Annotated in this window: 91 protein-coding genes, 1 tRNA gene and 1 pseudogene (1 of these 93 running past the window's edge); 78 read left to right on the top strand and 15 right to left on the bottom strand. The window is 39.3% G+C overall.

Annotated features, from left to right (window positions below; all coding sequences use genetic code 11):
* Both LKD20_RS01360 and LKD20_RS01355 read left to right on the top strand, forming a co-directional pair.
* Positions 1 to 391, top strand: the 3' end of a protein-coding gene (locus LKD20_RS01360) for an AsmA family protein (RefSeq protein ID WP_009351863.1). Its footprint begins 1223 nt before the window's first position; only the last 391 of its 1614 coding nucleotides appear in the window; the start codon falls outside the window, past its left edge; it ends in the stop codon at positions 389 to 391.
* Positions 392 to 510: 119 nt separating this feature from the next.
* Positions 511 to 906, top strand: coding sequence for a hypothetical protein (locus LKD20_RS01355; protein WP_009352164.1), 396 nt, complete (start codon positions 511 to 513; stop codon positions 904 to 906).
* A gap of 126 nt (positions 907 to 1032) precedes the next feature.
* Here the strand turns inward: LKD20_RS01355 and LKD20_RS01350 are convergent, their stop codons facing one another.
* Positions 1033 to 1770, bottom strand: coding sequence for a stalk domain-containing protein (locus LKD20_RS01350; RefSeq protein ID WP_227720652.1), 738 nt, complete (start codon positions 1768 to 1770; stop codon positions 1033 to 1035).
* 259 nt (positions 1771 to 2029) lie between these two features.
* On the opposite strand from LKD20_RS01350, the gene LKD20_RS01345 reads away from it, so the two are divergent.
* The 23 genes and pseudogenes from LKD20_RS01345 (at position 2030) to dcuC (ending at position 31465) form a co-directional block, all read left to right on the top strand.
* Complete coding sequence (locus tag LKD20_RS01345; RefSeq protein WP_227720651.1) at positions 2030 to 3727, top strand: ShlB/FhaC/HecB family hemolysin secretion/activation protein; 1698 nt, start codon at positions 2030 to 2032, stop codon at positions 3725 to 3727.
* Between the two features lie 75 nt (positions 3728 to 3802).
* Positions 3803 to 10636, top strand: coding sequence for a two-partner secretion domain-containing protein (locus LKD20_RS01340; protein ID WP_227720650.1), 6834 nt, complete (start codon positions 3803 to 3805; stop codon positions 10634 to 10636).
* A complete protein-coding gene (locus LKD20_RS01335) occupies positions 10629 to 11102 on the top strand; it encodes a hypothetical protein (RefSeq protein WP_227720649.1) in 474 nt (157 codons plus the stop codon). Before LKD20_RS01340 ends, LKD20_RS01335 begins: the two co-directional genes overlap by 8 nt.
* A 653-nt stretch (positions 11103 to 11755) precedes the next feature.
* Positions 11756 to 12162 (top strand): annotated as a pseudogene (gene tnpA, locus LKD20_RS01330) (IS200/IS605 family transposase).
* A gap of 311 nt (positions 12163 to 12473) precedes the next feature.
* Entirely contained in the window at positions 12474 to 12971 is a 498-nt protein-coding gene (gene queF / locus LKD20_RS01325; RefSeq protein WP_038124640.1) for a preQ(1) synthase, read from the top strand.
* A gap of 166 nt (positions 12972 to 13137) precedes the next feature.
* Positions 13138 to 13833, top strand: a complete 696-nt coding sequence (locus LKD20_RS01320; protein ID WP_227720700.1) for a hypothetical protein — start codon at positions 13138 to 13140, stop codon at positions 13831 to 13833.
* A 213-nt stretch (positions 13834 to 14046) separates the two neighbouring features.
* Complete coding sequence (cysK, locus tag LKD20_RS01315) at positions 14047 to 14961, top strand: cysteine synthase A (RefSeq protein WP_024066061.1); 915 nt, start codon at positions 14047 to 14049, stop codon at positions 14959 to 14961.
* Positions 14962 to 15063: 102 nt separating this feature from the next.
* Positions 15064 to 15672, top strand: coding sequence for a serine O-acetyltransferase EpsC (gene epsC / locus LKD20_RS01310; protein ID WP_005387517.1), 609 nt, complete (start codon positions 15064 to 15066; stop codon positions 15670 to 15672).
* A gap of 264 nt (positions 15673 to 15936) precedes the next feature.
* Positions 15937 to 16371: a Dps family protein gene (locus tag LKD20_RS01305; protein ID WP_005387520.1), complete on the top strand. Its 435-nt coding sequence runs from the start codon at positions 15937 to 15939 to the stop codon at positions 16369 to 16371.
* Positions 16372 to 16421: 50 nt separating this feature from the next.
* Positions 16422 to 16512: transfer RNA gene (locus LKD20_RS01300), tRNA-Ser, on the top strand.
* 203 nt (positions 16513 to 16715) lie between these two features.
* On the top strand, positions 16716 to 17468 hold the full coding sequence (locus LKD20_RS01295) for a hypothetical protein (protein ID WP_227283435.1): 753 nt from the start codon (positions 16716 to 16718) through the stop codon (positions 17466 to 17468).
* A 19-nt stretch (positions 17469 to 17487) separates the two neighbouring features.
* Positions 17488 to 18750 (top strand): Nramp family divalent metal transporter, encoded by a 1263-nt coding sequence (locus tag LKD20_RS01290; protein ID WP_227720648.1) that lies wholly within the window; start codon positions 17488 to 17490, stop codon positions 18748 to 18750.
* Positions 18751 to 18959: 209 nt separating this feature from the next.
* Positions 18960 to 19562: a hypothetical protein gene (locus tag LKD20_RS01285; protein WP_227720647.1), complete on the top strand. Its 603-nt coding sequence runs from the start codon at positions 18960 to 18962 to the stop codon at positions 19560 to 19562.
* Positions 19540 to 20286: a YaaA family protein gene (locus LKD20_RS01280; RefSeq protein WP_227720646.1), complete on the top strand. Its 747-nt coding sequence runs from the start codon at positions 19540 to 19542 to the stop codon at positions 20284 to 20286. The genes LKD20_RS01285 and LKD20_RS01280 overlap by 23 nt, the downstream gene beginning before the upstream one ends.
* The gene (hydE, locus tag LKD20_RS01275; RefSeq protein ID WP_005387530.1) at positions 20273 to 21409 is read left to right on the top strand and encodes a [FeFe] hydrogenase H-cluster radical SAM maturase HydE; all 1137 of its coding nucleotides are present in this window, start codon (positions 20273 to 20275) and stop codon (positions 21407 to 21409) included. Before LKD20_RS01280 ends, hydE begins: the two co-directional genes overlap by 14 nt.
* 30 nt (positions 21410 to 21439) lie before the next feature.
* Complete coding sequence (locus tag LKD20_RS01270) at positions 21440 to 22105, top strand: hypothetical protein (RefSeq protein WP_227720645.1); 666 nt, start codon at positions 21440 to 21442, stop codon at positions 22103 to 22105.
* A gap of 133 nt (positions 22106 to 22238) precedes the next feature.
* The gene (gene fusA, locus LKD20_RS01265) at positions 22239 to 24305 is read left to right on the top strand and encodes an elongation factor G (protein ID WP_227720644.1); all 2067 of its coding nucleotides are present in this window, start codon (positions 22239 to 22241) and stop codon (positions 24303 to 24305) included.
* A 367-nt stretch (positions 24306 to 24672) separates the two neighbouring features.
* Positions 24673 to 25149 carry a NanQ anomerase/TabA/YiaL family protein gene (locus tag LKD20_RS01260; protein WP_227720643.1) on the top strand — a complete coding sequence of 159 codons (477 nt, stop codon included), beginning with the start codon at positions 24673 to 24675 and terminating at the stop codon, positions 25147 to 25149.
* A gap of 4 nt (positions 25150 to 25153) precedes the next feature.
* Positions 25154 to 26047 (top strand): DMT family transporter, encoded by an 894-nt coding sequence (locus LKD20_RS01255; RefSeq protein ID WP_227720642.1) that lies wholly within the window; start codon positions 25154 to 25156, stop codon positions 26045 to 26047.
* A gap of 88 nt (positions 26048 to 26135) precedes the next feature.
* Positions 26136 to 27077 (top strand): DMT family transporter, encoded by a 942-nt coding sequence (locus LKD20_RS01250; protein ID WP_227720641.1) that lies wholly within the window; start codon positions 26136 to 26138, stop codon positions 27075 to 27077.
* Between the two features lie 305 nt (positions 27078 to 27382).
* The gene (locus tag LKD20_RS01245) at positions 27383 to 28678 is read left to right on the top strand and encodes an amidohydrolase (RefSeq protein ID WP_227720640.1); all 1296 of its coding nucleotides are present in this window, start codon (positions 27383 to 27385) and stop codon (positions 28676 to 28678) included.
* A gap of 132 nt (positions 28679 to 28810) precedes the next feature.
* Positions 28811 to 30055 (top strand): M20 family metallo-hydrolase, encoded by a 1245-nt coding sequence (locus LKD20_RS01240; RefSeq protein WP_227720639.1) that lies wholly within the window; start codon positions 28811 to 28813, stop codon positions 30053 to 30055.
* Between the two features lie 156 nt (positions 30056 to 30211).
* Entirely contained in the window at positions 30212 to 31465 is a 1254-nt protein-coding gene (dcuC, locus tag LKD20_RS01235) for a C4-dicarboxylate transporter DcuC (protein ID WP_227720638.1), read from the top strand.
* Between the two features lie 141 nt (positions 31466 to 31606).
* Here the strand turns inward: dcuC and LKD20_RS01230 are convergent, their stop codons facing one another.
* Together LKD20_RS01230 and LKD20_RS01225 are read right to left on the bottom strand one after the other, a co-directional pair.
* Positions 31607 to 32785 carry an MFS transporter gene (locus tag LKD20_RS01230; RefSeq protein WP_024066900.1) on the bottom strand — a complete coding sequence of 393 codons (1179 nt, stop codon included), beginning with the start codon at positions 32783 to 32785 and terminating at the stop codon, positions 31607 to 31609.
* Between the two features lie 49 nt (positions 32786 to 32834).
* A complete protein-coding gene (locus tag LKD20_RS01225; RefSeq protein WP_227720637.1) occupies positions 32835 to 35048 on the bottom strand; it encodes an SEL1-like repeat protein in 2214 nt (737 codons plus the stop codon).
* A gap of 591 nt (positions 35049 to 35639) precedes the next feature.
* Here LKD20_RS01225 and LKD20_RS01220 point away from each other — a divergent pair.
* The 7 genes from LKD20_RS01220 to LKD20_RS01190 all read left to right on the top strand — a co-directional run bounded on the left by LKD20_RS01220 (position 35640) and on the right by LKD20_RS01190 (position 43914).
* Positions 35640 to 37109: an anthranilate synthase component I family protein gene (locus LKD20_RS01220; RefSeq protein WP_227720634.1), complete on the top strand. Its 1470-nt coding sequence runs from the start codon at positions 35640 to 35642 to the stop codon at positions 37107 to 37109.
* A complete protein-coding gene (locus LKD20_RS01215) occupies positions 37109 to 37675 on the top strand; it encodes an anthranilate synthase component II (RefSeq protein WP_227720633.1) in 567 nt (188 codons plus the stop codon). Before LKD20_RS01220 ends, LKD20_RS01215 begins: the two co-directional genes overlap by 1 nt.
* Positions 37676 to 38189: 514 nt before the next feature.
* Positions 38190 to 39200: an anthranilate phosphoribosyltransferase gene (gene trpD / locus LKD20_RS01210; RefSeq protein ID WP_227720631.1), complete on the top strand. Its 1011-nt coding sequence runs from the start codon at positions 38190 to 38192 to the stop codon at positions 39198 to 39200.
* A gap of 3 nt (positions 39201 to 39203) precedes the next feature.
* The gene (gene trpCF / locus LKD20_RS01205) at positions 39204 to 40703 is read left to right on the top strand and encodes a bifunctional indole-3-glycerol-phosphate synthase TrpC/phosphoribosylanthranilate isomerase TrpF (protein WP_227720629.1); all 1500 of its coding nucleotides are present in this window, start codon (positions 39204 to 39206) and stop codon (positions 40701 to 40703) included.
* 138 nt (positions 40704 to 40841) lie between these two features.
* Entirely contained in the window at positions 40842 to 42035 is a 1194-nt protein-coding gene (trpB, locus tag LKD20_RS01200) for a tryptophan synthase subunit beta (protein ID WP_227720622.1), read from the top strand.
* Positions 42028 to 42819, top strand: coding sequence for a tryptophan synthase subunit alpha (gene trpA / locus LKD20_RS01195; protein ID WP_227720620.1), 792 nt, complete (start codon positions 42028 to 42030; stop codon positions 42817 to 42819). The genes trpB and trpA overlap by 8 nt, the downstream gene beginning before the upstream one ends.
* 9 nt (positions 42820 to 42828) lie before the next feature.
* The gene (locus tag LKD20_RS01190) at positions 42829 to 43914 is read left to right on the top strand and encodes a DUF805 domain-containing protein (protein WP_227720618.1); all 1086 of its coding nucleotides are present in this window, start codon (positions 42829 to 42831) and stop codon (positions 43912 to 43914) included.
* 111 nt (positions 43915 to 44025) lie between these two features.
* Here the strand turns inward: LKD20_RS01190 and LKD20_RS01185 are convergent, their stop codons facing one another.
* Complete coding sequence (locus tag LKD20_RS01185; protein WP_227720616.1) at positions 44026 to 44316, bottom strand: hypothetical protein; 291 nt, start codon at positions 44314 to 44316, stop codon at positions 44026 to 44028.
* A 166-nt stretch (positions 44317 to 44482) separates the two neighbouring features.
* Between LKD20_RS01185 and LKD20_RS01180 the strand changes: the two genes are divergently transcribed.
* From LKD20_RS01180 to LKD20_RS01140, 9 genes are all read left to right on the top strand, one after another.
* The gene (locus LKD20_RS01180) at positions 44483 to 45406 is read left to right on the top strand and encodes a DUF805 domain-containing protein (protein WP_227720614.1); all 924 of its coding nucleotides are present in this window, start codon (positions 44483 to 44485) and stop codon (positions 45404 to 45406) included.
* A gap of 3 nt (positions 45407 to 45409) precedes the next feature.
* Positions 45410 to 45979, top strand: a complete 570-nt coding sequence (locus LKD20_RS01175; protein WP_227720612.1) for a DUF805 domain-containing protein — start codon at positions 45410 to 45412, stop codon at positions 45977 to 45979.
* Positions 45980 to 46197: 218 nt separating this feature from the next.
* Positions 46198 to 46833, top strand: coding sequence for a DUF805 domain-containing protein (locus LKD20_RS01170; RefSeq protein WP_227720610.1), 636 nt, complete (start codon positions 46198 to 46200; stop codon positions 46831 to 46833).
* A 146-nt stretch (positions 46834 to 46979) separates the two neighbouring features.
* A complete protein-coding gene (locus LKD20_RS01165) occupies positions 46980 to 47906 on the top strand; it encodes a putative RqcH family protein (protein WP_227720608.1) in 927 nt (308 codons plus the stop codon).
* Positions 47907 to 48285: 379 nt separating this feature from the next.
* Positions 48286 to 51120: an isoleucine--tRNA ligase gene (ileS, locus tag LKD20_RS01160; RefSeq protein ID WP_227720607.1), complete on the top strand. Its 2835-nt coding sequence runs from the start codon at positions 48286 to 48288 to the stop codon at positions 51118 to 51120.
* A 694-nt stretch (positions 51121 to 51814) separates the two neighbouring features.
* Positions 51815 to 52945 (top strand): inverse autotransporter beta domain-containing protein, encoded by a 1131-nt coding sequence (locus LKD20_RS01155; protein WP_227720602.1) that lies wholly within the window; start codon positions 51815 to 51817, stop codon positions 52943 to 52945.
* Between the two features lie 42 nt (positions 52946 to 52987).
* Positions 52988 to 54085 (top strand): inverse autotransporter beta domain-containing protein, encoded by a 1098-nt coding sequence (locus tag LKD20_RS01150; protein WP_227720600.1) that lies wholly within the window; start codon positions 52988 to 52990, stop codon positions 54083 to 54085.
* Between the two features lie 24 nt (positions 54086 to 54109).
* Positions 54110 to 55345 carry an inverse autotransporter beta domain-containing protein gene (locus LKD20_RS01145; protein ID WP_227720598.1) on the top strand — a complete coding sequence of 412 codons (1236 nt, stop codon included), beginning with the start codon at positions 54110 to 54112 and terminating at the stop codon, positions 55343 to 55345.
* A 50-nt stretch (positions 55346 to 55395) separates the two neighbouring features.
* Positions 55396 to 56646 carry an inverse autotransporter beta domain-containing protein gene (locus LKD20_RS01140; RefSeq protein WP_227720596.1) on the top strand — a complete coding sequence of 417 codons (1251 nt, stop codon included), beginning with the start codon at positions 55396 to 55398 and terminating at the stop codon, positions 56644 to 56646.
* A 114-nt stretch (positions 56647 to 56760) separates the two neighbouring features.
* Here LKD20_RS01140 and LKD20_RS01135 read toward each other — a convergent pair whose 3' ends face one another.
* Together LKD20_RS01135 and LKD20_RS01130 are read right to left on the bottom strand one after the other, a co-directional pair.
* Entirely contained in the window at positions 56761 to 59130 is a 2370-nt protein-coding gene (locus tag LKD20_RS01135; RefSeq protein WP_227720595.1) for a tetratricopeptide repeat protein, read from the bottom strand.
* 138 nt (positions 59131 to 59268) lie between these two features.
* Positions 59269 to 60051, bottom strand: coding sequence for a basic amino acid ABC transporter substrate-binding protein (locus LKD20_RS01130; RefSeq protein ID WP_101928688.1), 783 nt, complete (start codon positions 60049 to 60051; stop codon positions 59269 to 59271).
* A 250-nt stretch (positions 60052 to 60301) separates the two neighbouring features.
* On the opposite strand from LKD20_RS01130, the gene LKD20_RS01125 reads away from it, so the two are divergent.
* Positions 60302 to 61483: an amidohydrolase gene (locus LKD20_RS01125; protein WP_227720593.1), complete on the top strand. Its 1182-nt coding sequence runs from the start codon at positions 60302 to 60304 to the stop codon at positions 61481 to 61483.
* On the opposite strand, the gene LKD20_RS01120 is transcribed toward LKD20_RS01125, so the two are convergent.
* A complete protein-coding gene (locus tag LKD20_RS01120; protein WP_227720590.1) occupies positions 61476 to 61802 on the bottom strand; it encodes a hypothetical protein in 327 nt (108 codons plus the stop codon). The two genes, LKD20_RS01125 and LKD20_RS01120, sit on opposite strands and share 8 nt — an antisense overlap.
* Positions 61803 to 61951: 149 nt before the next feature.
* On the opposite strand from LKD20_RS01120, the gene LKD20_RS01115 reads away from it, so the two are divergent.
* The 5 genes from LKD20_RS01115 (at position 61952) to LKD20_RS01095 (ending at position 67585) form a co-directional block, all read left to right on the top strand.
* The gene (locus LKD20_RS01115) at positions 61952 to 63091 is read left to right on the top strand and encodes an HAD hydrolase family protein (protein WP_227720588.1); all 1140 of its coding nucleotides are present in this window, start codon (positions 61952 to 61954) and stop codon (positions 63089 to 63091) included.
* A 117-nt stretch (positions 63092 to 63208) separates the two neighbouring features.
* A complete protein-coding gene (locus LKD20_RS01110; RefSeq protein ID WP_227720587.1) occupies positions 63209 to 63406 on the top strand; it encodes a 4Fe-4S binding protein in 198 nt (65 codons plus the stop codon).
* A gap of 273 nt (positions 63407 to 63679) precedes the next feature.
* Positions 63680 to 65215 (top strand): glutamine-hydrolyzing GMP synthase, encoded by a 1536-nt coding sequence (gene guaA / locus LKD20_RS01105; protein WP_227720580.1) that lies wholly within the window; start codon positions 63680 to 63682, stop codon positions 65213 to 65215.
* Between the two features lie 320 nt (positions 65216 to 65535).
* Positions 65536 to 67068 (top strand): type I restriction-modification system subunit M, encoded by a 1533-nt coding sequence (locus LKD20_RS01100; RefSeq protein ID WP_227720578.1) that lies wholly within the window; start codon positions 65536 to 65538, stop codon positions 67066 to 67068.
* On the top strand, positions 67058 to 67585 hold the full coding sequence (locus LKD20_RS01095; RefSeq protein WP_227720576.1) for a restriction endonuclease subunit S: 528 nt from the start codon (positions 67058 to 67060) through the stop codon (positions 67583 to 67585). Before LKD20_RS01100 ends, LKD20_RS01095 begins: the two co-directional genes overlap by 11 nt.
* Here LKD20_RS01095 and LKD20_RS01090 read toward each other — a convergent pair.
* On the bottom strand, positions 67582 to 68172 hold the full coding sequence (locus tag LKD20_RS01090; protein ID WP_227720699.1) for a restriction endonuclease subunit S: 591 nt from the start codon (positions 68170 to 68172) through the stop codon (positions 67582 to 67584). The genes LKD20_RS01095 and LKD20_RS01090 overlap by 4 nt on opposite strands.
* A gap of 175 nt (positions 68173 to 68347) precedes the next feature.
* Here LKD20_RS01090 and xerA point away from each other — a divergent pair, with 175 nt between their 5' ends.
* From xerA to LKD20_RS01035, 11 genes are all read left to right on the top strand, one after another.
* On the top strand, positions 68348 to 69331 hold the full coding sequence (gene xerA / locus LKD20_RS01085) for a site-specific tyrosine recombinase/integron integrase (RefSeq protein ID WP_227720569.1): 984 nt from the start codon (positions 68348 to 68350) through the stop codon (positions 69329 to 69331).
* 9 nt (positions 69332 to 69340) lie between these two features.
* Positions 69341 to 70498 carry a restriction endonuclease subunit S gene (locus LKD20_RS01080; RefSeq protein ID WP_227720566.1) on the top strand — a complete coding sequence of 386 codons (1158 nt, stop codon included), beginning with the start codon at positions 69341 to 69343 and terminating at the stop codon, positions 70496 to 70498.
* A gap of 132 nt (positions 70499 to 70630) precedes the next feature.
* A complete protein-coding gene (locus tag LKD20_RS01075; protein WP_227720564.1) occupies positions 70631 to 73771 on the top strand; it encodes a type I restriction endonuclease subunit R in 3141 nt (1046 codons plus the stop codon).
* Positions 73772 to 73906: 135 nt separating this feature from the next.
* Positions 73907 to 75652, top strand: a complete 1746-nt coding sequence (locus LKD20_RS01070) for a DUF262 domain-containing protein (RefSeq protein WP_227720562.1) — start codon at positions 73907 to 73909, stop codon at positions 75650 to 75652.
* Positions 75653 to 75823: 171 nt separating this feature from the next.
* Complete coding sequence (locus LKD20_RS01065; RefSeq protein WP_227720560.1) at positions 75824 to 76774, top strand: DUF3644 domain-containing protein; 951 nt, start codon at positions 75824 to 75826, stop codon at positions 76772 to 76774.
* Between the two features lie 119 nt (positions 76775 to 76893).
* Positions 76894 to 77403, top strand: coding sequence for a hypothetical protein (locus LKD20_RS01060; protein WP_227720559.1), 510 nt, complete (start codon positions 76894 to 76896; stop codon positions 77401 to 77403).
* 255 nt (positions 77404 to 77658) lie between these two features.
* Positions 77659 to 78069 (top strand): hypothetical protein, encoded by a 411-nt coding sequence (locus LKD20_RS01055; RefSeq protein WP_227720557.1) that lies wholly within the window; start codon positions 77659 to 77661, stop codon positions 78067 to 78069.
* Positions 78070 to 78077: 8 nt separating this feature from the next.
* Entirely contained in the window at positions 78078 to 78401 is a 324-nt protein-coding gene (locus LKD20_RS01050; protein ID WP_227720554.1) for a hypothetical protein, read from the top strand.
* A gap of 30 nt (positions 78402 to 78431) precedes the next feature.
* On the top strand, positions 78432 to 78896 hold the full coding sequence (locus LKD20_RS01045) for a GNAT family N-acetyltransferase (RefSeq protein WP_227720552.1): 465 nt from the start codon (positions 78432 to 78434) through the stop codon (positions 78894 to 78896).
* 116 nt (positions 78897 to 79012) lie between these two features.
* Entirely contained in the window at positions 79013 to 79432 is a 420-nt protein-coding gene (locus LKD20_RS01040; RefSeq protein ID WP_227720549.1) for a GNAT family N-acetyltransferase, read from the top strand.
* Between the two features lie 134 nt (positions 79433 to 79566).
* Positions 79567 to 80055, top strand: coding sequence for a GNAT family N-acetyltransferase (locus LKD20_RS01035; protein ID WP_227720547.1), 489 nt, complete (start codon positions 79567 to 79569; stop codon positions 80053 to 80055).
* Positions 80056 to 80138: 83 nt separating this feature from the next.
* Here LKD20_RS01035 and LKD20_RS01030 read toward each other — a convergent pair whose 3' ends face one another.
* From LKD20_RS01030 to LKD20_RS01015, 4 genes are read right to left on the bottom strand one after another with little or no spacing between them, the layout of a single operon-like run.
* On the bottom strand, positions 80139 to 81239 hold the full coding sequence (locus LKD20_RS01030) for a metal ABC transporter permease (RefSeq protein ID WP_227720540.1): 1101 nt from the start codon (positions 81237 to 81239) through the stop codon (positions 80139 to 80141).
* Positions 81236 to 82099: a metal ABC transporter permease gene (locus tag LKD20_RS01025; protein WP_005378254.1), complete on the bottom strand. Its 864-nt coding sequence runs from the start codon at positions 82097 to 82099 to the stop codon at positions 81236 to 81238. The genes LKD20_RS01030 and LKD20_RS01025 overlap by 4 nt, the downstream gene beginning before the upstream one ends.
* Positions 82096 to 82827, bottom strand: coding sequence for a metal ABC transporter ATP-binding protein (locus LKD20_RS01020; protein ID WP_227720538.1), 732 nt, complete (start codon positions 82825 to 82827; stop codon positions 82096 to 82098). The genes LKD20_RS01025 and LKD20_RS01020 overlap by 4 nt, the downstream gene beginning before the upstream one ends.
* A gap of 11 nt (positions 82828 to 82838) precedes the next feature.
* A complete protein-coding gene (locus LKD20_RS01015) occupies positions 82839 to 83780 on the bottom strand; it encodes a metal ABC transporter solute-binding protein, Zn/Mn family (protein ID WP_227720536.1) in 942 nt (313 codons plus the stop codon).
* Between the two features lie 430 nt (positions 83781 to 84210).
* Between LKD20_RS01015 and LKD20_RS01010 the strand changes: the two genes are divergently transcribed.
* The 6 genes from LKD20_RS01010 (at position 84211) to cooS (ending at position 92375) form a co-directional block, all read left to right on the top strand.
* The gene (locus tag LKD20_RS01010; protein ID WP_227720534.1) at positions 84211 to 84588 is read left to right on the top strand and encodes an energy transducer TonB; all 378 of its coding nucleotides are present in this window, start codon (positions 84211 to 84213) and stop codon (positions 84586 to 84588) included.
* 10 nt (positions 84589 to 84598) lie between these two features.
* Entirely contained in the window at positions 84599 to 84946 is a 348-nt protein-coding gene (locus LKD20_RS01005) for an energy transducer TonB (protein ID WP_227720531.1), read from the top strand.
* 223 nt (positions 84947 to 85169) lie between these two features.
* Positions 85170 to 86783: a PAS domain-containing protein gene (locus tag LKD20_RS01000; protein ID WP_227720529.1), complete on the top strand. Its 1614-nt coding sequence runs from the start codon at positions 85170 to 85172 to the stop codon at positions 86781 to 86783.
* Between the two features lie 344 nt (positions 86784 to 87127).
* Positions 87128 to 88756 (top strand): phosphoenolpyruvate carboxykinase (ATP), encoded by a 1629-nt coding sequence (locus LKD20_RS00995; RefSeq protein WP_227720526.1) that lies wholly within the window; start codon positions 87128 to 87130, stop codon positions 88754 to 88756.
* 136 nt (positions 88757 to 88892) lie between these two features.
* On the top strand, positions 88893 to 89798 hold the full coding sequence (locus LKD20_RS00990) for a LysR family transcriptional regulator (protein ID WP_227720524.1): 906 nt from the start codon (positions 88893 to 88895) through the stop codon (positions 89796 to 89798).
* Positions 89799 to 90206: 408 nt separating this feature from the next.
* Positions 90207 to 92375 carry an anaerobic carbon-monoxide dehydrogenase catalytic subunit gene (cooS, locus tag LKD20_RS00985; protein WP_105094602.1) on the top strand — a complete coding sequence of 723 codons (2169 nt, stop codon included), beginning with the start codon at positions 90207 to 90209 and terminating at the stop codon, positions 92373 to 92375.
* A 169-nt stretch (positions 92376 to 92544) separates the two neighbouring features.
* On the opposite strand, the gene LKD20_RS00980 is transcribed toward cooS, so the two are convergent.
* Positions 92545 to 93330: an MBL fold metallo-hydrolase gene (locus LKD20_RS00980; RefSeq protein ID WP_105094603.1), complete on the bottom strand. Its 786-nt coding sequence runs from the start codon at positions 93328 to 93330 to the stop codon at positions 92545 to 92547.
* 161 nt (positions 93331 to 93491) lie between these two features.
* Between LKD20_RS00980 and LKD20_RS00975 the strand changes: the two genes are divergently transcribed.
* Complete coding sequence (locus tag LKD20_RS00975; protein ID WP_227720522.1) at positions 93492 to 94091, top strand: TetR/AcrR family transcriptional regulator; 600 nt, start codon at positions 93492 to 93494, stop codon at positions 94089 to 94091.
* Positions 94092 to 94535: 444 nt separating this feature from the next.
* Entirely contained in the window at positions 94536 to 94898 is a 363-nt protein-coding gene (locus tag LKD20_RS00970; protein ID WP_105090068.1) for a hypothetical protein, read from the top strand.
* Between the two features lie 117 nt (positions 94899 to 95015).
* Here LKD20_RS00970 and bioB read toward each other — a convergent pair whose 3' ends face one another.
* Positions 95016 to 96044 carry a biotin synthase BioB gene (gene bioB / locus LKD20_RS00965; protein ID WP_227720516.1) on the bottom strand — a complete coding sequence of 343 codons (1029 nt, stop codon included), beginning with the start codon at positions 96042 to 96044 and terminating at the stop codon, positions 95016 to 95018.
* Between the two features lie 329 nt (positions 96045 to 96373).
* On the opposite strand from bioB, the gene LKD20_RS00960 reads away from it, so the two are divergent.
* From LKD20_RS00960 to hemQ, 6 genes are all read left to right on the top strand, one after another.
* The gene (locus LKD20_RS00960) at positions 96374 to 97645 is read left to right on the top strand and encodes a metallophosphoesterase family protein (RefSeq protein ID WP_227720514.1); all 1272 of its coding nucleotides are present in this window, start codon (positions 96374 to 96376) and stop codon (positions 97643 to 97645) included.
* A complete protein-coding gene (locus LKD20_RS00955; RefSeq protein WP_227720512.1) occupies positions 97635 to 100517 on the top strand; it encodes an ATP-binding protein in 2883 nt (960 codons plus the stop codon). Before LKD20_RS00960 ends, LKD20_RS00955 begins: the two co-directional genes overlap by 11 nt.
* 131 nt (positions 100518 to 100648) lie before the next feature.
* Positions 100649 to 101692 carry a uroporphyrinogen decarboxylase gene (hemE, locus tag LKD20_RS00950; RefSeq protein WP_227720510.1) on the top strand — a complete coding sequence of 348 codons (1044 nt, stop codon included), beginning with the start codon at positions 100649 to 100651 and terminating at the stop codon, positions 101690 to 101692.
* A gap of 4 nt (positions 101693 to 101696) precedes the next feature.
* Positions 101697 to 102596 (top strand): ferrochelatase, encoded by a 900-nt coding sequence (gene hemH / locus LKD20_RS00945; RefSeq protein ID WP_227720509.1) that lies wholly within the window; start codon positions 101697 to 101699, stop codon positions 102594 to 102596.
* The gene (gene hemG, locus LKD20_RS00940) at positions 102593 to 104371 is read left to right on the top strand and encodes a protoporphyrinogen oxidase (RefSeq protein WP_227720506.1); all 1779 of its coding nucleotides are present in this window, start codon (positions 102593 to 102595) and stop codon (positions 104369 to 104371) included. Before hemH ends, hemG begins: the two co-directional genes overlap by 4 nt.
* Positions 104372 to 104513: 142 nt before the next feature.
* Positions 104514 to 105245 carry a hydrogen peroxide-dependent heme synthase gene (hemQ, locus tag LKD20_RS00935; protein WP_005387634.1) on the top strand — a complete coding sequence of 244 codons (732 nt, stop codon included), beginning with the start codon at positions 104514 to 104516 and terminating at the stop codon, positions 105243 to 105245.
* A gap of 304 nt (positions 105246 to 105549) precedes the next feature.
* Here hemQ and LKD20_RS00930 read toward each other — a convergent pair whose 3' ends face one another.
* Entirely contained in the window at positions 105550 to 106887 is a 1338-nt protein-coding gene (locus LKD20_RS00930; protein WP_227720504.1) for an MFS transporter, read from the bottom strand.
* 355 nt (positions 106888 to 107242) lie between these two features.
* Between LKD20_RS00930 and LKD20_RS00925 the strand changes: the two genes are divergently transcribed.
* The 6 genes from LKD20_RS00925 to LKD20_RS00900 all read left to right on the top strand — a co-directional run bounded on the left by LKD20_RS00925 (position 107243) and on the right by LKD20_RS00900 (position 115237).
* Positions 107243 to 107929 (top strand): Crp/Fnr family transcriptional regulator, encoded by a 687-nt coding sequence (locus tag LKD20_RS00925; protein ID WP_227720502.1) that lies wholly within the window; start codon positions 107243 to 107245, stop codon positions 107927 to 107929.
* Between the two features lie 71 nt (positions 107930 to 108000).
* Positions 108001 to 111678, top strand: coding sequence for a nitrate reductase subunit alpha (locus LKD20_RS00920; protein ID WP_227720500.1), 3678 nt, complete (start codon positions 108001 to 108003; stop codon positions 111676 to 111678).
* Entirely contained in the window at positions 111668 to 113095 is a 1428-nt protein-coding gene (narH, locus tag LKD20_RS00915; RefSeq protein ID WP_227720494.1) for a nitrate reductase subunit beta, read from the top strand. Before LKD20_RS00920 ends, narH begins: the two co-directional genes overlap by 11 nt.
* Positions 113095 to 113619, top strand: a complete 525-nt coding sequence (narJ, locus tag LKD20_RS00910; protein ID WP_054748527.1) for a nitrate reductase molybdenum cofactor assembly chaperone — start codon at positions 113095 to 113097, stop codon at positions 113617 to 113619. Before narH ends, narJ begins: the two co-directional genes overlap by 1 nt.
* Positions 113616 to 114287: a respiratory nitrate reductase subunit gamma gene (narI, locus tag LKD20_RS00905; RefSeq protein WP_105081540.1), complete on the top strand. Its 672-nt coding sequence runs from the start codon at positions 113616 to 113618 to the stop codon at positions 114285 to 114287. Before narJ ends, narI begins: the two co-directional genes overlap by 4 nt.
* A 347-nt stretch (positions 114288 to 114634) precedes the next feature.
* Positions 114635 to 115237 carry a ferric reductase-like transmembrane domain-containing protein gene (locus tag LKD20_RS00900; RefSeq protein WP_227720698.1) on the top strand — a complete coding sequence of 201 codons (603 nt, stop codon included), beginning with the start codon at positions 114635 to 114637 and terminating at the stop codon, positions 115235 to 115237.
* Positions 115238 to 115343: the final 106 nt, after the last annotated feature.

Raw genomic sequence — 115343 nt, 5'->3', positions numbered from 1 at the left:
TATACCGATCCAAAGCATTACTGGGAACTTTCACAATAAGGGGCGGCATCTGTCCTTTAGTGATGTGAAGGTGAATACGAATATTACGACCATTTCCACAGATGCGCTTCGCATCGATAATGGTCAGCTTACAATGGGGCCACTCAATATTACGTCCCACGGGGGCAGTAATTTTATCATCTACGACGAATCCTTCGATGAGATCGATGAGAATATGGATCGGATTAAAGCTGGCATGAAGCAAGCTGGCGAAAATAGCAAACGTGCATCTGAGTCGTCTAAAGATCTCGATAACTTTAAGCCTCCTGAGGATTTAAAAGCATCCTTTGATAATGTAAAACGCCAAATGGATGGGGTGAAAGATGCTTTCAAAGGTATCAAAATAAAGTGATAAATGAAATATAAATGATATTAACTCTCTTTCATTGTGCGTTTATGTAGATAGTTTATAATAAATCTCCGTTATCATAATTTTTGATAAAATACTTTTATGTTATTTGGAGGTTTTTTATGAAAGCATCAAAACAATTCTCTATCGTTTTGGCAGCAGCTGTACTTGCTTTTGGCGCTGTTACAGTAGCACCACAACAAGCAGACGCTTCTTATGGCTACAAATATACTGATTCCCAACGTCCACCAGTATCTACTCCAACAGGTTATGTTAATCCAGCCATGGGTTCTACAGTAACTGTTACAGATCCTGCACCTACTACAAATAAATTAACTACTCCTAAAGCTAGTACTACTATTGAAAACATTACTGTGACTAATGTTGCACCAAAATACTCTGATTACAATGATATTGCAGCATACTCTCTAGCAGTAGCTGACTATTTCATGGCGAAGATCATGGCTATATATGGTAATGGTAATACGGCACTTAACCGCTATGGTTTTGGCAAATAATTGATTTTGAAATAATCATTTCAGTTACATTTACAGAATAAAAAGGTCCCTTGTAGACTGTACACCCTAAGATTATATCTAATGGGGGAGCAGTCCATTGGGGACCTTTTGTTGTATGCCTAGGGATTAGCGATCTAAGCCATTTCGACGTTGGTATTCGGATTTTTTATTAGACTCTGTATCGCCTGTTGTTGTATCTTTAGCTAACGAATTTTTGATTTTAATAAGCGGTTTTTCAGTCGCTTTTGGATCTACTTTCTTTACATCCTTTTGGGATGGCGGCAAGAAGGTGCTGAGGTCGTTTTTGTGAGATACCTCTGTATTTGTAGTAGATGCCAATTGTACACGTTGAGGGGCGATAAAGATTTCATCCTTTGTAACACGTACTTCATTCAATAATAATTTGAATACTTGTGGTTTTACAAAGATAGTGCCGTCTACCTTACGAGCTGCAGGCAAGAAGGATTCAGATGTATCAAGGTTGATAACCTTTAATTTGCCATGGCGTACAACTTCTGCAGAATTTGGTTGAATTGCTAATGTAGCGATGTTCATATCTACCAACGCTGTTTTAGTAGGTTCGTCCCACGCTACTTTATAGCCCAATGCTTCAGACACTTGGCGCAATGCTACGAGCGGTTGACCATCTACGTAGATTACATTTTGCTGACCATTAATAGGCTCAACAACCTTGCCATCTACATTGATGTGATGAGCAGTCGTAACAGATGCTGGCTTTTCAAGATTCATAGCAGGACCTGGATTTTCCATGCCAATAGCTGCCTGTGCAGGCTGTACTGTGCCAAATGTGAAAGTCAAAGCACCTACAGCGATGCTAGATAAAATAAGCTGTTTTAATTTCATAAGTGACCTCCATAAGGTGTTATATTGTTCTGAATAGATTAACATTACCAAATGTATATGAAAATTTTATCATAAACTTAAATTTTATACAATTTAAATGAGGGTGTATCGCACTCATTATTTAATAGTTTTTAATTGAATAATGTTTAAAATAATTTTATACTTTACAAAAAAAACTTTAATTGTGTTATTCTGATGATACGTATTTCATGAATTTGTCATGATTAGTGTTGTTAGAGTATGTTTATAGGAGAGTTTTGTGAATATAAAACGCTTAGTTCTTCTGAGTTTAGGTGTATATAGCCTGTCTATGCCTTTAATGGTACAGGCTGCTGATCCTGTTATACCTATGACTCAACAAGAGCAATTACAACAAGACCGAGATACTCAACGAGAACGTAATCTTCGCCTCGATGCGGAGCGCGTAGGAACCGTTGTCAGTGAGCCGGCACTTATAGACGTACCTTCAGATAAGAATGGTGCGTCTTTTTATATTAAGCAAATACAGTTAGATGGTGTGCCTAAAGAATTATCGTTTCTAAATAAGATTGCTCGTAAGCATGAGCAAAAACATGTGACTGTATCAGATATTACTAATATTCGTAATGCCTTTCAACGTAAATTACTAGATAAAGGCTATGTTACCTCTCAGGTATATATTCCAGAACAAAATTTAAATGCTGGAACTCTACAATTTATGGTTATGCCTGGTCGAGTGGAAGATATTCGGTATAGTACTTCTTCAGCACATGGTCCTTGGCGCACTGCATTTCCTGTGCGGCCTGGAGATATCCTTAATATCCGAGATGTAGAACAAGGCCTGGAGCAGATGAAACGCGTATCATCTCAATCGGTAACAATGAAGTTACTTCCAGGTACATCTGTTGGTACTTCTATTATTGAACTATCGATTAAACAGGATAAACCAGTACATGGATCCATTAGTTTCGATAATAGTGGTCTAGAGTCTACAGGGGTATATCAAGGTAGTTTTACAACATCTTTTGACCAAGTGTTCAGAGCTAATGATACCTTTACTATGGCGTTGTCCGGGGACCTTAGCGGTGCGGGTAGTATAAAAGGAACTCGCGCAGCTAGTCTCAATTATGTGATACCTCATGGGAAAGATACGTTTAGTTTTAGCTTTTCTAAATCAAGATATCATCAAACTATTCAATCTAATCCTTATGATTTCACATACGGTGGTAAGTCCACTACTATGAAGGCGAAATGGAATCATGTTTGGTCGCGTACACAACGTGAGAAGCGTGCATTTGATATTTCTATTAGCACACGACACAATCATCGATTTATCAATGATATGGAAATACCTGTGCAAGCTTTACGTACCACTTCAATGGAGTTTGGTGTTTCTAATCGTAAATATATTGGGAATGCTACGCTGTATTCTCGTTTGGGATTCCAATGGGGGATAGGTGCACTTGGTGCACAATCTGAACATAAGGCATCTGTTGCTATGGGAGGTCCTACATCTAGATATCATATGTGGCTTGTAGATGTAGATTATCGCAAACCATTTGTTATGGGCCATCGACCTGCATCCTTTACCTCTTCATTCCATGGACAGTGGGTTCAAGGTGGTAAACGAGTATATAGTGTAGATACTATCAATATAGGTAATCGATATAGTATCTATGGCTTCGATGGTGAATATACGCTTATGGGTGATAGTGGTTGGTATGTATGCAATGAAGTATCATCTATGATTCCTCGCCTTAATACGGAAGTATATCTTGGGCTTGATGTTGGGGCTGTATATGGTAAAAGTACAGAAGCTTTAGTCGGCAAAACAATTGCAGGCACTGCGCTTGGTGTACGGGGTAACTATGCATCAGGTTTATTGTTTGATGCGTTTGTTAGTACCCCTTTATATAAACCGCAAGGGTATCATACGAAAAAGTTTTATAGCGGATTTACCGTAGGGTACAGATTCTAATCTCAATATAATTATGACTATATATGTGTTGAACTAGCATGTGTTGAGCTAGTATTTATATAATTGGAGAGTTGTATGTGTAAAACAAATCAAGAACGACGTACGCTAGGACGAAAGATAATGTCTTGGCTAACCTTTGGTGTATTTGTAGCATCTCAATCGATGGTGTTGGCTGCACCAATTACGCCAGATAATAATGCTGTTGTTACTGAACGACCGTTAGTTCAGGAAACAGCTAATCAGATTCCACTAGTTAACGTGACGGCCCCTACTAATGGTGGCGTCTCTATGAATAAATATGATCAATTTAATGTAGAGAAACAAGGGGCTATTTTAAATAACTCATATGTAACGAGTAAAACAGAACTTGCTGGCTATGTGCAAGGTAATAGTAACATGGTGAATGGGACTGTAAAGGTTATCGTAAACCAAGTTACATCAGATACACCGACATCTATGAATGGTTATTTAGAAGTGGCGGGGCAAAAAGCCTCCGTTGTGGTTGCTAACCCTAATGGCATTACCGTTAATGGTGGAGGATTCCTTAATACGGAGCATGCTGTGTTAACTACAGGTAGACCAGAATTAGATAGTGCTGGAAATTTACAAAATTACCGTGTAGAACAAGGCAAAGTCTCTATTGAAGGTAAAGGCCTTAATGGAAAAAGTGCAGATTCTGTGTCTATCTTGGCGCGAACTATTGATGTAAATGCAGGTGTTTGGGCAAATAAACTCAATACTCGTACTGGACAAAATAATATTGACGCCAAGAATTTAAAGGCTACAGCTTTAGACTTGTCGGCTACTGAAACAAAGCCGACGATTGGCTTAGATGTGGCTACAGTTGGAGGGATGTATGCGAATCATATTACTATGGTCGGTACTGAAGCTGGTGTAGGTGTTAATCTTAATGGTGTAGTTGCAGGGACTCAATCTGTTTCAGTAGATGCTAATGGTCATCTATCTGTTAATGGTACGCTTCAATCGGATACAAGTCTCGTGGCTAAAGCAAACTCTATACAGAATACAAAGACAATTGCTTCTGGTGGAGAGTTAGGTTTAGAAACAAAAAAGTTAACTAATACAGGACATATTACATCCGTTAAGAATGGACATATCAAGGTAGAAGAAACTTTAACTAACAAAAATACCATGGCAGCTGGTGCTAATACTCAGGGCGCTGTGACAGGTAATGGTTCTTTGTCTATTGAGGCAGGTACTGTTCGTAATACTGACGCGGTAATTGTATCTGGTGGCACTACAACAATTAATAGTAAAGAACTACATAATATAGAGAATGGTCGCATTTATGGTGGAAAAGTAGCGATACAAACTAAGGTACTCGAAAATCGTAAGAATGTAGCGTTAGAATCTAAATTAGATGCTGCTATGGCAGATATGAAGGCTGCAGAAGATAAGCTTGAAGCAGCTTATGCTGTAGATACTACAGCTTTTACATCAAAAACTGAACAAGATGAATATTTGAACCGAATCAAAGAACTATCTCAAGTATATGATGAAAAACTTAAAGCTGTTAAGTTAGTACAAGAGGAATTATCTGCTCATAAAGGAAGTACTATTGCAGGTCGAGAAGATGTAACTATTGAGGCGGATTCTATCTTGAATAGAGAAAAATCTCTTATATATAGTGGTGGCACTATGACATTGGATGGCCACGACACATTGCACAATATCGGTGGTACTATTGAGGGATTAGGAAAAGGTGTCATCCGAAGTAAAGACTATCAAAATAAGAACTCTTCTTTTACAGCAAAACGAGTTAGTCCTGAAATTGAAAAAGGTCTTTCTGGTGCAAGTAATGATGCTATGCTTACAGAGCAAGAAGATCAGATTTTAATTACAGATAAAAATCACAGTGAGCGTGGTCAAGCCTTTAAAAAGTCTGAGTTTAGTTCTTTAACTAGCGGCTATGGTGCCTATCATGATCATGGAAAATCATCACCTATGCCAATTTATGAAGCTGCAGAATATGTTACTGTAGAACAAATTACACCTGAAGAGCAAGCGGCTGGTGAAGAACCAATTCCGGCAGAATATATTGGCACACAAGTACCGTCATATGCCTATGATGATCCAATTTTTAAGGAATTTGGCATTACATCTATGACGACAGAGCGTCCTCAAACAGCAGGTCCTGAACAAGAGGCATGGGATGCACAATTTAAGCCGATTTTGACAACGTTGAATGATAAAATTAAAGTTCATAATGCAAAGGCTCAATTGCATAACCAAAAAATCTCTGGTGTGGCTAATGAAAAAATTAATGATTATACTATAATTCGAACTAAGACTATGACTTCTCATGAAGAAGTAAAAAATAGTACACCAGGTGTAGTACGCTTTGGTGGAGATATGTCATTTACTGGAAATGGTACTAATGAAAATAGTCAAATGGTTGTAGGTGGTACGTTAGCTACTACGGGTGCTATTAATCAAGTTGCAAAAGAAAATCAAGAAGTGACTAATACATTTGGCACTACAGAAGCTACGTATACCTATAAAAGAAGATGGCCACATAAATCTTGGCGCCGAGGTTATAAAGGGCAAGTATTTATGACGCCACAAGTAGACAAAGAGAATCCAATACCACTTGGGGTAGGCAAGAAAGAAGACAAAAATGGTAAGGCAAAAGGTGAGGTAGGGGCTAATCACCGTAAAGAGGTACAAGACTTCTTAAATCCATTTGCACAAGATAGCAGTAATGATGCATCTAAACCAACAGCAGGAACTAATATTTTGTCATTGCCTACAGAATCTTTGTATAGAATACATCCTGAAAGTACTGCTAACTATGTAGTTGAAACAGACCCACAATTCACAAATAAAAAAGCCTTTTTATCATCTGATTATATGTATAAAGAGATGAAGACAAAGCCTGAGAATATTGAAAAACGACTAGGAGATGGTTTGTATGAGCAGACCTTAGTTAGAAATCAGATTGTCTCTGGTACAGGGTATAGATTCCTTGATGGGTATACAGATGATGAAAGTCAATTTAAAGCTTTAATGGATGCTGGTATTGCATACGCCAAACAACATGGTATTGCTCCAGGTGTAGCGCTGACGGCAGAACAAGCAGCTAGTCTCACTAGTGATATGGTCTGGCTTGTAAAAGATGTTGTTATGGTAGAGGGTAAACCTGTTGAGGTAATCTATCCTAAAGTATACCTTAAACAAAGTGATAGATTGCAGTTACATACTGACGGGACCTTAATTAGTGCTAATACATTAGTTATGAATGCAAAGGAAAGCATCCGAAATGAAGGTGCGATTCAAGGCAAAACAGTAATCCTTGCATCTGATAAAGATATCATTAATAGTGGTCACATTAATGCAGAAAAAGTTGGTTTGCAATCGGATAGAACTATTTACCAACAAGGTCAAGTTGTAGGGCGTGATGCTGTAGAATTACAAGCAAAAGAGAATATCACTTTTAACAATTCTATTGAACATTTAACAAACCAAGATGTTTTACATAAAACAGCAGGTATTGCTGTAACTGGCGATAAAGGAGTTATGATTGTCTCTGCTGGCAATGATGTAAACCTAGGTGGTACAACTATCGAAGCATTGGGTAAAGAAGGTGGTATCACTATTACAGCTGGACATGATATTAATAGTACTACAGATACTCTTACTGCTAAAAAAGATATGACTCAAGATGGCGATAATTATTTACGAACCTATCGTCAAACTGAGCTGGGAACGACAATAGAAGCTGGTGGAGATATATCTATTGGTGCTAAACATGATGTTAAGGCTCGTAATTTGACCGTTAGCAGTGACTCTAGTGCTGTAAAAGTCATTGGTGAACATGACGTATCTATTGAAAATGGATACAGTGAATCTAAGGATGCATTTGCGTTAAAATACAAAGAAAAAGGTCTTCTTAATAAAAAAGAAACTAAGATCAAAACGAATGATGAATCTAAAAATGCATTAATGAGCACACTTAGTGGTCACACTGTAGTGGTGGGTGCTAATAATGATGTGACACTTACATCTTCTAATATAGTGAGTACCGCAGGAACATCTGTATTAGCAGGTCATGATGTAATAACTGATGCAGCGGCAGAGCATACTTTAAGTACCGCATCTAAAGATGTAAAAAAATCTGGTGTTATGGGTGCTGGTATGGGTATCATGATTGGTAAAAAACAATCGAAAGATAACTATTATATTGATGAAACTACCCATAAAGCCACTACTTTAGGATCTACTGATGGTAAGGTTACTGTACAAGCTGGTGATACAGTTCATTTGACTACGACGGATATTATAGCGGATAAAGGTATTAGACTTAGTGGTCAAGATATAGTATTAGATGGCAAGGAAGATCATTACCTTTCTAAAGAAAGTCACGAATATAAATCTTCTGGTCTTACGGTGAGTCTTGGAGGCTCTGTTGCGAATGCTATTAATACAGCTTATGGGTTACAACAAAAAGCTAAAGGTCGTGAAGATAAACGTTTGGCTGCACTAGAATATATGGAAGCAGGAAAAGAACTAAAAACAGCAACTGCGAATATTCACGATTATAAAAGCTATACTGCGGGTTCTGTATTAAAAAAGGGAACTGAATTAAAAGAGCTGGGACAAGCCCAATTAGCATCTGCCCAAGAGCTTAAAAATGCTTCTCTTATGAATCGATATGCGAATACAACAACAGCAAATGTTACTGATTATAAAACTAAAGTAGGCGAAGCTAATATAAGTAAGGGAAATGCAGAGTTAGCTGATTTAGAAAATAATCAAGCTGGATATAAGGCTAAGAAACGTGCTAAAGCAGATAATCTTGTAAATATTCGTGTAAGCATTGGCTCTAGCAGTAGTCGAAGTGAATCTTCCTATGAAGCAAACACATTTGATGGAGGCTCTATTGAAAGTAATGGAGATATTATAATTGAGGCTAATAGTGCAGACTCTATCAAAGGAAATATTAAAGCTGTTGGTGAAACAATTTCAGGTAAATCAGTCAAATTAGTGGCTTCTAATGATGTATCTTTACAAGCGGCAACGAATACAAGTGAAAAGCTTGAAAATGCTAAGAGTAAAGGCTGGTCTGTTGGGGCTAATATTAGTGTTACTGGTGGCGGTATACTTGGTTTTGATGCAAGTGCTAATGCTGCAAAACAAAAGGGTAATACAAAGGTAACAACACATACTGGTACTACTGTTGTAGGTACGGATGCTGTTAATATTACATCAGGAAAGGATACCTATATCAGTGGCTCCAAGGTAATTGGTAAATCTGTAACAGCCGACGTAGGTGGAAATCTTTCTATTGAAAGCTTACAAGATACAAAGACATATGTAGGTGAAAGCTCTAATAAAGGGTTTAGTGTATCTACAAATGTGGGTTCTCTAAGTAATGTATCTATGAGCTCAAGCAAAGGTAAAATGAAAAGTGATTATGCAAGTGTTACTGATCAAGCGGGGATATATGCAGGTGATGGTGGATTTGTAATTAACACGGCTGAAACAACATCTTTAACAGGCGCAGTTATAGATAGTACAGCAGAGACTAATAAAAATAAATTATCCACTAAATCATTGGATGTTAAAGATGTTGAAAATACGGCAGAATATACGTCTCGTAATGTAGGTATGAGTTATAATCATGTAGGTAATTTTAAGAACCTTAGTAAAGCAGGAAAAGATGCTGTGTGGAATACATTAGGCACATTACCTAATCTGTTACCAGACTCTAGCAAATCTACTTCTACTACTACAAAATCCGCTATTTCAGATGGTACAATAGAAGTACGAGATGCTGGCTTTAATATGCAAACACTGTCTCGAGATACAAAAGATAGCTTGAATAAGCTTGATGAAATCTTTGATAAAAAGAAAATTGAAGAACGTCAAGAATTATCTAAGTTATTTGCAAAAGAAGCCTTTGGACAATTACATAATTGGAATCCAACCTCTAAAGAAGGTAAAGCTGCAAAAGCAATAGCTCATGGTGTAGTCGTTGAAGTATCTGCTCGTATGGCAGGGAATAAACCGGGTAGTGGGTTTTATGCTGGAGCTACCAATGAAGCATTAATTGGAGAGATTCAAAAAATTGCAAAAGAAAAACCTGATGTAGCTCAAACATTAAGTGCTTTATTAGGTGCTGCTGTAAATGGTAGCTTAGGTTATTCCCCTGTAACAGGTGCAGCTGAAGCACAATATGGAACTAAGTGGAATCTAGAGTTAACAGAACATGCAAAAGATGTTAGATTAAATGGATATTTTGATTTTAAAAAGACTTTTGATGAAGAGTATTTAGAACAACTTGCGGAAGGTAACCCTTATAGCGAGGAGGAGATAAAAAAAGCATATAATGATTTGTTGTTTGCACATAATCATGCAGAGGCATTTGGTCTTACCCCTGCGGCAAATGATCTACTTGGTTTTTTCTTAGATGAAAACCCCAATGCACATGGTATTATTGCTGTAGATTATACAGAGCATGGTTACCCAATTTATACATTTGGTCCTAATTCGGTAGTAAATCAGACTTTTAGATCATCAGAATATCGTGCGATGAATCTTCACATATTAGGAGATGCCTATCGTAATACTAATGCTTCACAAGTATCTATGCCTACATATATAAATTCTCATAATTTTTATGTCTATGGAATGGATCCTGCTTTAGCCTTAGGGCGTGCTGCTACAATTACGACTTATAATAAGTCTAGTGGAGATGATTCAATCATTACTATAATAGATAATTGGAATCATGATAAAATGTTAGCAGAATTGGTTTCGTATCCGAGAATTTATGAAGCTGCTTATATTTTACAGCAATCAGGATATAGACGGACATTTGGATTTAAAACAACATATGATTTTTATGTAGATTCGAAAGATATTGAGGAGATGTTATTCTATGTATAAATTTATCTTTCTTCTTTTGCTAGGGGGTATTATTTTTTCACAGTATGCATTGACCTTCATTAACTATGATTATAATAAATATTATACTTTTGGAAGATATAAATTGCATGCCAATCATACATTTGAAGATACGTGGCGGGATAATGGGTTTGAGCAACATATTTATAGTTATAGCAAAGTAGGAGATAAGTTATATCTTTATGGAGAGTCTGGAATAACTATTATTACGATGAATGTTATAAATCCTAAAATTATAAAGATTCCGAATGGAAGATATTATGACTTCGTTCAGACATATGGAAAGTTCAGTATATATACTAACTCATTAGAAGAATTATCTAACATATATGGGAATGATTTTATTGTTTTAAATCGCTTAGAAGCATTAGATAGTAATGACTACTCCATTGTCAGAGAGATTATTGAGCAAGGCAAGGATAAAGCAAAGGAATCATCCTTGTTTTGATGAATTATTAGCAATATATAGGACTGTATGCTAATAATATTTCCATAATAGAGCAACAATCAAAATTAAAACTCCTTGAATTTCATTCTATAGAAAAATTATAATCAGATTATAATTTTATACTCGCCTAAAAGAAACCGATGAGGTGGAGATAAAAATAGGAATGCACTCACAGAGAGCGGGATTAGCTAAGAACCCGTAGTATGCAGCTTATTAAATGGACCACCGAGGGCGCATGGAAAAGAATGAACTTTCATTCCTAGTATGGTGTGACGTCACACGAGCGTTAGTCGTGAGGGATATTTTAGTAGCCTGCGAAAGGGGAATGCACTGCATTCAAACAAGGTGGTACCGCGATTTATAGCATAATACAAGTATTTTCTAATAATTGTATAAGAATAGAACTATAGACTCGTCCTTGACGTTATGTTGTCATGGGCGAGTTTTTTATTGTCTTTAGACTGGTTCGTGACGTAGTCGCGAATCATAAAACCACCCGCTATGCGGGTACGGCAACGAAAGTTATACAAAAAATCACCTTGCTTAAGTATAATGTAGGTGTTCAAGCCGCATTATATGCAAAAGAAAGGTGATTTTATATGGCAACAAAGACACAGAGTCTTGCGCACACAAAATAGTTATCCAAATACCACATAGTATTTACACCTAAGTATAGATGTAAAGTTTTATATAATCAATATAGAAATAGTTTACGTGAAATATTGAGGCGTTTATGTGAATATAAGGGCGTCAAGAGTATAGAGGGGCGCTCATGGCAGATCATGTACATATGTTAGTATTAATCCCACCCAGAATAGCAGTATCATCTTTTATTGGATATTTAAAAGGTAAAAGTGCACTTATGATGTTCGATAAACACGCAAACTTAAAGTATAAATTTGGAAATAGTCACTTTTGGTCCGAGGGATATTATGTTAGTACAGTAGGTCTAAATGAGGCAACAGTAAGAAAATATATACGTGAGCAAGAGTTACATGACCAAATGAAGGATAAGTTAAGTGTAAAAGAATATGAGGCCCCCTTTAAGGGTAGCAAATAATACATATCCTCTTTGAGGGGAAGGTTACGAGTTAATGGCTATGCAGCTTGAACGTAGTGAAAGCCAGAGCCTTTAGACGCTGGCCTAGTACTACGGACTTATAGCCCGTGAGCAAACCACCCGTTTTAAGGGTGGTTCTGATTCCGTTTATTTGAGGTATGAGGGCATGTTATAGCTATGTTATTAGATGCGTTAGTTGATGCTAACTGTTTAACTAGACTGAGGTAAGACTTTTTTTGCATTACGTATGATATAATTTATTTATATTGAATGATTACGCAGAATTTATATTTTATAGAAAGAGGTTCCTTATGGCATCCGGCAGATCTGAAAAAGAGTTACAAGGGGTAACGATGTTAGGTCACAAGACCGATTACCCTACTGATTATGCACCACAGGTGTTAGAGGCGTTTGATAACAAACACCCAGATAATGATTACTTCGTTAAGTTTAATTGTCCTGAGTTCACTAGCTTGTGTCCTATGACAGGTCAACCTGACTTTGCCACAATCTATATTTCTTATGTACCTGATAAGAAAATGGTGGAGTCTAAGTCTTTGAAATTGTATCTATTTAGTTTCCGCAATCATGGGGACTTCCATGAAGATTGCATCAATATCATCATGAAAGACCTTATCAAGTTGATGGATCCTAAGTACATCGAGGTATGGGGCAAGTTTACGCCGCGCGGTGGTTTGTCCATCGATCCATACGCAAACTACGGCAAGCCTGGTACAGATTGGGAAAAGACGGCAAAAGAGCGCCTTCATTTCCATGATATGCAGCCTGAGCGCGTAGCATACCGTTAATATGGCATACGAATATTTAACAATGGTCACATCGTTCATAATGTTTTTTATGATCGGTGTGATCTTGTCTATACACCCTGCATCCATAATCGTAGGGGAGCATACGAAGTTATCACATCTGAGTCGATGGACTCGGTGGAATGGGTATCTTATTTTTATATTGACCATGTTTATTGTGGATGTACTCATAACGAATGGCCTATATGCTGTATTTTATGATGTGTATGGCAATCTATCTGTTCTGCGTGAGCTGGCTATTGATCCGATGGCTATATTCTTTAGTGAAAGCTTCCAAATAGGCGTTGTTATCGTCTTTGTTCTAGTGTTGCTACAAGTGTTAGGTCTCGTCGATTTGGCTCATGGTGAAAGAAATTTATCATTTCACTATGACCAACTACATCAAGGCAAAGACCAACCGTCTTGGATGGAACGGTACATGGTGCATACAAAGGGCACGTTGGGTTCAGGTATGGTTGGTCTGCTTTATATGTTGCGGATGACCATGAGAACTATGTGGTCTTATATTATATGTCTTATATGGTTCAAGTTTATAGCTATACTCACTAATGTGTTGCTTTCACCAGTCATCAATCGTTTAATGCATGTTGAATTGATGACATCAACGCATATCATACTGGACCCTTATGTAGCGACATATTTGATAGCAGGCTTCCTATGGGGCTATGTAGCACTGCACTATGATATAGACAAGGCTTATAACCTAGCAAATAGCACTGTAATAGCCATCATTCCACGGCTTACCGTTATACTAGGGGCAGTCATCTTTATTGGGCTTGCGTTAGCTATCATTATGGTGCCTGTTACCTGGGGTGTGGTGGTAGATACACTGACAAATTTATAAATAAACCTAGTTATTTCCTATATTTTTAGGGTTTTAAAAGCGGTTCTCATTCTCTTGACAATGCATAGATGCAGGTGATAGAGTATGAGTGTATTTATGAGAATACACAAATGGTTATATCCAGTGTATAGAGAATAACAAGGTGGAAATCATATCGTCCTTGGGATGTTCCTGAGGACGATTTTTATCATCTATCGCCAAAAGGAGGATCAGATGAGCATAGTCACAAATCAAACAACTAAATTGATTGGTAAAACTCCGGTATATCAATTACCAAATACCAATATCTATGTAAAACTTGAAAAATATAATGTAGGCGGTTCTGTGAAAGACCGTGCAGTACTTGGCATGTTGCAAGATGCTAAAGAAAAAGGACGCCTTCACGAAGATAGCATTATCGTAGAGGCTACAAGCGGTAATACAGGCATTGCTCTTGCCATGGTGGGCGCCATCTTGCATATTAAAACTGTAATTATTATGCCTGAAAGCATGAGTAAAGAACGCCGTGAGCTCATTAAGGCCTATGGTGCGCAGCTCATCTTAACACCGAAAGAAACGGGTATGAGAGGTGCTCTTGAACGAGCTAATGAAATTTTAGATAAATATCCAAATGCTTTCACATTGGGCCAATTCGTAAACCCTGCAAACCCAGATATGCATTATCGTACAACTGGTGCTGAAATCGTAGAGCAAGTGCCAAATGTAGATGTATTCATAGCTGGTATCGGTACTGGCGGCACTTTCACAGGCGTTGCAAAACGTTTGAAAGAACATAATCCTAACTTGAAAGCCATCGCCGTAGAGCCAACAGGTTCTCCAGCCATTACGGAAGGCAAGGGCGGCCCTCACAAAATTCAAGGCATTGGGGCAGGCTTTATTCCTGAAAACTTTGATCAAAGCTTGATGGACGGTGTACAAACCGTAAGCGATGAAGAGGCTTTCAGTGAAGTGCAAACCTTTATGCGTGAAAGTGGTGTTTCTATTGGCCTTTCCTCAGGGGCGGCTATCGTTGCGGCAAAGCGTATTGCTCGTGAAGAGCCAAAGGCGAATATTGTGGTGATTGCGCCAGATGGGGTAGAAAAATATTTATCCCTTTTGGACTTTGCCAATAATGAATATGTAAAGTAACGGATTTCGCATAGATAAAGCATCTTATGTATAGGAATACATACCACATATGTTGTATACTATATATTATATATGAGTAGAGTTATTTGAGATGGAGTCGCTATGATACAAGGTTTACGCGAATTATGGGGCAAAATTCAATATAATATTAAACGTGTAATGGATTCTGACCCGGCAGCAACAAATGTGTGGATGGTCATTTGGACATACCCGCATATTACAGCCTTGTTCTGGCATTTCTTTGCGCATCGCCTCTATAAGGCGGGATGGCCAACCTTGGCTCGTCGCGTAGCACTTCATTCTCGTCACGTAACCGGCATTGAAATCCATCCAGGTGCTACCATCGGTCGTGGTTTATTTATCGACCATGGCATGGGTGTCGTTATCGGTGAAACGGCAATCGTAGGGGATAATGTGACCTTGTTCCACCAAGTGACGTTAGGTGGCATGTCCTCTAAAAAGGTAAAACGCCATCCGACCATCGAAGATGAAGTACTCATCGGTACAGGTACGAAAATCTTAGGCGATATTACGATTGGGGCTCGTACCAAAATCGGTTGTAACCTCGTTATTAAACACGATATCCCTAAAGATATGGTTATCTTTGAAACAGATCCAGAAAATATGTATGTCCGTAAACCTCGTCGTACTAATAATGGCCAGGCAGAGGAAAAGAAAATTCCTGATGATTACATAGAATACTATATTTAATATAGTGTAATAAAACCGCATATAATATAGAAAGATAGAACCTCTAACTATTAGTTGAACTAGTAGTTAGAGGTTTTTTTATAAAAATATTCAAAAAAATCGATTTAATGTATTGACAAGGAAAATCATTATTGGTAAAATAAATTATGTAATCAATACTGATTACAAATTAGATAAACGAATTGATGGCATAGAAGCCGACTGGGTTTATTCTGCTTTTTGAATAAACTATATTTGAGAATTAAAAGAAAAAGGAGAATTACTATGAAAAACTTACAACAAGTAAACCAATATTTAGCAGATCTTTCCGTATGGAACGTAAAATTACATAACCTACATTTCAACGTAACAGGTCCACAATTCAAATCCATTCACGAATATTTGGAATCCATCTATGATGAAGCGTTTGAATACTTCGATGCAGTAGCAGAACACGTGAAAATGCAAGGTCAATTCCCATTGGTTAATTCTGCAGAATACGCTAAATTGACTAAAATTGAAGAATTGGGTCAAGAAGATATCCCTCAAGCGAAAGTAATTGAAATTCTTCTTAAAGACTTCAAATACATGAATGATCAAGCTGTAGCAATCCGTGCAGCTGCTGATGAAGAAGGTGACTTCTTGCTCGTAAGCATGATGGAAGATCACGTTGCATACTATGTAAAACAAATCTGGTTCATCGAATCCATGTTGAAATAATACGATTGACAATGCCTTATTGGGTATGATATGATTACCCAGTAAAGCATGGAGGATTACTCAAGAGGCTGAAGAGGACGGTTTGCTAAATCGTTAGGGCGGGTTACCGTCGCTAGGGTTCGAATCCCTAATCCTCCGCCATGCTGAGACCTCACATCACGCGATGTGAGGTCTTTTTGTTTATTGTGGAATTTACTGGGGATGGACCTAAAGGTGTAAGGGCTCAAGTGAGCCTGAGGTCTTGTGAATATTGATTTATACAGGTGTGTAAGGTTATAGAGTTGACGTATGACAAGGGGTTTCATATAATAGATTGTATAAAATGTAATTTTAAGGAGACTCTTATGAATATAAAATATACACGTCACATGAATTTACTTCGTCGCGCTGTTGGCATCGGTGCATTATGTCTCGTTGCCTCTGTTGGTTTCGCACATGCTGAAAGTATTGCTATTCCAAGCGCACGTCCTATGGTAGATGGCGTGAGTGCTGATGTAGAAACTGTTAGTAGTTCTAGCAAAGCTCAACATCATGTGAGTGCAGGTGTGATTACACCAAATGATTGGACGTATACAGCATTACAAACACTAGTTAAGCACGGTGCTATTACCGATACACATGGTTTTGCCTTTGATGGTAATACAAGCTATACAAAGGATGAACTCATGCCGCTTATCGACGAAGTTGTAACTAAACGGGAGCAAATGAACGAAAACGACCGCCAATATGCGTTGCGTATTTATCAAGAAAATATGCGTGATGTAATGGATTATCGTATTGCTCGCGATAAGAAGGTTACCCGAGAGCGCCGTCAAAAATTAGACGAAAAACGTGCTGAAAAAGCTAAGAAATCTGGTAAAACATACCAAGTATCTAAATCTCAACAAGAGGCTTTAGATGCAGCTAATGACGAAGTGGCAAAACCAGAAGAGCGCGCGTTAACTGATGAACAAATCAAAGAAAAAATGAAGAAGTTCAAAATTGATGACTCTCGCGTTAAAGTAAATAATAATGTGCGCATCCGTTATACCGGTGGTAAGGATACAAAATCTAAAACCGATGCTCGTATGCAAACGGAGATGACTTTCACTCTATAACCCTATTTAAGGAGTTATAATGATTGATTTTTTAAAGAAACAGCTGTTTACCGTCCACCAAAACGGTAAGCAGCAGGTGAGCGAGGTCTTTAAATATATAGGACCTGGCATCATCGTAACGGTTGGGTTCATCGACCCTGGCAATTGGGCGGCCAATCTCGCTGCTGGTGCTAGTTATGGTTATGAACTATTGTGGGTAGTTACGCTATCTACGATTATGCTTATTTTATTGCAACATAACGTGGCCCACTTAGGCATTGTACGAGGCCAATGTTTATCCGAATGTGCTTATGAATTCTTGCCGCGTTACGTGTCTAGGTTCGTATTGAGTACGGCGGGCATTGCAGCGGCAGCGACCGCATTGGCCGAGTTTATCGGTGCAGCCATCGCATTGAAAATGCTTTTTGGCATTCCTCTTTTGATAGGCAGTATCTTGACGGCTGTAATCTGTACCATTATGCTCATTACCAATTCCTATCGGAAGCTAGAGCGTATCATTGCAGGATTCGTATCCCTTATTGCGTTGGCGTACCTCGTAGAGGTCAATATGGTCAATGTAGATTGGGCAGCAGCTGGTATTGGTTGGGTAGATCCTAAGGTTCCTAATGAATCGATGCTCGTTATTTTGAGTATCTTAGGGGCTGTTATTATGCCTCACAATTTGTTCTTGCACTCAGAAATCATTCAAAGTCGCCAGTTCAACACACAAGATCCTTCTGTAATGAAGCGCCAATTGCGTTATGAATTTCTAGACACCCTATTATCTATGGGTATTGGCTGGATGATTAACTCTGCCATGATCTTATTGGCGGCGGCAGTGTTCTTTGCTCATGGCATTGAAGTAACGGAGCTTGAACAGGCTGAGGAGTTGTTACGACCTCTCATTGGACCTGCAGCAGGTACAATCTTTGCTATCGCATTGCTCTTTGCGGGCTTTGCATCGTCTGCTACGGCAGGTATGGCAGGGGCGAGTATCTTTGCCGGTATGTTTGGTGAGTCTTACGATATGAAAGACTTCCATACAAGATTAGGCTTGGCATTAACTTATATTCCAGCATTGCTTTTGATTGTATTCGTTACTGATTCATTCCAAGCCTTGTTGATCTCTCAAATGTTCTTGAGCTTGCAACTGCCTATTACGATTTTCTTGCAGCTCTATATGACAAGTAGCCGCAAGGTGATGGGGCAATATGCGAACCATACATATACAAATGTACTATTATGGGGCATTGGCATTGTAGTAACCGTTATGAATATCTACTTACTCTATGTAGGCGCATAACATATAAGCTCATCATTTAAAGCTAATAATGATAGAGAAAAAGACCGCGTTGGCGGTCTTTTTTCATATTCCGTTATGTATATTGATTATGTAAAAAGCGTATCCAAGAATACCCATGGGGTCTATAAAATATGTTACAATTAAAGATAGCATAAATCTGTAGGGAGAATTCCCTCACCAGTGTAATAGATAGAAATTAGGAGGACCTAATGGCAGACGAAGTAAAAGTACAAGATGGAATGCAATCTGATTTCAGTGTTGTAGTAAACGATATTGCAGAGGAATTATTAACGCGCCTAAATATGGATGAGGATGGCTCTATTATCGACATGTTCCAAACAGGTTCTTTTGATCCTTGGCAATTATTCGTATTCTTTGGCGCTTTAGAAAAAGCGCTCGTTGATTTTAGAACAGATAAACGCAAGAAAACTGTTATTGTTCATGCCCAACCTGAGGCCCTTATCGGCATTGGCCGCGTAGTGACACCTGTATCCACTATGCTCGAGCATGTGTTGATGTCTCGCTTGAACGACATGAGTGAAGGTCGTTTGGAAACAGGTATGCTTACAGTATCTGCTGAAAGCATCGATTACGAAGGTGTAAACCTTAAAGGTCGTCACGTTGTTATCATATGTGACCTTGTAGACGAAGATTCTGATTACCTCAAAGAATGCATTAGATTATGTAAAGAATTGAAAGCTAGCCACGTAGTGGCTGTGCCTCTTATGTTGTGGAATCCTGAGTTGATCGACAATTTGACAGAGGAAACTATCAAGGCGGAGTTATCCCATGAAAATCGTCCTCTCTCCTAGTAAGACTAAAACGATTACCCCAGCTACTATCAACGACGGGGCAGTCAATCCTACGGTCTTAGATGGTCAATTCCAACCGCACATCACACAAGACATTGTAAAACATGTGCAATCTCTCGATGTGGCGGCCCTTGGTAAGGCTTTAAAATTGAAGGATGATAAGGCGCAGGCGCTCTTTGATTTCTATCAAGATTTTGAGTCTCATCCTGTAGGGCGTGCTTGTGAAAGCTACGATGGCATTGCTTTCAAATATTTAGACTGGTCGAACTTGTCTGATGAGGCTAAGGCCTTTGGTGAAAGCCACCTCGTTGTGATGTCTGCCTTGTACGGCGTTGTAGAGCCTACGATGGGCGTTAGAGACTATCGACTAGATATGGTCGATAAGGTAGGTATTAATTTATACGATACGTGGCGCGAAGCTGTGGATGCATACTTTCACAAGGAAGATTGGATCCTAAATCTAGCGTCTAAAGAATATGCGAAAATGGTGAACCATCCAAAGGTGGTAACCGTTGAGTTTTGGGAATTGCGAGGCGACACATTTAAACAGATGAGTACGTCCTCCAAAATGAGTCGTGGCATGATGGCTCATGCATGTTTGACGGAGCAAGTGAAGCATGTAAGGGATTTGCCCCGTGAAATTAATGGATTTATCTGTGTTACAGATATTGAATCCATTACGATACCAAGCGAATCGATGATGGTTCGTTATGAAAGGAAGTGATTGTTTGCAAGTGCAAGACATTCTTGCAAAAGACCTCGTTGGCGATGAATGGCTAACAGAGGATGAGCTAAGATTTCTCATGTCTGTAACTGATGAAGAACAGTTGCAGTTAATATATAAAAAGGCTTATGAAGTGAAGGCGAAATATGTAAAGCCTGTAGCGTACTATCGTGGCCTCATCGAGTTCTCGAACCGATGCATCAAAAACTGTAATTACTGCGGTATCCGTCGTGAAAATGACAAGACGGAACGCTTTGATATGAATCGTGAAGATATCATCAAGATGGCACAATGGGCGTACGACCATGAATATGGTTCTATTACGCTCCAATCTGGTGAACGCTGTGATGATGCCTTTGTGGATTATGTGGTGGATTTAATTCGCGATATTAAAGCCATTGGCGATGGTTCCCTTGGCATTACGATGTGCGTAGGGGAACAAAGCGAAGAGGCGTACCGCCGCATGCGTGAAGCCGGCGCTAGTCGTTATTTATTGCGCATTGAAACAACAAATAAAGAGCTATATCATAAAATTCACCCTCAAGATGAACTACACTCTTTTGAAACGCGCGTTGAATGTTTACGTAGCTTGCGCCGCGTAGGTTTCCAAGTGGGTACAGGTGTTATGATTGGTTTGCCTGGGCAAACCGAAGAAGATCTTGTAAATGATATCTTGTTTTATCGCGATATGGATATCGATATGATCGGCATGGGTCCGTATGTGGTACATCATGATACGCCGCTAGGCCAAGAGGCATTGGCGATGGGCATCGATGATGAAGCAGGTAAATTGCGCCGTATTCAATTGGGCCTAAAGATGATTGCGTTGACACGGTTATTCTTGAAAGACGTAAATATTGCAGCTACAACAGCATTACAAGCACTTGATAAATTAGGTCGTGAAAAAGGCCTTGCTGCGGGTGCTAATATTTTGATGCCTATCATTACCATTCCGGAACACCGTGCAAAATATTTGCTGTACGATAATAAACCTTGCGTAGATGATAATGCAGACAAATGTAAAGACTGCTTAACGCGCCGCGTAATGTCCATCGGTGATACCGTAGGTTGGAAGCAAAATGGCGACTCCAAGCACTACGGAAAACGTACGGGAGAGTTTTAGAGAGTTTTAGTTTGTATATGAGGTTGTATTATGGAGACAAAATGGTATTCTGATTTTTGGCGGTTGTTTGCAAGTCCTTTTAAAGGCGGTATTGATCAAGTGGTGCAATCGGGCACTTTGCAAAAAGGTTTCTGGGGCACTGTATTCTTGTGGGCTATTCCATATATTATATTGGCTTTATTTGGGACTATGTTAATTCCATTTCTCCCTCATAATGAATTTACTGGTTTAACCTATTTAATCGGTATCGGTGCAAGTTTTATATTTGTTTTTGCATGGCTCATCAGTATCGGTTGGTCCTTTGTAATGGTTGCCATCGGTTCTTATGTATATAACTGGGTTATTACTAAAATGGGTGGTACCGACAATGTACAAGCCATTATGAAAGTTAGTTGGTATCTACAAGGGTATGAAGTACTATTATTTAGTATTGGATATACGATAGTCTTGATCGTAATGGGACTATTAGGTCTTGCATTTGATAGTAGGGCTTTTGCTGGTGTTATCTATTTTGTGGGAACAATAGCCTTATTGGTTATATCTATTTGGGTATCCTTAGAACTTATGGCAACACAAGTGATGCTTTCGAAGATGAAAGTATTCATTGCGTGCATCTTAACGTCCATAATCTTCGCTATAATTTGGGCACTTTTCATGGCGCTTCTTAGCGGCTGTGCCTCTTTAGTGGGTAGATAATACTCATATATAAATTAATATTAATAAAGAGTCCTCTTTTTTGATAAATTTTTTCGGAAAAAGAGGACTTTTCTATTTGGGTGTCGAAATGTAATAGCAAAAGCCGTAATTTGCCATTAAGGAGGCGATTCCGATGAAAGAGTACAGTAGTGATAAAATTAGAAATGTTGCTGTTGTTTCCCACGATGGTGCGGGTAAAACAGCTCTTGTCGAATCTTTGTTGTTAACCTCTGGTGCGGTTGATTTCGTAGGTAAAGGCCAAGACAATAAACATATTATGGACTTTGAACCTGAAGAAATTAAACGTAACGTAACTATCCAATTGGGCATGGCTCCATGTGAATGGCATGACCATAAGGTTAACTTCGTAGATACTCCAGGCTATAATGAATTCCATGGTGAAGTTCGTGCCGCTTTGCGTGCGTGCGATGGTATGTTGATGGTACTATCCGCCACATCTGGTGTAGAAACTGACACAGTTCGCGCATGGGATTATGCAGTTGAATTACAAATGCCACGCATGGCATTTATCAATAAAATGGATGTGGATGGTGCCGATTTCTTCGGTACTATTGAAAGAATGCGGGAATTATTTGGCAAAGGTATTATGCCATTGCAGATTCCTATCGGTGAAGGCGCCAACTTTGAAGGCGTCGTAGACGTAGCAAAAATGACTGCGTTTACTTATAAGGACGGCCAACCAACAGAGATTGCTGTACCAGCTCACCTTATCGAAAAGGCTCAAGAAATTCGGGAAATGACCGTAGAAGCCGCGGCTGAAGGTAGCGATGAATTGTTGGAAAAATATTTAGAAGGCGAAGAATTATCCTTAGAGGAAATTCGCCAAGGCTTGCGTGAAGGGATGATTAGTGGCCGTGTGTGCCCAATCATGTGTGGCAGTGCCACATCTCGTATTGGCCTAGATCAAGTATTGGATCGTATGATCCGTTACATGCCGGATGCAACTAAAAAAGTGATGACCGCAACTGATGCGGGAACCGGCGAACAATGTGTAGTACATGTAGATAAACCTTTAACTGCATTTGTATTTAAAACATTGTTAGACCCATTCGCAGGCAAACAAAGCTTTGTACGTATCTTCTCTGGTGAACTAAAAGAAGGCGATCGCCTTTATGATGTAAATCAAGGGGTAGAAGAAAAATGGGGCAAGATGGTTACCCTTATTGGGAAGCAACAAATCCCTGTATCTGCCGCTAAAGCTGGCGATATCGTAGTGATACCGAAATTGGCTAATGCTAAGACTGGGGATACATTAACTGCTCCTGACTTTAAAGTGACATACGATGCTATCCGTTTCCCTCAACCTTTATACACAGTAGCATTAGAACCTGTGAAAAAAGGTGAGGAGGAAAAATTAGCTAGTGCTGTTCTAAAAGTGGCAGAAGAAGATCCTACTTGTGTAGTAGTGAAAAATGCTGAGGCCCGTCAACTACAAATCGATTGTATGGGCGAGGTTCATCTCGAGCATATCCTCAACAAAATGGATCGTAAATATGGCGTACAAGCTAAACTTGTGACTCCATACATTCCATACCGCGAAACAATTAAAGGCTCTGCTGAAACCGAGTCTAAATATAAGAAACAAAGTGGCGGTCATGGTCAATATGGTCACGTTAAGATTCAAGTGGACCCATTATACGATGGAAGCGAATTTGCATTCGTAGACAAAATCTTTGGTGGTGCTGTACCTAAACAATACATACCAGCAGTGGAAAAGGGTGCCAAAGAAACCCTAGATAAAGGCTTAATTGCGGGATATCCTATGATTGGCGTGCAAGTGACACTCTTGGATGGATCTTACCATAGCGTAGACTCCTCAGAGTTAGCATTCAAAGTAGCTACGTCACAAGCTATCAAGGATGTAATTCCTAAGGCGAAACCAGTCCTATTAGAACCAATCTATGAAGTTAACGTGTTTGCACCAGATGCTTTCATGGGCGACATCATGGGTGATTTGAATAGCCGTCGAGGTCGTGTATTAGGCATGGAACAAAGTGAAAGAACAGGTATTTCTGTTGTTAAAGCACAAGTACCATTGGCTGAAATGGCCGACTATGTAACTGCATTGCGCTCTATCACTCAAGGACAAGGCGTATTTAACCGTCAGTTCTATACTTATGAAGAGGTTCCACATAAGCAAGCGGAAGAAATTATCGCTGCTCGTAAGACTCAAGAATAAAGTAAGACCATGTCCACGTACTGTATCAAATACAGTTAGAATCACTACAACTGAATAGATAATTGCATATCGTAACAACTTAATAGCATAACAATTGACGTAAGTCATAAATTTGAATAGTATTTTACACGAGCCCTCCATATATGTAGCGTATGGAGGGCTTTTACTATATTTGAAATAGATTAGAATAGAGCTTAATCGATAACGGAGAATATTGGGACCTAATCACTGGTATGTATAGATGCAGTGGAAATAGCAGTGGAAATAATAGAATTGCTAGTCCTTTATGTATATATGTGCTAACATTAAGATAATATAATTGCTTATGTATCGGGTGTTATTTCCATATATCGGGAAAGGATCGTATATGTTTTTTTCTAGCATTACTGCAGATTATACAAAAATGGGTTATCCTAAAGCCATCGTACGAGCTTTAGATTTCCTAAAAAATACAGATTTGAAAGCATTACCAGGCGGCCGCCATGCCATTGAAGGGGACATGATGTACGCCAATGTAGACGATGTAGAAACAAAATTGTTTGAAACTACAAAACCTGAGTCTCACCGCAATTATGTAGATATTCAATTCATGGTATGCGGCGAAGAAAATATGGGCTTTTTTGTAGATAAAGGCCTCGTAAAGCCTGTGGAGTCTCATCCAGATCGTGATTGTTATTTCTACCCAAACGAAGCTGTCGATGAAGGACAAATCCATTGCCCAGAAGGGTACTATACAGTATTCTTCCCATCTGATATCCATAGACCACTATTAGCTGTTAATGATAAGCCTATTAAAATCCGCAAGGTTGTTGTAAAAGTGCATGTGGATCTCTTAGGCGAGTAATCCTATGAAGCGATATGAAATTATAGGTGTCTTACTAACCCTATTAGGTGCTGTTTTATGGGGCGTATCAGGTGCTTCAGTACAGTTCTTAAGTAACTTTAGGGATATGAACTTGGAATGGCTAGTCACCATGCGATTAATTACAGCAGGACTGTTGACTGTTATCTATGCATGGTTTAAATATGGTAATTCTATCTTCCATGTCTTTCGTAGTTTAAAAGATACAGCAGGCCTTATCGTTTTTGGCGTATTTGGCATGGCTTTATGCCAATATACATACTTTAAATCCATTGCTTTAGCAGGGGCCGGTATTGCGACGGTACTCCAATACTTGGCGCCATCAATGATTATTATTTATATGCTAGCTCGTTATGGTAAAAGGCCCTCTAAAGGGGAAATTATTTCCGTTATACTGGCCTTGGTAGGTACAGTTTGTTTGATGGGGAATGATGGCTTTTCTATGGAGCGATTCCCATTGGCAGTGCTCGTATGGGGACTTCTATCTGCTGTAGGGGTCGCTGTATATAGTGTTTCTCCTGTAGATTTACTATATAAATATGGAACCTTGCCGATTGTAGGATTTGGTATGCTTCTCAGTGGTATTGTTGCTGCTATTTTATTTCATCAGCCAAATTCGTATGCTATGTGGGATGTATGGACTGTTATTGGCTGTTTCAATGTTGTCTTTTTGGGGACAATTGTATCCTTTAATGCTTATTTAGAAGGTGTTAAGAGAATAGGTGCAGTGCCAGGATCCATTTTGTCATCTATTGAACCGATTTCAGCAGCTTTCTTTGGATGGGCTTTGTTAGGCAACCAATTTAGTGCATTAGGGCTAATTGGCATGGCTATGATCATTGCTACTGTTATTATAATTGCTCTAGAAAAACGTACATAGTTTGAGGTCTCTTTGCTGGATATTGCGGTTTAGAGGCCTCTTTGTTATGATTGTACATAATGTGAAAGTAGTTGTTATAGGAGGTTGTATGGAGGAAAAACAATGGAAGGGCATGGGCCTCGCCATTATGGGAGCTCTGTTTTGGGGGCTTTCAGGCACATCTGTACAATTCCTTGAAAATGCAAAGCATATCAATGTGGAGTGGCTACTAGAAGCGCGTTTGCTCATAGCAGGTATATTGTCGATAGGCCTTGCCTATATAAGGGATGGTAAGCGCATTTTCTCTATCTTTAAAGAACCAAAGGATATAGGGAAATTATTAGTATTTGGTATTTTAGGTATTGCTTTAGCTCAGTACTCATACTTCAAGGCTATTGCCATTTCAGGAGTCGGTATTGCTACGGTCCTTCAATATGTTGCGCCTACGCTGATCATTATCTATTTATTTTTGAGATACTTTAAAAAGCCATCTGTACCAGAGCTTTTCTGTATTGTATTAGCCTTGGTGGGAACACTCTGTATCGTCATGCAAGAAGGGCTAGATATTTCGAACTTTAACGTGCTTGCTTTATTCTGGGGGCTTGTATCGGCATCTAGTATCTGTGTATATACATTGCAACCTATTGAGCTATTAAAGAAATATGGCACCACATCCATTGTGGGCTTTGCCATGTTTATCTGTGGTATTTTATCTTTAGCTATGTTTCAACAAGTAGAATCGGAAGCCCTCTGGGATGGCATGACCTGGTTAGGATTATTCGCCATCATCATACTTGGTACAGTCGTATCCTTTAATGCTTATATGGAAGGGGTTAGACTCATTGGTCCTATACAAGGCTCTATACTTTCATCATTAGAACCAATCTCAGCAGCGATCTTTGGATGGGTATTGCTAGGGAATCATTTTACGCTGGTCGGTATTTTTGGCATGATTTGCATCATTGCAACCGTATTCATTATCGCCTGGGATCGACAACGTCAAATTAAACGAGAAGTACTAAAAAAATTAAATAAAGAAGAAATTGCGTGATCTGCGTATGTATGCTCTTTTAGGGCATACACTAAGGGCATAATGCTTTGTACAGAAGCGGTACAGTAGAGAACGACTGCTTAAAAACATATATTACTATGTATACTTATTAGTCATAGTGTGTATGTTTTTTTATTTCTAAAAATATCAATATAAGTTATAATAGATACAAGAATTATTATTGATGTATATAGAAATTTATAATTCTGTATACATAATCTTATTGGTTGACTATTTAATTAGCTATTTGTGTAGCTCTTAATATAGTTGAAATATAGGTATCTATTGTATTTTAGGAGGTAAGTATGTCTGTAAAAGATTTCGTACAACAACGCCGCGATGATTTTATCTCTATGCGTCGAGATTTTCATATGTATCCAGAGCCAGCTTGGCTCGAATATCGTTCTGCCGCTAAAGTAGCTGAAAAGCTAATTGCTTTGGGTTATGATGTAGCACTCGGTGCAGAAGTGCTTGATTTAGATTCTCGTATGGGCTTGCCGAGCGAGGATGTTATGAAAGCAGCAATGGCTCGTGCTATGGATGAAGGTGCTGATCCTGAACTAGTAGAGAAGATGGGCTATGGTAAAACAGCTATTGTAGCAACTATGAAGTTCAGTGATGATGGTCCTGTAGTAGCGTTCCGTGCAGATATGGATTCCAATGATGTAATTGAATCTAAAGCATCTAACCATATTCCTGCTAAGGCTGGTTTCCGTTCTCGCCATGAGAAGGCTATGCATGCGTGTGGTCATGATACACATATGACAATGGGCCTTGGTCTTGCCGAATATATTGCTACACATAAGGATGGCTTGAAGGGTACTATTAAACTTATCTTCCAACCAGCAGAAGAAGGCGTGCGTGGTGCTAAAGCGATGGTAGAGGCTGGCGTAGTAGATGATGTTGACTTGATGTTCGGTATGCATATCGGATTTAATGAACAGTTATCTAATTGCTTTGCTTGTAGTGATCATGGCTTTTTAGCGACTACAAAACTTGATGCTGTATTCCATGGCTATTCTTCCCATGCAGGTGGTTCTCCAGAAAAGGCTCAAAATGCCATGCTTGCCGGCTGTACAGCTGTTATTAACTTACAAGCCATTGCTCGCCATAGTGGGGGTGCATCTCGCATGAATGTAGGTGTTTTTGAAAGTGGTACAGGTCGCAATGTTACTCCTGATGTAGCAACACTTAAATTAGAAACTCGTGGTGCTACTACAGAGATCAATGATTATATGATTGAACGTACTAAGACCATTATTAAAGGTGCTGCAGAAATGCATGACTGTACCTTTGAAATTACAAAACAAGGTGAAACTCCGGCAGGCCGTATTAGCGATGATTTAGCTCGTGAAGTACAATCTATCATTGAACCATTAGGTATCTTTAAAGAAGTTCCATTCGATTATAGCGGCGGCGGTAGTGAAGACTGTGCCTATTTCTTAAATCGTGTTATTGATCGTGGTGGTCGAGCAACCTATATGGTATTGGGCTCAGCTATTAAAGCACCTCATCATAATCCATTATTCGATATTGATGAAGAAGATATGTTAAATGGCATTATTGCGTTAGGTACAATTGCTACTCACTATTTAAAATAGGACATATTGATTGAGATATTGTGATGCATACATCTAAACTATAGGTACATAACTATATAGATGTATGCATCGAAATATGTATAGTGTGCTATATATTAGATGTAATATGAGTATTAGATTGTGGGGAGTTATATGATTCAACGAGAGCGTTTAGCTAAGGACTTTGATTCTATGGCACAGTTGACTGCACCTGGTGAAGGGATAAATCGTCTAGCTTTCACCGATTCTGATTGGGAAGGTCGCCAATATATTATTGATTGTATGACTGATGCGGGTCTAACTGTAGAGATAGACGATTTTGGAAATGTGCTAGGCTATAAGGTAGGTAAGAATCCTGATTTACCGGTTGTCATGGTCGGTTCTCATACGGACAGCGTGCCTAATGGGGGCAATTATGATGGTGTTGTGGGTGTATTATCTGCTATCGAAGCGGTTCGCAGTATGACTGATGATGGTTTTGAACATGACCATACTATTGCAGTAGTAGACTTTATGTGTGAAGAGTCTAGCCGCTTTGGAGCAGCCACATTGGGTAGTAAAGCTATGCGTGGTGAATTGACATTGCAAGATTTACATCGCTTAGTAGATAAACAAGGCACTTCCTTGTATGACGCATTAAAAGAGCGTAATTTAAATCCAGATGCTATTGAGCATATGGAATATAAGAGACCTGTAAAGTCTTTCACAGAAATTCATATTGAACAAGGTAAAATGTTAGAGCACGAAGCTAAACCTATCGGCATTGTAACAGGAATTGCTGCACCAGAACGATTCTATGTAACGATTCGTGGTAATGCGGATCATAGTGGGGCCACACCAATGAACTTGCGTCATGATGCGCTCTGTGGGGCTTCTAAAATCATTCTCGGTATTGAGGAGATTGCATCCATGCAAGAAGAGCTTCCAGTAGTGGGTACAGTCGGTGTAGTAGAGGTTGTGCCAGGAGCGATGAACGTTATTCCTGGGGCTGTTAAACTGGGCGTAGATATTCGCAGTATTTCTAAGGTGGTCCGAGATTCTGTAGTTACCCTCATTAAAGAATTTATTGATGTTATTGCAGAGAAACGAGGTTTATCTTATACGATTGAACCTATTGCACAAGATCATCCGGTGGCGATGCATCCTGTGATGATTCGCGAAATTGAAGAGGCTGTTAAGTCTGTAGGCGTAGACTATATGACTATGCCAAGCGGTGCTGGTCATGATGCCATGCATTGGGCTGATGATGTTCCTACAGGAATGATTTTTATCCCATGCCGTGAAGGTATTAGTCATAATCCGGCTGAATTTGCAGATATGGATGACATCGTTACGGGAGCTAAGATATTAGACACGGTGCTAAGAAAGCTTAGCTTAGAAAGTACTAAACTTAACTAGATTGAGTGCAGTGGAATGTTTGATGTAGATATAATTTAGTTAGATTTGTGTTAACTAGCTAAGATATCATATTTTACGTGGTTAGAAGAGTGTATTCCGTAATAGAATGGCAGAGAATACTCGCTATTGGTAGGGAATACATGGATTGGAGAGATTATGGTTATTGCTGGTATTGTTATCGTAGTGGCAACGTTTATTGCCATTATTAAACAGTTTGAAACACGGCTCGTGTTGTTATTATCGGGCTTGTTAATGTGCTTTATTGGTGGGCAGTTTAGTGCTGGTACGACAGCCTTTGTAAAAGAGCTTACAAATCCAGGGCTTGTACCAACCATTTGTACAGTGCTTGGTTTTAGTTATGTTATGGAGTATACAAAATGTACAGAGCACATGGTATATTTCATCTCTGCAGGCCTTAAAAAAATGACTAAAATCATCATTCCTGGTGCTGTTATTATTACGTTCTTGATTAACATTGCGTTACCTACAGCGGCAGGCTGTGCAGCTGCAGTAGGTGCTCTATTAATTCCTGCACTTATTCGCTCCGGTGTGCATCCAGCGATGGCAGGCTCTGCTATTTTCCTAGGTACATGGGGAAGTGCATTGAGCCCAGGTCTTATGTTTAACCCACAAGTAGCACAACTAGCAGGTGAAGACGTAATGACCGTTATTGCGAGCTTCTCTATGCAAGCTATTATTGGCATTGTCGTAGCAGCTATTTTGCTCAATATCGTAGCTATCGTTAAGAAAGAGCATACAGGATATGTATTGAAAGATGCTAACGAAGAAGAAGGTAAAGAATTTAAAGTAAATTATTTATATGCTATCATCCCAATCATTCCGCTTGTATTACTCGTACTCGGTAGTAAACAAGTAGCAGTGATTCCTGAAATTTCTGTTCCTGTATCTATGCTCATTGGTACAGCTATCGGTATTATTGCCGTACGTCCTAATGTAACGGAAGCAGTTAAGAAATTCTTCCGTGGTACTGGCGATGGTATGTGTGATGTAGTCGGTCTTATGGCTGCTGCTGCAGCCTTTACTGCGGGTATGCAGTACATTGGACTTACAAGTGCACTCATTGATGGTATGAAGAACTCTCAACAAATCGCTCAAATTGGTGCAGCCTTTGGTCCATTCTTATTAGCTGTTATCTCTGGTTCTGGTAATGCAGCAGCCCTTGCGTTTAACGGTGCGGTAACACCTCATGCGGCAGACTTTGGCTATGGTATTATGCAACTCGGCTCCATGGCCCAATTAGGCGCTGGCATCGGTCGTAGTATGAGTCCAGTAGCAGGTGCAGGTATCATCATTGCCGGTCTTGCAGGTATTAACCCTATGGAAATGGCAAAACGCAATGCGGTACCATGTATTATTGCTACAGTAGTGATTATGCTATTGTTATTATAATTATAATTAGATGAAAGTAGTTGTGCAGTTGTAATGCTATAAAGCGCATCTGCTCAACGACCTTAAATTTAAAATTCACAAGAAAAGAACCCCATCATGATTAATATCATGATGGGGTTCTCTTTATATTGTAGATTTTCATTATTTAAGTTTAAAGCCAATCCAGAGAGCGGAAATAATAAATAAGCCACCGCTAACCCAGAATAGGGTAGTAAAGCCTAGCCATGCCATAAGGCTAGCACCACCAACAGATCCTAAGAAATAACCAAAAAACAAACAAGACTGATTGTAGGAGAATACTTGACCTGTAAATTCACGAGGCGTTTTTGAAGAGAGGTAAGTGTTTAAGGCAGGCAACATGCCACCTAAACCAAAACCTTGTAGGAATCTGATTATTGCAAGTTGATATACATCGGAAACATAGGCTTGAGGGATATTTAGAATCCCTACATAAATAAGAGATACTACTAATACTTTGCGTGGACCGATCTTATCGACTAATTTACCTAGTGGAGAACTACTCATAAGTTGAGCAATACCCATAGCGGAGAATACAGCGCCTGCAATAAATGCAAGGTTTTCTGTGTCGCTAGGAACGATTCCCTTAATATATACAGAGATAACAGGTTGTAAGGACATGATGCATATTGCATAGATAAAGGACGCTACACATAATGCGACAATACTATTAAATTCCGGTATTTGCTCTTTCAACTTACGGATGGAAAGTTTTTCAGGATTCGGTTGTGGTACATAATTTTCATGGATGAATATAGTAGCCAGCACACCAGCTAAACCCATGAGCGCACCGACGATGATGAAGTCATTACGAATGCCTACTGTATCTGCAATATATCCACCTAATAAAGGCCCTATTAGTGAACCAGCAAGATTAGCAGATGCTAATAATCCTAAGGCCCAACCTGTCCGCTCAATAGGTGATTCTGAAGCTATTAATGTAATTGATGCTGAGTAAAAGCCACTTACTAGACCTTGGACGAGCCGGATTAAAACAACCCCTTCGGGTGTAGTTTGAAAAGCAATTAATATATTACATAATGCCATGCCAAAGCTAGATCGTATTAATGTAATTTTGCGACCTTTTTTGTCCGCCACACGCCCCCAAAATGGTGCTGCTAAGCAAACGATTATATAGGTTGCGCCAGTGGCTAACCCAGACCATAAGGACATAGCTTCTGGAGTTTGCACGCCTAAATCATGAAAGTATAAAGGCAGAATTGGAGCTAACTGGCTTACACCAAAGGCTGTACAGAATACACAGACTAAACTGATGTACACCGTTCGTTTCCACGTTTCCAACGTATCCCTCCTTTCTTAGTTTTAGTACGTTCTTAATAAAATAATACCCTTATTTCTTTTTAATTTCATCCCAATCGCTTAAGTCAGGAAGCTTATTGCTTGTTATAGATTCTTGGATCCAGTAGTTAATGGAGGTTAAGTTGCTAGAGTCTCGTTCAAAGCCATATACGTTGTCTTCGTCTACAGTGGCATAGAGTCGAATGCGTAAGTTTTTACCTTTTGCGCGCTCAATGTAATAGCTAATACATTGATCATCAAGGCTAGAAGGGCGAACCTCAATAATATTATACTTGCCATTCGCTACGCCTTCTAAGGCATCCTTAATCATTTGGTTTGGATATTCATATTGATTGAGGTAGAAGATATCGTTGTCGCAAGTTAACACATATTCCCGTGGAGGCGTAGTATTTTTGTACTGTTTCTCCCAACTTTCATCAATAACAGGCAATGTAGCCGTATCATAGAAGCGTTTTATTAAACCGAGACCTTCAGGAATGGACATTTCTTTAAAGTATCTCATTTCATATACCCTAGGATCCACGTTTTCATCCTGTCTGCTAGTATCCTCAATGTAGCCGTATAGATAGATAGTACAAGAGTTTTTGTCTTCATTGTGGAACATAACGATACTGTACACATCGTAAATTACGTTCTCTATAGATTGGCGATTATCATAGATGATAAAACTGAGATATTTTTGTGTATCCCACTCACGCTCGATAAAATTCCAGTCGTATCTATTCGTGCGCCACCCGGTAGTAGAGTCCTCGAAGATTTCTAATACATCAACAGAGTTTTGAGGCCATGCAGGGGGCATAGGATTACACGTTGTAGAAGATTGTTGTATTCCTTCTTTGTACTGATAGTGTCCATTAACGAGTTCAAAGGCTTCTAATCGCTCAGAGGCTTCGTCAGGAATTACTAGCGGCTCACCAGTACCAAAACAATTATCGTTTCTTGTGTTGAGACGATTGATGCTTTCACGAGCATGCTCGTAGAACGTAACGGCTTGGTCTAAATCAGGTTCTTTTGTAAAGGCACCAATTTCGTAGCAATAGCCGGCAGCCAGTTGCCATAGATGGTCTGCATAGTCATAACTACCGTATCTATCGTAACATTTGCTAGCCTTATTAACGCACTCTATGGCGGTTCTTATGGCATGGGTATTACCTTTTTTGAAAGTAAATACATAAGCGAGATACGGCCAAATAGTATCAAGAGTGTAAATAGCTGGTTGTTGTAATAAGTGAGCGATGCGAGACCAGTCTTGGGACTGACCATCGATATTTAATGTGCGAAGAGTAATGGTTTGCATGGTAACATAAGCGTGGTCATTAAAGTCTAAATAATCTGGGCTTATAGCAGCACGCTCGTAGTATTTGAGGGCTTTTTGAATATCCTGAGGGATTCTTTTGTTTGACTCACATGGTTTTGCATAGTACTCGGCAGCTTCACGCAAGCACATGCCATTATTCATGGTTACGCCACGCTCAAAATATTCGAGGGCTCGTTCATGCTTCCCGCGAGACTTACAAATATCGCCAGCTAAATATATCATGAGTGGCAAACCTGCTGCGGCCCCTTCAAAAATAACTTGTTCTTCCATTGCCTTATTATTTTGCTCGGCATAGATAAGGCGAAGGTTACGGTACGCAATAACAAGGCCTGCCGCTGCGGATTTATGCAACCATTGCTGTGCTATAGATATTATTTTCGGGCCCAATCTACGTTGATCTACTTGTACAAATAAAGATTTTAAAAAATGAACAACACCAGATGGTTCACCTTCATTAACTATCTTTTGTGCAGATGGCAAGAGGCGGTAATCTCCCCATTGGAATACATTGGCAATGGCGTAGGCGCAGTAAGAACAACCCTTTTGGGCGCCCTCATAGACGCGCTGGAATGCTTGGTCCTTCGTCATAGGCAACTCTTTTTCAATGGTTGGTGTAAGGGCACCAGAGCTACGCATAGCCTGTAAAATAGCGATGGCACTGCCTTTGCGAATAGCCGTATGTAAATAACTATATGCCTTTGTGTCATCCTCAGGAAAGCCTGCTTCAATCCAGGTGAACTGAGGGCCGGAATAGACGCGTGCCAAAATAGCGTACACATCGCCAATACCAGGAACCTTTTGACCTTCCTCGTCAAGTTTCACAAGGGCATCAAGCTCAGCCTTGCCTGCCCAAGCTATATCTTTATTACACTGGTGGAATATTTTATTGAAAGACTGCTGTATTTGATCAGTGAAATAAAAACTCATACTCTCTCCTCCGCATAATAATCAGTAGAAGCTGATAACATATGTAGTTTCAGTATACTATTAGTATTTAGAGGAACACAATATAAATATTCTGAATTTGGAGGGGCCTAGAGAAATCAGTAATTGGATTATATATGGATATTAGATGATGAACGAATGTAAGGATAAGGTGAAAGTTAAGATTGTCCTTGACTTTCATTCTATAGAAAACGTATAATCAGATTATAATTTTATACTCGCCTAAAAGAAACCGATGAGGTGGAGATAAAAATAGGAAATGCACTCACAGAGAGCGGGATTAGCTGAGAACCCGTAGTACGCAGCTTATTAAATGGACCACCGAGGGCGCATGGAAAAGAATGATCTTTCATTCCTAGTATGGTGCGACGTCACACGAGCGTTAGTCGTGAGGGATATGTTAGTATCCTGCGAAAGAGGAATGCGTTGCATTCAAACAAGGTGGTACCGCGATTTATAGCATAATACAAGTATTTTCTAATAATTGTATAAGAATAGAACTATAGACTCGTCCTTGACGTTATATTGTCATGGGCGAGTTTTTTTATTGGCAAATGCCAGATGGAGGTTCTCATGATTTTTCCTAGTCTTGACCGTGTGAAAGCTATCGCACCGGGCTACGATATCGTGCCTGTATATATGGAAATTTTATCCGACGTACGCACACCGATTAGTGTGTTGAAAGCATTAAAACAAGTGAGTAGTCATACATACTTGCTTGAAAGTGCGGATAATAGTAATCATTGGGGCCGTTACTCCTTCTTGGGCTATGATCCTAAGATTGAGCTCTTCTGCAAAAACCATAAAATGACTATCAAAGACGGTACAACACGTACCTTTGAATGCTCTGACCCAGCTGCAGAAATTCGTAATATTTTGAGCCAATATAAAAGCCCTCGCTTAGAAGAGTTACCAACCTTCACAGGTGGCTTTGTAGGTTACTTTGCTTGTGAATACATCCGCTACATCGAGCCAACATTGGACTTCCCAACGCCAGATGATGACTCTGCTATGGTGAACGATGTAGATCTTATGCTCTTTGATAAGGTAATCGCCTTTGACCATTACAAAAATAAAATCTACTTGATTGCTAACATTAGCACAAACGATTTAGAACGTAACTTCAACAAGGCTGAGCTTGAGTTGAAAGCATTAGCTGATCTCGTAATAAACGGCAAAGAGGCGGACATTCCAAAAGGCATCCTTAAAACAGAGTTCACTTCTGAGTTTACAAAGGATGAGTTTGAAGCAGTTGTTAAAAAGACACAGCATTACATTAAGGAAGGGGATATCTTCCAATGTGTTGTATCTAACCGCCGTGAAGCTGAGTTTGATGGCAGCTTGTTAAATGCATACCGCGTATTACGCACTTTGAACCCATCTCCATATATGTTCTACTTATCTGGTGGTGATGTAGAGCTTACAGGTGCTTCTCCAGAAACATTGGTAAAACTAACAGATGGTAAAATGTATACCTTCCCAATTGCAGGTACTATGCGCCGCGGTAAAACCGAAGCAGAGGACCTCGCTATTGAAGAGAAACTCATCAATGACGAGAAAGAGTTGGCTGAACATAATATGCTCGTTGACCTTGGTCGTAACGATTTAGGTAAAATTGCTAAATTCGGTTCCGTACAAGTAGAGGCGTTACATATGTTACAACGTTTCTCCCACGTAATTCATATTACGTCTACTGTAAGCGGCGACATTCAAGATGGTAAAGATGCTCTCGATGCGATCGGTGCTACATTACCAGCTGGTACATTGTCCGGAGCTCCTAAAATTCGTGCTATCGAGATTTTACACGAACTTGAAAAAAGCCCACGTGGTGTATACGGTGGTGCCGTAGGTTACATCGATTTCTCCGGTAACATGGACGTATGTATCGGTATCCGTATGGCTATGAATAAAGGTGGCAAGGTCTATGTTCGCGCTGGCGCTGGAATCGTTCGCGATAGTGTTCCTGCTAGTGAATATAACGAAACTTTGATGAAAGGCCAATCCATGATTTCCGCAATTACAGATGCACAGGAGGTAGAATAATGGTACTCCTTATAGATAATTACGATAGCTTCTCTTTTAATTTATACCAATTAGTAGGCTCTATCGATCCAGACATTAAAGTCATCCGCAGCGATGAATTAACAGTTGAAGAAATCCGCGCGTTGAAACCAGACTATGTGATACTTTCACCAGGGCCTGGTAGACCAGCTGATGCGGGCGTATACGAAGAGCTATTGCGCGAATGCAAAGGCGAATTCCCAATCCTCGGCGTATGTCTTGGTCACCAAGCCATCGGCGAAGTATTCGGGGGTACCGTTTCCTATGCAAAACAAGTTATGCATGGCAAACAAAGCGTAGCCAAACAAGTACACCCATCCAAAATCCTAAAAGGCGTACCTGAACAATTTGAAGTAGCACGCTACCACTCCTTGGCGATCATTGACGAAACCATGCCAAGCGAACTCATCGTTACATCCATTACAGACGACGGCGAAGTAATGAGCGTAGAACACAAAGACTACCCAATCTACGGCGTGCAATTCCATCCGGAATCCATCATGACGCCAAACGGGGAACAAATGATTCGCAATTTCTTAGAAAAATAACCTCTGTTTGTATTCGAGGGGCTATTTATAAGTCTTAGAATGATAGAGCGGAAATAAGGTCTCTCGGAACTCCAAGTGGCCACCACCCCACTACGTGGGGCCGCCAAGTCGTTCCTTAAGACCTTATTTCCTGCCAACTCAACCTTGGCAGTACCTATAATAGCCCCTCTACAATACATATCGTAAACTGTAGCCATATTTTTCTAAAGAAATATGCGAATCATCATAAGGGAAAAGAACGGCTACGCCGTTCTATCTTCCCACCTCTTATAAAGAAATGACCTGTGCGTTACTGCACATAATGCGCAGGATCATTTAATAATAGTTTGTTTGAGGGATGTCTATTAAATTGGTATGATTTTTAGCTGATAGGTGCGATTGGGTTATGTGCGAAGCCGACTTGGCGCCCCGCATAGCGGGGGGTGGCCACTTGGAGGCTGAGGGCATGACCCAATCGGTACCGTCTAGGTAGATATGGTATTAATTTAATAGATATCCTCAAAAGGAGATATAAATGATTAAAGACGCATTATATGCAGTAACGCATGGTCAAGATTTATCCTACGACCTTGCAAAAGATACAATGAACAAGATTATGAGCGGCGAGGTAGCTGAGGTTCCTATGGCTGGTTTCTTGTGCGCCTTGGCGGCAAAGGGCCCTACTGTAGATGAGGTTACGGCTTTTGCTGAGGTTATGCGCGAGAAGGCAGGTTCTGTGCCTCATGAAGGTACTGTTGTGGAAATCGTAGGTACTGGCGGCGACGAAGCGAATACGTTTAACATTTCTACTACATCTGGTTTTATCATTTCCGCAGCAGGTATTCCTGTAGCAAAGCATGGTAACCGCAGTGTATCCAGTAAATGTGGTGCTGCTGATTTGATCGAAGCATTAGGCGCTAAATTAGAGCTTAATGGTGAACAAAATGAGGCAGTTCTCAATAAAGCTAATATGTGCTTCATGTTTGCTCCTGTATACCACCAAGCTATGAAATATGCAGGCCCTGTACGTAAAGCATTAGGCGTTCGTACGGTGTTCAACATCCTTGGACCATTGGCGAACCCAGCAGGCGCTACTGTGGAGTTGATGGGCGTGTACGATAAATCTTTGGTAGAACCGTTGGCTCGCGTATTGGCTAACCTCGGTGTGAAACGTGGTGCTGTGGTACACGGCTTCGATGGCCTTGATGAAATTACGGCTACTAACAAAACGTACGTGTGCGAAATTAATAATGGTACTTTCACAAGCTATGAATTCGATCCTAAGGAATACGGTTTCGAATACGCTGATAAAACTGAGCTTGAAGGCGGCGACGCTACGGTAAATGCTGAGATTACACGCCGCGTTCTCGGTGGTGAACAAGGTGGTAAACGCACAGCTGTTCTTTTAAACGCTGGTATGGCGATTTACCTTGCAAAAGAGGGTATTACATTAGCAGAGGGCATTGAAGAGGCGAAAAACATGATCGACTCTGGCAAGGCCCTTGCTACAATGGAACAGTTTGTGAAAGCAACCCAAGAGGTATAACCATTGATTTTAGATAAGATTGTAGAGGCTACTAAAATTCGAGTAGCCCAAGAAAAAGAGGTGGAAATGCCTAAGGCTGTAAAAGCAGCGGCCTTAGCGTTACCATCGGATACAGGATTTCCATTTGAGGTGGCCCTTCGTCAGCAAGACTTTAACTTCATTTGCGAAGTGAAGAAAGCATCTCCATCTAAGGGCATTATTGCTGAACATTTTCCGTATTTAGACATCGCTAAAGAATATGAGGTTGCTGGTGCAGCAGCCATCTCTGTACTGACAGAGCCAGACTTCTTTAAAGGTGATAAAAAATATTTGCAAGAAATTGCAAGCACAGTCAAAATTCCTGTACTTCGTAAGGACTTCATCATCGATGAATACCAAATCTACCAAGCAAAGGTATGGGGCGCTAGTGCAATCCTATTAATCTGTGCATGCCTCGATGTGCCAACATTGACAAAGTTCCGTGAGTTAGCTGACTCTCTTGGCTTGTCCTCCTTGGTTGAGGCTCACGACGAAAAAGAAGTACAAATGGCTATTGATTGCGGTGCCCGTATTATTGGTGTTAATAACCGCAATTTGAAAGACTTTACTGTAGACGTACAAAATAGTGTGCGCTTGCGTAATCTCGTTCAAGACGATGTGATTTTTGTATCTGAAAGCGGTCTAGAAACGCCAGAGGATATTCAAGTGTTGCGGGATAACAATATCGGTGTAGCCTTGATGGGCGAAACGTTTATGCGTTCTCCTAACAAGGTTGAAAAGTTGGCATATCTCTATGGTCCCACATACTACACTCCAAAGGTTAAGATGTGCGGTATTTCTAAGGTAGATACAATCCCTGCCGTAGTAGAGGCAAAACCAAATTACATGGGCCTTGTATTTGCACCGAGCAAACGGCAAGTGACGGTAGACCAAGCTAAAACATTAGTGGAAGAACTTCATAAACAATACGCAAAAACATATAGTGCAGTTGAAGCTCCAATGAATGCTGGAACAGCACAAGATAGTAAGGAATTTGTCCAAGAAAATCCTAATTTTGAGAGCATTAAAACGGTAGGTGTTTTTGTAAATGAAACAGTAGATAACCTTGTTGCAATCGCAAATGAGGTTAATCTTGACGCAGTGCAATTGCACGGCGATGAAGATGAAGCTTTCATCCAAGCTCTCAAGGAGAAAACAGATGTAGAGGTTTGGAAGGCTGTTCAAATCCGCAGCGCTGCAGATGCAGAGGCGTGGATCGATAGCAGTGCAGATATGCTGTTATTTGATGCGTACCATAAGGATGAACGAGGTGGTACGGGTGAAGTGTTCGACTGGTCTTGCTTAGATGAGTTTGAACGTCCATTTATGCTTGCAGGTGGTATCGACAGTACTAACGTGGCGCGTGCTATTCGCACAGTTCGCCCTTACGGTATAGATATTAGTAGCGGTATTGAAACAGATGGCGTGAAGGACGATGAGAAAATTAAAGCTTTCACCAACATTGTGAGAACAATAGCTCACTAAATCACAAAAAATACATAAATCTAAGATATAATAATATTTTAGACACATCCGATGGAATTCATCGATTGTTGAGATAGATGCCAATAGTAACGCTATACAGGCGTGCTAGTAGGAATGGCATATGGAAAGGTAAGTTATATGAGTGAACAAAGACATGGTTATTTTGGCTCCTTTGGTGGCCAATTTATGCCAGAAACATTGATGAATGCAGTCATCGAATTGGAAGAGGCATACAACAAGTACAAAGATGATCCTGATTTCGTACGCGAACTTGAGGATTTACATAAAAAATATACAGGTCGTCCATCCCTTTTATACTATGCAGAACGCATGACAAAGGACCTTGGGGGCGCTAAAATCTACTTAAAACGTGAAGATTTGAACCATACTGGTTCTCACAAATTGAATAACGTAATCGGTCAAATGTTATTGGCAAAACGGATGGGTAAAACTCGCGTTATTGCTGAAACTGGTGCAGGTCAACACGGCGTGGCAACAGCTACTATCGCTGCGTTGATGGGTATGGAATGTGAAGTATATATGGGTGCAGAGGACTGTGAACGTCAAGCACTTAACGTATACCGCATGGAATTATTGGGCACTAAGGTGCATCCTGTAACAACTGGTACAAGTACATTAAAAGATGCTGTATCTGAAGCGATGCGCGAATGGACAAACCGCATGTCTGATACACACTATGTATTGGGTTCTGTTATGGGGGCGCACCCATTCCCGATGATCGTTCGTGATTTCCAATCCATCATCAGCCGCGAAGCGCGTGAGCAAATCCTTGAAGCAGAAGGCAAATTACCAACAGCGGTTATGGCTTGCGTAGGCGGTGGCTCCAATGCGATGGGCATGTTCTATCACTTCATTCCTGATGAAGGGGTTCGCCTCATCGGTTGTGAAGCCGCTGGTCGTGGTGTTGATACAGAGGAACATGCAGCAACAATCGCAAAAGGTTCTGTTGGTATCTTCCATGGCATGAAATCTTACTTCTGCCAAGACGAAGACGGCCAAATTGCTCCAGTATATTCTATCTCTGCAGGCCTTGATTACCCTGGCATTGGACCTGAACATGCGTACTTGCACGATAGTGGTCGTGCTGAATACGTGCCTGTAACGGATGATGAAGCGGTAGATGCATTCGAATACTTGTCTCGTTTAGAAGGTATTATTCCAGCTATTGAAAGTGCTCATGCAGTGGCACATGCTCGTAAAATTGCTCCAACCATGAGCAAGGATGATATCATTATTATTTGTTTATCTGGTCGCGGTGACAAAGACGTAGCGGCTATGGCGAAATATAGAGGGGTGGATCTTCATGAGTAAAATTAAAGACGCTTTCACAAAGGGCAAGGCATTCATCCCCTTCATCAGCGCTGGTGATCATGGCATCGAAAATACAGAACGTTATATTCGGGTCATGGTGAAAGCCGGCGCCGACATGGTAGAAATTGGTATTCCATTCTCCGATCCAACAGCGGAAGGTCCAGTTATCCAGGAAGCGAGCACACGTGCATTATCTACAGGTGTAAAAATTCACGATATCTTTGATATGGTGCGTCGTTTACGTACTGGCGAAGATTCAGTGACTATTCCACTCGTGTTCATGACCTACTTGAACCCAATCTATGTATTCGGCCGTGAAAAATTCTTTACCCTCTGCGAAGAGGTTGGTATCTCTGGTGTTATCGTGCCAGATATGCCGTTTGAAGAAAAAGGAGAACTCGCTAGTGTAGCTAATAAACATGGCGTTGAAGTGGTATCCTTGATCGCTCCCACATCTGAAAACCGCATCGAAATGATCGCAAAAGACGCAGAAGGTTTTGTGTACTGCGTGTCTTCCCTCGGTGTTACAGGCATGCGTAGCGAAATCAAAACGGATATTAAATCCATCGTTGAGACAATTCGCAAATATACAGATATTCCTGTAGCCGTTGGTTTTGGTATTTCTAAGCCAGAACAAGCGGAAGCAATGGCTCGCGTATCTGATGGTGCCATCGTAGGCTCTGCTATCGTTAAAATCGTTGCAGAACATGGTGAATATGCAGACCAAGCATTATTTGACTACGTACAATCTATGAAACAAGCTGTGCTAAAAGCTGACGCATAAGGAGGTCGTATGCAACGTTGTACACGTTGTGGTAAAGAAGGACCAGATGAACAAACCATCTGTTTACGATGTGGCGGGAATATGGGGCCCTTAGGTGGTCCGATTTATACAAATGTGCACCGCCAAACAGGTGTAACCATTGTAGATTTTGAACGATATAACCTTGGATATAAGGATAACTTTATCAATACCTATCTTATTCAGTGGACTACTATCAGTGGTCGTTCCTCACGGGGGAACTATTGGCGATTTATGCTTGTCATAGCACTTCTATGGGCGCTCATGTACATGATATGTGCTCTTATCGGTTGGGCTAATTCTGATGATAGTGACCAATTTATTGCGTGGGTTTTCCTATTTTTCATAATGGTTGTTTTTACGATTATTCCATGTGTCAATCTTACGATTCGTCGTCTCCATGATGTAAACCAATCGGGTTGGCTTGCACTGCTTATGTTAGTGCCTGTCATTGGCCCATTAGTCTTATTACCTTGGACTGTGAAAGCAGGGGACCCGGAGGAAAATCGCTTTGGAAAGCCGCAATATACTGAGCCTATCGATGAACACTTGAGTGCCCGGTTAGACATTTCTACAAGTCCAACCCGTTCTACAGATCGCACGATGATAGCGGTACTCCTGGTGAGCTTTGCCCTTGCATGGTATGGCAATTATAATATTGCAGAAGGCATAGTTTATGTCATTCAAGGTGGCGAATTTAAAACTGCTGCTAGATACTCCAAGCAGACAAACCCTGAAGAAAAATCCTATGGCCTTGAAGCTCGGACCTCTGTGGAGCGATTCTTTGAAGAAGTCGTTAATGAACGGTTCCGAGATGCTCATGCTCGACTGGGTGGAGCAGAACGAGAGAAATATCCTACAAAAGAAAGCCTCGCAAAAGCCTATGAAGGTGTGCGTCGCGTAGACTACGATAAGCTGGAAGTCATAGCTGACTCAAAGGATGAAGTGCAAATCGCCTTTGCTATTATTATGAGCGGGAAAAAAGAGGGTGTACCATTTACTGAGCGTCGCAGTGGCACCATGATCTTGCGACCTAATAAATATAGCCTATTCCAAATTGTAGAAATTAGAGAGTAATAATGTTAAAACTAACTAACAAAAGGACGTTATACATTGTATAACGTCCTTTTGTTAGTTAGTTTAGTTATGTGTTATATGACTGGATAACCAGTTATGAAAGGGGAATGATTAGCCGTTTGTAGATTCGGAACGTTGATGACGTTCGCTGCGTTTCGCAGTGGCATTTTTGTCATGTTTTTCACGTTCAGAAATTTTGTGTTTTCTATGTTTCTTTTGATCTGCTTTGAACCATGGATGAGCACTGCTGTCTACTGTGCCATCATCGTTTTTTTCCATGCGATGGTTTTCACCAATTTGGAAGTGGTAATCTTTGGCTTGCGCTACATTGGCACCAATGCCTACTGTTAAGAATGCTGCCAAGCTGGCCATAGCTACTACTTTAGTCAATTTAGCGTTCATAAGTATTATCTCCTATACGAACTTAATTGCACAAATTTTAGTTGTAAAAAATATATTATTAGTATAGGTAAAATTAATGAAGAAAAAATGAAGTGAGAGCCTTGGTAAAGCATAGTATAATAGGATTATCTAAGTTTGTATAATATCTAAATACAGTAGGAGTTTTATGAAACAGAGAGTATATGAAATCCTCTATCGCGAGCTAGTAGAAAACTATGCAAATGGTAAAGGACGAGCAACGACAGCCGATTTTTGGCTTACCATAAGCGCTATGACCTTTGTATACGGTCTAGTTACATTCATAACAGGTCTTGCGACCTTCATACCTTATGGATTTCTATATGCCATATCCTTAGGGGGCGGCGTATTGACTGCATTGACGGTATTATTAACATTGCCGACTATTATGCTAGTAGCAAGACGGTTGCGTGATTCTAATAATGATCCAACCTTGATGATTCTCATCTTTGTTCCTATTTTAGGATGGATTGCGTTGCTTTATTTATTATGTAAAAGATCGGCTCTAACACAAGAAACAAGCATACTTAATGAACAGATATCTGTAGAGCCAGGTATAAATGAAAAGAGATCTGTTTCGGGGGTCTTCATCGTGGCTATTCTTGTTTTGGGCTGGATTGCAAATAGCGTAGGTACCTCTATGATGGGGCATAACTATATGGTAGAAGAAACTGCCTTTGGGAACTTGGGGCAGGGGGCTTTCACCAAAAAAGCAAACCGTTTACTACGTAGTGATTCTGCTACAACAGAAGGCTATCTAGTGGTGAAGGAATATTACAAAGCACTGGCTAATGGCGATTATCATAGTGCGTATCGCGATTTGAGCAGTCGTGAAATGGAACGATACGGCACCTTTGATCTCTGGCAGCAAGCTAAGGTAAAGGAACAACGTTCTGCTGTAGAATCTATACGATTGGATTATGTATCTCAAGATGTTGATGATGATGTAACGGTGGATTATATCGGATATAGGGTAGACTTTGTAGATAAAAGCCAATCCATGTTAGTCCGTTTATATAATGTAGGTAACGGCTGGAAAATCGTTGGTTTTGAAGAGTTTGAGGAGGACTAGGTCATGGCATCAGTAAATGTATATGATTTGAACTATACCGATGCCTTTGTGCTAGGCATCAAAAACTACACCAATTTTAAAGGTCGTGCGAGCCGTAGTGAGTATTGGCGATTTATGGCCGGAATGATGATGGTTCAAGGGACATTAGGAGTAGTGGCCATACTCTGTAAAGGTGTTGGTCTCTATAATTTTGAGCCTATTATTGATACTATCACGTTGTTAGTCACTTTATTTTTCGTGCTTCCCAATATTGCCATCACAGCACGCCGTATGCATGATATTGGCCGTAGCGGTTGGACTCAGCTGATTTCTTTTATTCCTATTATAGGGTTCTTTATATTCTTAACTTACGAATTGAAACGTGGCGATGAAGGAGAGAATGGTTACGGTGAAAGAACTGCCTATATTCCTATTACTAGAAATATAAGTGAAGTTACGGGGCTTGAAGAAACTCCATCTCGAAAACAAGACTGGATTATGGGCATTACCATATTTGTTCTTCAATCCATCGTATTTGGTGATACTATCGGTGATATATTATGGTATGGCATTAATGCCAATGGCTACATATAGTATTAACCTGTATCAAATAGCATACTTATTATTTTATTTTATAAAAGTTTAACAACTCCTTTATAGACAATATAACACTTTGTAGTAAAATGAAATCAAGATGAATTTAAAAAAATAGATATGGTTACGTTACAACATATCTAAGTTACTATATGTGTTAAGAACAACAGGACTTTATGAGCTTCACTGTTTCCTGCTGTGAATGGAAGGAGTTTAGTATGAGACCTTGTCCCTATTGTGGACACGAGGTGTTAAAAAGTGAACGATACTGTCCAAACTGTGGACGTATTCGTAAAGCACCTATTTCGTTAGATAAATATAACTTGGGATTGATTGAAAACTTTAAACAATGTTTGATTTACAAATATGCTGACTTTGAAGGACGCGCTAGTCGTAGTGAATATTGGAACTTCTTTTTGATGTACCAACTGCTCTTTGTAGCAATCTTGTTCACATGTGCCTTTTTGAGTTATATTAGTCCTCTCTCTAGTGCAGTAGGCGTTGGCTTCGGCTTAGTAATCCTAGTCCTACTGTCCGTAGTGATGGTCATCCCTGGCGTAGCCGTTGCGGTGCGTCGCCTGCATGATCAAGGCCGCTCTGGAGGTCTAGTATTTATTGGCTTTGTTCCAGTAATTGGGACCCTTATCCTATTAGTTCTCATGGCTCTTCCTGGTGAAAGCCACTCAAATCGCTTTGGCTCTCCTACAGGGCAAGTGATCTTAACAAAACAAATGGCTCATGAAATTGGTTTGATTGATGCTACACCTACTACAGGACTTACAGCAGGATTACTATGTGCAATCTTTGTACTGTGGTTCTTGGTAGATCGATTGCTAACGACAAGTGTGATGTAAAATGATAACTCTCCTTATAGCTTCACTATAGGGAGAGTTTCTTTTTTAGTTAATTTAGATGTCTATTTATTGTCGCATATTGTTTTGGTGCTACTATTTTAATACAATAGTTTTACTAGAGTTTAAACGTATATAGGAGAGCGTGTATGAATGGTATAAATTGGTGGCGTCGCTTAGGGATAGTCGGCTGCGTGATGGTAACATTAGGTTGTATTAGTGGTTGTCAGTGGAATTTAGATAATCTAAAGCAATATAGTCAAGATTCATCAGCAAGAGACAGTAAAAAGGATGAAACGAAGAGGGTGTTTCGCTTCTATTTGGCTGCTACAAATGAGTTTAACTACAATGAGGTTAAATACGGTAGCCAATATGATCTAATCTGGCAACAGGCAAGTTCAAATGAACCACTAACGGATTTTAAGGTACAGGATTATGAGCGTCTTGAACAGGAACTAGTAGCTGCTAAAGAGGCAGGTCGTTCATACGAGGATCTTGAAAGCACAACAGATGCTCTATTGCCTATCTTGCATGACATCGTAAGCGATGTAAAGGCTTTAGATTCGTATTATAAAGCAAAGCAGTATGAAAAAGATAATTATGCATTTAGTCAAGCTACACTAGCTAAGCTTTCAGCGTTATTAGAAGTATTTGAACCAAAATATGAAGCGTTAAATGAGGCAGTTGCGGCTGCTCATAAAAAAGAACGTAATAAAGATATTGAGTTGATGCGTTCGAATGGTCAAGTGAATGGTGCTCATATGATAGAGATGATGGGGTACTATAGTGATATTGTTAGCCATATAATTGAGCGAGGGCCTAATAGTGATGTGCAATGGGTGAAAGCTCAAAAGGACGCAGCCAATGCAATTGTACCTAAGTTTACGTCTGTGGAGGTACAAAATCGGATTGAACAAGCTAAGAATCTTGATGCGGCTATTGATGCATTTGTAGCAGAACAAAGTGCTGAGACACATCATGAGGTAATTTCACAATATAATGAGCTAGCTCGGACACCGATGAATTTTAAATTACTAGATAAAGTACAAGATGCTTATATACCTGAAGGTATATAGTTTACTTGTTGACAATTTCCCCCTTTGAGCCCTATAATTATCTATTATATGAATATTGCGTTGAAAAAGACGGCACGTCTCAGACGGATTTAGTAGAGACCAAACTCATGGGCTGAAAGGTTTGGAAATCTAGAGATTTGCGGATCACTTTGGAGCAAGCAGGAACCCTGCCGGTGAACACCGTTATATGTCTAAGTGGCTTTCACAGTTTACGTGATTAGCTCGCCTTATGTGTTACAGTCATGCGCTAGCATGGTCTGACAATCGAAGAAAAGCAGGGCGAAGCTTTCACCAGTAACGAAGGTCAGTAGGGTGGTACCACGGATATTACGTCCGTCCCTTCGGGGGCGGGCGATTTTTTATGTAAAAGGAGCACATCATGGATTACGGTAAGACGTTACATTTGCCTGAAACAGAATTCCCAATGCGCGGCAATTTGCCTAAGCGCGAACCAGAAATCTTAAAATTCTGGGAAGACAACAAAATTTATCAAAAACGTTTGGAATTGCGTAAAGACGCAAAACCTTTCATTTTGCATGATGGCCCTCCATACGCAAATGGTAAATTGCACATCGGTCATGCCCTTAACAAAACGTTGAAGGACATCATCATGAAATACAAAACAATGACTGGTCACTATACACGTTATATTCCTGGTTGGGATACACACGGTTTGCCAATCGAGCATGCGGTTATTAAAAATACTGGTCTTAACCGTCATGAAATGGCTCCATTGGACTTGCGCAACAAATGTAAGGAATATGCATTGGAATGCGTAGAAACTCAAAAACAAGACTTCATTCGCTTTGGTGTATTAGGTGAATGGGATCGCCCTTATTTGACATTGCGCCCTGAGTTCGAAGTAAAACAACTTGGTATCTTCGGCGAAATGGCAAAACGCGGCCATATCTATAAAGGTCTTAAAACTGTATACTGGTGTACTCACTGCGAAACTGCATTGGCAGAAGCAGAAATTGAATATGCTGAGAAAAAATCTTTCTCCATTTACGTAAAATTCCCTTACGTATCCGAGAAAAAGGTAACATTGCCAGCTGGCGTAGATCCAAAACAAGCATACTCTGTTATCTGGACAACTACTCCTTGGACAATGCCTGCCAACGTAGCTATTTCCGTTAACCCTGAGCTTGAATACGGCTGGGTAAAAGTAGGCGACGAATACTACTTGATGGCTACTGAACTTGTTGATGCGGCTATGAAAGATATCGGCATCGAAGACTACGAAATCGTAAATCGTTTCTCTGGTGCAGATTTGGAATTGGCTGAATTTAAACATCCATTCGTAGAACGTAATTCTACTGTATTGTGTGGCGACCATGTAACACTTGAAGCAGGTACTGGTTGCGTACATACAGCTCCTGCACATGGTGAAGATGACTTTAACATCGTTATGCGTTATAACAAGGAAGGCAAAACTGAACTTCCTATCGTATCTCTTGTTAATGAAACTGGTAACTACACTAAACAAGTGGACGACAACCGTTATGGCGATACTGAATTCCCATTGGCTGGTGTAGAAATCCACGATGCAGAGGTGCCTGTAATCAAAATCTTGGCACACAACAATGCATTGCTTCACAAATCTAGCTTGCGTCACCAATATGCTCACTGCTGGCGTTGTAAAAACCCTGTCATCTACCGTGCTACAGAACAATGGTTCTCCTCTGTAGATGGATATCGTCAACAAGCGCTTGATGCAATCGACAATCAAGTACAATGGATTCCTAAATGGGGCCATGATCGTATCTTCAACATGGTTCGCGACCGCGGTGACTGGGTAATTTCCCGTCAACGTATTTGGGGCGTGCCAATTCCTATTTACTATTGTGAAAGCTGCGGCGAGCACATCATCAACGATGATACTATCAAGGCATTACAAGAAAAAGTAGCTGTAGAAGGCTCCGATGCTTGGTGGGCTCACAGTGCAAAAGAATTGTTACCAGAAGGTTTCAAATGTCCTCATTGCGGTCATGATGAGTTCAAAAAAGAAACAGACATCATGGACGTATGGTTTGACTCTGGTTCCTCTTGGTCTGGCGTACTTGAAGTTAACGGCTTAGACGTACCATGTGCTATGTACCTTGAAGGTTCCGACCAACATCGCGGTTGGTTCAACTCTTCCTTGTTAACTGCAGTAGCAACAACAGGTAAAGCACCTTATAACTCCGTATTAACTCACGGCTTCGTTGTGGATGGCGAAGGTCGCAAAATGTCTAAATCTGTAGGTAATACAGTAGCTCCAAGCGATATCATCGACGTATACGGCGCTGACGTTATGCGTTTGTGGGTATCTTCCGCTGATTACCAAGCAGACGTACGTTTGTCCAAAGACATCGTAAAACAATTATCCGAAGTATACCGTAAGATCCGTAATACATTCCGCTTCTTATTAGGTAACTTGGATGACTTCAATCCAAACACTGACAAAGTGGCTTACGCAGATATGTCCGAATTCGATAAATGGGCATTGTTGCGCTTAGAAGAGGTACGTCAAAAGGTTACTGAAGCGTACGAAAACTATGAATTCCACATGTTGTACCATGCAATTCATAACTTCTGCACAGTAGACTTGAGCTCCATCTACCTTGATGTAATGAAAGATACTATGTATGCTGAAAGCAAAAACAACGTAGCTCGTCGTTCTGCCCAAACAGCAATGTACGAAATCTTGAAAACATTGGTAGCTATGGTATCTCCTGTACTTTCCTTTACAGCAGAAGAAGTTTGGAAATACATGCCTAAGGAAGAGGGCATGCCTGAATCCGTTATGCTTCAAGATTGGCCACAAGGTCATCCTGAACACTTCAACCAAGAATTGGCTGATAAATGGAACCAATTGTTAGACTTGCGTACATCTGTACAAAAAGCATTGGAACTTGCTCGTCAAAACAAAACAATCGGTCACCCATTGGATGCATCCGTTACAGTATACGCTGAAGACGCTGCATTTGACGCATTGAACGCTCTTGGTGAAGAAGGCTTGGCTAAACTCGTTATCGTATCTGAAGCTCACATCGTAAATGGCGCTGCACCAGCAGAAGCTGTAAAAGACGAAGAAACAGGCGTTGCAACAGTAGTTGCTCCATCTGAACTTGAAAAATGTGAACGCTGCTGGATCCACCGCGATACAGTAGGTCAAGACAGCGAACATCCTACACTTTGCCATCGTTGTGCAGAGGTTGTTGAATCTCTATAATCTGTAAATAAGAAACCCTTCTCTAACACGTTAGTTAATTTCAAACTAAGGTGGAATAGAGAAGGGTTTTTATTTTGTTTTGAGAGGTTTGCTTTGACTGGCTGACATTATTGTAATTATAGTATGATTCGAAGTAGGTACAATAGTTACATTGTTTTATAAATTATTAAAATTTTATAGAAAATTATGAATTCATTGTATGCTATCTTTCTCATAAAACTATTTATAGCAATTACTACCTTGTTGTTTTCCTCATGAAAAATTAATGTGTAAAAATTTACTCATTTCATATTAAACTTAATATCCTGGTTTAAGATGTTTATAGTTAGTTTAGTTATTGTGCTTATATGAGAAGGAGGAAGAGCAATGGTAGCAACTATCGTTAAAGCAATTTTGGCTGCACTTACTGGTTTAGCAAACGCAATCTTGCCTTTATTCAAATAATAAAGCTCCCAAAACCCTCATAAACCCTCAAAGCTTGAGTATTTATACTCGGCTTTGAGGGTTTTTTCTTTATGTATATTATTAATTACCTTAGAATGAAATAATATGCAAATTTGAGATTTAAACGATATTTATTGTTGGTTTAAATGTGGCTAGTTTCGTTGACTATATCTAAATATATACATATAATAAAAATGAAATAAAGATGAGTATGCATCTTGGAACTACATATAGAGGGAGACTGAGAGACATGAAAAGAATATTAGTTGTAAAAGCTATGGTTCTTGGGGCCATAGCTTGTTCTATTAGTGCTATTGGATTTGCAGCGGGTGTAGGGTCTACACATATACAAGATGTAACCAATATGCAACAAAGTACACAAGGTACGAAAAAACATGAGGCAGTACAATCCAATTGGATGGACCGCACAGATATTAAGGTTGGCACACAGTCTAAAGTAGGTACACAAATATCTGTAGAAACATTGCAACCATTAACTCATTATGATGAGAACTCCAAGTCCGTATTGTTTGTACAAGGCGGTATTGGCAGAGGTGGTCAAGAACATTCTGTTAGTTACTATCACGGTTATAATGAAATTTGGTATCCTTATAATCCTGTTACGGGTAAAGGTGATCAACGGTATAGAGCAGAGAAGTATGAACATACGAAGTCATTAGGGACTGTAGCTAATGTAGGCTTAGGGTATCGTCATCTTAGTAAGAATGAGCACGCTTATGTTGGTGTCAATGCCTTTGTTGATCGTGCCTTTTCCGAGAATGCTAATCGTGTGAGTGGGGGTCTAGAATATGTATCCGGTCTTAACGAAGTCCGTGCCAATGTATATAGAGGATTAGGGAGTGTGAAATCACAATCTGATATGATACATTTACCGCCATCGTACTTCACATTTGATTTGGATGGTGGCCCTGCTTACTATATGCCACATACGTCTCAAAAGGTATTATCTGGATATGATGTAAGTTATGCTCGTACATTTAAAAATGCTCGTTGGGCCCGTGTACATGCGACCGTATATCATTGGAATGGTCTTAGTGTGCCTAATCATAGCGACGCATTATTGAAAACGCTTGAAATTGGCAACAGTCATGGATGGAAAGTGGGAACTACATTGCAAGTAACACCACATGTATCGCTAGATATAGGCTATACATCGGATAGTAAGTATACTAGTGGTGCTTATGGATTTGTTAAATATACATTGGGAACATCCAAGTTTGCATGGCATGGTGGTAAACATAGCGATGATACGATTACGAATGCTCGCGCTAGAATGTTAGATAAGGTAGACCGTAGTCCTATGACAATAGGCCATACATATGAAGAAGATTGGTATGTAAGACCTAATGATCACTTATAAAATTGATGATATTTATAAAACTAAAAGGAGAGAAGTTTCGTAATGAAATATAAGTTAGTATTAACAGCTATGGTCTTGGGTGCCATAGCGTGTAGCACGAGTGCCGTAGTGGGAGCGGCCAATGTGGCGCCACAAGTAAGTGATACAGCAAAGCATGAGGCAGTGCAATCTAACTGGATGGACCGCACGGATATTAAGTTAGGCACACAATCGAAACTGGGTAAGCAAGTATCTGTAGAAACATTACAACCTTTAACGCATTATGATGAAAACTCCAAGTCCGTATTGTTTGTACAAGGCGGCGTCGGTAAAGGTGGGCAAGAACATAAGGTTAATTATTTTGATGGGAGTGGAGGCATTTGGTATCCATACGACTCGGCTACAGGTACTGTGGAAACAAAGACTAAACCAGAGCGACATGATGAGACAAAATCTTTAGGTACTGTGGGTAATATTGGTTTAGGGTATCGTCAGCTCAGTAACCATGAACATGCTTATGTAGGTGTTAATGTATTTGCAGATCGCGCCTTCTCTGAGAATGCTAATCGAGTTAGTGGAGGCTTAGAATATGTGGCCGGACTTAACGAAGTTCGTGTTAATGTATATAGAGGTTTGGGAAATATAAAATCTCAATCTTATATGGTGGAAGTGCCTGAATCGCATCTTCCATTTCCTTTGAATGGAGGAACTGCTAATTATACGGTGTATAAGTCTCAAAAAGTATTATCTGGTTATGATGTAAGTTATGCTCGTACCTTTAAGAATGCCCGCTGGGCGCGTGTGCACATAGGGGCTTATCACTGGAATGGTCTCGGGATTTCATCCTATAGTGGAGGGACCTCTCCGATTTCTGATTTGGGTAATAGTTCTGGCTGGCAATTAGGTACTACATTACAAGTGACACCGCATGTATCCTTAGATTTAGGCTATACATCGGATAGTAAGTATGCTAGTGGTGCTTATGGATTTGTTAAATATACATTGGGGACATCTAAATTTGCTTGGCATGGTGGAAAACATAGTGATGATACCATTACGAATGCTCGTGCTAGAATGTTAGATAAGGTAGACCGTAGTCCTATGACTATAGGTAGGTCGTATGAAGAGTATTGGGCTGTAGTACCTTGGGATAATTTATAAAATTAAAAGGAGAGAAGTTTAGTAATGAAATATAAGTTAGTATTAGCATCTATGGTTTTGGGGGCCATAGCGTGTAGCACAAGTGCTGTAGTGGGAGCGGCCAATGTGGTGCCACAAGTGAGCGATACAGCAAAACATGATGCAGTGCAATCTAACTGGATGGACCGCACGGACATTGCTGTAGGGGTACAGTCCGGAGGCCAGTCCAAATTAGATAAAGGACACTTTCTAACGGATGATCTGGATACCATTTATAATAAGAAATCTGATTACGGCAATCTAACGAAAGCCTATATAGAAACATTGCAGCCTATTTCTCATTATGATGAGAACAGTAAAAGTGTTCTATTTGTACAGGGACGCATTGGACGGGGCGGTGAGAAAATAGCATCGAAAGAGATGCGTGGTTACTTTCTCCCTGAATTAACAATCAATCGGCATGGGCAATCTAGTTACACTAAAATAAATACGGATGAAAAATCATCAGAAATATTAGGGATTATCGGTACGGTTGGTATTGGATATAGACGCCTTAGCCGAAATGAACATGCCTATGTAGGTGTTAATGCATTCGTTGATCGAGCTTTCACAGGCAATTATAATCGCATCAGCGGTGGCGTAGAGTATGTAAATGGACTTAACGAAGTATATGCTAATGTGTATAAGGGGCTTGGTAATACGGGCGTCGTGAGAGGTTTTGGTGGCAATCCGTACCCTAAACGCTTGTATCCTAATGGTTACCCATCAACATTTCCGTATAATACGATTCCTAGTGAAAACTATAATACTTACAAAGGCGGTAGAGCACTAGGTGGCTATGAAATCGGTTTTGCTAGATCCTTCAAGAATGCTCGCTGGGCTCGTACTTATGTAAATGGATATCGTTGGAAAGGCCATGGATTCGGGCATGAACAAGCATATAATTATGGGCGCCCAGGCCATTGGGATGTGCCATGGTTTTCTGTGCGGAATGCAAACCACTATAAGGGCATTAAAATCGGTGCTGAATTACAGTTAACACCACATATATCCTTAGATATTGGGTATAACAATGCAAACAATATGTCGAAAGGTATGTATGGTACTGTGAAATATACATTGGGCACATCTAAATTTGCCCTTTGGGGTGGCAAGCATAGTGATGATACGATTACGACAGCTCGTTCTAAAATGCTAGATAAGGTACATCGTCAAGACATGATTGTAGAATCCTTTGATGACATTGAATATTTTTATTTAGCACCTATCGATCATTTATAATATGGAGAAAATGTTAGTTTTATCATTGTCATGAGAGGGGACTATATATAATGTCAGGTAAGTTATTATTGAAAGCTATGGTTTTAGGGACTATGACTTTCAGTATATATACAGTAGGAATGGCAGCAGAGGTTCAAGATGTAAATGGACTAGATTCTGCACAGCAAACAATTGCATCCGATACAGCTAGGAAAGAGGCCGTTCGTTCTAACTGGATGGATCGTACAGATATCGTAGTTGGCGTTGGTATGAAAAATTCTGAAGAGTCGAGTAGCCATCACTTCCATAATTTTACGCCTTGGGAAAATCATCCTATTGTGGGGACTTCTGATAAATCCAAATCTACAGAACTCAACAAGTTATACATTGAGACCTTGCAACCTATAACCCATTATGATGAAAATGCGAAAAGCGTTGTCTTTGTACAAGGTCGTATTGGGCGCAGTGGAGAAAAGATTTCATCTTATAAATTAGATAGTTATTGGGAGCCAGCCAGACCTGCAGGGACGTTTATAAGACACGATAAACAAACAGATAAGAAGGAATCCTTAGGGATGAATGCTAATATTGGTATTGGCTATCGTCGTCTTAGCAAGGGTGAACATGCTTATGTTGGTGTTAATGCGTTCTATGACCATGTGTTTAAAGGTGGTTATAAGCGTGTTAGTGGTGGTGTAGAATATGTGGCAGGTCTTAATGAAATCCATGCTAATCTGTACCGAAATCTGGGGACTGATGAAAGAAAATATATAGGACTCCATGGGCGAAGTACTGTATTAGGTGATCCTGCAGGATTGTATCCATATGGTATGGATCCCGATCAAAGTCTTTATAACTATGGTGTGGTTTCTTATGAAAATCACTGGGCTCTAAGTGAAAATACTGTAGCTAGAGGTTATGATATTGGCTATGCTCGAACATTTAAAAATGCTAGATGGGCTCGTGTCTATGCAGACTATTATAACTGGCGTGGTAGAGAGGCTGTAAAAGTAGGGTATTATAAATTACCTAAACGCAATGCTATTAAAGGCTTTAAAGTGGGGGCAGAATTCCATATTACACCACATCTTACTCTTGATGCGGGTTATAAAACAGCGTCTCATCATTTGAGTGGTCCTTATGCAACTTTGAAATATACAATCGGTACATCTAAGTTTGCTTGGCGTGGTGGTAAACATAGTGAAAGTGCGATTACAACAGCTCGCTCTAAGATGCTTGATAAGGTACATCGCAGTGATATGGTTGTACAAGAAACTGTAGAAGAAACTTATGATCATGGTGTTGTCGATGTTGGTTTATAGGGGCTTTTGCGTACATTATCCTCATGATCATTTATAATAGTTTAGCTTGTTCATAGGTTATAAAAAAGGAGCTAGTACATTAGGTACTAGCTCTTTTTATGTTATCGGTTATTTTTATTGTAATGCCTTAGGTACACTGAGTTTTTTCCAGTTGTCTAGTTCAGGGATTTCCAAGGTATTAATAGTTTTTTGAATCCAGTAGTTTAATGATACTTCGTTACCTAAATGTTGTTCAAATAAATAGGTATTACCAGGCGTATCTAGAGGTTTTCCATCCTTATCGATAGAGTGGCGCATGGATTCTTTCAAATAGAGTTGCACTCTAAATGGATTTGCGTGATTGCCTCTGAAAATGAAATAGGATGGGCCAATAAAGTCATGGGTACGGACATTAATTTGTTCGTACTTTTTATCTTTTAAGCCTTGTAATGCAGTTTGTATCATCGCATTAGCATCATCGTATTCTTCAAGTAGAAATGCTTGTTGATCTACATCGAGTACATAATGCCAAGTTGGTTTTTCCTCGTTCGTTTCGATGGACCAGTTATCTCCTAATGCAGGTAATTGGTGCGTATCGTAGAGGTCTTTTAATAGCTGAATGGTATTCTCTTTTTTGATCAGTGCTCGGTAAATGGTCTCTTGACCTTCTGTAGGGTCATAACCATGTATTCTGACTTGGTACGTATCACGTAGCATACGCTTTACATCTAGCTTAAAAATGTTGCGTAGCTTGTCTGGAACGGATAGGAAATGATTGTAAAAGCTAAGTTTCATTTCGTCTTGTGATGCTAAGGCGTGCTCGATGGTTTGCCAATCATATAAGGTAGTGTCCCATAAGAAGTCATCCATGTTTACAGATAAACGTGCTGCATTTTGAGGCCATTCAGTATGACCAGGACGTACTGTTGTAGTAGACTCTGTAATACCTTCTTTGTAGTGCCAATGGCCATCGACCTCTTCAAAGGCCGCTAATCGTTCTTCTGCTTCATCATCGATAGGAATATCTTTTAACTCTTCATCGAGGTTTGCCTTGTGAGACAGTATGTATTGATGGGATTCTTCGTAATAGGCTACGGCAGAATCCAAATCGGGTTTACCTGAAACATAGCCTTTTTCATAGGCGTACCCTAAGGCAACGCGCGTTAAAGCTCGTGTAATATCGTAGAAGAGAACGCGGTCTTCCTCTTCTAGGGCGCGTTTTTCTTCATCTAGTACACGTGTTAAGGATTGTACACCAAAGCGTATATTTTTCGTTACACCGAAACCGTGAATGCGCATGTAACCAATATATGGCAAGGAGAACATAAAGCGTTCTTTTGTGGCTGCCATGTGGGTTAAATCTGCAATGAGGCCCCAGTCTAGCGGTAGGTGACCAATGTGGAAGATATAGCCAAAGGCAGCTTGTAATGCTGCATAGCCAGCATCACTGAAATATTTAGTAGCTGCACGGCGGTAGAGTCCAATTGCTTTTACCGGATCATAAGGAATGACTCTGCGGAGCTCTTTGGCATCATAGAAATGATAGTAATAATCCGCTAATTCTGCGGTACTTTCAGCTTGACCTAGGGCGGCACCTTTTGTAAACCATGTGAAAGCATCCTCAAATTTTCCGTTTTCATGACAGTTTAGACCGGTGTAGAGCATCATGGTTGGATTACCTAGCTCAGCAGCGGTTAAAGCTACGCGGCGCGCATTATTAAAGTCGCCTTCGTCGATATAAATGTTGCGTAGATTGCCTTGGAACATGGCGAGCCCGTTATCGAGCGCTTTGTTAAACCATTCCTTGGCGAGTTTAGTAGCATTTTCCTGTAATGTTTCGTTGGAAATAGTACCTTGTAAGGCTATAAGACGCTCCTGTATAGAACCTTTTTGTAAGCTCTGTTGGATACGTTTCGCCAAACTGAGGCGAGGTGGTGTAATCATATCCCTTGCAAGGCTGATACGGTCGTCATCGTGCCAGAAAAAGACATTGCCTATAATGTATTGGCAGAAAGCATCACCTTGCTCCGCGTAGTCGTAAACAATACGAAATGCATCGTCAAAGGAGATTAACATATCCTTTTCAACAGTAGGTGTAATCGTTCCGTTGATACGCAATGCTTGTAAGGTACCAATAGGACTACAGCGGCGAATGCTATCGTGCAAGCATTGATAAGTGCGCATGTTATTTTCTGGGAAGTTTGATTCCTCCCATGTAAATCGTGGTCCTGCGTAGATACGAGCCAACAAAGCATATGCATCAGCTATTTCTCGAGCCTCTGAATCATTGGCTATTTTTAATGCGTCCTCTTTAGTGTCAATTTCGTTTTCCAGCGACGTAGTCATGTCGTTTCTTAGCGCCCGATGATTCGGTTGCTCAGGACTATGCTGATTATTTACAATCAGTTCTAATTGGCGCAAACCTTCTTGGGCCATTTCTTGATTGTATGATTTAAAAATCATGTGGAAGACCTTTTGTAGGCGTTCCGTAAAGTACTGTGCCATAAGGCCTCCTTGAATTAGTTACATTTACTATAGAATACGTATTTATTATATAACGAACGCAAGGGACCGTAAAAGAGGAAAAACCCCTCTGAAGTCTTTCAGAGGGGTTATATTTATCCTAGTTTATAGAGATAGATATTATTTTTTGTTGTAATCGCCGAACCATTTGTCGTAGATTTTTTGGTAAGTGCCGTCTTCTTTAAGTTCTTTAAGAGCTTTGTTAACAGCTTCTTGTAAAGCTTTGTTGCCTTTTTTAACGCCAAGAACTGTACCTTCAGCTTTAGTAGGTTCGCCTACGAGTTTAAGGTCTTGATCAGCACCTTGTTTGAGGTAGTACATAGCCACTGCATTATCGATGATAGCACCGTCGATTGTACCAGCTTTCAATTCCATGAAGATATTAGCATTGGAATCGATTTGTTTTACTGTTGTACCAGGAATTTTTTGAGCCATTTCAACAGGGATTGTACCGATTTGAGCACCTACAGTTTTGCCTGCTAATTCATCCATGTTGTGGATTGTTGTGTTGTCTTTACGAACAACTGTGATGAAACCGCCTTGGTCAAAGTATACATCGGAAAAGTCCAATGCTTTTTCACGTTCAGGTGTAGCATTGATACCTGCTGCGATCATGTCGATATCGCCAGATTGAACTGCTGGAATCAAAGCATCGAAGCCCATGGATTTGAATTCCATTTTTAAACCAAGTTTTTTAGCAATTGCTTCGGACAAATCAACGTCGAAACCAACGTATTTGTCGCCTTCAGTAAATTCGAATGGTGGGAATGTAGTTTCAGAACCTACACGCAATACACCTTCTTGTTGTGTCATTTTTGGTTTGTCATTACCACAACCAGCCAATAAACCCATTGCTGCTACCGCTACGAGGGCGATGGCTGTCAATTTTTTGAACTTAAACATAGAAACCTCCTCAAACATCCATATACATGGTTTATCAAATTCTGTTTATATTGTACGGAATTTTACAATAATAGGCAATAACATTGTATAATTAAGAGTAAAAGAGTTTTATATTTATCATTATATTTAAAATTATTATTCAAGATGGCTCACTCTTAGGCCATACTTTACAGTAATATAAGATTTTCTATTTTAGGTTGTAGAGCATCTTCATTCTTTACAATCATTGGCGTATATACATGGAGGCACTATGTCCCTTACGAATACCTTTTCTGATCTTTGTAAAAGCTTCGCACCTGATGCGTTTGCCATCAATTATACATTAGCTAAGAACCCTGAACTTTCCAGCCATGAATTTGAATCCGTCAAAACGATTGGCGCCGTTCTTGAAAAACATGGCATGGATGTAACCTATGAATTCTGTAATTTACCAACAGCGTTCAAGGCTTCTGCTGTGAAAGTAGATAATCCAAAAGGTCGTTTGGCTATTCTTTGTGAATATGATGCATTGCCAGAGGTCGGCCATGCATGCGGTCATTCTGCCAGTGGCTCTATGAGTGTTCTGGCAGCATTAACATTACATAAAATGCAACAAGACGGCGTTGCTTTCAACATGGACATCGATATCATCGGTACACCTGATGAAGAAGCCACAGGTTGCAAGGTGGATATGTGTAACGCAGGGGTATTTAAAGACTATGATTTTGCTATCATGGTTCACCTTGATGGGGAAGAAACACGACCAAATTCACAATTCTTGGCGCTCGACTGTTTCCGCGCTCGCTATCACGGTAAACCAGCTCATGCAGCCGGTGAGCCTTGGAATGGTATCAACGCGGTAAACGGTGTGCAACTCGCTATTCATGCGATGGATATGATGCGTCAACAAGTACGTCCTGAAAGTCGTATTGGTACGTGGATCATTGCTGGTGGTACTGCATCCAATGTCATTCCTGAATTTGGCGAATTAGAGGTAACCGTACGTCACACTGAACGGGAATATTTGAATGGTCTATCTGAACAGATTAAGAACATCTTTGAAGGGGCCGCTCTCTGTACTAGCACTACTGTAGATGTAGAGTTCTATGGCAATCCTTATGATGATATGAACCAAAACCATAGAGGAACAGCTCTCATTGAAGACGTAATGTCTGATATGGGCATTGATTTCAAGCCAGGCCCAGCAGATATCGGGGGCAGCTCAGACATTGGTAATGTTAGCTATCAATGTGCTGCATTCCACCCTAAATTGCGACTCGCTGGGGAAGACAAGGTGTGTCACTCTAAAGAATTCGCTGCGGCTATGCTAGAATCTACCATTGAACAAACAATTGTGGACGGTGCTAATATCATAGGCCGTACCTTGTTACGATTGGTAGAAAATCCAGCTGTATTAGAAGAAATCGTTGCTGAATTTAATGCATCTAAATAAAGCGTTTTCTATATCTATCAGGATGGCTGTAATAGTATAGGTAAAATTCGTGGTCTTTTTCAGATCTATTAATGATAGATGATAATGAGATGTTTCCATTTATGAAGCTCTGAATTTTGGTGAAATAGGCACCTAACTCACGGTCGTGATAATAGAGTGCCCAGACCACGTTATTTCCCGCGATGACTGGAATGTACTTAAACTCAAGGAATTCAAATAAACCAGCGATAGTGATATCATCTGGTACGGTAAATTCTTCGCGATGATGATTCATATCATCGCCTGCACAAACTGCATCTCTATCAATTATGATGCGCATATAGTTTCACTTCCTATTTATGCCTTATATACTATCTATGTCTTACATACTATCTGTGTATCCTTTTAACAGATATATTTGTAACTATTACTGTACTACTGATTGAAAATAATATCTATCTATTTATATACCATATTAAAGGAGGCTTTATGTCCTCAACTGAAATATTACAAATTAAAAACTATATAGGTCTTACCGGTGATAAACCCATCCGATTCATTGCATCTGATGTGGACGGCACATTGGTTAACGATGCCAAGTCCATCCCCGATGATGCTATAGAGGCGATTCGTGCAGCTCGTGAAAGCGGCATTCGTGTAGCTATCGCTTCTGGTCGTGCTTGGAATGAGATGAATGATGTTATCGAGAAATTACCATGTTTACGCTACTTTATGTGTACCAATGGTGCTTATGTAATGGATAAGGATGAAAATCGTACGCTGTTCCATGTAATATTTGATAAAGAACAAGCCATTTATTTATTGCGTAAACTTTTAACCTATGGCGTTTATGTAGAGGCCTATGTGAAAGACAAAATCTTTGGCATGTATCCGCCGTCTCGATGCATTACACCGGAACGTTTATGTGCTTGTGCAGATGAACGTAATGAGGGCGATGGCAGTAATACAAAGAGTTCTCATAGCGTAATGAATAATCATATTTCTGCTGATACAGAAGGTCATCTGCCTGGTGAAACCCATGATCACTATGCTTTGGCTGAAGGTGATGCAGCAGCGAATACAAAGATGTCTGAGTGTGAAGTCGAACAGTCTAATTTCTTCTTTAGACCTAATATTCGTCCATTTATCTTAGCAACACGTACGATGGTGCCTGATTTACTGGCTCATATGGAAGCCTTAGACGAAGGCCCTGAAAAGATGCAAATCTTCTACGGTGATGAGCCTATGCGCCAACACATCTTACAAGACTTACGCGATGAATACCAAGGTATGTCTCATGACGGTACAGGCCGTGAACGTTTTTATGATGTACTACTCTCTAGTGAAGGTAACTTAGAATTCGTATTACCACATACCACAAAGGGGACAGCTGTTGAGGCTTTAGCCAGTCATTGGGGCTTTAGTCCAGACGAAGTAATGACACTGGGTGATAGTGAAAACGATCTATCCATGCTACGCTTTGCCGGTGCTAGCGTTGCTATGGGTAATGGTAAACCGAATATTAAAGAAGCAGCGCGCTACGTGGCTACAGATAACAACCACCAAGGCGTAGCAAAGGCTATCTATTCAGCTATTGCGTATAATAATGAATTACTTAAGAAATCGTAATCATATCTCAAATTAAAGATACTACCAGTTAAAAATAAATACTTTTAACTGGTAGTATCTGAAAAACTATATATATTCCTTTGTCGTTTTATATCAAAATAGCAGGAGGTGATGTAAATGGGGAATCTAAAATTTCATATTGATGATACTTGTGTTAAGTGTGGTGCATGTGCCGTGGATTGTCCTGTTCAGTGCATCACCAAAGGGGAGACTCGATTTAATATTGGGAAAGGCTGTATCGGCTGTGGCGATTGTTATTCCATCTGTCCGGTTGGGGCCGTCAAAATGTCTAAACGCGAGGATCATAAAGAGTAGGATTTAACATAAAGAGCTGGCCAGAGTAGGATATAGTTGGTAGTTGTTGGAATAGCTTAGGTTCATTTCGGGGAAATACATTAAAATCCGAACATTAAAATCTTTTCTATAAATTTCATACGGAATATATGGAGTCCATATACTTCGTATGGTATAATGAAATGTAATGAAAATTAGCGTTTGCTTCGAAAAAACGCACCCCCAGTACAGAAATGTATGGGCATTAAAAATTAGTGAATATACTTTCACAAATAGATGCATATGGAGGAAGGCATGGAAAACAAGGAATTTGTTATTGTTGTTGACTTTGGTGGTCAATATAATCAATTGATCGCGCGCCGTGTTCGTGAAAATCACGTATACTGCGAAGTATATCCATACAACAAAGCGCTGGACAAAATTAAAGAATTAAAACCGCAAGGTATCATCTTCACAGGTGGCCCTAACAGCGTGTATGAAGAAAACTCTCCAAAAATCGGAAAAGAGATTTTTGAACTTGGTATTCCTATCCTTGGCATGTGCTATGGTATGCAATTTATGGCGCATACATTAGGTGGCGAAGTTAAATCTGCAGATAACCGTGAATTTGGTAAAACACCTACTAAAGTGGATACTACATCCCCATTGTTCAAAGGCTTGGACGAAGACCAAGTTGTTTGGATGTCCCACGTTGATTATGTAGCAAAAGTACCTGAAGGTTTCGAAATCATTGCTCATACAAAGGACTGCCCTGTTGCATCTATGCAAAATAAAGAGCGTAAATTATACGCTATGCAATATCATGCAGAGGTATTGCACACTGAACATGGTAAAGAAATGCTTCACAACTTCTTGTACGAAGTATGTGGTTTCACAGGCACATGGACAATGGCAAACTATGCAAAAACTGCTATTGAAGAAATCCGTAACACTGTAGGCGATGGCAAAGTATTGTTGGCATTGTCCGGCGGTGTAGACAGCTCCGTTGCAGCAGCTCTTATTTCTAAAGCTGTTGGCGACCAATTGACTTGTATCTTCGTTGACCATGGTTTAATGCGTAAAAACGAAGGCGACGAAGTAGAAGCAGCTTTCAAAGATTCCGGCATGCATTTCATCCGCGTCGATGCAGAAAAACGTTTCTTAGATAAATTGGCTGGTCTTGAAGATCCAGAAGCAAAACGTAAAGCTATCGGCGAAGAATTCATCCGCGTATTTGAAGACGAAGGTCGTAAAATTGGTTCTGTTGACTACTTAGCGCAAGGTACAATCTACCCTGACGTTATCGAGTCCGGTACTGGCGAAGCTGAAGTTATCAAATCTCATCATAACGTAGGCGGCTTGCCTGCAGTTGTAGACTTCAAAGGCCTTATCGAACCATTGCGTAACCTCTTCAAAGACGAAGTGCGTGAACTTGGTTCTGAATTAGGCTTGGCTGACTACCTCGTATGGCGTCAACCATTCCCAGGTCCTGGTCTTGCTATTCGTGTAATGGGCGAAATCACTAAAGAAAAACTTGATATCTTGCGTGATGCGGACTACATCTTCCGTGACGAAATTGCAAAAGCTGGTCTAGATCGCAGCATCAACCAATACTTTGCAGTATTAACATCTACACGTACTGTAGGCGTTATGGGTGACTTCCGTACATACGATTACACATTGGCATTGCGTGGCGTAACAACAACAGACTTCATGACTGCTGACTGGGCGCGCATCCCTTACGACGTATTGGACACAATCTCCCGTCGTATCGTAAACGAAGTACAACACATCAACCGTATCGTGTACGATATTACATCTAAACCACCTGCTACAATTGAGTGGGAATAAGATGGTTTGCTTAATATATTTAACATATAAAAATACATAATATAATTTAGTCATCCAAAGAGTCTATCTTTGGATGACTTTTTTTATATCGTTTTTTTATGTATTTTTAAATGGTTAATAGATATTTAGTCTTAGTGATTACAGTGGTAAAAGTATGATAGTTTTTTGTACTATGAAAAATAAATGAATTAAAGATATATTCTGAATATCTAAGATGTTATAATAAAAAATATTAGGATTTATAGTATATTTACTAGATTATGCGGATTTTATGAAAATAATCTTGACTTGTAAGTTTTAATGAGGATGGTATATAAGTTATGGCAGCAAAAAACAATACAGATATTGGGTTTGAAAAACAAATATGGGATGCGGCTTGTGTTCTTTGGGGACATATTCCTGCTGCAGAATATCGAAAAGTAATTGTAGGGTTAATATTTCTTCGTTACATATCGAGTGCTTTTGAGAAACGCTATGAAGAGCTTATAAAAGAAGGCGACGGATTTGAAAATGATAGAGATGCATATGCAGAAGAAAATATTTTCTTTGTTCCAGAAGAAGCGCGGTGGAGTACAATTGCATCTGCTGCACATACACCTGAAATTGGACTTGTTATTGATAATGCAATGAGAGCTATTGAAAAAGAGAATACAACACTTAAAAATGTGTTACCTAAGAATTATGCTAGTCCTGATTTAGATAAAAGAGTACTTGGTGAAGTTGTTGATCTTTTTACTAATGAAGTCAAAATGGACGGTACCGAGTCGAGTAAGGATTTATTGGGAAGAACATATGAATATTGTATTGCTCAATTTGCTTCTTATGAAGGCACTAAGGGTGGTGAGTTTTATACACCGTCGAGTATCGTTAAAACTATTGTATCTATTTTGAAACCATTTAATAATTGTCGCGTATATGATCCTTGTTGTGGTAGTGGTGGCATGTTTGTGCAAAGTGAGAAATTTGTACAAGCTCATAGTGGTAATAGAGGAACTATCTCTGTTTATGGTCAAGAATCGAATGCTGACACTTGGAAGATGGCAAAAATGAATATGGCAATTCGTGGTATCGATGCAAACTTTGGCCCATATCAGGCAGATACATTCTTCAATGACTTACATAAAACATTAAAAGCCGATTTTATTATGGCAAATCCACCGTTTAATCTATCTAATTGGGGACAGGAAAAGCTAAAGGATGATGTCCGCTGGAAATATGGCTTACCGCCTGCAAGTAATGCGAACTATGCGTGGATTCAGCATATGATACATCATCTTGGTTCGAATGGGAAAATCGGCCTTGTTTTGGCAAATGGTGCACTATCGTCGCAAACTAGTGGTGAGGGTGATATTAGAAAAAATATTATTGAAGCGGATCTCGTGGAAGGTATTGTAGCTTTACCTACTCAACTTTTTTACAGTGTTACTATTCCAGTTACACTATGGTTTATTACAAAAAATAAAAAGCGGAAAGGAGAAACCTTATTTATTGATGCGCGTAAAATGGGCTATATGGTTGATAGAAAACATAGAGACTTTACAGAAGGAATACAAGATGATGGACGTTTAGGTGATATTGACTTGTTGGCAAAAACATTTGAAGACTTCCAAAATGGCGTGTTAGATGAGGAACAAGGGTTTTCTGCTATAGCTACAATAGAAGACATAGCTAAACAGGACTATGTTTTGACTCCTGGTAGATATGTAGGTATTGAAGAACAGAAAGATGATGGAGAGCCGTTTGAAGAAAAAATGGCAAGATTGACCTTAGAACTTTCAGGTATGTTCAAAGAATCTCATGAATTAGAACGGGAAATTAGGCAGAAACTGGGGGCGATTGGGTATGAAGTGTAAACTTTCTGAGGTAATGGACTTAATTGGTGGCGGTACCCCAAAAACTAGTAAACCCGAATACTGGAATGGAAATATTCCGTGGATATCTGTTAAAGATTTTAATAATGACTTTCGATATGTATATAAAACAGAGAAATCAATAACGCAACTAGGATTGCAAAAATCATCAACTAAACTTTTACAAAGGGGGGATGTGATAATTTCTGCAAGAGGGACAGTTGGTGAAATCGCAACAATTCCATTTGCTATGGCGTTTAATCAATCTTGTTACGGACTTAGAGCAAAAAAAGGAATGGTTACGAGCGATTATCTATATTACTTAATAAAACACAATGTTTCAGTATTAAAAAAAAATACTCATGGGTCGGTATTTGATACTATAACACGAAATACTTTTGATAATATAGAAGTTGAAATTCCGAGTATTAAAATACAACAAAAGATATCTTCAATATTAAATGACTATGACAAAAAAATTGAATTAAATAATGCTATAAACAATAATTTAGCGGCTTAAAAACCTATATTGGAAATGTCAATTTCACCAGACATCAATCGTAGTAGTAGCAAGTCTCTCGTCTTTGCAAGTATCAAATTTTCAACCTGATTGTTAATAATCAGTTCAAACATAGGCGCAGTCTGTAAATTAAAGTTATTTATCTCGTCTGTTTGAGGAATGACACAAGGAATAGACATTATATCGGATGCACTGATGTTGGGCTGAGCACTTCCTTGACCACGATTAATAATTTCTGAGATTATTTCTGGTTGCTTGAGTGTACAATATATAAAAGGAATTTTATTAATCGGATTTTCGCCAAGGAAAAATTTTCCTACACGCTGATTAACCAGTATTGTTTTATGCATTTTCGGTACCATTGTGAATTTTCCAATGGTTGCCCCTGTCATGGCAATGAGGAGATCTCCTCCAGAAACAATGAAATCTTTTGCGAGTGATATTTTATCTTCTGAAACATGGGAGCAGTTAGATAGATTTAAATAATCTTGATTTATAGAGCCTATTTTTATAACAGGAATCCCGGAATCTTGCCACCACTTACTTTTGAAAGCAAAACCAGATTTGAGAGTACAATAATCACCGATACATCCGTCTTTTGAGGCACTGTTAATTAGGGTATCAAATATGTAAAGGGATTGCTGAAGTAAATTATTGTTTAGCGCTTAAATATGATTTAACTTCTATGGGTGGATGGAATTAATTTTAGGGGACTTCCACCCCATAGTCGTTCTCTAATAATTTATAAAGGGAGAATTGACTATGAAAGAAAATTTAATTAAAGATGTTCTTCAAGAGATGTTACAGTACCTAAATAATGTACAGAGTGTAAAGTTACAAGAAGTATTACATAATATCTTTACAAGATATGAAGTAGTGGAAAGTAAGCAACAAGATGATAATTTAAAACGCAATTATTTAGAACTGTTTTTGGCAGCTAAACGAATTGAGGGCTGTTCTGATAAATCTCTTAAATACTATAAAGCAACTATTGAACGTATGGTTAACGCTATTAGTAAAAGTGTAAATCATATTGAGACTGATGATATAAGAAATTATTTGATTAAGTATCAGGAACAAAATAAATCTAGTAAAGTTACAATTGATAATATTCGTCGGATTCTTTCAAGTTTCTTTTCTTGGCTTGAGGAAGAGGACTATATATTAAAAAGTCCTGTTAGACGAATACATAAGGTAAGAACAGGTTCAAATATTAAGGAAACCTACTCAGATGAAGTGATGGAACTTATGAGAGATAATTGCTCTGAACTGAGAGATTTAGCCATTATAGATATGTTGGCATCAACGGGAGTTCGTGTTGGAGAAATGGTTTTACTTAATAGGACGGATGTTAATTTTAATGAGCGAGAGTGTATTGTATTTGGTAAAGGAAATAAGGCTCGAGTTGTTTATTTTGATGCCCGGACAAAAATACATTTGCAAAACTATTTAAAAAGTAGGAATGATAATAATTTGGCCTTGTTTGTATCCTTGAAGGCACCTCATGATAGATTACAAATTGGTGGAGTGGAAGCACGGCTAAGACGATTAGGAAAGTTATTGGGAATACATAAGGTACATCCGCATAAATTTCGAAGGACATTGGCTACTATGGCAATAGATAAAGGAATGCCCATTGAGCAATTACAGCAACTTTTGGGACATAAAAAGATAGATACGACCTTACAGTATGCAATGGTCAAACAGAGCAATGTAAAAATATCTCATCAAAGATATATAGGATAGGAGGTAAATATGGCAGAATGGATAGATTGTAAAATAGCTGATTTGGGAACTGTTATTGGTGGGGCAACTCCTTCGACAAAGAAATTAGAATATTATGAAAATGGAAGTATTGCATGGATAACTCCTAAAGATCTATCTACATTTAGGGGACGTTATATCCGCCGTGGTGAAAGAAATATTACTGAGCTAGGTTTAAAAAGTTGTTCGACGCAGTTGTTACCAAAGAATACGGTCCTATTTTCTTCAAGAGCACCAATCGGTTATATAGCTATTGCCGAGAATGAGTTGTGTACAAATCAGGGATTTAAAAGTGTTATCCCAAATGAAAATACAGATCCTTTGTTTTTATATTATTTGCTTAAATATAATAAAAATAAAATTGAAGGTATGGGAAGTGGAACAACATTCAAAGAAGTATCAGGAAACACGATGAAGAATATTGTTGTTTCAGTTCCACGAGATAAGAAAGTACAAGAACAAATATCGTCAATACTTGGAGCTATTGATAATAAAATCGAATCGAATGAAAAAATAAACAATAATTTAGAGCATCAAGCTCAAGCAATTTTCAAGAATAGTTTTGTTGATTTTAGTCCGTTTGATGGTATACAACCTCATAGTTGGACTATAAGTTCACTTGGCGCAATTACTAATATGGTAGCTGGTGGAGATAAACCAAAGGTTATTTCTACGATTCAAACAGAAGCATGTCCATACCCTATTTATGCGAACGGATTAAGAGAAAATGGGTTATACGGTTATACTAATACGCCTAAAATATGTGATGAAAGTGTTACAGTATCAGCGCGAGGTACAGTTGGTTTTGTATGTATACGCCATACACCATATGTGCCTATCGTTCGTCTAGTTGCATTAATACCTAATATAGAGCTAGTTAGTGTAAAATATTTATATTTATACCTTAAACAGCTTAATATCACGGGAACAGGAACCACACAACAGCAACTTACAATACCTGATTTCAAAAAGACCCCAATTCTTATTCCTGATAAAGAAACAATGTCTAAATTTACAAATGTTATTACACCATTATTTTTAAAAATATGGGCGAATGAAAAAGAAAATTCAAAGCTTTTAGCTTTAAGAGATACTCTTTTACCCCAGTTGATGTCTGGTAAGTTGGAGGTATCTGAGATTAACATCTAATTCAATAAATTATTGTTTATTGTATATATTGGAAAAATTGCTATGGAAAGCGTATTTTAATAATAGAGAGATATAAATATATTAGTGTAGAGTTTTAAGGGCAAAATTATCTTTTTTATAGGGAGTAAAATAATGCTAAATTTTTTTCGAGAGGAAGATTATGAAAAATCATTAATTGAATTATTTCAAAATGATTTAGAGTATGAATATGTGTATGGCCCAGATATAGAAAGAGATTTTTATAGTCCCTTCTATGAAGACGTTTTAATTGAGTCTTTATATCGCATAAATCATGGTGCAACTAATGATGCGATTCAGGATGCATTATTTAAACTTAAAAATTTTGAAAATGGGGAGCTTGTACAGAAGAATGCTATCTTTATGGATTACTTACAGAATGGTATTCCTGTAAGATATTTTGTTGATGGAGAAGAGCGTTCTTCAATTGTTTATCTTGTCGATTATAAGAACTCTGAGAATAATTCATTTGTTGTAGCCAATCAATGGACTTTCATTGAAAACAGTAATAAACGTCCTGATCTCATCCTATTTCTAAATGGGCTACCAATAGTATTAATGGAACTTAAGTCTCCTTCTCGTGAAGAAACAGATGCTTCTGAGGCATATAGACAGCTTCGTAACTATATGCAAGAGATTCCATCAATGTTCATTTATAATGCTATTTGTGTTATGAGTGATCAGTTGATTTCTAAAGCGGGTACAATTACTTCAGGTGAAGACCGTTTTATGGAGTGGAAAACAAAAGACGGTAATTATGAGAATACCCAATATGCACAGTTTGATACATTCTTTGAGGGAATATTCCAAAAAGAACGATTGCTTGATATTATTAAGAACTTTATTTGTTTCTCAAATGAAGGAATAAATAGCTATAAAATCCTTGCTGGATATCATCAGTATTTTGCAGTAAAAAAGGCTATTGAATCGACTAAGCATGCTACTGTTACTGATGGTAAGGGTGGAGTTTTTTGGCATACTCAAGGTAGTGGTAAGTCTCTTTCTATGGTATTCTATGCTCATTTGTTGCAGGAAGCTTTAGATAGTCCTACTATTGTTGTTCTTACTGATAGAAATGATCTTGATGATCAACTCTATAGTCAGTTTGTAAAGTGTAAAGACTTTTTACGACAAGAGCCGTTACAAGCAGAAAGTAGAGAAAATCTTAAAACCTTACTTGCTGGGAGACAGGCAAATGGTATTATTTTTACTACGATGCAAAAGTTCGAGGAATCGGATGAACCTTTATCTGAACGTCATAATATTATAGTTATGGCGGATGAAGCACATAGAGGACAATATGGGCTTGCTGAAAAAATTAAGATTACCAAGAATGAATCTGGTGAGGAAGTAGCAAAACGTGTCATTGGTACCGCCAGACTTATTCGTAATACATTGCCTAATGCTACGTATATTGGTTTCACAGGAACACCTATTTCTTCAAAAGACCGTAGTACGCGGGAGGTCTTTGGCGATTATATCGATATCTATGATATGACGCAGTCTGTTGAAGATGGTGCAACACGACCTGTTTACTATGAAAGTCGTGTTATCAGATTGAACCTTGATCAAGCTACATTGAGGTTGATTGATGCTGAATATGATTTAATGTCTCTAAATGCTGATCGTGAAGTTATAGAGAAAAGTAAACATGAGCTAGGACAGATGGAAGCCATTCTTGGTAATGATAATACTCTAGATTCTCTTGTGCATGATATTCTTGATCACTATGAAAATAATAGGGAGTATTTACTTACAGGCAAGGCAATGATTGTTGCATATTCTCGTTCTATTGCCATGAAAATCTATAAACGTATCTTAGAACTTAGGCCCAATTGGGAAGAAAAAGTTGCTGTAGTCATGACTTCTGGTAATAATGATCCAGAAGAGTGGCGACAAATTATTGGTAACAAGCATCATAAAAACGAACTTGCTAAGAAATTTAAGGATAATAATAGTCCTTTAAAGATTGCTATAGTTGTTGATATGTGGCTAACGGGTTTTGATGTTCCGTCTCTTGCTACCATGTATATTTACAAGCCTATGACTGGACATAATCTAATGCAAGCCATTGCTCGTGTTAATCGTGTATTCCGTGATAAAGAAGGCGGGCTTATTGTTGATTATGTGGGGATTGCTACTGCTTTAAAGCAGGCGATGAACGATTATACATCTCGTGATAAAAAAAATTATGGTGATACGGATGTTTCTATGGTCGCATATCCTAAATTTTTAGAAAAATTGTCTATATGCCGTGATATATTCCATGGATATGATTATTCTAAATTTAAAAGTGGTACGGACCTTGAAAGAGCTAAAACTATTAGTGGTGCAGTGAATTTCATTATGGATAAAGAACGGGCAGAGGATAAGGATGTATTTGTAAAAGAATCCCTTATGCTTCATCAAGCACTCTCTCTTTGTTCTTCCTTAGTTAATGAAGATGATAGATTTGAAGCAGCATTCTTTGAAGCTGTTCGTGTACTTGTTTTGAGACTTACTAATACTGGCGTTGGTAAAAAGATTTCATTACCAGAGATGAATGCAAGAATAAACGAACTTTTAAAACATAGTATTAAGAGTGATGGTGTAATTAATTTATTCTCTGATATTAAAGAAGAGTTCTCTTTATTCGACCCTAAATTCTTGCAAGATATTGCTAATATGAAGGAAAAGAATCTTGCAATTGAATTGTTGAAGAGGTTAATTTCCAACCAAGTTTCTGTTTATCGCAGAACAAATGTAGTTAAGTCTGAAAAATTTAGCGAAATTATGCAACGCTCTATCAATGCTTATTTAAATGGGATGCTAACAAATGAAGAAGTTATTGCTGAGATGTTAAAACTAGCAAAACAAATCGCGGCTGATAGACAAGAAGGGGAAAAACTTGGTTTAACTGCAGATGAGTTAGCCTTTTACGATGCATTGGTAAAACCACAGGCTATAAAAGACTTTTATGAAAATGAAGAGCTAATCTCAATAACGAAAGAATTGGCTGAGACCCTACGTAAGAATAGGACCATAGATTGGCAAAAACGTGAATCAGCAAGAGCCAAAATGCGTATGATCATTAAAAAGCTTTTGAAAAAGCACAAATACCCTCCAGAAGGGATGGATGATGCAGTTCAAACTGTAATAACACAATGCGAGCTATGGACGGATAATTATGATATGGAAGAAGAACACAAAGTTTATTCCTATCCGATGCAAACTGAGAAACCGTTATGCCTAGTTGCCGATAATATAGGGAAGTAAGATTATAGTAGGGATAATACAATTATTTATGAGTAAAAGGTAGTTTATATAGGCTATATAAGTAAAATCGGTAGGGGCAATAAACTTGTTTTGAAAGTTTAATAGTATTAATCAAAGGGAATAAGGAGAGTTGTTATGTCGAAGTTAAATATTGATCAACAAACGATAAAGGAATTGTTTACTAATAAACGTGCTGATTTTTTAATACCAGATTATCAAAGACCATATGCTTGGGATATTTCTGAATGTCACACCTTGTGGGATGATATATTTTTATTTGCGTTTCCAGATGATGATTTCTCGAAGTTTGATCCAGAGGGGGATGAATATTTTCTTGGTCCTATTGTTACGTTTAAAAATAGTGATAATAAACTAGAAATTATTGATGGACAACAACGTTTAACAACATTGATGTTATTGTTGAGAGCTTTTTATTCATTTTTTGGAAATATGAAAGATGATAACTCCAAAAAAACAGCAGAGGACATATCTAAGTGTATCTGGAAAACTGATGAGTTCGGAACTCCTGATACAAACAAATTAAAAATAGACTCTGAAGTTACGTCTGACGATGATAAGCATGAATTTTTATCAATTCTTAAAACAGGTATAGTCGAGGATTCACAAAAAAGTGAGTATGCGAGGAATTATCGATTTTTTACGGAACAGATAAATACTTTTTTAGTACAATATCCAACATATTTTGCATATTTACCAAATAGGCTTATGAATAACTGTATTCTTCTTCCAATTGAGGCTGAATCGCAAGAAACTGCACTTAGAATATTCTCTACACTAAATGATAGGGGTAAACCTCTTTCTGATACAGATATTTTCAAAGCTCAATTCTATAAGTATTATAAAGAGAACAATAAAAAGGATGAATTTATAAAAAGATGGAAACAATTGGACGAAATCTCTGACAAAATTTTCTCATCAGTATCGGGTTCATCTATGGACGAACTATTTACACGTTACATGTATTATGAACGTGCAAAAATGAAGATTAAAAACACTACAACGGAAGCATTGCGCAAATTTTATGAGAAAGATGGCTATAGCCTTTTAAAGAAAGATGAAACACTAACTAATTTAGAGGTTTTAGCAAGCTTCTGGGTAAATGTTGCAGAACAAGATGATAGTGTCTTTTCTGATAAAGTTCTAAAAAATCTATCTGTTTTAAATTATGCCCCAAATGGTATGTGGGCGTACTTAACTTCCGTGTATTTTATGCAAAATAAAGACAGTAAAGGAATGCTTGAGGATAAATCATTTGGTGAGTTCCTTGATAAAATTATTGCCTTTATTTGGGCTTATGCAATTATGAGACCTGGCGTGAATGCATTAAGGACACCTGTTTATCCGGAGATGATTAATATTATAAATAACCAGAAAGTGTCATTTAATGATTATAAATTTGATGAAAGTGACGTAAAGCTAGCATTAGAGAATTATCTTTTTACAAATGGCAGACCAATTACTAAATCGATGCTTGCGTGGTGGATGTATACAAATGATAAACAAGATTTGTTCTTATTAGATACAAAAGTAGAGATAGAACATATTTATGCTAAAAAAAGACAAGAAAATGAAAATGGTTTAATTGATAAAAGGAATTTAGAATCACTAGGTAATAAAGCTCTACTTGAAAAAGCGATTAACATTCGTGCTTCAGATTATCGGTTTATAGATAAACTGAAATATTATAAGGGGTTTGTAACTGATAAAGGTAAAGTTAGAGAAGGTACAAAAAATAAGGAATTATTTGATTTATCATCTAATTTTAATGATTTTAAAGAAACAGATATTATAGAACGAAAAAATCTAATTATTTCTACCTTTATTGATTATCTTCGTCAGAATGATCTATTACTTAATTAGAATATGCTTTTCTTACCTGTAAATTAATATATTATGAGAGCGGTAGTAATAAAATATCAAGCTTTATCCATATGTTAATTTAACTTATCTATTAACTTAATAAGTGAGATTAATGTCATAATTAATTTAATACTAAATAGTTTTGGGGAGATGATTTTAAGGAGGATTCGTATGGGGAGATCAGTAGCTAATGAGTTGCTTGATAAATCAAAAGAAGCAATGATATCTGCGGTACAAATTTATAATAATCCTTTGATTAGATTTAAATCTGAAATGTTTATTATTACAGCAATTATTTCTTGGACATATCTTATGCATGCTTATTATAGAAAAAAGGGGGTAGAATATAGATATTATCGTCAAAGAGGGCAAAGAAAAAAATTTGATAAAACTAAAAATGGAGCATATAAACATTGGGAATTAGAACGATGTATTAATGAAGAGCAATCTCCGTTAGATAAAGGGACCGCTAATAATTTGAGGTTTTTAATAGGAATAAGACATGAGATTGAGCACCAGAAAACAGATAGTATTGATGAATATATTGGTGCAAAACTACAAGCATGTGCCTTAAACTATAGTAGAGAGTTAGTTAAAATGTTTGGCGAAGAGCATAATATAAGAGATAATCTGAGTTTAGCAATTCAATTTTCACCAATAACACCTGAACAGGAGTCATTATTAAGGTCGGCATCGGAAGATATTATTCCGAGTAATATAAGAAATTTTATTTCAACCTTTGAATCTGAATTAGATGATGAGGAATTAAGGTCATTAAGTTATTCATATAAAATTGTATATATTCCGATGCAAGTAAATAGAGCTAATCAGGCTGACAAGGCCATAGAATTTATTTCTCCGGAAAACATTAATTCAAAAGATGTAGAGCGTGTATTAATAAAGGCCGTTGAAAAGCAAAAGTTTTTACCTAGTGAAATTGTGAAGATGATGAATGATGAAGGGTATTCGTGGTTTACCATGTATAAGCATACACAGTTGTGGCATGAAAAAGATGCTAAAAATAAAAAATATAATTTTGGAGTACAAGTGGCTAAGCAGTGGTATTGGTATGAAAACTGGGTTTATGTAGTTAGAGAGCATTGCCAAAGGAGTGACCCTTAATGAGGTGTATTTGAGAAATACAATATGGATATATTAGTAGTCCTTGTCTATGAAAATACTATGCTAGATACGGATCTCTTTATCATAGATAATGCTAATATTGTTAAGGAATTAAAGCTATGGAGACTTTGAAAGATTTTTTAGATAGTGACATATATTTAGATATTATAAAAGAACTAGGTGTCGACAACTTTAATCAAGATTTACAAAGTGTTGAAATAGAAGAACTAAAAAATCGATTGAGACAAAGGCAATTCTTACTAGAAGGATTTAATTATAAGGTGCTTTCAGACAAAGAGATGGTACAGTTTTACACGCAAATGATAGAAGAATATGGAAAGGATATTATCGTTTGGTCTAAAAAGTTTTTGCAATATAGCGACGATACTATTGCGGAACAACCTGATGGTGAATTTCCTATAGGTGAAGAACTGTCTAAAGATGACGAATCAACTGTAATTGAAATAGGAAAATACTCTATAACAAGTATTGGTTTGTATATAATTGAATTTGACCTCTTGAAGAATCATCAAGAGATATTAGCTGATTATTATAAAAGATTGCGTATTCCTAGGGCTGCGAAATATGCAAAAGAAGTGATAGAATTATATAAAGAGGTTTTTAGCTAAGATATTTAGATATATTAAATCAGGAGGTTTCCTCTGGCACAACAATCACTTGCTTTTGCCTTAATAAATGCTTGATTTCCTCTCGGGCTGTCATAATCTGGTGGAACCCAAAGGAAAGTGTTAGTGACTAGTTTAATAATTAAGCCAATAGATTACACAATCTATTGGCTTTTATGTTGTATGAAAAAACTGGTATACTGATTTTAGACTAATAAATATTATGTTTTAGATGTTAGATCGTGAAACTGAGGAACTATGAAAACCACAAAATCTTTTGGCGAGTATCCCAAATATTCTCTCCATGATGCGAGGGTCCAGAAAATAGGATATGAAGATGATAATTTGATCCTTACTTTTGAGTACATTTTCTCTTATGAGAATGGTGTTGAACAAACTCATAAGGCTCAAGTTGTGTTTGAGACGTGCGATATGGATGATTTAGAAATTCTCGTCTTTAATAGTACAATATTAGATACCTTCACAGGTAAAAGAATTGAGTTACCTCAGTATCAGCAGGAATATAGTGAAAGTGAATTTGAGGTCATTACGGAGACCTATAACTGGGGGCGAGCTGTGCTGCAAGGTTGGTTATGGACCGAAGGAAATCCCATACATTGTATAATGAACATATACTTTAAAGGTGATATGGTATATGTAGTTGAATGAGGCGTAACATGAGCGATTTAGATTTTACTATTTGCTGTACAGTTACTTTCTTCACCGAGAAGAGGAGAACTCCACCGAATCTGAATAATGGAAAGTATTGCCCTCATCTTGTTATAAAGGGCTCTGATCAGCTGTTAAGTGTAAACTTTATTGATGGTGAAGATGTTATCTTTGATAAATCAATACGTGCCAATGCGTTGCCGGTAAACGAAGATATAGATTATTCTGCACTACAAGAGGGTACGGAGTTTCTTATCGTGGAAGGTAGTGCTATTGTTGGAGAAGGGCTTGTAAAAGAAATCTTTCAACATAAGCCACATGGGGAAAAATAATTGTAGAGTATTATATCCGTTGGAGTTTACATGATTAAAATTATTGATGGCAAACCGTATTTAGATCAAGTAAAAGAGTTGATTACTGAGTATACGCAGTGGCTTGGTCGCGATTTGTCCTTTCAGAATTTAGATAAGGAATTAGCAGATATAGCAGAAAAATATACGGCACCAAATGGTGAATTATTGGTTGCTATTGATGATAATGATGTCGTGCTCGGCATGGTGGCGTATTATCAGCATAGCGATACCCGTTGTGAAATGAAACGCCTCTATGTACGTCCCGAAGGGCGTGGTCATGCTCTCGGGGATCGTCTGATTGAAAGTATCATAGACCATGCTAAGACTTCTGGATATAAAGAAATGGTGCTAGATACAATTGAGCCGTTGCAAGCAGCGATACATTTGTATAAGAAGCATGGCTTTGTTGAATGCGAACCGTACTATCATAATCCTATGGACGATGTTATCTACATGAGCAAGGAACTCGATTAAAGGATCTTACCTAATAGAGATGATTTAGTTTTATAGTCTCTTTAATTGTTGGATAGAATTAAATTGATACTATTTATTTGATAGCATATATCTCAAGCGTTGGTGGAGGAGCTTTTATGGAGATTACATATACTGAGGAGCGAAATTTTACATCCCAGCAAGTAGCAGATTTATTTCTGTCTGTTCGTTGGGTGGTAGGTAAATATCCTGATCGATTACACAAGGCGCTCATGAATTCCTCTCGTGTGATTAGTGCGTGGGATGGCGACCGTTTAGTGGGCCTTATCCGCGTCATGGATGATAGTGAGCTCGTGTGTTTCATCAATTATGTGCTAGTTCATCCTGATTATCACGGCCAAGGTATTGCTGGTCATTTGCTAGAAATGGTGAAAGATGCTTACAAGTCTTACTTGTACATTAATGTTATGATTGGTGAAAGTAAAAATGCTCCATTCTATGAAAAGTATGGTTTTAAAATTAAAGACGATTCATTGCCGATGCAATATCGTAATGTGCCTAAATATACGAAAAAATAATTGCTAGATAATCTATATTGAAGGAAATTTGTAAAATTATTAATATAAGGCTACACATCACTCATGGAATGTGTAGCCTTTGTTTTATAAACAGTATATACTAAAACGGATATGTAGATACGATGGAGAAAGATATGGATATATTAATACGAAAAGCGACAACAGCTGATTTAGATTTAGTGACACGTATAGAAGCAACTTGTTTTCCTCCTGCTGAAGCGGCACCTCGTGAGGCTTTTAAGGAACGGTTAGACCATTATGCCGGTCAATTTTTAATTGCCTTCGACGATGATACACCGATTGGTTTTATCGATGGATTTGTAACAAATGATGAAATCTTAACGGATGAAATGTTCGCTGATGCTTCACTGCATAACCCTAACGGTGCATGGCAGATGATATTTGGTTTAAATACGATGCCAGAATACCGCAATCGCGGTGTAGGTGGTCAGTTAATTGAGGCATTTATCGACCTTGCGAGAGAGGAAAACCGTAAAGGTGTTATTTTGACATGTAAGGAAGAAAAGATTCACTATTACGCCAAGTTTGGTTTTGTAAATGAAGGCGAATCGGAGTCTGATCATGGTGGAGCTAAATGGTACCAAATGCGGATTGCATTTTAGATTAAAAGGAGCTGAATTTTAATTGATTTCAGCTCCTTTTTGTTGGAAAAGTATGTATTTTAGAGGTGTCTGATTAACGTTAATTAAATAATTTCTTTAACTTGCGCCACGCCTTTATCGGTCAGCATATAGTATCCATTTGTTACATATAACAAGCCTTGCTTCTTAAGGTGTGATGCGGCTTGGTGTGTATAGTCTGGCTTCCAGTTCAAGTGTTCGTGAATGGTTCCGATACCGTTTTCAATGGCCGCCACAGGTGTATTCATATGGGTGTAGATGTGGCAGAGCATCATCGTTTCTCGATAGTGACGACGCAAGTGGCGTTGACGAAGATAGGTTGCGATATAGCCAGTCTTTGGCGTACAAATTACGGCAATTAATAAAGCAACACCGATTGTCGTTGCGATAGCGCCTGCAATGGATACGTCTAGGGTGAAAGCGACTTCCGTACCGATGACGGCACAGATAATGCCGATGATGATACTGCTAGTGAGCATGGCTTTCACAGAGTCCGTCCATAAATAAGCGATGACCGCAGGCCCGATCATGAGGCCAATAACGAGGATGGCACCTACCGCTTGGAAGGAGGCCACCACAGTGAGGGATACCATGGTCATGAGCACGTAGTGGATGAGGGCGGGCATGAAGCCGAAAAGCCCTGCTAATAGTGGATCGAAGGTGGATAGCTGCAATTCCTTGTAGAAGAGCATAACTAATACGAGGTTGATGACCGCTACCCCAAGGGAGATCCATAGTGATACAGGACCTAAGTCGGTGCCGTTTACAATCCATCTGTCGAATGGAGCGAACGCGATTTCCCCTAGAAGTGCCGTATCTACGTCAAGGTGTGCGTTGCCGCTATAGAGACTGACGAGGATGATGGCAATGGAGAAGAGGAGAGGGAAGATGATACCGATAGATGCGTCTTCGTTGACGAGGCCCGTGTTATGAACCATCTCTGTAAGCCATACCGTTCCTACGCCGACTAAGGTTGCCCCTACTAGAAGTAAGGGGGAGTTTAAGTCTTCCGTTACAAAGAAAGCGAGCACGATGCCCAGAAATACGGTATGCGTAATGGCGTCGGCCATCATGGACATGCGGCGCAGCACGAGGAATACGCCAGGGATAGCGCACGCGATGGATACTGCAATAGCGATGAGTAAAATCTCTGTATGTACTGTCATGGGGCACCTCTTTTCCGGAATTGCCACAAAATGCCTCTATTAGGTGCAAATATGAGGCTCAACAGTACGATAACCGACAGAATGACGATGATTGCAGGCCCTGTAGGCAGTTTTTGTACTGTTGTACTCCAAAGGGTACCGCCAATGGCAGACACCATGCCGAAACATCCTGCTAGTATACACATAGTACCTAACTTGTTTGTCCACTGACGGGCCCCTACGGCCGGTGCAATGAGGAGAGAACTGATTAAGATAGCACCTACTGATTGAATACCGATGATGATGGTCATGATCAATAGTGAACGATATAAAATGAGTGTAAAGGTGACGGGAATTTGCAATGTTTTAGCATATTCTACGTCGAAAGAGATGAGCTTTAGCTCTTTCCAAAATAAGGCTGTTAAAACGATAATAATGAGCGCTGCCGCCGATGTAATGTACACATCGCGAGCTAATATGGTGGCGGCCTGTCCAAATATAAATTTTGAAAGTCCCGCCTGACCTGCATTGTTTAGACTTTGAAGGTAGGTGAGTAGAACCATACCAAGACCAAAGAAAGCAGATAGTATAGTAGCCAAAGCGCCATCGAATTTGATTTTACTGTTTTCTACGGTGATGGTAATGAGCCACGCCGCAGTGATAGAGGACAGGGCAGCACCTATAATCAGTACTTCAATGTCTTTTATACCGGTCAGCAAGAACGCGATGACTACACCAGGCAGTGCCGCGTGGGAGAGGCCATCACCAATGAGGCTTTCCTTGCGTAGTACTGCAAAGGTGCCTGCAATACCACTGGCAAGGCCTAAGAGCGCTGTGCCGAGCAACACCATCTGCGTCGTGTAGGATTGGAGTATAGTCATACAATCCTCCCCTTGCCGTAGGTGCGCTCGATGGCTTCTTCAGTAAAGGTATCTACTACGGGGCCATAGGCAATAGTTTGCTTATTGACCATCGTTACCCAGTCGAAATACTGAGGCACCGTATTTAAATCGTGGTGTACGACGATAACCGTTTTGCCCCGCGCTTTCATTTCTTGTAATAGAGAAATAATAGCGTGCTCCGTCGTTTTGTCGACGCCCTTGAAGGGCTCGTCCATGAGGTAAATATCTGCCTCTTGTACGAGGGCTCTCGCGAGGAATACACGCTGTTGTTGGCCCCCTGAAAGTTGACGGATTTGTCTATTTACGTAGTCGCTCATGCCCATTTTTTCAATCATGGAGAGGGCGAGCTCCTTATCCTTTTTACTTGGTCGTTTGAACCAACCTAGATGACCATAGCGGCCCATAAGGACAACGTCTAATACGGTAGTAGGAAAGTCCCAGTCTACGCTGCCGCTTTGAGGGACATAGGCGATTTTCTTGTAATCCTTTTTGTCCATTGCAAGGTGGTGGTCGATATAAAACTTAACACTACCTGAGATAACTGTTAATAGGCCTAACATGGCCTTTAATAATGTAGATTTACCAGCTCCATTAGGGCCGACGATAGCCGCTAAGGAACCGATGGGTACCTTCATATCTACGTCCCATAATACGGGTTTTGTCGTATAGGCTACGGTCATATCTTCAACTTCAACGGCCCATTCCATAGAGACCTCCTTTATTTAAGTGCTTTAACAATTGTATCGATATTAGCTTTTACCATGCCAATATATGTGCCACCTTCAGTACCTTCAGAGCCGAGGGAATCAGAGTATAATTCGCCACCGATATCAACATTCCAACCTTTAGCCTTAGCTGCTTCTTGAACGGCTTCAATTGTTTTGTGTGGTACAGAAGATTCTACGAAGATAGCTTTTATCTTGTGATCTACGATGAATTGAACAAGTTCATTTACATCTTGCGTGCCTGCCTCTGTAGCAGTACTTACACCTTGCAAACCTTTTACTTCAAAGCCATAAGCGCGAGCAAAGTATTGGAATGCATCGTGAGCTGTTACAAGTACGCGGGATTCTTTTGGAATAGATTCTGCTTGTGCTTTGATATACGCATCAGTTTCATCTAATTTTGTAAGATATGCATCATATCGTTTTTTGAAATCTTCTTTATGAGCTGGATCTGCTTTCGCAAGACCTTCATATACAGCTTTGGCAGCAAGTTTCCAGTTAGCTACATCGAACCAAATGTGAGGATCTTTTGTTTTTACGCCATCTTCTTCGTCAAAGTCGAGTAGAGTAGCTGGATCAATAGCGTCGGATACGCGGATGGTTGCTTTATTTTGTTTTGTTAAATTGTCGAAAATGGAACCCATCTTACCTTCTAAGTGAATGCCGTTGTATACCACAACATCTGCCTTAGACATAGTGGTTACATCGCCGGCGCTAGCTTGGTAGAGGTGCGGGTCTACGCCTGGGCCCATGAGACCTTGTACAGATACATGGTCTCCGCCAATTTCTTTTACTAAATCCGTTAACATTGTCGTTGTGGCAACGACGTTTAATTTTTTCTGACTATCTGGAGCGGTGTCTTTACCACAGCCTGCAAGGGCTAATAACATAAGTACTAATGATATAACGACTAATACGACTCGATTGAATTTCATAATAAACCTCCTTTTTATAGTTAGTGAATTTAAAAACTTTAGTTATCTTGTTAATACAAAAATGATGTAATCTACCCCGATTTAAACAGAAAAATAGCCGCTACTAACGTAGCGGCTATTGGCAGTTATACGTTCTTCTGCTAGGGTCACGATCATTTAGTGGATGAGAGATTGTAGATGGTTTGGCCCAACGAGGGCAACGATACCAAGTACCATCATGACCTTCATTTGAATACGCTTTCTACGTCTCATGATGAACCTCCTTTGTGTAATTTTTTGTCATATCTACCTGATATGTAAGTCCGATCAGTTATCTTGTGTTCAATATATCATAAATGAGAAAAATTATCAACAAGAAAATGCTCTTTAAATATTCATCTTTATTTAGTATGATATTATGCATAGATACGAGTTAATAAGGAGGCTTATTATGAATAAAGTATTTCGATTCACTGCGGCGGCTTTACTTGTTGCATCTTTTGGCGTATTAGGTAATTATACGGCTGATGCGGCTAAGTTCTTAGAATCTCCACGAGAAGTGGAAATTGTAAAACCTGAGTTGCCTGAGATTCCTCAAACAGCTACGGTCGCACCTAATATGCGTGTACGCTTCTTGATTGATAAAAAAGGGAATGTCAAAAATGTATTTGTAGAACGTTCCTCTGGTTATGCTCCAGTTGATGAAGCCGTAAAAAAAGCAATCATGCAGTGGAAATTCACACCTGCTATTGGGGTGGATCAAAAAGCTCATGAATCTATTATTGGGATGACAATTACTCTACCTAAACAAGCTGTAACAGCTAAATAAGGAGAATATGATGAATAAAGTATTGCGTTGTACTTTGTTGAGTGCGTTGTTTGTAATTAGTATGATAGCTTCTGTGTTGGCAGCTCCATTTCAACTTCCTGTAGCGATATCTACACCGTCCTTAGATCAAATTAATATTGCTGGTTATGGTGGCGCAGCTCATAGTGCTGATGTGCGTTTTACCATTAATGAAGATGGCTCTGTAGGAGATATAGAAGTCGTAAAGTCCAGTGGAATCACTGCTCTTGACGAAGCACTTGTAGAAAAAATCTCTACATGGCGATTTAATCCTGCCACTGATTCTAATGGGAATCCAGTGGCATCTTCTAAAACTGAATATATTGATTTTAGAAATTAATAGAAGGCACTCATATATTGTATGGGTGCCTTTTTGTGTGCTGGTGAAAGTACTTAAGGGTTTAATTATATTGGGTGAAAGTATTTTGTGGCTCAATTATTTTGGGAAATGTATCTACAGCAACTGAAAATTACTTTCAAAATGAATATAATAAAAATATATTTAATATAGTAATAATATATTGTATATACTAATAGTCTTTGACCCTTGGAGGTATATAGATATGAATCCATTAAAACAAAAGCTAGATATTAACAATGAACGTTACAGAATTATTGTGTCCGTTAAAGAAGATTATTTAGACGGCAAATTGTCCTTAGAAGAGGGCAATCGCATTTTGAAAGAAAAACTAGGTACTTGTACGCCTGATGAGTTTGCATATGCAGAGCAAAGTTTAAAAGGTGTATACAAGGATGAAGAAATCCTAGATAAGATGGATGATTTATTGAACTTGTTTGATGGCGTATTAGTTCGCGCAAAAAATGAGTATCCTGAAAATCATCCATTGTGGGTGTACTTAGAAGAAATCAATGCTGTTGAAAAGGTGGCGCTTGAAGCAGATGAACTATTGAAGCAAGAGAAGTTTATTAAGAACCCTTGGCTCGGTATCTTTGATTCTTTAGCGCAATGGAGAACGCATCTGTCTCGTAAGCAAAATCAACTGTATCCAATGCTAGAAGATCATGGTTTTGACCGTCCCACACGTATTATGTGGACCTTTGATGACGGCGTGCGCGATGCTATCTCTGCGTCTTATGCTTTGCTACGGGAGGATAAATACGACGAATTCTTAGCATCTGTACCAGAAACGTTAGAGAAGTTACGCGATTTGAACTCCAAAGAGTTAGAAGTACTATTGCCCACATCTTATAAATTGTTAAGCGATGAAGAGTTTGTGCGCATGAGCAAGAATGATCATGAAATTGGTTATGCTATCATTGATCCGCCAGGTTTATATGTGGTGCCAGGCATCAATGATTCTGCGGCGCAACTAAATACAAATAACTCCGGTCAAAACGGTGTATCTAATGAGTTCCTAAACGATTTGGCAGGACTATTATCCAAATATGTTGGCCCTGTAGGCGGTGCAGCTGTAAATAAGGATGCTGTTCTAGATGTAGCCACTGGCAAATTGACATTGGAGCAAATCAATTTGTTATTCCGTCATCTTCCTGTGGATTTATCCTATGTAGATGAAAATGAACTTGTTAAGTTCTACAGCGACACACCACATCGCATTTTCCCTCGCAGTGCTAACGTTATTGGCCGTGAGGTTAAGAACTGTCATCCAGCAAAATCTGTTCACATAGTAGAAGAAATCGTAGAGAAATTCCGTTCTGGTGAGCAAAGCCAAGCAGAATTCTGGATCAATAAGCCGGGCTTGTTTATCTATGTTATCTACACGGCGGTACGCGATGAAAATGGTAAATTCCGTGGTGTACTAGAAATGATGCAAGATTGTACACATATCCGTGAGCTTGAAGGATCCCGTACATTGTTGACTTGGGATAAAACTGACTTTGTAGGCGATAGTAGCAAAGAAAAATCATTGGCTCAAGAGGCTGCCGAAGAGGTAGAGGAAGAACCATTAACAGCTGATGCAGATGGTCGATTCCGTATTGATGCAAAAACAACTCTTTCTAATTTGATTAAACAAAGTCCTGAGGTGGTAGATTATTTAATTTCTTTAAATCCTAAATTTGAAAAATTGAAAACACCAATGGTAAAAGTAATGGCTAAGGTAGCTACCATCAAGATGATTGCGGAACGCGGTGATTTTGATGTAGACGATTTGATTGGTAAAATCGATGCATTCATTAATAAAAATAAGAAATAATTGAGCTTTTAAATATGAAAGAGGTGAGGTCTTAGGACCTTGCCTCATTTTATTTTGTTATTAGTATTGTGCAGTGTCTATGAACATTGAATCATATGTTGTTTACCTTGCTTGCATCGTTATGGAATGATTAGTTATCAATTTTTGTTATTAGAGATGTGTTGCACTAATTCAAAATAAACATACATTAATTTCCTATAATTCATCTGTTTTGTGTATACAAATTTGTCTGAAAAGGGTACAATAAAACATAATGAAAGTATTTGCCGAGGCAGTATTTTCTTATCTTAAACTACTTTTACAAGAGAAATGATGTATATATTAAAGGTGAGGATTTGGATACTATGTCGACAAGACGCGTTTGGAAGCAAAGTGAAATTAAAACAAACCCATTATTTTCTAAGATGCGCAGTACTATTGAAACTGCATTTTATGGAAACAATGTAACGCCTATTACATCTGTGGCACAAGCGTATCAATTTGCCACTGAAGAGCCAGGTGTTATCGTCCTCGATATGCCTGTATATAAACCATGCGAGCAAGGTTTGCCTGCAGATGCGAAGGTACTTGTTACTAACGATGGCAAAACTACAGGCCGCTATGCAAAAGCTCGTCGCATTATTGGTGATGAAGGCATAGATGAAGTTGAACTCGCTAATATTGCACGTGATGCAGTCTATGATAGCCGCAATAAAGAGTGGATTGCGGCTCAAACTATTGTTGGTCTTGATAAAAAATTCACAGCTCGTGCTCATTTGATGATTCCAAAAGATCACGCATCTATTTTGTACTCCTGGATCATGAACTTCAAGTTCTTCGATGCAGCGGTAAAAGAATTCTACAATGATAGTGTAGAAATTCCAGAAGGCGATATTTATATCTATTCTGATCCTGACTATGTAGTGCCAGGTCATCCAGGTGGGCTTGCTATTTTTGACCCAGCTCATAACTGCGCTATGATTCTTGGTATGCGCTATTTCGGTGAGCATAAAAAAGGGACCCTTACATTGGCATGGTCCTTGGCAAATCGCCTCGGCTATGTTGCTTGCCATGGTGGTATGAAACGTTACAACCTTGATAATGGCAAATCCTACACTATCGGTGTATTTGGCTTGTCCGGTTCCGGTAAATCTACATTGACTCATGAAAAACACGATGGTCGCTATGATATTTCTATCTTGCATGACGATGCGTATATCATCAATACTAATGACTTGAGTTCTATTGCTCTTGAACCTACATATTTCGACAAAATGCAAGACTATCCTGTGGAACATCCTGCTAATGAATTCTTGTTGACTCTACAAAATGTTGGCGTAACTATGGATGAGGATGGCCGTAAGGTTGTGTTGGCAGAAGATGTGCGTAATAACAATGGTCGCGCTATTAAATCTCAATTCTGGACAGATAATCGTGTAAACTACGTAGATCAACCAGTTAATGCCATTGTATGGCTTATGAAAGATAAAACTTTGCCACCAATCCTTAAAATTAATGACCCTGTTTTGGCATCTACAATGGGCGCAACTCTTGCTACACGTCGTTCTACTGCTGAAAAACTTGATGCTCACGTTGATCCAAATGCACTTGTTATCGAACCATATGCAAATCCATTCCGCACATATCCATTAGTTCGTGACTATGAAAGCTACAAAAAATTATTCTCTGAATGTGGCGTACAATGTTACATCATGAACACAGGTTTCTTCTTGGAAAATAAAATTCCTAAAGAGGTAACTCTTGATTTATTGGAACGTTTGGTAGAAGGCACTTTGGACTTCAAACCGTTCTATAAATATGAAAACCTCTCTTATGTTGAGGTTCCTGGTTTTGAACCACCATTCCAAGTGCGTGAATACCATCACCAATTACACAAAGCTTTCGAGTTCCGCTATGACTATGTAGAAAAACTTATTGGTCATAAAAACGAATTGCCACAAGAAGTATTAGATGTATTAAAAACTCTAATGTAATATATTGAGTCAGTTGAATTTCTGTCTTGAGATTATTCAAAACTTTAAAGAAAGAGTCCTCCCTGTGGAGGGCTCTTTCTTTTGTGGTAATATATACTTATGATAAATCAATAATGTTTTGTTATAAGGTGTTTTTATGGATATAAAGGATATTAAATATATAAGTACCATCGTTGAGATGGCATCATTTTCAAAGGCGTCTAAAAAACTATATATCTCTCAACCTGCATTGAGTCAAAGTATTCGTCGCATTGAGGCTGAATTAGGTGTACCTTTATTTGCTCGAGATCGGACAAAGGTTGTACCCACCGCTGCAGCTTTACAAATTGCTAAAGAGGGTATGCCTTTAGTAGGAAAGGTAGAGGCTTTAACGCAGTCGATCATTAATCAAGGGTCTGATGCGGCTTATCATGTGCGTATTGGATTATCTCAATTCTATGGTCACCATATGTTGGGAAAAACATTGAAGAGCTTTCAACAAATTGAGCCATCCTGGGAATTTCATGTAGTAGAAGGGGAGTCCCATTTTTTGGAGCAACAAATTTGTGATGGTTTAGTAGATGTAGGGTTATTTCCAACACCAATTTACTCGCAAGCTCTTGAAAGTTATCCTGTGTTAGATGAGCAAATTTTATTAGCTGTTAGTGTAGAGAATAAAAAAGCTATAGCTATTGCTGACTCGCTCATGACACCGAATGGAATACATGAGATAGCACCATTTGGGTCTTTCCCTTTTATTCTCATAAGAGAAGGTCTTAAGTTACGTACCTTGGTAAATCGTTTGTGTCAGGCTGAGTCCTTTGTACCTAAAGCGGTTATTGGGTCAGAAAATCTGGATACTTGTAGATCCTTGGTAGAGGATGACTATGGTATTACATTCTTGCCAAGCACATTAAATAGTAAGGGCGATGATGATAAGGTTAAATTTTATCCTCTTGCATCAAAACTTTGCTTCCGTCAGTTGGTATTAGTTGCCAGATCGGATAGAGCTAAGCGATTCCATCTAGCTGAAGTAGCACAGATTATGCAACAATTTTTATAAATTATACATATGGAGCTATTACGATACTATAAGCTATAGTTACTTATAAACATATATATTGATATACAAATACACATATATAGATATACAAATACATATGTATAGATTAAAGAGGTTAATTCCTTGAAATAAAAGGAATTAACCTCTTTTGGTTTTATGAAAGGAATCTGAAGTTATCGAATTTGATGAATATAGTTAATACAATAGTTTGTAGGCATAAATGAGTCAAAAATTTCTCAAAATTTAATTGACAAATGTCCTTTCAGAAAATATACTTATAGTAGTTTAAAACATATTTTGGAGATAGGATTTAAAACCCATCGTTGAGGTGGAATTAACTTGCATAAAAGTAGAATATGTTTTTTTATTAGTATTAGTTGGCCTACGTAGGCCCCTAGGAGGATTATTATGAGTAAAGATGTGGAAAATAAAAATACCCATGATCACAGCCATGGCGAACATCATCACCATCATGATCATGACCATCATCATGACCATGATCACTGCCATTGTGGCGGTCACCATCACGATCACGACCATGATCACCATCATGACCATGACCATAGTCATGGCAAAGCGTTGCCTACGGATAAATGGGTGCCACACACTCATGAACCAGGGGTACCTCATGAACATGGCGTAAACGACTACATGAAAGCCGTTGCAGAATATCGTAAAACTTGGCCTACAAAACAAGATGTTATCGAACAAACACCAGATCCTGCTGTACGCGAAATGATTCTTCGCATGGAGCAAATTGGTTGCGATACAGTATTTGACCGTTTTGATAAACAACAACCACAATGTACATTCGGTATTGCCGGCGTATGTTGCCGTATTTGTTTCATGGGTCCATGTAAAATTACACCTAAGAGCCCTCGTGGTGTCTGCGGTGCCGATGCTGACCTTATCGTAGCTCGTAATATGACACGCGCTGCTGCAGGTGGCTTGACTCAACACGGTGCGCATGCTCGTGAAATCTTGATTTCCTTGAAAGCTGCCGCTAATGACCAATTGGATATTCCAATTATGGGTGAAGAAAAAATTCGTACTGTATGTAAAGCTTTCAATATCCCTGAAGAAGGCCGTTCCTTAAAAGAAGTGGCTAATGACTTGGCAGATGTATTGCTCGAAGATTTGAGCCGTGCATTGCCTGGCGAATATAAAACAATTACAGCGTTAGCTCCAGCTGAACGTCGTGAAGTATGGAAAAACTTGGATATCTTGCCTATTTCTGCGTATAATGAAGCATTTGATGCATATCATCGTACTTGCGTAGGTACAGATGGCGATTGGGAAAGCAATATGAAACAATTCTTGCGTTGTGGCCTTGCTTTCACATTCACTGGCGTAGTAGCAGCGGACATCGCAACAGATGCCTTGTTCGGTCTTGGTGGTCGTCGTACATCTAAAGTTAACATCGGTGCCTTGAAAAAAGGTTATGTTAACATCGCTGTTCATGGTCACTTGCCAACATTAGTATCCCAAATTTGTAAAATTGGTGCTTCTGAAGAGTACTTAGAAAAAGCAAAAGCTATCGGTGCTAAAGGTATCCAATTCTACGGTATCTGCTGCTCTGGTTTGTCCAGCATGTACCGCTACGAAAACGTTATTCCATTGTGTAATGCTATCGGTGCGGAACTTGTACTTGGTACAGGCGCGCTCGATTGCTGGGTAGCTGACGTTCAAGACGTTTACCCTGCTATCATGGACGTAGCACGTTGCTTCAACACAAAAGTTATCACTACATCTGATGCAGCTCGTTTACCAGGTGCAGAACACATTGGTTACGATCACCATCATACTAACTTGTCTGAAACAAAAGCATTGGCTCGCAAAATCTTGGATCGCGCTCTTGAAGCTCATGAATTGCGTAAAGGTATGCCTGTATTCATTCCGCCATACGAAATCACTGCTGAAGTTGGTTTCTCTCCAGAATCCACTGTTAAACATTATGGTTCCTTCAAACCATTAGCAGAGGCTTTAAAATCTGGTAAAGTTCGTGGTATCGTTAACGTAGTAGGTTGTTCCAACCCACGCGTTATCTACGAAAAAGCAACTGTAGATATCGTTGATACACTTATTAAAAATGGCTGTATCATCTTAACAAATGGTTGTGCGTCCTTCCCATTGATGAAACTTGGTTACTGTAATACAGATGCTATTAAGAAATGTAGCCCTGCATTGCAAGAGTTCTTGGGCGATGATCAACCACCAGTATGGCATGTTGGCGAATGTGTAGATAATGCACGTTCCTCTGGTATTTTCGCTGGTATTGCAGGTGAATTAGGCCTTAACTTGCCACAAATGCCATTTGCAATGTCTAGCCCTGAATGGTCTAACGAAAAAGGTATCGATGCATCCCTTGGCTTCCGCTTGATGGGTATCAACTCTTACCACTGCGTTGAGCCACCTACACAAGGTTCTGATGCTGTTACAAAATGGCTTAAAGAAGACACTAAGGATATTTTAGGTTCTGTTATGTATGTAAATACTGATCCTGCTAAAGTAGCTGAAAAAATCTTAGCTGATATCGATGCTAAACGTGCTGCTTTAGGTTGGGCTGAAGTAAAATAGTTTATCTTTTGATAGATTATAATTTGTAGTTAAGTACAAAAACACCCTCTATAGATCTTATAGTTATTATGACTATTAGAATTAAGAGGGTGTTTTTTATTGTTTATGGATAGATTTTTTACTAGTCTTGTATTAGCCGTAGTATAATGTACTAATTGTTTTAGACCTACTAAAGTGTGATGGTTTCACCATCTTCAGGCACTGCTACATGGCTTTCAATGTTGTTGCCTTTGATAAATTTGCGCACATCCTCACGGCTTGTTGCTGTGTGATTAACTGTATCCATGTGAACCGCAATGATTTTTGCCTCTGGTTTGCGTACCACCATGCGGCCAATATCTTTTGTACCCATAATAATACTATCTTCAAAGCCTAAAACTTGAGCATATCCAGTGTTCATAATAATAACGTTAGGGTCGAAGCGAAGGAGGGCCTTCTCTACATCACTTGTCCAAACTGTATCGCCTACAAGGTATACAGTTGGTTCGTCTGCTGCTTCAAAAATAACGCCCATCGCATCGCCTGCTAATGGTGCGAGAACTGGATTTGCATACATTTCTACCGTGCCGTGGGAGCCACCTGTTTTTCTTAATGTGATACCATTAAACTCCAGACTTTCAAAAATGATGCGTACATCGTTAAAGCCTTGTGAAGTAATAAGTTCTTTGTCCGCTGTATTTTGTACAAAAATAGGAAGTGATTTTGGAATAGCATTAATTGCCGTTTCATCCCAATGGTCGAGATGTGTGTGTGTAACTACCACTGCAGTTACATTGCTTAATAGATTGTCCATTGATAGAGGTAAATCAACCATAGGCATTCTTTGTTGATAGTTAAATGTTCCTTCAAAACCAGGATAAGTATCTTTTGGTGCTAAAAATGGATCAATAAGGAATGTTGTATTTTTTATTGTTAATTTTCCTGTAGCATTTCGAATGTGAGTATATTGTGTCATAGTTATCTCCTTAATTAAATTATTGTCGATTTAATTGAATAGATTATTATTTGTAATCTCTAGAACTAGTATACCTTGTTTTGTTATACTAGTCTCAACAATAATTAACACTATGTTTATTAATAGACACATTGTATAAAAGTGTCTATATTGGAGGTTATATGATAACTCGAAAAGAAATGACACGTATGTTGTTAAAAGAAGGCTTGCTTAGTTGTTTAGCAAACAATTCTTTTGAGTCTGTAACAGTAACATCGTTGTGTAAAGCTTCGGGTATAACTCGTTCTACTTTTTATTTACACTATAGTAATATCATGGAAATTGTTGATGATTTAGTGGATGATGCAATCGCTTATTCAAAGCCAGGAATGGTAGATAACAACAATTTACAAACCATAGCTAACACCTTATCAGCTGCTTCTAATTCTGTTTCGTTGAGAGAAGCATACGATTCTATTTTTGATAGATTGCCTTTATGTCAGCGTATTATACGACATAAAAAGTATTTACCTTTATTTTTAGATGAACAAATTTCAGAATATGTATTACAACGCATTATAGGACGTGAAAAAGATCGGCAAGGGCTCGTTATGGCAGAATCTCTTGGCGTTTCGTTTGATGTGGGGGTATCTATTTTTATATTTTTAGTACACGGTCTATATGCTGTTAATAAACAATATAAGTGGTCTCAGAGCGATGAGTGGTTAGAAGCTCTGAAAATTATTTTTGAACTAGTTTATCGTGGATTACAAAGTAAATAGAATTTATACACGTTTATATTTTGAGATTCATTAAAGTTTTATACAACGAAAAAAGGACTCCAACTGGAGTCCTTTTTTCATGTAAGGGGAGTGTTAGTATTAATATCAAATGAACCATGTATTTAAACAAGTAGTAGGTTTGGGGTTAGTAATACTTGTCGGGAGATAAATACACGTATGGTAACCAGGGAATTGTTACCTCTATTTATCATTTGACATTGTCATTATAAGAACAAAAAATGAGTTGAAAATGAAATTTTTTAAGAAATTTCTTTTAATTTCTTGAAATTCTAAAAAAGATAATAATTAAGTTTAATTATTGTTGATAAATATGGGACAATTTTGGTATTATATATAAAGGAGAAGTTGTATATTTTATAAAGGTTTAATGGCTATTAGAGTTTTATAAAGTATACAGCTCTATAGCATGAGAGGAGCAGTCATATGAGGAAAATATTTACCATATTGTCCCTTTTGTGGCTACTCAGTATAGGGGGGACTGCTAACGCAACGGACTGGTACTATGTTGGACCAGATGCATCAGGAAACCAATTATTTATTGACAACGACAGTGTTCAAAAAAGTGATTATGATGCGCTTTTGTGGCTGCGGGTCAATGAACTGGGTGGCGACGAATTGCGATATAAAGTGTATATAAGTAGATATAACCGTACCATGGAAACATTAAAGGTAGATGCATACATGGCAGACGGTACACCCTATGAAAATGTAGAGTTCAATGAAAACCCTGAACCTATTGAAGGTAATACAAATGGTCAAGCCATTTATAATTTATTATGGCAATAAAAGAACCATCTAGCACAGCAAACTAGATGGTTCTTTTTATATGTGTAAAAAATTTATAAATCTTAGGAATATTTTTTATATACAACATCCTCAAAGGAGAATGGTATATACAGAAATTTAAACTTGGGCAGAGTTGCGGCTTAATTCCAAGTCTTGAATCATTTGGAGATCGTCTTGTGGAGAGCGACCGCCAGTTGTTAAGTAGCCACCAACCATGATACCGTTAAGGCCACCTTTTAAAGCATAAGCTTGTAAGTCACGAAGATTTACTTCACGACCACCAGCTGTACGAATCAATGCATTTGGCAAGATGAAACGGAATACAGCGAAGGTACGTAAAATATCTAATGGACGTAATGCTTTATTGCTTTCAAATGGCGTACCTTTAACAGGATTCAAAATGTTGAGTGGTACAGAGTCAATATGTAAGCGTTTAAGCTCAAATGCCATTTCTACGCGTTGTTCTAATGTCTCGTTGAGTCCAAGGATGCCGCCAGAGCAAACGCGAATGCCTGCTTTTTGAGCGTTGTCGATGGTAGACATTTTATCTTCGTAGGAATGGGTTGTACAAATATCTGGGAAGTGACTAGGTGCTGTTTCGATATTGGAGTGGTATCGAGTTACACCCACTTCTTTCAATTTGAGAGCTTGTTCATAAGTTAACAAACCAAGAGAACAGCAAATTTCGAGGCCTACTTCATCTTTAATGCGGCCTAATACGCGAATGATTTGATCGAATTCGTTTGGGTTATTAGTATTACGACCACTTGTTACGATGGAGAAGCGAATAGCGCCTGCCTCTTTAGCTTTGCGAGCCGCATCGAGGATGCTTTCATCATCCATGAACGGATATACTTGAACGCCTGTTTCGTGATGTGCAGATTGAGCACAGAATTTACAGTTTTCAGGACATTTGCCAGATCGTGCATTTACAATGGCGCATACATCTACAGAGTTGTCATTGAAATGTTGACGAATTTTATCTGCCATAGCGAGCAGAATCATCGTATCATCATCAGATGTATGAATTAACTCAATTGCTTCTTCTTTTGTAATTTCACCACCATGCATAATACGATTTGCTATAGTAAGGATTTTTTCGTATGTTCCCACCTGGGATGGTTGTTGATCTGTAGGCAAAGCCATAATAGCCTCCTAATTGTTAACTTAATAAAAATATAAAATATTGACAATTTGATTGTAAACGTTAGTGCATAAATTGTCAACTTAATGTATTTTTGAGTTAACAAAAATATGTATGTAGTTTTTAGAGCGCTTTTAATACAGAGGAATTATATGACTTACAACTAATTTTAGAGGCTATATTTTACTATATATATTAAGGTGTTAAATCTATGTTAAGGTTTTAATTGATAGTTATTTTTAAGTAATCTTTAGGGTTTTGTAGTATAATAGAGTATTGTAATTACTATATATAACTATAATAAAAGTATTAATATAAGGAGTGGATATAGATGCAGCCATTTCGATTTATACACTGTGGTGACCTGCATTTAGGGGCACCCTTCCAATATGCTACAGGTATTAGCCGCGCCGTTGATCGCGCCGTGAGCGAAGCTACCTATGTAGCCTTTGATACAATTATTGACACTGCTATCGATGAGCATGTTCATGCTGTTGTCATAGCTGGTGATATTTATAATAGCGAAGACCATAATTTAGAGGCTCAAGTGCGCTTTGTACGTGCCATGTATCGCTTGGCAGAGCATCGCATTGCAGTTTATATGGTGCAAGGTAATCATGACCCTGCTGAAAGCTGGAAGGCTCAATTACAGATGCCTGACAATGTACATGTATTCTCTAGTGAACAAGTACAACGTTTTCCATTGATTGTTAACAATATTGAAATTGGTGGTGTTTACGGTATTAGTTGTGGCCATGGTAATGAAAGCGATAATTATGCGCGTCAATATCGTGCCTTTGAACGTGATGAGTTTTCTCTTGCAGTTATGCATGGTACAGTTGGTTCTAGTGCGGGATCTGAAAATCATAATGTAACTGGTCCGTGTAGTTTAACAGACCTAGCAGAAGCAGCCATGGACTATTGGGCGTTAGGACATATTCATAAATCTCAAGTTCTTAGCGAGGAACCTCTCGTTGTATATGCTGGTAATCCTCAAGGTTTACACCGCAAAGAAATAGGCCCTAAGGGGTGCTATCTTGTTTCTGTATCCCATAATGGTCATTGTGAACCTCGATTTATTGAAACCAGTGCTATCCGTTTTGAAGAAATCAAAATTGATATTGCGGGCATGAAAACTGAAGCAGAATTCTTAGAAATTTTACGCCATAAAAAAGAGAATTTGCGTAAACAGTATAAGAAGAACATCTTGCTTTCTATTGTTCTCGTAGGCACAGGGCCATTGCATCGTTTATGTACACAAGAAGGTGTGCGTAAATTATGGTTGCAAGAGTCTCAAAGCGAAGAGAAGAGTAAATCTATATTCGTTATGCCATACCGCGTGATGTGTAATACGCGTCCTAGTATCAATTTAGCGGAGCGTAGATTGTTATCTGATGTGGTAGGCGATTATTTGCGCGCCTATGACGATATGGTTGATGGTAATGCAGTACAGACGGCACGTCAAATTTTGGCAGAACGTCCTGAATTTAAACGCTTAGGTGTATATGCCGATTTGTTGAGTGATGAGTTATTATTGCGTGCCTTGAAGCGCTGTGAAATTGAAGGTGTTACTGTATTGATGGGGGCTAACGATGAACATTAAACGCATACGATTTGATGAATTTGGCCCGTATCGCGACTGGTCTTTCACTACCGGTGATCATGGGGTTCAGCTCATGTATGGTCCTAATGAAAGTGGTAAAACATCTCTTCTTGAAGGGATGCGCACCCTTTTATTCGGCGGTACGCATAAGGCTTATGGTCCTATGACGGGTGCCCTCGATGTGGAGCGTAATGGTGAAAGCTACTACATCGGTCGTAAGGGTAAACAATTAGACTTTTACAGTCCTGGACATCCTGCCATTCATGAAGAGCCTGCTCAACATTGGTGGCATGGTATCGATAAAAAAACATATAACCGCATTTTCGGATTAACCCTTGATGATTTACAAGGCCTCGATGTGTTGCAAGAGGTAGAGATTCGATCCCGCTTCTTCGGTGCTGAAGGTGGGGAACACTTGGGCTCTGTTGTAAAAGACGTTGAAAAAGGAGCTACTGATTTATTGGTAGCGTCCTCCAATGGTAAACGCCGCATCAACGTGTTGATGGATGAGCTTAAGGAAAATCGCCAAAAGTTAAGCCATTTAGCTGAGCATGAAGCGCAATATGTAGAACTGCAAAAGGCCTTCCACAGTACGGAACAGACTGAAGCAGAATTACAAGGTCAGTTGCAAGAGTGGAAGGAATACCGCGATGGTATAGACGTCGTATTGCGCGCATGGGATACGTATCGCCGTAGCGAAGAAGCGCGTATGCATATGCAACAGTACAATAGTGAGCTTGCCTTGAGTCGTGATGAGTTCCTTCGCATCGATGAGGAAATCAAACGAGCTCGAGACAATATGCAGTTGTGGCAGGAAAAGGAAGCGGCCTTGATGCCAGCTAACTTTAGCCCGGATAGTCCATTTGGCACATATGGTCAAGATATTGAAGACCTTATTCAACAAGGCGCCAAGTGGGAACAATTGCGCCGGGAGTGTGAAGAAGGGGATGCGTATATCTTTAAGGTACGAGAACAATTAGAGTTTTCTCGTTCTATGCATTCTGCGTGGCGTGATGATGAGCCGATGGCTGATGATGTGAATTGGTTTGAAGGAGAGCGCTTAGCAAGTCGCTTGCGCACTGCTAAAAATCAATTATTACATTGGCAAGATCGCAAGCCTGCTGAGGCATCCGATGATTTGCCAGTAGCCAATCTCGACGGAGCATCATTACCAAATTACAGCGAAGAGGATTTGGCGAAAAAAGAGCATCTCGAACGTGAACTAGAGCTTATCTTGATGGATATAGATCGGGTTACAGAAAAACGGGATAGCTATGGTCCTGATGCACAACCGACCAATTTGCCAAAGTGGTTACAACGCATTAGTGGCGTAGCTGCAGTGATTGGCGTTTTACTCGTATTAGCAGGCTTATTAGTATTAGAGTCTGTACTTTATACGATTGGCGGCTTTATACTGTTAATCCTATCTATGGCATTGTTCTGGTATGCTACATGGCGACGTCATAATGGTAATTCTGATGTATCTAAACTGAATTATGAGTTACAAATCTTGTCATCTCGTAAATCCGATGAAGAACATCAGTTAGAGGCACTTGTGAAAGCCGCAACACCTGTGGTGAGCCCAATTCCATCCATAGAGGGTGCAGCGCATCTTGATCGTTGGATCCAAGAAGGTCATACGTTGCAAGCTATTTATGATGAAGCCCTTGCAGCATGGCAGAGTTGGTTGCCTCAAGGTGCGGCGAAGAGCCTTAACGAAGATGATTTCTTCGGGCTCAAACAAGAGTACGATCAGTATCATGAACAGTTACGTACTATTGAAGGTTATGAAAAGCGCTTAGCAGAGCATAAAGAAGGCTTACGAGTTATTGAAGACCAAGCCATGACCTTGTGGTATAACCTTGGTGTTGAGGCCCCTGTATCTCCTACAGAGTTAAAACGTATTTATAACCAATATAAAAACTTCCAACAAAATAAAATTGTATGGGAACAAAAGGAGGCACAACGCAAAAGCTTCCGCAATGAATACGATAATTGGCACCGCAAAGAAAAAGAATTGCTACTTCGTCAACAAGAGCTATTGCACAAGGCTGGTATGGAAAGCTCCAACGAATATCGTCAACATCTTATTGATGAAGATCAATACAAGCAATGGCAAACCATTTACAAACAAAGTCAGGTTCAGTTAGACTTACTAGCACCTGATGCGGAGAATAAAGATTTATTCTATCGCCGCTTGCGTGAAGGTAATAAGGATAATTGGTTAGATGAGTTAGCTCATTCTGAACGAGAAATAGCTTCCATTGAAGACAAGTTGGCAATATTATATGAGCGCCGTGGTCAAATTGTGGAGTCTATGCGTGCCCTAGGTTCTGACCAAGAGCAACACCAAATGCTTCAAGAGCGTGAAGCGTTACAAAATGAGCTGGAATCTGCTCTTGAAGATTGGGCTACTCAAGTGTTGATGAGCCACTGCATGGATAAGGCTCAACAGTCCTATGAGCAAGAAAAACAGCCTCATATGTTAGAGCTTGCATCTTCTTATATAGAACGTTTGACTGGCGGTATTTATACCTTTGATGTCTTCGGGGTCAACGAAGGCGTAGCACTGGTTAATGGTAATGGAGAACGCTTAGAACTTAAGTTCTGGTCTAGTGGCTTAGCCGATCAAGTCTACTTGGCATTGCGCCTAGCATTAGCTAAGGTATTCTCTTACCAAGTTGAATCCTTGCCAATTATCTTAGACGATATTCTTGTGCGCTTTGATGAAAACCGTCAACGTAGTGCGTTAGAATTATTAGCAGAAATAGGCAAGAACCAACAAATCTGGTTGTTTACATGCCAACGCTCTGTATTTGATATGGCTCAATCCGTTACAGGTATTGATTGCCATAGATTAAGTCGCAATTAAATGTAACCCCTGTGAAGGTAAATAGCTTTCACAGGGAATAGTAATGATAACGTTACAAATGATGTAACTAAAGTAACTGTTTTAGTTATCATAGTGTGTTAGTATTGATTAGAAAGAAAGGGGTTGAGTACTTGAATACAGCATATTTAGATATGATCCAAGGTAAGAACCCTGGTGTAACACCTGTGTGGTATATGCGCCAAGCTGGTCGTAGCCAAGCGGAATACCGCAAAATCAAAGAAAAATATACGCTCTTTGAAATTACAAAAGAGCCTGAGTTGTGTGCTCGTGTTACAGAGCTACCTGTAAAAGAATACGGCGTAGATGCAGCCATCCTTTATAAGGACATTATGAGTCCTATGGTGGGGATGAATGTAAACGTAGAACTCAAGGCTGGTGTGGGCCCTGTGTTTAATACACCAATTCGCTCCATGGCTGATGTAGATACATTAGATACCTTTGATCCTACAAAGGTAGATTATATTGGAAAAACGATTAGTCTATTAACATCTGGTATGCTCGATGTTCCGCTCATTGGGTTCTGTGGCGCACCATTTACGATTGCGTCTTACCTCATCGAAGGGGGACCAACAAAGAATTATAATAAGACCCGTGGCATGCTCATCGGTGCACCAGATGTGTGGAATGCATTGATGACAAAGTTAGCAGATATGTCCATTGAATATTTGTCTATGCAAGCCGAAGCAGGTGCGAATGCATTACAAATCTTCGACTCTTGGGTTGGTGCAGTGAATGCGGACCAATATAAACAAGGTATTTATCCTCATATGGAACGCATTATTAAGACTGTAAAGAAGCGATACCCTAACTTGCCTATGGCTATGAATGGTGTTGGTACAGATCATCTTGTATCTATTTGGTCTCATTTGCCATTGGATGTAATCGCTCTTGATTGGCGTAGTTCCATCGTTATGGCTAATGAACGAGGCGTAACACAAACGGTACAAGGTAATCTCGATCCAGCCTACTTATTCGCTGATGAAAAAACATTAGCTCACGAAGTGGATCGTATCTTACTTGATGGTGTTCGTTATGGCCGTCACATCTTTAACTTAGGTCATGGCGTATTCCCAGAGGCGGATCCTAAAAAGCTCCATTGGCTCACAGACTATGTACATGAACGCAGTCGTGAATTATGGGCACAAGAGGGGTAAGCTAGTGAACATCGAGAAAAAAGGATTATTATTCTTATCCTATGGTAGCCCTTCAAGTAAGGATGATTTGGTACCATATATGACGAGTATTCGTCATGGTCGCGTGCCGACCGATGCTGAAGTTGCAAATCTTACCCATCGTTATGATGTCATTGGTCAGTGGTCCAACGTAGAATTACAAACGATGGCAGAACGTCAATATAATAGACTGCTTACTTTGTTGCCATCCATACCATCGGCCATTGGATATCTTCATATGAAGCCGTCCATTGCTGATGCGGTAGATGCATTAGTCAAACAAGGTGTAGAGCATATTATCGCTATCGTAACGGCCCCATTCTTTACGACTCTTGGTACTGGCGCTTATGAGAAAGAAGTGCAGGCTGCAATTGGTGACTTTCAAGATGTAACCTTTGATGTTATTCGTGCTTGGTGGGATCAACCTTCCTTTATCGAGTATTGGGTAAAAGCAGTTTCAGACTGCATCAATGACACTAAAGATGTATTTGTAATTTTTAGTGCTCATAGCATACCTCTTATTAATAGTCATAATGGAGACTCCTATGTTTTGGCCTTAGAGGAAAGTGCAAAAGAAATCGCTCAACGTTGCGATTTAGAACAGTGGTCTGTAGCTTGGCAGAGCGCAGCCCCTCATGGGCAATGGTTAGGGCCAACCGTAGCAGAAGCAATTAATCAAGCTCTACGTAGTGGTGCGATACATATAGCCTTAGTACCATTTGGCTTTGTAAGCAATCATGTAGAGGTATTGTACGATAATGATGTAGAGTGTAAAGAACTCGTTGATGCTGGCGGCGCTGTATATATGCGTGCAGAAATGCCGAATTGTGATGAGACATTCTTGCAAGCGATGGCGAGTGCAATAATAGAAAGGATTCATTCGTGAATGTAACAATAGTGGGCGGTGGCTTAACCGGATTGACAGCGGCTTATTATTTAGGCCGTGCAAAGCCGGACTGGACCATTACTCTTTATGAACAAGCACCACGATTTGGTGGGAAAATACAAACACAACGCGTCGATGACTTCGTGGTAGAGCTCGGACCTGATTCTTACTTAGGCCGTAAAACGGAAATGACAGATCTCGTCTATGATCTGGGCTTAGGGGACACCCTTGTATCGAATGAAACAGGGCAAGCCTTTGTGTATGACAAGGGTTCCATACATCCTATTCCAGGTGGTTCTATCATGGGGATTCCAACGGAAATGATGCCTTTTGTGAAAGCAACGCTCATTTCGTGGCCTGGGAAATTGCGCGCTAGCTTAGATTACTTTAAAAAGCCTTATCAGCTCGATAAAAATGGTGATGTATCCATTGGTCACTTCTTTAAATACCATTTGGGACAAGAAATGATGGATAAGCTCATCGAACCATTATTAGCTGGTATCTATGGTGGCGATATCTATAAAATCAGTTTATTGTCTACGTTCCCTCATTTTATTCAAGTAGAACAAAAATATGGGAATATGGTAAAAGGTATGATGGCTGCTAAGATGGGCCACTCCAAAGCGGGGGTTACTAAAGCGGCTAAAGGTGCTGTTGCTGAAGGTGACGTACCGCGTGCTGGTAAAGGGACTATGACAGACCGTCAATTTGAAAGTCATGAAGCGAAGTCTAGTCAAGCCCGTTCTACAGGTGATAATGCACATAGTACTAGCAATGCTACAAAATCTAGCCTGCAGCAACAGACTACAAAATCACAGGTGGATATGGCAAGCCGTAAGGGTACAGCAGCTCAATCTGGGATGTTCCGTCAATTGACAGGCGGCCTTGAAAGTGTTATTACCGCTATTGTTGAGGCTATGCCTAGTAATGTGCACTTGCATACAGGGACACTAGTTTCTAATATTCGCTATGTTGAAGGTATGTATGCTATCGATGTGGTGAAGTCTGGAAATGATGCTTGTGGCTGTGAAGCTAATGCTAGTGCTAATTTTAATTCTAATTTCAAATCCACTTCCAATTCCATTAAAACTGATTCTAGTAACGCTGATAACAGGGTTGAAACTAGCAATTCTACTACAGATTTAGCTATAGATTCAGCTACAGAGGTACTTCTTGATAAAGCTCCTGCTATGGCGGATCATGTGATTATATCTACACCGCCGGCGACGTATAATCAATGGTTTAAAGATGATGAAGGCTTTGATTTCTTGCGCTCCATGGAACAGTCTAGTTGCGCTATTGCCATCATGGCCTTTGATAAAAGTACCTTCGATGGTGAATTAAAAGGCTCTGGCCTGTTGATTACACGCAACACAGATACACCGCTCACGGCATGTACAATCCTTAATCAAAAGTGGCCACAAACAACGCCTGACGATAAGATTGTATTGCGCGTCTTTATCGGTAAACCTGGCAATGATGTAGTAGAACATCTCAATGATGAGGAACTTTCAGAATTAGCAGTGAAAGAAATTCAACGCATTATGAGTTTCTCTACGCAACCTGAATGGGTTCGTATCAATCGTCTCATCCACTGCATGCCGCAATATAATGTGGGCCATCGGGCAGGTATTACAGCTGTGCGTAAACATGTAGCCGAGAATTATCCAAACTTACACCTTATTGGCACTCCATTTGATGGAATTGGTATTCCTGATGGTGTGAAACAGGCGAAAGAACTCATACAGTCTATTGTAGGCAGTAATGAAAACTAATATTAAGTAGTGAGAACTAATATTAATAAATAATTATAAGAAAAGACTCCATATGCTATAATAGTATATGGAGTCTTTTCGATTCTTATAGTAATAGAAATATATCATTTTAATATAATCACCATAGATAGGAGTGATCATAATGGGGAAAGCAATCCCTACAGTAGAAGGTTGGCATAGCCAACACATGGTATTTGCCATGGACTTTAGCGCATGGAACTGCTTTACAGCTGAAGAAAAAGCGGAAGCGCGCAACGAATTAAAAGTATTTTTAGCGGATCTTGAGGCTAAACATCAAGCTAAAGAAGGTAGCTATGCATTCTATGATTGCAATGGCGCAAAAGGGGATTTAATCCTATGGATCCTTGGTCCATCCCTTGAATACTTGGCACAAGTAGAACGCAAATTCCGTCGCCTCGCTATTGCAAGCGTATTAGTTCAAACATATTCCTATACATCTGTAACAGAAGTCAGTGCTTACGTTAAAGCTAAACTCGATACAGAAGAAGTCAACCAAAAACTGTACCCTCATGTACCTCGCGATAAATACATCTGCTTCTATAACATGAGCAAAAAACGTGAAGGTGATGACAACTGGTTCATGCTACCACCACAAGAACGCGGCATGTTGATGAAATCTCACGGCGAGCTTGGTAAAACATATTTAGACGTTCTATCTGAATTTACAACAGGTGGCTGTGGACTAGACGACTGGGAATGGGGTATTACTATCTTCAGTAACGACGACATCCAATTCAAAAAAATCGTATACGATATGCGCTTTGAAATCGCCAGTGCAAAATACGGCATCTTTAGCGACTTCTACGTTGGTACCATCATCGACGATGCATTACTAGAAGAAATCTTTGGATAATAAAAGGGACTGCTTAGCAGTCCCCTTTTCTTCCCTTGAAATGAAGGTTATAATTTTGAACAGAAAATTTGTTAACGTCTTGTACTGCGTAAAATATAATTCACTATGTTTGAGTAGGATATCCATAACTATATTCTTATAAAAGAAAACCCCGCATTGATCCGACTTACGAGGTCAAGGCCCTAGGCCGCAGACCTGATAAGTATGGAGGAGAGATGCGGGGTTTCTTTTATCACTTAGTTAAGAAAAGTGAATTATATTTTGTAGTATGCTGATGTGAACGTAAATTTTCTGTTCCAGAAAATTATACGTTCATGTTCGCGCTTTTACGTACATAGAACCAGTAGCATACTGCTACAGTTACGATGTTGAAGGCTAACAATACTGCGAAGGCTGGATGGATATTACCGAATGTGGAATATACAAAGCCGAAGATTTTAGGTGTAATGAATGCACCGTATGCAGCTACGGCAGCTACGAAGCCTGTGATTAAAGAGGAAAGCAATGGATTACCGAATACGTGAGGAATCATACGGAATGTAGCGCCAGTTGCGAAGCCACAGCATACGAATGTCAACACGGACATAGCAAAGAATAATGGGAAGTTGTGCATATCTACGCCAACTGCAATTAGAGCTGTTGTAGCACATAGTCCGAGAAGGCTTACAAAGGTAACTTTTGTACCGCTGTTAATTTTGTCTGCTAACCAACCACCTACAGGACGAAGTGCACCTGCTACAAGTGGACCTACGAATGCGATAGAAGCAAATGGTACTTCTGGGAATTCTTTACCTACTAATAGACCAAGTGCTGCTGCATAACCAGAGAAGGCACCGAAGGAACAGGTATATAACAATGTAAGTGCCCAAGTGTGTTTATTACCAAAGATTTGTACAAGGTTTTTAGGATTTGGTTTTTCTAATGGCAAGTTATCCATGAATCGTGTCATAAGTGCAAGGATAACAACGAGTGGTACAATCCACATGAAAGCAGCATTAGCAAGATATACTGCATTACCTTTAATGATAGCTGGTGTTACACCGAATACGCTACCTAATGCAGCAGAACCCATAGCGAATGGAGCTAAGAAGTAGATTACGGAAATACCAAGGTTACCAACGCCGCCGTTGATACCAAGAGCAGTACCTTTTTCGGATTTAGGGAAGAAGTTGCCAATGTACGCCATGGAGGACGAGAAGTTGGCGCCCGCTAAACCGATAAGGGCAGTCAAAATCATGAATGTCGTATAAGAAGTTGTTGTATCTTGAACGGCAAAGCCGAGCCATACAACAGGAACTAATAGAATAAGTGTGGAAATAAATGTCCAGTTTTTACCACCGATTAAGGCTGGCATGTAGGTATATACAAAACGTAATGTAGCACCTACAAGGCCTGGCAACGCAGCTAAGGTAAATAATTGATCGGTTGTGAAATTAAAGCCTGCGCCGTTGAGTTGCGCTGCAATGGTTGCCCATAAATACCATACACAGAATGAAAGGGTTAATGCAATTGTGGATATAACCAAGTTTTGTTTAGCAATTTTTTTACCAAACTTTTCCCAAAATTCTGGATTATCTGGTTGCCAATTAGCCACAATTTCGCTTCGGCTTGCCCCTACTTGAGGCATTTTTAGTTCGCTCATTTTGAACTTCTCCTTACTGAAAAACTATACATGCAATGAAGACATGGAAGATACAATTATCAGTCAATGTATATGAATATTGCAATCTATAGAATTTCTATAGAAAGTATTCGAATTACTTAGAGAACTGAGTTATAATTATTGTATCAACTAAAATTGCAATGTCTTATATCACAAATATATTATATATTGTAAAATTTTTTGTGAATGTGACATAAAACACACATATTCTGAAATTAATAAGTTATAATAATCTTATATATACAAAAAAGTATATAATACATGTGCTTTTACTATAAATAGATTAGTATAACTAATGGATTTTATTTTAAAAGTACAATGGAGTGGTGAAGGTATGGATAAAAATTTAATTAACCAATTACTTGCTTTGCCGGGCGAGAAACTCCATCTTAAAAAAGGTGATTTTCTCTTCCACGAGGGGGACAAGGCAGAACACTTTTACGTAGTGTTAAAAGGTAGAATGAGCATTAAGAAATTCGAATCTAGTGGGCACATTTTTGCGTTGCGTCTAGTAGGTCCGAATAATGTAATTGGTGAGGTTCCGTTGTATGAGGAGAACACAAGAACTTATGTGTTCAACGCCATCGCTCGGGAGGATTGCTCTGTTTATTCCATTCGCTATGATGTGTTAGAGCCAGCTATTGCAAAAGATCATTCATTGGCTATTGCGATGATGCAAATCTACACATTACATATGCGTCGTCAACAGGCAAAATACCGAGACTTGCTACTATATGGCAAGAAGGGAGCATTTTATTCTACCTTGTTGCGCTTAGCCAATAGTTATGGTGTAGAGCGCGAGGATGGTATCTTTATCGATATCGCCCTAACAAATCAAGAGTTGGCTGAATTTGCTGCCACATCAAGAGAAAGTTTAAATCGCATGCTAAGTGAGTTGCGTAAGTTGGGCTATGTAGCCTATGACAAACACCATCTAGTAATCTGTGATTTTGATGCTTTAATCGGATTGCTTGATTTAGAGGTTGATAATATAGACCCTAATATTAGTAATATCGAATAACAGTATTTTCTCCTTTGTGTTAGCTCAGCTAGCACAAAGGATTTTTTTGTAGTTTTGAAGGAGGACACGAGATGAGCTTGTTGTCTCAAAAGTTTAAGTTTCTTCGCAAGAAGAACGTATCTCCAAGCGGCCATCAAATAACTGAAGATGGCGGTCGCGAGTGGGAAAATTTTTATCGTGACCGTTGGTCTTACGATAAAGTTGTCCGCACAACGCATGGCGTAAACTGTACTGGTTCTTGTAGCTGGAATATCTACGTTAAGAATGGTGTTGTAGCGTGGGAAAATCAGGCTACTGATTACCCTGAAACACCAGATGATATGCCGGATTACGAACCACGCGGGTGCCCTCGTGGTGCAACATTCTCTTGGTATCTCTATAGCCCATTGCGCGTAAAATATCCATATGTGCGCGGCGAATTGGCTGAGCTTTGGAGAGAAGCTAAAAAGCATGCTAAGAACCCAATCGAAGCTTGGAAATCTATCGTAGAAGATCCTGAAAAAGCGAAAAAATACAAATCTGCCCGTGGTATGGGTGGCTTTGTGCGCTCCACATGGGATGAAGCGACAGAAATTACTGCTGCATCCTTATTATATACTGCAAAAACATACGGCCCTGATCGCAACGCAGGCTTCTCTGTAATTCCAGCGATGTCCATGTTGTCCTATGCAGCAGGTGCTCGTTTCCTTAACTTAATGGGTGGTTCACCATTGTCTTTCTATGACTGGTATGCTGATTTACCACCTTCTAGCCCTCAAGTTTGGGGTGAACAAACTGATACACCTGAATCTGGTGACTGGTACAATGCTGGTTACATCATGACTTGGGGTTCTAACGTACCATTGACTCGTACGCCAGATGCTCACTTCTTAACAGAGGTTCGTTACAAAGGTACTAAAGTAGTATCCGTATCCCCTGACTATGCGGAATCTACAACTTCTTCTGATGCTTGGCTCAATGTAAAAGCCGGTACTGATGCAGCTCTTGCTATGGCAATGGGCCACGTAATCTTAAAAGAATACTACATCGATAAAGAAACTCCATACTTCAAAGAGTATGCTAAAGAGTTCACAGATATGCCATTCCTTGTACGCGTTGAAGAAATCAACGGCACTGTACAACCAGGCCGTTTCTTAAATGCTAAGGATTTAGGAAGCAAAGAAGACGGTGCTGATTTCCAAACTGTATTAATTGATGAAACAACAAATGAAATCGTTGTTCCAAATGGTACAATGGGCGACCGTCACACAAATCCACAAAAATGGAACTTACGCCTTGAAAACCGCGATACAGGGGCTAAAATCGACCCTCGCTTATCCGTGTTTGATCAACGTGAAGATGTGACTGTTGTTAAGTTGCCATACTTTGGCGATGAAGAGCATGAAGGCGTTATTGAACGTGCTATTCCTACAATTACAGTACAAACTGTAGATGGTCCTGTAAAAGTAACTACTGTATATGACCTTATTCTTGCTAACTATGGTATCGACCGTGGTATCGGTGGTGAAGTGGCAACATCTTATACAGATGACACTCCTTACACACCTACATGGCAAGAAAAAATTACTGGCGTAAAAGCAGATATCGCTATTGCTACGGCTCGTGAATTTGCTGATAATGCAGAAAAAACTAAAGGTCGTTCCATGATTATCATGGGCGGTGGTATCAACCACTGGTACCATGCTGACGTGATTTACCGTACCATCTTGAACCTTATCATTTTCTGCGGTACAGAAGGTGTTAACGGTGGTGGCTGGGCTCACTACGTAGGTCAAGAAAAACTTCGTCCTATTGAAGGTTGGGGCGGTATCATGACAGCTAACGACTGGAGTAAAGCTCCTCGTTTGCAAAATGGTACATCTTGGTTCTACTTTGCTACAGAACAATATCGTTCTGATTGCATCGACTTGGCAGACCGAGTATCTAAATTAGCTAAGCCTCGTTATCGTCACCCTGGCGATTACAACGTATTGGCAGCTCGTTTAGGTTGGTTGCCATCGTACCCTACTTTCAATAAAGGTAGCCAAGAATTGATTAATGATGCTCGTGCAGCTGGTGCTGGTACAGAAGCAGAAATTAACCAATATGTGGCGCAAGCGTTGAAAAATAAAGATTTACAATTCTGCGTAGAAGATCCAGCGGCTAAAGAAAACCATCCACGTAACTTATTCGTATGGCGTGCGAACCTCATCGGTTCCTCTTCTAAAGGTCATGAATACTTCTTGAAACATTTATTAGGTACTAAAAATGCGGTATTAGAAGATGACGATGCACCTACACGTCCAGAAGAAATCAAATGGCGTGAAGCTGATGGGGCAGGTAAACTTGACCTCTTAATCGACATCGACTTCCGTATGGCTTCTACAGGCTTGTACTCTGATATCGTATTCCCTGCAGCTACATGGTATGAAAAAGAAGACTTGTCTTCTACAGATATGCATCCATATGTACACGTATTCCAAGCTGCTGTTGATTGCGCATGGGAAACTAAATCTGACTGGGATACATTCCGTACCCTTGCAGAAACAGTATCTCGCGTAGCAAAAGAGTCTGGCTTCACAGAATACGAAGACATCGTAGCATTGCCTCTTGGTCATGACAGCCCAGGTGAAGTGGCACAACCAGAAGGTAAGGTTCTTGACTGGAGCAAAGGCGAATGTGAACCAATTCCTGGTAAAACAATGCCTAACCTCGTTCATGTAAAACGCGACTATAGCCAAATCTTTGAAAAATTCATTGCTTTAGGACCTAACATCGAAAACAAAATGGGTGCTCATGGCTTGGCTTGGGATGTATCTGATGAATATCAAACATTGTACGCACAAAATGGTACAATCGATAATCCAGAATTCATTTCTCATGGCCGTCCAAGCATTTACGAATGTAAAGAAGCTTGTAATGCTGTATTGACATTGTCCTCTTGTACAAATGGTAAATTGGCTGTTCGTTCTTGGAAGGCAATGGAAGAAAAAACTGGTCTTTCTGGTCTTGAAAAGAACGCAAAAGGTCGTGAACAAGAAAAAATTACCTTTGATGACATGGTTCGTCAACCACGCTTCATTATTAGCTCTGTAACAAGTACTGGTAAAAACGATAAAAACCGTCGTTATTCCCCATTCACAACTTCTACAGAAGATAAAGTACCATTCCGTACCGTAACAGGTCGTCAATCCTTCTATTGTGATCATGAAATGATGCGCGATTACGGTGAAGCTATGGCGTTGTACAAACCTGTATTGTCCTACAAACCAGTACAAGGTGATTACAAACAAGAAGGTATTCCAGAAATTACATTGAAATACTTAACACCACATAATAAGTGGTCTACACATAGTATGTACTTCGATAGCCAACAAATGTTGACATTGTTCCGTGGTGGCCAAACTATTTGGCTCAACGAAGATGATGCAGCAGAAATTGGTGTTAAAGATAATGACTGGGTAGAAGCTTTCAATAAAAATGGTGTTGTGGCAGCTCGTGCAGTTGTATCTCCACGTATTCCTCGTGGTATTTCCTATATGCATCACTCTCAAGATCGTCACATCAACGTTCCTGGTACGCAAGTTAAGAAAGACCGTCGCGGTGGTACACACAACGCACCAACTCATATTCACATGAAACCGACACACATGATTGGCGGTTATGGTCAATTGAGCTATGGCTTTAACTACTATGGCCCAACTGGTAACCAACGTGATATGACAATTGTGGCTCGTAAGTTGAAGGAGGTGGATTGGCTTGAAGATTAAAGCTCAAGTATCCATGGTCCTAAATTTGGATAAGTGTTTAGGCTGTCATACATGCTCTATCACTTGTAAAAATACATGGACGAACCGCGAAGGCGCGGAATATATGTACTTTAATAACGTGGAAACTCGCCCAGGTGTAGGCTATCCACGTAATTGGGAAGACCAAGAAAAATGGAAGGGCGGCTGGACGCTAGATAACTCCGGTAAATTAGCTCTTTCTACAGGTTCTAAAACAAATCGTTTGATGAAATTATTCTTCCATCCTGAACAACCAGAGTTGAAGGATTATTTCGAACCTTGGACTTACGACTATGAAACATTGATTCATGGTGGTCGTAAAAATAACCAACCAGTTGCTCGTCCTCGCTCTCTTGTAACGAAACAAAAAATGGAAGTTACTTGGGGCCCTAACTGGGATGATGATTTGGCTGGTGGTCAACATGCTCGATCTGATGTGAACTTAACTAAGATGGGTCAAGATATCGTATTTGATTACGAAGAAGTATTCATGCGCTACTTGCCACGTCTTTGCAACCACTGCTTGAACCCTGCGTGCGTAGCTGCATGTCCATCCGGCGCGATTTATAAACGCGACGAAGATGGTGTAGTTCTCGTATCTCAAGATGTATGTCGCGGGTGGAGACATTGTGTTCCATCTTGTCCATACAAAAAAATCTTCTATAACTGGGAAACTAATAAAGCTGAAAAATGCGTATTCTGTTACCCACGCTTAGAAAATGGCTTGCCTCAAATCTGTGCTGAAACTTGTGTAGGTCGTATGCGCTATGTTGGCGTTGTATTCTACGACATGGACAAAGTAGAAGCTATGGCAGCTACAAAAAATGAACAAGACATTTATGAAAATACATTAGATTTGATTTTGGACCCTCATGATCCAGAGGTTATCAAAGCGGCTCGTGCTGAAGGCATCTCTGAAGCATGGATTAAAGCAGCTCAAAAATCTCCTGTATACAAACTTGTAAAAGAGTGGGGCGTGGCATTGCCATTGCATCCTGAGTACCGTACATTGCCAATGGTTTGGTATGTGCCACCACTCAGCCCAATCTTGCAACGTGTAACATCTGATGTATACTTGCCAGATGCACATGAAATGCGCGTACCTGTACAATACCTTGCTAACTTGTTTACAGCAGGTAATACAGAAATCTTAGCTCGTACATTGCAACGTGTTCTCGACATGCGTGAATACATGCGCCGTCGTGAAACAGGTGACGGTCCTATTGAACATAAAGTTGATTTAACAGAGGATCAAATGTATAGTATGTACAAATTGTTGGCATTGTCTAAATACAACGATCGCTTTGTTATTCCTTCTGATGTCAAAGTATCTCGCGAAGGTCGCCTAGAAATGCAACACAATCGCGGCTTTGCTTGCCCTACAGGGGGATGTCAATAATGAAGGATGCTCAGAAAATCGCTCTTATTGCGTCATTTCTTCTACGCTATCCTGATGAACAATGGTATAACGAATTACCTGAATGGAGAGAGGACGCCCAATCCGTTGGGCATCCTCAACTTCGCCAAGGTTTATTAGAATTCTTCGACTATGTAGAGGAATCCGATAAAAAAGAATTTGAAGACCAATATGTTCGTACCTTTGATTTTAGTCAAAATACAACAATGTATTTGTCGACTTATGAATTACAAGGTACTGGGGAACAAGCAGAAGAACTCGTTAAATTTAAAGCTTTCTTCCTAGAAAACGACTATGATTTGCCAAAAGAAATGCCAGACTATGTTCCAGCACTTCTTGAATTATGTGCCGTTATCGATGATGAAAAAGCAAAAGAAATTTACGACTATTGTAAGCCAAAATTGGAATACATTAGAGAACGCTTCATTGAGGCTAAATTGCCTTATGCATTCTTGTTTGATATTATCTTGTCTGTTGCAAATGGATTGGAGGACGGTGCACGATGAATCTATTCCTTTGGGGCGCTTTGCCTTACATCGCTTTCACCTTCTTAATCGTAGGTACTTTGGTTCGTTTCTTCTATTTTGAAAGAAACTGGACTACAAAATCGAGTGAATTTTTAGAGAAAAAACAATTGCGCATTGCCAATCCATTGTTCCACTTTGGCTTGCTTTGCGTTATCGGCGGTCACGTTGTAGGTGTATTAATTCCTAAAACTTGGACTGCTGCTATTGGTATTAATGACCATTTGTACCATGAAGGTGCGTTATACATGGGTGCTGTAGCTGGTATTATCTTTATCGTAGGCTTCTTGCTTTTGATGAAACGTCGTTTTACTGTACCTGCTATGAAAGTTAACACATCTGGCCTCGATAAATGGTTATATTTGTTCTTAACATTAGCCATTTTCAGCGGTATGGCTGGTACATTGCTTAATGCATCTGGTTTCTTTGATTACCGCGTATCTATCGGTCCTTGGTTCCGTAGCTTACTATCCTTTATGCCTGATCCATCCTTGATGGAAGGCGTACCATTCATGTTTAAATTCCATATGTTAGCGTGGATGGTGGTAGCTATTATCTTCCCATTCAGCCGTTTGGTACACTGCTTGAGTGTTCCACTCAACTACTTAACACGTCCGTTCATTGTATATCGTAAACGAGACGAAAAATAATTAGGATGATGATTGATTTGTATGCCCTTCATGATATGACAAATTAATCGTAGCCCCTTGTAATAGTGAAAGCTGATGCTCACTACTACAAGGGGCTTTTATTTATTAATTTTTGTTAGAGTAGTTTAGATAACATAACATAACATAACACTATTTCTGATTGAATTACCTAACTTTTACCGAAACACTTTTGAGTTGTTTATATAGTTAGAATGAAAGACTAAATTAGAATTATTCTTATAATGAATGCTACCTATCTAATATAAGTAATCTGCAAATTTCGATTTAAATGATAAAATATGTTAAGTAAAATTGATATTTCAGGAATTATGTTAGAGAGGTTTATGATGAATCAAGTGGAAACGAAACAGTATAAGAGTATTTACCATATCTTTATATGGATTGCAGTATTCTCCTTAATTATGATCGGTTTGCTAGAGTGGGGCTATATGGTAGGTGGTCGTGCCTTTGGTAACTATAAAGTATATACAGGCCTTGTGCCTTGGTGTGCATGGATTGTGATGACTTACTTAGCAACGCGCCCTAAATGGTTTACAAGCCGTTATAACTTAGGTGAAATGTTCAAGGTTCACCGTGCATTAGGTATTGCATCTGTAGCTGTTATTGCATTCCATTTATATCTCTATTTTGGTAAAGCTGCTAAATCCGTTCTTGGTTGGTGGGGGGGCTATGTGGCCCTTACTTCTTTCGGCATTGGTACAATCTCTGGACTTGCGTTCTTAACTCCAAAACTTAGAAAAGTAACGGCATCTAGCCGTAATATTGGTATTTGGTTGCACCGTTTCAACTTAGTTGCATTAGTAGCTGCAGATATACATATTCATGGTTTTAATCGCATTTCCAAAATGGTACCATTCTTACAAGTATTTGATATCATCACATATGGCCTTGTTATCTACTGCATCTACTTGATGTTTAAAAAGAAATAATATGAATCACGAGAATCCCTTCTGTATTATGATATGTACCCATTTTCCTGGACACATATTATTTACTAGCCTAAACACATGGATGCTTCCCTGTATTTTACAGGGG

The sequence above is a fragment of the Veillonella fallax genome (genome assembly GCF_020687175.1).
Taxonomy (GTDB): Bacteria; Bacillota; Negativicutes; order Veillonellales; family Veillonellaceae; genus Veillonella; species Veillonella fallax.
The sequence above is the reverse complement of the archived record's forward strand: the minus strand, read 5'-3'. Positions and strand labels throughout refer to the sequence as shown.

What these genes read in the sequence shown, in the direction of transcription:
- LKD20_RS01355 (WP_009352164.1), top strand. Translation starts at nt 511, where the DNA reads ATGAAAGCATCAAAACAATTCTCTATCGTTTTGGCAGCAGCTGTACTT.
- LKD20_RS01350 (WP_227720652.1), bottom strand. Translation starts at nt 1,770, where the DNA reads ATGAAATTAAAACAGCTTATTTTATCTAGCATCGCTGTAGGTGCTTTG.
- LKD20_RS01340 (WP_227720650.1), top strand. Translation starts at nt 3,803, where the DNA reads ATGTGTAAAACAAATCAAGAACGACGTACGCTAGGACGAAAGATAATG.
- LKD20_RS01335 (WP_227720649.1), top strand. Translation starts at nt 10,629, where the DNA reads ATGTATAAATTTATCTTTCTTCTTTTGCTAGGGGGTATTATTTTTTCA.
- queF (WP_038124640.1), top strand. Translation starts at nt 12,474, where the DNA reads ATGGCATCCGGCAGATCTGAAAAAGAGTTACAAGGGGTAACGATGTTA.
- LKD20_RS01320 (WP_227720700.1), top strand. Translation starts at nt 13,138, where the DNA reads ATGTTTATTGTGGATGTACTCATAACGAATGGCCTATATGCTGTATTT.
- cysK (WP_024066061.1), top strand. Translation starts at nt 14,047, where the DNA reads ATGAGCATAGTCACAAATCAAACAACTAAATTGATTGGTAAAACTCCG.
- epsC (WP_005387517.1), top strand. Translation starts at nt 15,064, where the DNA reads ATGATACAAGGTTTACGCGAATTATGGGGCAAAATTCAATATAATATT.
- LKD20_RS01305 (WP_005387520.1), top strand. Translation starts at nt 15,937, where the DNA reads ATGAAAAACTTACAACAAGTAAACCAATATTTAGCAGATCTTTCCGTA.
- LKD20_RS01295 (WP_227283435.1), top strand. Translation starts at nt 16,716, where the DNA reads ATGAATATAAAATATACACGTCACATGAATTTACTTCGTCGCGCTGTT.
- LKD20_RS01290 (WP_227720648.1), top strand. Translation starts at nt 17,488, where the DNA reads ATGATTGATTTTTTAAAGAAACAGCTGTTTACCGTCCACCAAAACGGT.
- LKD20_RS01285 (WP_227720647.1), top strand. Translation starts at nt 18,960, where the DNA reads ATGGCAGACGAAGTAAAAGTACAAGATGGAATGCAATCTGATTTCAGT.
- LKD20_RS01280 (WP_227720646.1), top strand. Translation starts at nt 19,540, where the DNA reads ATGAAAATCGTCCTCTCTCCTAGTAAGACTAAAACGATTACCCCAGCT.
- hydE (WP_005387530.1), top strand. Translation starts at nt 20,273, where the DNA reads ATGAAAGGAAGTGATTGTTTGCAAGTGCAAGACATTCTTGCAAAAGAC.
- LKD20_RS01270 (WP_227720645.1), top strand. Translation starts at nt 21,440, where the DNA reads ATGGAGACAAAATGGTATTCTGATTTTTGGCGGTTGTTTGCAAGTCCT.
- fusA (WP_227720644.1), top strand. Translation starts at nt 22,239, where the DNA reads ATGAAAGAGTACAGTAGTGATAAAATTAGAAATGTTGCTGTTGTTTCC.
- LKD20_RS01260 (WP_227720643.1), top strand. Translation starts at nt 24,673, where the DNA reads ATGTTTTTTTCTAGCATTACTGCAGATTATACAAAAATGGGTTATCCT.
- LKD20_RS01255 (WP_227720642.1), top strand. Translation starts at nt 25,154, where the DNA reads ATGAAGCGATATGAAATTATAGGTGTCTTACTAACCCTATTAGGTGCT.
- LKD20_RS01250 (WP_227720641.1), top strand. Translation starts at nt 26,136, where the DNA reads ATGGAGGAAAAACAATGGAAGGGCATGGGCCTCGCCATTATGGGAGCT.
- LKD20_RS01245 (WP_227720640.1), top strand. Translation starts at nt 27,383, where the DNA reads ATGTCTGTAAAAGATTTCGTACAACAACGCCGCGATGATTTTATCTCT.
- LKD20_RS01240 (WP_227720639.1), top strand. Translation starts at nt 28,811, where the DNA reads ATGATTCAACGAGAGCGTTTAGCTAAGGACTTTGATTCTATGGCACAG.
- dcuC (WP_227720638.1), top strand. Translation starts at nt 30,212, where the DNA reads ATGGTTATTGCTGGTATTGTTATCGTAGTGGCAACGTTTATTGCCATT.
- LKD20_RS01225 (WP_227720637.1), bottom strand. Translation starts at nt 35,048, where the DNA reads ATGAGTTTTTATTTCACTGATCAAATACAGCAGTCTTTCAATAAAATA.
- LKD20_RS01220 (WP_227720634.1), top strand. Translation starts at nt 35,640, where the DNA reads ATGATTTTTCCTAGTCTTGACCGTGTGAAAGCTATCGCACCGGGCTAC.
- LKD20_RS01215 (WP_227720633.1), top strand. Translation starts at nt 37,109, where the DNA reads ATGGTACTCCTTATAGATAATTACGATAGCTTCTCTTTTAATTTATAC.
- trpD (WP_227720631.1), top strand. Translation starts at nt 38,190, where the DNA reads ATGATTAAAGACGCATTATATGCAGTAACGCATGGTCAAGATTTATCC.
- trpB (WP_227720622.1), top strand. Translation starts at nt 40,842, where the DNA reads ATGAGTGAACAAAGACATGGTTATTTTGGCTCCTTTGGTGGCCAATTT.
- trpA (WP_227720620.1), top strand. Translation starts at nt 42,028, where the DNA reads ATGAGTAAAATTAAAGACGCTTTCACAAAGGGCAAGGCATTCATCCCC.
- LKD20_RS01190 (WP_227720618.1), top strand. Translation starts at nt 42,829, where the DNA reads ATGCAACGTTGTACACGTTGTGGTAAAGAAGGACCAGATGAACAAACC.
- LKD20_RS01185 (WP_227720616.1), bottom strand. Translation starts at nt 44,316, where the DNA reads ATGAACGCTAAATTGACTAAAGTAGTAGCTATGGCCAGCTTGGCAGCA.
- LKD20_RS01180 (WP_227720614.1), top strand. Translation starts at nt 44,483, where the DNA reads ATGAAACAGAGAGTATATGAAATCCTCTATCGCGAGCTAGTAGAAAAC.
- LKD20_RS01175 (WP_227720612.1), top strand. Translation starts at nt 45,410, where the DNA reads ATGGCATCAGTAAATGTATATGATTTGAACTATACCGATGCCTTTGTG.
- LKD20_RS01170 (WP_227720610.1), top strand. Translation starts at nt 46,198, where the DNA reads ATGAGACCTTGTCCCTATTGTGGACACGAGGTGTTAAAAAGTGAACGA.
- LKD20_RS01165 (WP_227720608.1), top strand. Translation starts at nt 46,980, where the DNA reads ATGAATGGTATAAATTGGTGGCGTCGCTTAGGGATAGTCGGCTGCGTG.
- ileS (WP_227720607.1), top strand. Translation starts at nt 48,286, where the DNA reads ATGGATTACGGTAAGACGTTACATTTGCCTGAAACAGAATTCCCAATG.
- LKD20_RS01155 (WP_227720602.1), top strand. Translation starts at nt 51,815, where the DNA reads ATGAAAAGAATATTAGTTGTAAAAGCTATGGTTCTTGGGGCCATAGCT.
- LKD20_RS01150 (WP_227720600.1), top strand. Translation starts at nt 52,988, where the DNA reads ATGAAATATAAGTTAGTATTAACAGCTATGGTCTTGGGTGCCATAGCG.
- LKD20_RS01145 (WP_227720598.1), top strand. Translation starts at nt 54,110, where the DNA reads ATGAAATATAAGTTAGTATTAGCATCTATGGTTTTGGGGGCCATAGCG.
- LKD20_RS01140 (WP_227720596.1), top strand. Translation starts at nt 55,396, where the DNA reads ATGTCAGGTAAGTTATTATTGAAAGCTATGGTTTTAGGGACTATGACT.
- LKD20_RS01135 (WP_227720595.1), bottom strand. Translation starts at nt 59,130, where the DNA reads ATGGCACAGTACTTTACGGAACGCCTACAAAAGGTCTTCCACATGATT.
- LKD20_RS01130 (WP_101928688.1), bottom strand. Translation starts at nt 60,051, where the DNA reads ATGTTTAAGTTCAAAAAATTGACAGCCATCGCCCTCGTAGCGGTAGCA.
- LKD20_RS01125 (WP_227720593.1), top strand. Translation starts at nt 60,302, where the DNA reads ATGTCCCTTACGAATACCTTTTCTGATCTTTGTAAAAGCTTCGCACCT.
- LKD20_RS01120 (WP_227720590.1), bottom strand. Translation starts at nt 61,802, where the DNA reads ATGCGCATCATAATTGATAGAGATGCAGTTTGTGCAGGCGATGATATG.
- LKD20_RS01115 (WP_227720588.1), top strand. Translation starts at nt 61,952, where the DNA reads ATGTCCTCAACTGAAATATTACAAATTAAAAACTATATAGGTCTTACC.
- LKD20_RS01110 (WP_227720587.1), top strand. Translation starts at nt 63,209, where the DNA reads ATGGGGAATCTAAAATTTCATATTGATGATACTTGTGTTAAGTGTGGT.
- guaA (WP_227720580.1), top strand. Translation starts at nt 63,680, where the DNA reads ATGGAAAACAAGGAATTTGTTATTGTTGTTGACTTTGGTGGTCAATAT.
- LKD20_RS01100 (WP_227720578.1), top strand. Translation starts at nt 65,536, where the DNA reads ATGGCAGCAAAAAACAATACAGATATTGGGTTTGAAAAACAAATATGG.
- LKD20_RS01095 (WP_227720576.1), top strand. Translation starts at nt 67,058, where the DNA reads ATGAAGTGTAAACTTTCTGAGGTAATGGACTTAATTGGTGGCGGTACC.
- xerA (WP_227720569.1), top strand. Translation starts at nt 68,348, where the DNA reads ATGAAAGAAAATTTAATTAAAGATGTTCTTCAAGAGATGTTACAGTAC.
- LKD20_RS01080 (WP_227720566.1), top strand. Translation starts at nt 69,341, where the DNA reads ATGGCAGAATGGATAGATTGTAAAATAGCTGATTTGGGAACTGTTATT.
- LKD20_RS01075 (WP_227720564.1), top strand. Translation starts at nt 70,631, where the DNA reads ATGCTAAATTTTTTTCGAGAGGAAGATTATGAAAAATCATTAATTGAA.
- LKD20_RS01070 (WP_227720562.1), top strand. Translation starts at nt 73,907, where the DNA reads ATGTCGAAGTTAAATATTGATCAACAAACGATAAAGGAATTGTTTACT.
- LKD20_RS01065 (WP_227720560.1), top strand. Translation starts at nt 75,824, where the DNA reads ATGGGGAGATCAGTAGCTAATGAGTTGCTTGATAAATCAAAAGAAGCA.
- LKD20_RS01060 (WP_227720559.1), top strand. Translation starts at nt 76,894, where the DNA reads ATGGAGACTTTGAAAGATTTTTTAGATAGTGACATATATTTAGATATT.
- LKD20_RS01055 (WP_227720557.1), top strand. Translation starts at nt 77,659, where the DNA reads ATGAAAACCACAAAATCTTTTGGCGAGTATCCCAAATATTCTCTCCAT.
- LKD20_RS01050 (WP_227720554.1), top strand. Translation starts at nt 78,078, where the DNA reads ATGAGCGATTTAGATTTTACTATTTGCTGTACAGTTACTTTCTTCACC.
- LKD20_RS01045 (WP_227720552.1), top strand. Translation starts at nt 78,432, where the DNA reads ATGATTAAAATTATTGATGGCAAACCGTATTTAGATCAAGTAAAAGAG.
- LKD20_RS01040 (WP_227720549.1), top strand. Translation starts at nt 79,013, where the DNA reads ATGGAGATTACATATACTGAGGAGCGAAATTTTACATCCCAGCAAGTA.
- LKD20_RS01035 (WP_227720547.1), top strand. Translation starts at nt 79,567, where the DNA reads ATGGATATATTAATACGAAAAGCGACAACAGCTGATTTAGATTTAGTG.
- LKD20_RS01030 (WP_227720540.1), bottom strand. Translation starts at nt 81,239, where the DNA reads ATGACAGTACATACAGAGATTTTACTCATCGCTATTGCAGTATCCATC.
- LKD20_RS01025 (WP_005378254.1), bottom strand. Translation starts at nt 82,099, where the DNA reads ATGACTATACTCCAATCCTACACGACGCAGATGGTGTTGCTCGGCACA.
- LKD20_RS01020 (WP_227720538.1), bottom strand. Translation starts at nt 82,827, where the DNA reads ATGGAATGGGCCGTTGAAGTTGAAGATATGACCGTAGCCTATACGACA.
- LKD20_RS01015 (WP_227720536.1), bottom strand. Translation starts at nt 83,780, where the DNA reads ATGAAATTCAATCGAGTCGTATTAGTCGTTATATCATTAGTACTTATG.
- LKD20_RS01010 (WP_227720534.1), top strand. Translation starts at nt 84,211, where the DNA reads ATGAATAAAGTATTTCGATTCACTGCGGCGGCTTTACTTGTTGCATCT.
- LKD20_RS01005 (WP_227720531.1), top strand. Translation starts at nt 84,599, where the DNA reads ATGAATAAAGTATTGCGTTGTACTTTGTTGAGTGCGTTGTTTGTAATT.
- LKD20_RS01000 (WP_227720529.1), top strand. Translation starts at nt 85,170, where the DNA reads ATGAATCCATTAAAACAAAAGCTAGATATTAACAATGAACGTTACAGA.
- LKD20_RS00995 (WP_227720526.1), top strand. Translation starts at nt 87,128, where the DNA reads ATGTCGACAAGACGCGTTTGGAAGCAAAGTGAAATTAAAACAAACCCA.
- LKD20_RS00990 (WP_227720524.1), top strand. Translation starts at nt 88,893, where the DNA reads ATGGATATAAAGGATATTAAATATATAAGTACCATCGTTGAGATGGCA.
- cooS (WP_105094602.1), top strand. Translation starts at nt 90,207, where the DNA reads ATGAGTAAAGATGTGGAAAATAAAAATACCCATGATCACAGCCATGGC.
- LKD20_RS00980 (WP_105094603.1), bottom strand. Translation starts at nt 93,330, where the DNA reads ATGACACAATATACTCACATTCGAAATGCTACAGGAAAATTAACAATA.
- LKD20_RS00975 (WP_227720522.1), top strand. Translation starts at nt 93,492, where the DNA reads ATGATAACTCGAAAAGAAATGACACGTATGTTGTTAAAAGAAGGCTTG.
- LKD20_RS00970 (WP_105090068.1), top strand. Translation starts at nt 94,536, where the DNA reads ATGAGGAAAATATTTACCATATTGTCCCTTTTGTGGCTACTCAGTATA.
- bioB (WP_227720516.1), bottom strand. Translation starts at nt 96,044, where the DNA reads ATGGCTTTGCCTACAGATCAACAACCATCCCAGGTGGGAACATACGAA.
- LKD20_RS00960 (WP_227720514.1), top strand. Translation starts at nt 96,374, where the DNA reads ATGCAGCCATTTCGATTTATACACTGTGGTGACCTGCATTTAGGGGCA.
- LKD20_RS00955 (WP_227720512.1), top strand. Translation starts at nt 97,635, where the DNA reads ATGAACATTAAACGCATACGATTTGATGAATTTGGCCCGTATCGCGAC.
- hemQ (WP_005387634.1), top strand. Translation starts at nt 104,514, where the DNA reads ATGGGGAAAGCAATCCCTACAGTAGAAGGTTGGCATAGCCAACACATG.
- LKD20_RS00930 (WP_227720504.1), bottom strand. Translation starts at nt 106,887, where the DNA reads ATGAGCGAACTAAAAATGCCTCAAGTAGGGGCAAGCCGAAGCGAAATT.
- LKD20_RS00925 (WP_227720502.1), top strand. Translation starts at nt 107,243, where the DNA reads ATGGATAAAAATTTAATTAACCAATTACTTGCTTTGCCGGGCGAGAAA.
- LKD20_RS00920 (WP_227720500.1), top strand. Translation starts at nt 108,001, where the DNA reads ATGAGCTTGTTGTCTCAAAAGTTTAAGTTTCTTCGCAAGAAGAACGTA.
- narJ (WP_054748527.1), top strand. Translation starts at nt 113,095, where the DNA reads ATGAAGGATGCTCAGAAAATCGCTCTTATTGCGTCATTTCTTCTACGC.
- narI (WP_105081540.1), top strand. Translation starts at nt 113,616, where the DNA reads ATGAATCTATTCCTTTGGGGCGCTTTGCCTTACATCGCTTTCACCTTC.
- LKD20_RS00900 (WP_227720698.1), top strand. Translation starts at nt 114,635, where the DNA reads ATGAATCAAGTGGAAACGAAACAGTATAAGAGTATTTACCATATCTTT.